We start from the raw sequence: 115343 nt of genomic DNA, 5'->3' as shown, positions 1-115343 counted from the left end.
TTAAACTGGATAGTATCGGATCCTGCGATAGCCACTACCAAAATATATTGGAGAAATAAAACGGACTCTGTTATCGTAGATGTTGAAGCTGCTAAAGCGACCAGTATTTCAGATACGTTGAGTGTAGAGATTAATAATATAGCTGAAGGGGTATATACCTTTCAGTTTATAAATTTTGATAATGATGGCAATGCCTCCGTTAGTACAGAAGTTACAGGACAAGTTTATGGTGATGCCTACCAACAAACACTACTTCCACGGCTTGTCTCAAGTTCTTCATTTAATGTAATGAAGAATAAACTTACTGTGGTTTGGGGGCCACCAAGCAGCTCTGATTTATTTGATACTCAGCTTAATTATATGGACGATTCAGGAATGGAGCATGCTATAATAGTGCCCAGAGAACAAGATTCTACTGTGTTAAAAAATTATGCCTTAGGCAATGGATTTAATCATAGTACGTATTATGTTCCTGATTCTCTGGCCATTGATACCTTTTCTACCAACGATGTGACCACTAAAGCAGAACAGGTCCAGTTAGCAAATTCCGGCCCTGATTTTGAGCATGGAAAATGGGATGGCTCACGATGGGGTAATATAAAAGATTGGGAGGCGAATACAGCAGTAAAAACTCGAACGGCGCAAGATGGCAGCTTGGTTGGAGGATTTGATAATTACAATGGCCCGGGACACCTTGGCTTTGAGCGTTGGAGTAGCAGTGAGATGACAATTACTGATGGAAAGGTTTACCAGGAAATAACGCTGCCCGCAGGGACATATACCTTTAGTGCCTTTTTTAATGATAATGATCCTGGAAAAGCACTTGGTTTGGGAACGAGTCCCCAGGCTGAAGTGTATTTAGCAGCAGCTAAAGGTAATACGCTGCCAAATATTGCTGACCTCGAAAGTAATGCTCTAAATCACAAATTTTTGGAAATGCCAAGTACTGAGATCGAATTTACTTTAAACCAAGAATCAGATATAGCAATTGGTATTGTTGGCACAATGGAAGGAACCCGGCAAAATGTACGTATTTCTGAAGTTGCATTGAGAATCATAGAACTCCAATAATAGATTACCGCATTTATTGGTTGTTAGTTATTAGTCGTTAAGAAATTGGGCAAATATTGGGCAGTCTTGCCCTTCTTAACGACTAATAACCATTAACTATAACCCAAAATCACCAGCCTCCGCTGGCACCACCGCCACCGGAGCCAAATCCACCGCCTCCGCTGAAGCCGCCGAATCCGCCGCCGGAGCCCCCTCCAAATCCGCCGCCGGAACCAAAACCACCGCCTCCGAGAAAGATAAATCCACCGGGCCCCAGGGTGCGGCGTTTGCCTCCCTTGCCACCTCCTTTACCGCCTTTACGACGCGAGGAGAAGTAGATCACGAAAATGATAAAAAGCAGGTTGATGATAAATGAAATCGTATCTCCATCCAGGGTAGAGGAGTTTTCTTTGGCCAGTTGCCCGGTATATTCGCCGCTGGCAAGTTGTATAAGAGCAGAAGTAGCCCGATCAAGTCCTGAGTAATACGCACTTTGTTTGAAGCTGGGAGAAAGAATCTCGCGGATAATACGGCCGGCCATCACGTCAGGGATGGCCCCCTCAAGCCCATACCCAACTTCAATCCGCATTTTTCGTTCCTGTTGAGCAATAAGAATCAGTACCCCATTATCTTTATCGCCTTCCCATAAATTCCATTCGTTAAAGAGGGTGGTCGCCGTTTCCTCAATCGAAATACCGTTTAGACTCTTGAGCGTTGCTACTGCAATAACGGTGGTTGTGGTATCCCGGTAATTGCGAAGCTTGGTCTCAAGCTGCTGCTGCTCACTGCTGTTAAGCATGTTGGCGAAATCATTGACATGACCCGTTGGCTGGGAGGGAAGGTTTTGGCCAAAGGCAAAAGCAGTAATTCCAAGAAACAGCAGTAAGGTTAATAGTGAGCGTTTAGGATATTTCATAAATATGAAAGGGTATTACTAAAGAGAACTTAAGAATTATATATCGGAGTAGGAGGTGGCGTGCAGCAGATGGATGTCGGCATGCGACACATTATTTTGGTACTTCTCCATCGAAGAGAGTTGCTCCCACTGAGCATCCGAACCAAATTGATCCCAGTGTTTGTCACGACTTGCCATATCTTTAAAAGATGTCATATACATCAGGTTGGGCATCGCATCACCAACCAAGACATTGCCATAGAAAATGGAGTTAAAATCCAATCGGTTAAAGATATCGATTTCGCCGCCGGCATTAAACATATCTACCTTGTTGATATTCAGTGCTTCGGTCGGGCTTTCGTAGCTTCGCAACTCATATATTCGTTTTGTTTTAGGAGCTGGAAGGGTTGATTCCATCAAAGTAGGCGCATCCTTAAACGATTTTAGTAAAATAGACTTGATGCGGTTATAGGGCGGATGATCATATGTCGCTTCCAAATATTCCTGACCATCACTCGAGAATTGTGAATCATTTTGTAGGGTTGCCGCAAGGGCCTCAAATTTATCCAGGGAAGAGAAGGGGATGAGCACATAGGTGCGGAGAGCCGCAGTGTCTTGCTCCACGGGTTTAAAAACGCCTACCTGCTTTATCCCGGCACGGTGCAGGGCCGGAAGATAAGCAGTATTTAGAAACTGGTCAGTGCGTTCTTGCTGGCTGATGTTGTCAAAATGATAGACTTTAATCTGGAAAAATTGACGCTCAGCAGGCTGGCTTTGGCTATGCGCTGGTTGAGATATGGCAACCAAGATCAGGGAGAGGAACAGGGAAATAAAATTCTTTTTAAGCATATAGACTCAGGTTATTAATCAAAAATTAGGTGTAACTGATTTCATCCGAGAGTTCGTTGGTAGCTCTGCCATCAGGAGGAAAAAGGTCAGCAAGTTTTTGGCCTACTCGGCGGACTGTTTCTTCAATGCCCTGTTCAAACTCTTGTTTCTTGAAATGGGCAATCAGCTGATCCAGGATCGTACTCCAGTAGTCATCTTCGACCTGTTCATGGATCCCTTTGCCGGCATAAATCGCTGCCTGGTGATCCTCATCCGCAATATAGATGAGAACCCCGTTCTGCAGCGTTGTTTGATCCATCCCAAGCTCATGAAAAATATAAGCAGCTCGTTGCAGCGGCTCCTGATCAGAGCTTTGTTCAATATGGATTCGTATTTCGCCGGATGTTCGTTTTTCCGCTTCCTGTATAGCTTCAATGACTTGCTGCTCTTGCTTTTTCGTAAGGAGATCTTTTGATGGCATATCTACAATAGGCTAAATGAAAACTAATTAAAATCAACTTCCGGAGCTTCGCTGGCGCCCTCATCCGCTTCAAAGTAAGCCTTGTCATCAAAACCAAGGATACCCGCAAAGACGTTCGTTGGAAATTTTTGAATATCGGTATTATACGTTTGCACTGCCTCGTTGAATCGTTGACGTTCCGTGGCGATCCGATTTTCGGTGCCTTCCAGTTGCGTTTGCAAATCACGGAAATTTTGGTTGGCCTTAAGCTCTGGATAGCGTTCCACGGTAACCATCAGGCGGGAAAGCGCCCCTGAGAGCTGCTGCTGGGCCTGTTGAAACTGTTGAATTCTTTGGGGATTGTTGAGATCATCAGCATTCAACTGGATCGAAGAAGCTTTACTGCGGGCTTCAATGACATCCGTCAGCGTCTCCTGCTCAAAGTCGGCGGCCCCTTTTACCGTATTGACTAAGTTAGGAACCAAATCTGCGCGTCGCTGATACTGATTCTCGACCTGTGCCCAGGATTGATTCACCGTTTCCTGCTTTTCCACCAATCCATTATTAATGTTGATACCATAAATTACCAACAAAACAACTGCGCCAATTCCGATGAGAGTCTTAATATTCATAGGTTTATTCTTAATTTAGGGTTTATCGGTCTCAATATACGAAAGGAAGAGAAAATAGATACAGCCATTGTCTCATTTCTCAACCATTGAAAACTATCAGATCATTTTTACTTTTTCATTTTTAATTCTTAGCAATCTAATTCCTATCTTTGGGCCAAATATTACCATAATTGTTAAATGCTAAAGGTCTTGGCCTATAAATTTATTTATTTCGATCTGGATGATACGCTTCTGGATCACCGTTCTGCAGAACGAGCCGCACTCTTAGATGTGCATGCTCATTTTTCGCTTTTTAAAGAGACGAATACTGAAGCACTCATTGATATCTATCACCAAGTGAATAGTATGCAGTGGGCGCAATATAGTGGCGGTGAGATCAGCCGGCAGGAGTTGCAGCGAAATCGATTTGAGCAGACATTAGAGAAGCTCAATCTGGATTCTTCGGACTATGCCCGGATTGGTCAATACTACATTGCTTGCTACCGGAACCACTGGCAGTGGATAGAGGGCGCCGAGGCCTTATATCAGCGCGTTGTCCAAAAGTATCCGGTCGGAATTTTAACGAATGGCTTTGCTGAAACACAGCGCAAAAAACTGGATGATTTTGGATTGTATCGTTCGGCAGAGCATGTAGTTATTTCGGAGGATGTAGGAGCGTTGAAACCAGATCCAAAAGTTTTTGAATATGCTACCCGTCAAACCGGTTTGGATAAAAATGATATCCTGTACGTAGGAGATTCTTATAGATCTGACATTGAAGGGGCCACAAATTTTGGCTGGGATACGGCCTGGTTTACCCAAAACGGGGACTCAGCAAAGCAGAAGAAAGCCCAGTTCGTTTTTAGTGATTTTAATGATTTAAGTAATTATATAAGGATATAAAGAAAATAAGGGGATAGGGAAGCATCTTATATCCCATATGTTCTTATACCTCCTTGTAATGCTTTTACCAATGATAAACTTTATTTTCTAAGTAAAATTAATATGTCGAATACCGCCATAACAGAACCCGAAGTAACACTGGAATTAGCAAAAGATCACGGACTTACCGAGGAAGAGTTCGAGATGATTAAGGAGTATTTGGGGCGGACACCCACATTTACCGAATTAGGGGTGTACTCTGTGATGTGGAGTGAACACTGCTCATATAAAAACTCCATTCTTGAAATAAAAAAACTGCCCAATGAAGGTCCGCAAATGTTGGTAGGGGCCGGAGAAGAAAATGCCGGACTGGTGGATATTGGAGATGGACTGGGCTGTGTGTTTAAGGTGGAGAGCCATAACCATCCATCGGCTATTGAGCCTTATGAGGGCGCAGCGACAGGAGTCGGCGGTATCCATCGCGATATTTTTACGATGGGGGCGCGTCCCGTTGCAAGCCTCAATTCGCTTCGTTTTGGTGATCTGGATACCCCCCGCGTCCGATTTCTGCTGGATGGTGTTGTTCGGGGTATTTCCGATTACGGTAATTCCTTTGGCGTGCCAACAGTAGGGGGCGAAATTTATTTCGATGAAAAATATGAAGGGAATCCGCTTGTTAACGCCATGAGTGTAGGCATTGTGAAAGCCGATCGTACCGCATCGGCCATTGCCAAAGGTGCGGGTAACCCCGTCATTATTGTGGGTTCTGAAACCGGACGGGACGGCATCCACGGGGCGACATTTGCTTCCGAAGAAATTAGCGAAGAAAGTGAAGAAAAACGCCCGAGTGTGCAGGTGGGGGACCCTTTCTCAGAGAAGCTGCTGCTGGAAGCCACGCTGGAAGTGATCAAAAATGGCGGTCTCGTCGGCATCCAGGATATGGGAGCGGCGGGTATTAGTTGTTCCTCTTCCGAGATGAGTGCTAAAGGTAAAAGCGGTATGAATATCGACTTGGATAAGGTGCCCGCACGTGAAAAAGGCATGACGGCCTACGAGCTGCTGCTCTCCGAGAGTCAAGAGCGGATGTTAGTCGTTGCTGAGAAGGGACGTGAGCAAGAAATTATTGATATTTATGAAAAATGGGATCTTAATGCCGTCGTTATTGGAGAAGTAACCGATGATGAAAATGTAACCTATCATAAAGATGGTGAAGTGAAAGCGGATATCCCGGCCGACAGCCTGGTACTGGGCGGAGGAGCTCCGCGTTATGAGCGTGAGACGAAGAAGCCGGAATACCTGGAAGAAACGCAGTCTTTCGATATAGATAGCCTGGATCATCCTTCTGATCACAAAGAAATCCTCGAGACATTATTGCAATCACCCAATGTGGCCTCTAAGCGCTGGGTTTTTGAACAGTATGATACCATGGTGCGAACGAATACGGTGAACGGTCCGGGAGCATCCGATTCTGGAGTTGTTCGGATTAAAGGAACCAATAAAGGGTTGGCTGTTAAAACGGATTGTAACGGCCGATATGTGTATTTGAACCCACGGCGCGGCGGACAAATTGCTGTTGCTGAGGCGGCAAGAAATGTGGTCTGCAGTGGCGCTAAGCCGATGGCCATAACGAATTGCCTGAATTTTGGTAATCCATATAAACCGGAAGTGTACTGGACATTCAAAGAGGCCCTGGCCGGCATGAGCGAAGCGTGCCGTACCTTCAATACGCCGGTAACAGGAGGAAACGTCAGCTTCTATAATGAAAATCCCAAGATGGCTGTGTTCCCCACACCGGTTATTGGCATGCTGGGTCTGATCGAAGACTTGGAAAATGATCGAATGACACCGGAATTCAAGCAAGAGTCGGACCTTATTTACTACATTGGTGCCGAGCGGAATGGTCTGGGGGGTAGTGAATATCTGCATACTTTGCATGACCTGACAACGGGCGATGCCCCGGAAATAGATCTCGAGTTTGAGGGAAGCTTGCAGGAAGCGCTCCTGGAAGCCATTCAAGCCAAGAAGGTAAATGCTGTGCATGATATTTCAGATGGTGGGCTGGCGATTACGCTTGCTGAAATGGCGCTTTTTGCCCGGAAAGGAGCAACGGTGTCTGTGGATGCCCTGGGCGACAATAAACATGAAGTGCTCTACAGTGAAGCACAATCGGGCGTGGTTGTTAGCTGTCCAGCTGATGGTAAGGCAACATTAGAAGATCACTTCTCCAATCATGATATTCCTTTCACTGCATTGGGTACCGTTGGAACTGATCCGGTGCTTAATATTGAAGGGGTATTAGAAATACCTGTGGACGAGGTTACGGAACTGTACGAAGGTGTAATTGAGCAGGCGATGCAACAGAAGTAGCGTGTTTAGGAATTGAAATATGCCCATTATGATTATTCAACCTCTCTTGATCTCCCCTTCATAAGGGGAGAAACAGTGAGATCATAGCTTTTCCCCTCCTTATGAAGGAGGGGAAAAGGGTGGTTGGCTCTAAAGGTTATGGTTTAACCCCTGAAAGTGGTTTCAATATATTATTAAAGAGAAATAATCTGTGTAAATGAGTGGTCAACTATAGTTATCATGAAAGATAAAATTGTTCTTATCGTCGGCGGTTCGGGTGGTATTGGAGAAGCGTGTGCACGTACCTTTGCAAAAGGTGGGGCCACTGTGGTCCTCGCTGCTCGTGATCAAGAGAGGGCTGAAAGTATTGCCAAGGAAATTAATGAATCTGGAAAAGAGGCCTATGTCATTGGCGTGGAGGTGACCGATTTGTCCTCGGTTTCGAATATGGTTCGGGAAATAACCCAAGATCTGGGGCCTATTGATGTGCTGGTCAATGCCTTTGGCACAGCGGTCATCCAGCCTTTGTTGGATATAAAACCGGATGATGCCAAAGAGATGTTTGAGACTAATATTTTTGGGACTTTTTTGGTGACACAGACGGTTGTCCGCTATATGGCTACGGAGAAAAAAGGTCGTGTGGTTATGTTTCCCGGCAGCGTGGGAAAATATCCGATGAAAAATTCGTCGGTATATTCGGCTTCCAAATTTGCGGTAACCGGCTTTACCAAATCACTCATAAAAGAGCACCAACGCAGCGGTGTCAAATTTACGCTTATGCACCTTGGCGGTGTAGATACCCCTATGTGGGACAGCCCCAAGGTTGATATGCGTGTTCGTAAAGATAAAATGCTGACTCCCGAAGAAGTTGGCAAAGCGGTTTATTATGCTGCCAATCAGCCGGAAGACTCGGTGCTCAATGAAATGGTACTGCAGCCAGAATCGCACCAGATGGTTTAATCCAGCTCGGGACGATCTCGCATATATCCTTCGTGGGCCATCATTTTGCCCATCTCATTATAGGCTTCGTTTTCTTTGGGAGCCCAGGTTCCCAGTCCGTCCACATAGCGATTATACATGCAAAAAGCTGCTGCTATGAGCACCGTATCATGGATTTCACGATCCGTAGCTCCTTCCGCTTTGGCTTTCTGGATATGCTCGTCTGCAACCTCACGGCCACTTTGCTGCACCTTCCTGGCGATATCCAGCAGAGCCCGAAACTTTGGCGTTACTTCGGTCTCTTCAAAGTCGTTCTTAATATCATCAATGAGGGAAAGATCCCCATCTACATGATGGGCTGCCGAAGCTCCGTGAGAAGTATGACAAAAGTGGCAGTTATTCTGATAGGAAACATAGGAAGCGATCATTTCTCGCTCGGCACTTGATAGAGGCGAGGGGCCACGCAATAATGTTTCCGCCAGTTGACACAGCGGGTTGGCTGTATCAGGACGGAAGTGAAAGAGTCCCACAATTCCAGGATTGTCATTATTGAGGTCAATATGAGCCATAAAGCATTTATTTAATTTTTAAAGAAGGTATTTGTAAAACTACTCTATCTTGTCATTTGACAAGTCAAGTTTTACAAACTCTATTAAGTTATTTACTCTTTACAACAAAAAGATGCAACCTGTGATGATTGAAAAGTTATGGGCAGCATCTTTTGGCAAATAACACTTTAAATAACCGATTTCAGGGATTCCTCAATGATATTCATCCCTTCATCAATATGATGCTTCTCAACCGTCAGTGGTGGACGGAAGCGGATGGTATGGGTACCACAAGCAAGAATCATCAGCTTATTTTTAAAGCACTCTTTTACTACTTTATCTCGAATGTGACTGTTAGGAAGGTCAATAGCGCAGAAGAGTCCTTTACCACGGGCATTAGTAACAGCTTCAAACTGGTCGGCTAAGCCCTGAATGTTCTGGAGCAGATAATCGCCTGTTTGAGCGGCGTTTTCAACCAGATCGTCTTCTTCAATAACTTCAAGGATGCGTTGGAAACGAACCATATCCACAAGGTTACCACCCCAGGTAGAGTTGATCCGTGAGGATACGTTGAAGCAGTTATCTTTAACTTCATCAATCCGGTTACCGGCTAAAATACCACAAACCTGGGCTTTTTTTCCGAAGGCCAGAATATCGGGTTTAACATAATGTTCGTGAGCCCAAAATTTTCCGGTCAGTCCCACACCGGTTTGCACTTCGTCGTAGATCAACAGGGCTTCATGTCTGTCGGCCAAATCACGGAGAGCCTGGTGGAACTCTTTCCGGAAATGGTTGTCGCCGCCTTCACCCTGGATGGGCTCGATAATGATACAAGCGATATCGTCTTTGTGAATCTCAAAATAACGCTCGGCTTGGGCAATGGCTCGTTCTTCTTGTGCGGCGGTCTGTTTAATATGCTCAGCTGTAGCAGGATAAGTCATCGCGGGAGCAATAATCCTGGGCCAGTCAAATTTTGGAAAATATCTAACTTTCTTTGGATCGGTATTCGTTAATGACATGGTGTACCCACTGCGGCCATGGAATGCCTTCTCGAAGTGTAGTACTTTATGGCCTTTTTCCTGGCGATATCCTTTCTCAAAATTTTTCTGCACTTTCCAATCAAAAGCCACTTTAAGGGCATTTTCTACCGCCAGCGCCCCACCTGAAATAAAAAAGGAATGAGGTAGATAATCCGGAATGCCCACTCGGTCGAAGGTATCGACAAATTCAGCCAGTTCTTCGGTATAAATATCAGAGTTAGAAGGTTTATTAAGGGCAACCTGGCCAATTTTTTGACGAAAGGCGTCATTGGCAATTTTGGGATGGTTCATTCCCAAAGGATTCGAGGCAAAAAAGGTGAAGAAATCGAGGTATCGATCTCCGGTTCTGGCATCATAAAGATACGCTTCCGCACTGTTTTCCAGATCTAAGACAAAATCATAACCGTCAGTGAGGAGGTGTTTGGAGAGTACATTGTGCACTTGCGTTGCTGAAACTTCTTCTGTGATGGACATAAGCCTCTTTTTTAGCTTTAGACATTCATTTTTAGCTCTAAATAGGGAAAGGAAATAAATTTGAATTTACTATTGACAAGTACCCATGTCAAGCCTTATTATAGGCATTCACATCGCGGGGTGGAGCAGCTGGTAGCTCGTCGGGCTCATAACCCGAAGGTCGCAGGTTCGAATCCTGCCCCCGCCACTAAGTAAAAGGCGACTTTCTGTAACCAGAGAGTCGCCTTTTTTATTACAAGAGAGGGAAAGAAGTTTACTATCTACACACTTCATTCTCATAAAGACGACATAATTTATATAAGGTCTACTTCGAACCTCAAACGGTGGATACTCTCAAATAACAAATTAGGCAGAAAAGGATGGACTATAAAATATCACCCACAGAAAATAGCGTATACCGAAGAATTTGAGACTGAGTCGGGAGAAGCAACTCAAAAGTGCATAGTTGAGTTAGTAATCCGGTACAGTGGACTTACTATTCTGGTTTCAAGCATTAAACTCATCCTTTGACCATATAGCTAATTACAGACACTTGAATAGCTGTATCCAGAATCCCGGTACCCATCATAACAGATTACCGAGCCATCGGTATCTGCTCCAGCCTTGCAGTTGACGCCATTATGCTTAGCACAGGCACCGTGATTATTTCCGCCAAATTTTCGAGCAGACTGCATGAAAGATGAACAACTCTTGATAGATAATAGAAATACTATTCCAAAGATTAATAATCCAGCTGATCTATAACCTGATTTCATTTTTTATCTTTTTAGTTTATAGTAAATAGTAATTTACTGTATGGATATTAGCATATAAAGCAAGTAATTAAAATAATATTCAGTTGTTTTTGGATGGGTTTCAGATCTAAGTACTTGATAAAGAGTTATAAAATATCGGCCAGCAGTAAAACATGCATCTGTAGCATACTTACTGTTTGGCAATAGAAAAGCCCTCAGAGATTTTACAAACTGAGGGCTTTGAGCTGCTCTGTTTTCTACAAATAAAGTGCGAGTTACGCCTCTACCTCTTCGTATTCTTTGATGGTTTCACCAATTATAGACACACAGTCTGCAAGCTGCTCTTTGGTCATAACCAGAGGAGGAGCAAAACGGATGATGTTACCGTGAGTTGGCTTGGCCAGCAAGCCATTTGCCTTAAGTTTTAGGCAGATGTTCCACGCCGTATCGCTGTCCTCAGTATCATTAATAACAATGGCATTGAGTAGTCCTTTGCCACGAACAAGATTTACCAGGTCTGTCTCATCAATAAGTTTTTTCATTTCATCGCGGAAAAATTCGCCAAGTTGTTCCGCATTTTCAGCAAGCTCTTCGTCCTGAATCACTTTTAGTGCCTCCATCGCCACGGCACAAGCCAGCGGGTTCCCACCGTAGGTAGAACCATGTTCTCCGGGACGCAGACACTCCATAATATTATCATCTGCTAACACCGCCGAGACAGGGTAGGCACCCCCAGAAAGGGCTTTGCCCAGAATAACGATATCAGGACGCACATTTTCATGATCCACACACAGCATTTCCCCCGTTCGGGCAATGCCTGTTTGAATTTCATCAGCGATAAAAAGAACGTCATACTTTTGGCAAAGTTCGGATGCCTTTTTCAGATATCCTTCATCGGGTACAATCACGCCGGCTTCACCCTGGATGGGCTCAACTAAAAATCCAGCAACATCCTTTTCTTGTAGTGCGGCTTCCAAAGCATCCAGATCGTTATAAGGAATGGAGGAGAAGCCAGGGGTGTAGGGACCAAAATTTTTCCGGGCTACAGGATCATTGGAAAAGGAGATAATGCTGGTTGTTCGGCCGTGGAAGTTCCCTTTAGCCACTACGATGGTAGCCTTTTCGGGAGTAAGGTTCTTCTTCTCATACGACCATTTACGGCACAATTTAATGGCCGTCTCAACTCCTTCGGCCCCGGTATTCATAGGCAAAAGTTTGTCATACCCAAAAAGATCGTGCATAAACTTCTCATATGCTCCCAGCTGATCACTGTAAAAGGCACGGGAAACAAGGGTCAGTTTTTCTGCCTGTGCTTTAAGGGCTTTAACAATTCGTGGATGGCAGTGTCCTTGATTGACCGCCGAATAGGCCGATAGAAAATCATAATACCGATTCCCCTCCGGATCCCAGACATGTACGCCGTCGGCCTGGGCGACAACAACAGGTAAAGGATGATAGTTGTGAGCTCCATATTGATCTTCCAAAGAAATGGCTTGTTCGGTGGTAGTCATAGAATAATTGTTTAAAAATGTAAATGAGCTTAGAAAATAGGATCTTAAAAAGAGAAGGCAAATATCTTTTTCAGGGAAAAATAGTTTTATCAAAGACCAACAAGACATTGCATGCTTGGAAATATTGGCAAAGTTGGAAATTCCGCCTAAAGTAGGATATATTTATGCACAATAAATTTTAACCCTTGAGCCTAATTGCTCAAGGGTTTTTTTATTAGATAGAAATCCAATTTGATGGATTACAACTACATATATGCACTGGATTGACCTAACGATCTTTGCCTGCTACATGCTGGCAATGTTGGGCTTTGGGCTCTTCTTTTTGAACAGAAATGAGGGTGCTGAAGACTATTATGTGGGAGGCCGCAATATGAGTAGCCTCCATATCGGGCTCTCCGTTGTTGCTACCGACGTTGGTGGTGGCTTTTCCATCGGTTTGGGCGGTCTTGGCTTTGTAATGGGTATTTCCGGATCCTGGATGCTTTTTACCGGTCTTTTAGGCGCGTGGCTGGCGGCCGTGTTCCTCATTCCCAAAGTGAAGGGAAATCCTGTTTTTGATAAAGCCTATACCTTTCCTGAGGTTTTTAAACATTACTTTACTCCCGAAGTAGCTCTTATTGCCGGCATTATTTCGGCGGTAGGATATGCCGGGTTTACCAGTTCCCAGATTTTAGCAGGCGCTAAGCTTGCTCAGGGAACATTTGCCCAGCTCGATCTGCAAACAGCTTTAATTATTATGGGATCTATTGCCGTTATTTACACGGTGATGGGCGGACTCAAAGCCGTTATTTATACGGATACGGTGCAATGGGCCATCCTGATGGTCGGTCTTGTCTTTATTGGTATTCCTATTTCATATACGGCGGTGGGTGGATGGGAAGCCATTTCTCAGACCGTCGATCCTGCATTGCTCTCGATGAGCAATATGACTTGGCAAAAGGTAGTATACTGGGCCGTCACCATCATCCCGATATGGTTTGTGGGGATGACGCTCTACCAGCGAATTTACGCCTGTAATGACGAAAAAACGGCTAAAAGAGCATGGTATCTGGCCGGTGTCTTCGAGTGGCCTGTTATGGCCTTCATGGGCGTAGCCCTGGGACTGTTTGCCAAAGTAGCCGCATCGCAGGGGATGTTTGACTACCTGGGAGCTGAAAATATCGCTGATACCGATCCAGAGACCGGCTTGCCCATGCTGCTGCGAACCGTGCTACCCGTGGGACTAATGGGCATTATGATGAGCGCCTATTTTTCAGCTATTCTTTCTACAGCCGACAGCTGCCTGATGGCAGCATCCGGAAATGTAGTTTCCGATATAATTGGTTATTTTAAGGATGTAGATCACGAAAGCGATACCTTTTTGCGGTTTTCACAAGTTACCACCTTTATTATTGGGATGGGAGCGATCTTAATCGCAAGCATGATGACCAATGTGTTGGATTTAATGCTTTACTCGTACGCATTTATGGTATCCGGATTATTTGTACCCATTATTGGAGCATTCTATTGGGAAAAAAGCAGCAGTGTAGGTGCCTTGGCTGCCATGATTCTTGGCGGGGCAACTACCGTATCGCTGGAAGTATTTTTGCAACAGCTGCCGGCCGGGCTGGATGCTAATGTGTTTGGAATTACCGTTTCGGCTATTGCGTTTGTAAGTTTGTCGTTGCTATTTCCCGACCGGCAAAAGGAACAAATGGAAGAATCTTCAGATACAACATATCAGTATAGTAAACAGGTATAATTTGTCGAATATGCAATTTGATATCATATATTCAGATACGAAAAACCCTACCGTATTTAGCAGGGAAGATATAGCCAGCTTTTTGCACGAACATCTGGATGAATATGGCGATAAAAAGAAGCTTATTTTAAAGTGCATCAGCTATGCTTATGGTGATGGTCCTGGCCAGGATGGTTTTATCTTGGTCGCTCATGAGGAAGAAACCATTATGGGAGCGGTTATTATCAATCATACCAACATGAGTGGATTTATTCCTGAGCATATTTTGGTGTATATTGCTGTTCATGCAGAGGCCCGAGGGCAGGGGCTGGGCAAGCAGCTTATGGAAAAGATCATTGATGCTACAGACGGTGATATTGCCTTACATGTAGAGGCTGATAACCCTGCTATACATCTGTATGAAAAGTACGGGTTTACTAATGAATATTTAGAAATGCGACTTAAGAAATAGGGTATGGCCTATTTAAAATTATATCGAGACAAACTGCGCGATAATTATAATTTTCTCGATAACCTCTTCAAGAAGAACGACATCAAGTGGGGGATCACAACCAAGCTGCTTTGCGGTCATGAAGAGTACCTAAAAGAAGTAGCTGACCTTGGTATCGGGGAGATGCACGACTCGCGGATCAGCAACCTGCGTAAGATCAAGGAGATCGATCCGGATACCATGACCACCTATATCAAGCCGCCCCCCAAGGATATTATCGAATCGGTGGTTAAGTATGCGGATGCCAGTCTCAATACGGAGCTTTCCACCTTGCATGCCCTTTCCGAAGAGGCACAAAAGCAGGGCAAGGTGCACAAGGTGATCATTATGATTGAGATGGGCGACCTGCGCGAGGGGGTCATCCGTGAAAACCTGATCGATTTCTACGAAAAGGTCTTTAAGCTTGAGAATTTAGAAGTATTGGGTATTGGCACCAACCTGAACTGCATGCACGGGGTGATGCCGGATGAAGATAAGCTAATTCAGCTCTCGCTCTACAAGCAGATTATCGAGCTGCAGTTTGATAAAACGATTCCACTTGTATCAGGTGGAACAACCGTGACCATTCCATTGTTGCTGCGCAACCAGCTTCCTAAGGGCATTAACCACTTTCGGGTGGGCGAAGCTCTCTTTTTTGGCAAAGACCTCTTTGCTGACGGTACCATCGAGGGCATGCATAATGATGTGCTGGAGCTGTACACCCAGGTTATTGAAATTGCGGAAAAGCCCAAAGTACCCAGTGGCGATTTAGGTAAGAATCCACAGGGCAAAGTAGCGGATATTGACAAAGATGACTATGGTGAAACATCCTACCGGGCTATCCTGGATATTGGCTATCTGGATATCAATCCGGATCATCTGATTAATGTGGAGGATAATGTGAAAGTCGCCGATGCCAGCTCTGATATGCTCATCCTGGATGTGGGAGACAATGCGGCCGGTTATGAAGTGGGAGATTTTATCCGCTTCCGCATGAAATACATGGGAGCTCTTGGAATTATGAATTCCGATTATATTGATAAAATTGTAGAATAATGTTGAGGTAGATGAGGCTCACCGGATCTAAGGTGGGCTTTATCTTTACCGTCTTATCCCATTATGTATTAGGCTCTCCCAATGAAAATGAAGGTTGCTCATTTCATTCATCAGACGAAAAAGCAATCGCTCGATGAGGCCTCGTACTCGTCCCGCCACAGCGACTGGATAACTACCCATACCGACTGGACTTACCACTCCAGGCTCTGTGGACTACTAAGTCCATTGCTAATGGATAAGAAAGAAGCCCTGAATAAGATTCTTTATTTTCTTTTACTGGAAACTAAAAGCCATAACTGGGATATTGGACCACCCGATTCTTTGCGCCAGACTCTTAACTTTTTGAATCATTGCCATTTATGAAGACCCTGTCTACTATCGACTTTGCCAACGTAATGGACTACCCGGACGATCCCGAAGAAATGTATCTGTTCGATTTTACAGAGGGCTACAATCCGGAGTTTATTCGCAGCAAAAAGTGGGGCATTGGCCGCTACAATGAGAAACGCAAAGAGATGTATGTTGCCCCCCATTACAAAAGCAGCCGGGATATCCATATGGGCATCGATATCTGGACCGAAGCCGGCGCCTCGGTGTATTCATTTGCCGATGGAAAAGTAGTATACATGAAAGACAATAATCAGCCGGGCGATTATGGTCCAACGATAGTTATTAAATATACGATAGATTCGACCGAAGTATTTGCCTTGTACGGTCATCTGACCCGTGCTTCTCTGCAGCAAGTTTCGGTAGGTGAGCAGGTACAAAAAGGGCAGCATATTGCAGATCTTGGTTCGGAAGAAGTAAATGGAGGATGGGTGCCGCACCTGCATTTTCAGTTATCGATTGAAGATCCCGGTAAAGCGGATATGCCCGGCGTGGTCTCCGATGAAGGACACGAGCAAGCACTGGGAATTTATCCTGATCCCCGGATTATTTTGGGACAGTTATATTAACGGAAAGTCTTAAGTTAGAAGAGTAAAGTATTAAGTTGAGAGTTTGGAAGCTGGAGTTTAGATGTTGGATACTGAAAGCTAGAGATCGGAATTTCTGGAATTAATCCTTGACCCGGACGATCAGAAACCACAGCTTTTACCTGCAACCTGATTGGCAATTTTGCTTGAAAATTAACTTCTTAATAGTTATTTCAAATCTTACCAGAAAGCTACGTCATTGAATGACTTTTGATATTGAAACACACCTTCCCCAGCTTACTTCCTTCCGACAGTACTTGCACTCGATTGCTGAAGTATCAGGATCAGAAAATCGTACGGCTCAGGCCATTGAGTCTTTCTTAACGGAAAAAGCCAAACCGGATGAAATATACAATGGTGTCGGAGGCCATGGCATCATAGCAACTTATCGGGGGGCTTCAGATGGAGAACATATTCTGCTCCGGTGCGAGCTGGATGCACTCCCCATTTCTGATGAGATTGAAACTGAATACCGATCGAAGTCGGATGGGGTAGGCCACAAATGCGGACATGATGGACACATGGCGATTATCTGTGGGGTGGCTATGCTTATGGCCGCTGAACGTCCATCCAAGGGGACCGTTTCGTTGCTTTTTGAACCTTCGGAAGAGACTGGAAGGGGGGCAGAGCGGGTGCTCAAGGATCAAGTATTCCAATCGTTGGAACCCGACTACTGCTTTGCTCTGCATAACCTTCCCGGGTATGAGCCTCATCGTATTGTAGTTCGAGATCAGGTTTTTGCGGCTGCTTCGGTAGGTCTTGAGGTAGAGTTTCAGGGGGAAACGGCGCACGCTGCTCATCCCGAGGAAGGGCGAAGCCCTGCTATGGCCATGGCTCAATTGGTCCAGGCACTATCAGCAGTGCCCCAATATTACAGTGCGCTGGATGAGGCAACCAAGGTAACCGTCATCAATGCAGAGCTCGGGGAGCGCGCGTTTGGCACTTCGCCGGGACAAGCAACCGTTCGTGCTACTTTGCGCACCTACGACGATGAACTCCTGACATCGCTGCAAGAACGCTGTCTTAACATTGCGGAAGGCATCGCCCAAACATACGACCTCTCCATAGATCATCGGTGGGTTGAACCGTTTTCTGCCACGAAGAATGCCCCGAAAGCGGTTGACATTATTCGAAAAGCGGCCGAAGTCCAGGAACTTGATATCCGGGAGAAAGAAGCTCCGTTTAGCTGGTCTGAAGATTTTGGGCACTTTAGTCGGGAAATTCCGGGAGCCATGTTTGGATTGGGTATCGGAGAGAACCATGCTGCCCTGCATGCCGAAACCTACGATTTCCCCGACGAGGTAATTCACACCGGCACATTGATGTTCATGCAAATTATAAAAGAGATTAACTCATAAGAATGAAAGATGAATTTTCCCCTTGCTATGTGGAGTTAAGTAAATCTTCATTGCAGAAAAACATTTCCTTTCTCAAAAATTATGTGGGAGAGGATGTGGTATTTAGTTCAGTGATCAAAGGGAATGCTTACGGGCATGGTATAGACTATTTCGTGCCACTCGCAGAAGAGTGTGGCATCCGGCATTTTTCGGTATTCAGCTCCGATGAAGCCCGCAAAGCCTGTCGTGCTTCAACCCATGAAGATACACACGTTATGATTATGGGAATGATCAGGAATGATGTTATTGCCTGGGCTATCGAGCATGATGTTTCCTTCTTTATTTTTGAGCTGGATCGCCTGAAAGCAGCAGCAGAAGAAGCTAAACGGATTGGCAAACCGGCGCGTGTTCATCTACATCTGGAGACCGGCATGAACCGGCTCGGGCTGGATTCAGACCAGTTTGGTGAAACAGCTCAGCTTATTAAAGATCACAGTGAATATTTGCAAATTGATGGGTTATGTACCCATTATGCCGGGGCTGAAAGCGTCGGGAATTATGTGCGCATTCAAGAACAAATTGATCGATTTGAGGAATATACCTCTTGGTTCGAAGAGCAGGGTATTGATGCTGAAAATTATCATACTGCGTGCTCGGCATCTACTTTAAATTATCCCGAGACGATTATGGATATGGTACGCATTGGCATTGCACAGTATGGATTTTGGCCCAATCGGGAAACTTATATGAATTTTGTCAAAAAGTATCCTGAGATTAATGCCAAGCACGAAGATCCACTGGAACGGGTCATCAGCTGGAAAAGCGAAGTAATGAGTACAAAAAGAGTGCCCGCGGGCGAGTTTATTGGATATGGAAATACCTATCTAACCAGTCGTAATCAGCAGATAGCTACCGTGCCCATCGGCTACAGCCATGGATTCGGACGCAACCTGACCAACGTAGGCATTGTATTGATCAACGGAGAGCGCGCCCCGGTAGCCGGGCTGGTAAACATGAACCTGCTCACTGTTGATATTACGGATATCTCCAACGTCCAAAAGGGAGACGAAGTGGTCATCATCGGGAAACAGGGTGACCAGGAAATGACGGTAGCCTCCTTCAGCGAGATGCGCAACTTTATGAATTACGAGGTACTGGTACAGATTCCTTCAACCCTGCCTCGTTATATCGTTTGATTGAAGAAAACCTTATGCTAAAGATATTTTTAGCTCCATGGGAGTTATACTCTCGTTCTTCTATAAGAGGATTTCTCATAAAGCGGGAGTACAACTCTGAGCTTGATTTCACAAAGAATCACTGAGCAGACACTGAGAACCACAAAATCCTTCTTTGAGTAACTCTGTATCTCCTTTGTACAACTCTGTGATACAGCCTGAAAGGACGATAAACGACAGAAATAAGGTTTTTTGGATGAGATTTATATTATCTAAATCTGTCGGGTCAGTATCTGTCCGCTCAGCCAGAGTTGTCGCTGCTGATACTGGACGGTATAATAGAAGTTGCTGCGGTTAAAGAGGAAATGAAAGAACGGAAAGTACTTGTTCTTCAACTTGGGCTGATCAAAATAGTAAGAATATTCCGGGTCGCTGTGATTATAGGAGTAATACCAGATAAGTTCTTTCAAATGGTCTTCGGTGTACCATGGCGGGCCAAACAGGATATAAATCATGCCTAGATCGGTTTTCCATCCTTCCTTAAAGTTAGAAAATTGTTTATTGGCTTCTTCAACCCGCTGGTAATACTTTTCGATAACTTGTCGGGCTTGATTGGTATTTCCAATATTTTTGAGCCAAAACTTATCCACCGCTTTTTTGAGGGAATCGGAATTCGATATTTCCATAAGTTCTTCATGATCGCCTTCTCCCATTAAATAGATAAGAGGACGAGCAAGCTCTTTGGCCGAGCTAATAGCCGGGTAATTTCTGCTTTTGATCCCGAAGTCTCTGGCCTTAAATAATTCTTCTTCCTCACCTCGTTGGGCATTAACCTGAAAACGGTAATTTCCCCGATCCTGGTTAGCAAATTTATATTCAATAAAGGTACTGGTATAATCCGTTAATATTCGTTGACTGGATTGTAACTCGGTTTCTTCATCGTAATCGATACCCTTGTATTCAATAGATGAAGGGCTGTAATTGGAATAGTGCATGGGGCGGGGGTAAAGCGTATCCGACTCGAATTGAAGCAGTCGGGAACGGATCTGCATGCGCTGGTCCGACTGCGGGCTTATGACCTGAAAGACGAACCGAAGAGAGTCGATTTTGCTTTGTACATCGTAAGTATTGATGGGCTCCCAACTGCCTATATCGTTAATTTTTCCGTACATCTGGATATTAGAGAGATTGTATTGGCCCTCCTGCGTTTCCGGTATCGCGGTTTCAACCGACTGGGTAATATTCTTGTTTGTATTTAAGTCTGTGACACTAATCAATATCTTATAATGGCTGGGATCAATTTGATGGCTAAATTGCAGGTCAAGGGTTTCTCGGGTAGCGTTGATAGACTGTTCTGTGCTTTTAACTGTTCTCTCCAACTGCTCTGATACTAGTATATTACCGGAATTTTCCAGGTCCTGCACCTGGTACTCAATCGATATTCGTGCCTGAAGGGTATCATTTTCTTCCTTATATATGAGGCTGCCTTTTACTATTTCAGCTCTAATATCCAAAGTGGATCCCTTTTCTTCATCAATATATCCATAAACTGAAGTGCGAAATTCCGGATGACCAGCTCTAAAATTGTATCCGGTACCGCGTTCGATATCCAAATTCCTTGAAGTGCTGCAGGAAATGGCGAAAATAAATAAAAGCAACAGAACGTGTTGTGATAAATTTTTCATAGCAGATATTCCGGTATTAAAAGAACTATTAACTAAGCACTCAAACCTACTCGTAACCAATGTAGAAACGATATAGCTAAGAATAAAATTTATCTGTGATAATTTTCATCACATGATTATGTGATTTGCACAGACCGATGGCTGTATTGTAATACAAATATAGCTAGGGGTTGGATGAAAAAAATGGGGAGATAAATCCAAACAAAGTAACAGTTCGTATATGATAGGTACGGAGTCGGATTATGATTTTATATATATAAAAATGTTAGGTTGAACGAAACGCACAAGGTAAATGTTTTAAATATAACTCATGACTTAAATTAGGGCAATTTTTTAACGTCTGATATAAGTAATTGATATTATAGGTTATATATTGCAACTTATCTAGCAAGGGTCTTATTTTGCAATTTGTAAAATTATTATTTTTTAGAATAAGATTGATATTAATAGGGTAAGTAATTATAGGTCCCTTTAGAGGTTGAAGGGATTGTAACAAATATGTTAGAAACGTTGGTCTAACATATCCAATAATAACAAAATAAGAGGTTATCTATGTTTAGAAAGCTACTACTAACAGGGATAGTTTTATTATCTACTTGTCTCATTTCGGTTGCACAGAATAGTTCTATTTCTGGGACTATTACTGATAGTCAAACTGACGAAGTAGTTGTTGGTGCCAATGTCTATATACCAAGTATTGAACGTGGTACATCAACAAATATTGATGGGCAGTTCTCTATCGATAATCTTGCTCCAGGTACTTATACCTTACGAGTTACATTTGTGGGATATAAAGCATTAAATCGTGAGGTAGAAGCTGGCGAGACTGATCTCAACATCCAACTTGAACCTGATTTAATTGGGTTAGATGACATAATTGTAACTGCTCAACAAATTGAACGGCAATCACGCGAAATCGGTACCAGTATTGCGTCAGTATCTGGTGAAGAAATAACAAAGGCGAGAGATACCAATTTATTGAATTCTCTTTCTGGCAAGGTTTCTGGTGTAGATATAGGAAGCCAGTCAGGTACTATTGGTGGATCTTCTCGTATTGTCATTCGAGGAAATTCAACCTTAACTGGTAATACACAACCACTATTTGTTGTGGATGGTGTACCGGTATCGAATTCTAATATTGTTGCAGGTACAGCTTCTGCCACACGCTTATCAGGGGGAGCCGTTGATGTTGGAAATCGGGCATCAGATATAAATCCTGATGATATCGAAAGTATTAGCGTTTTGAAAGGTGCATCGGCAGCGGCACTTTATGGACAACGTGCTCAAAATGGTGTTATTCTTATAACAACAAAGAGAGGAAGTGACCAGGGGGGGACCAAGGTTACATTTAATTCTTCAGTGAGGTCTAACAGCCCGTTACGATTACCTGACTTCCAGAATACTTTTGCTCAAGGAAGTGGTGGTGAGTATGATAATCAAGATCTAAATGGTTGGGGGCCAAGAATTGAAGGACAGGATGTAGACAGCGAAGGGGAACCTATCATGGATTTCCGTGGAGAACAGGTTGCTTTACAATCCAATCCAAACAATGTTGAGAACTTTTTCCAGAATGGTATGGAAACTATCAACAGTATATCGATTGCAGGTGCAAATGAAGCTGGCGGAGATTTTCGTCTGGGAGTGACAAATACCCAGTCAGAGGGTATTATCCCTGAAAGTGAGCTTCAGCGTACTAATTTATCATTAAATGCAGGGCAACAATTTAATGATAAATTGCAGGCCCGTGCTACAGTAAATTATACATTTTCTGAAACAAATGGTCGAGCAGTACAAGGTGGCAATAGTCCTAATGCCATTATACAAACCATATTTTCCTTACCTCGTACCATAAATACTGGCTTGCTGCGGGATAATATAATAGATGAAAATACGGGAGAGCAGATATCATTGACAGATATGACGAATAACCCGTTTTTTATTACTAGAAATAATGGACTTGACAATGATGTGGAACGTATTTTCGGGAGTAGTAATATTACTTATTCTCCTCTTGACTGGTTGGATGTAACAGGTCGGGTGGGGATTGATTTTTATACCGATAACCGTAGCCGGCCTGATGTTGTAGGTACATTAGGAAGACTAACTGGAGGTTTCTCTACTGATAGGATACAAGAACGGCAGATTGATGCTAATCTTTTGATTGGTATTGATCGTCAACTTTCTCAAGACATTAATTTTAATGCGACATTGGGAGGAAACCTTAATACACGGAAAACAGAGATATTTTCTAATGTGTCAACTAATTTAGCTGTACCAGGCCTTTATAGTTTTCCAAGTGCGTTATCGAATAGTCCTACGAATGACCTGTCAGAGCAGCGTCTTGTAGCATTATTTTTTGATGCAACTTTTGGTTATCAGGACTATTTATATTTAAATGTGACGGGTCGTAATGACTGGAGTTCCACTCTGCCAAAAGAAAATAGGTCTTTCTTTTACCCTTCAGCAAATGTCAGCTTTATTTTCACTGAGGCACTCGATTTTGGTGGAGATATACTTTCTTACGGGAAATTACGAGCTAGTATAGCTGAGGTAGGAAGTGACGAAGCTCCTTATCAGTTAGCCTTTAGGTATTTTCCTGACAATGATGCTTTTGGTCAGTTTGGTACTACTCTTGGATTTCCATTCGACGGCGCTTTAGCATTTGATGCTACCAATGTTATTCCACCCTCTAATCTTAAACCACAACGTCAAGTATCCATAGAGGTTGGAACAGAATTACAATTTTTTGATGGTCGTCTCGGATTAGATTTTACATTCTATAATAATGAGACAAGGGATCAGATTATTTCTATCCCAAGGCCCCTATCAACTGGTTTTGACGCCAGGAGAACGAATATTGGAGAAGTGCAAAATCAGGGTATTGAGGCTTTATTCGATGTTACTCCTATCCGAACTCGCGATTTCCAATGGACTTCCACATTTAATTTTACAAAAAATAATCAAACTGTTGAGAAGTTGGCGCCTGGAGTCAATGAGCTGCAAATTAATTCGGGTTTCAACGGTCTGAGAGTTAAGGCAGTGCCGGGTGAGGCACTCGGTTTATACGGTATCGGTTGGGCACGAAATGACAATGGAGATATCTTAATTGATGAAGATACTGGCCTCAGGGTACCGGGCGGAGAAATACGATATGGGCCCCAAGCTCCCGATTATCTTCTTGGAATAAATAATTCTTTTGATTTCAAGGGGTTCAATCTGAGCTTCCTCATCGATATAAAACAGGGCGGTACAGTTGTCTCGGGTACTGTTCAGGATCTGTTTTTTGATGGGTTGGCCGAAGAGACAGGAGCCCTTAGGGAGCAAGTAGGAGAGGATGGCGAATTTATCGATGATGGAGGGGTCATTGCCAATGGTGATGGAACCTTCCGAGAAAACGATGTTCCGGTTAGCAGTATTGAAGAATATTACCAAAATCTCTACCAAGGTTCTGTATTCGAAGAGGTAGCATATGACGCCTCTTATGTAAAACTTCGAGAAGTTAAATTTGGATACACCCTCCCGCGAAGGTGGCTCCAGCATACTCCTCTTTCAAGTGCAAGTATTTCGGTTGAAGGGCGTAATTTATGGCTAATATGGGCCGCAGCACCACATATAGATCCGGAAACTAATGTGTTTGGGTCCGGTGTGATTGGACAGGGAGTAGAGTTTAATAACATACCGAATGTGAAAAGCGTCGGTGCTAATATTCAACTTTCGTTCTGATTTAGCGTGCTTGGTATCCAATTTTGAATTTAAGAATACAATACTATTATGATACGTCAAACTATATATAGATCACTACAATACTGTTTGCTCATAATGCTATTTATAATGAGCTCTAGTTGCGATAATTTTTTAGATGTAAACGATGACCCGAATGCAGCGACTGAAGCTCCTGGTGACCCTTTGTTTACCGAGGCAATAACGGTGCTCCAGTCTAATCGAAATATTGAGTTAGGTCCTGCAGTCTCATTTTTTGCTCAGACTTGGGCTTCTAATAGTTCAGCAGGTGTATTCACAGAACCCGATCGTTACATCGTTGGGTCTTCAGACTTCACAGTAACCAATAATTTTGGAGCTATTTATACCAATGTGTTAAATAATCTAGAGCTTTTTGTAAAGGATGCTCAAGAGGCTGAACAGGTTAGAGGTAATGCAATTGCACAGGCCCGTCTTGTGCAGGCTTATACCTATTACTACCTAACAGTGCTTTTTGGTGATGTGCCATTCAACGAAGCACTTAAAGAAGATATTGCAAATCCGGCTTTTGATGATCAGCAGGATATACTGGATGGAATAGTTGATCGTATTGATGAAGCTATTAGTAGAATTGATCCTGATTCTGAGTTAGCTCCTATAGAAAATGGAGATTTGATATATGGAGGGGATATGAATCAGTGGTTACAGTTTGCAAATTCTTTAAAACTACGGGTACTAATGCTTCAGTATAATACAGATCCATCTATTGCTTCTGAAATCCAGCCTCTTATTGATAATCCTAACCTAATTAGGAGTAATATCAATAATGCTGAATTCCCTTATTCTTCTGATGAGCAGAGAGAAAACCAGGTCTATCAGCTTCATGCAGACTTTGCTGGCGGTGATCCCCTTTTCTTATATGCATCTGATACCATTTTGGACCTGATGAGTGAGAATGATGATCCTCGTATTTCTACCTACTTTCAAACTAACAACGATGAGGATACTTTTGTAGGTGTACAAAATGGCGCTAATTTTACATCAGGAGTATCATTAGTGGGGGCTGATATAATACGTCCGGAATTTCCAGGCCGTATTCTTACGGCTTCTGAAACTCTATTGCATGAAGCTGAGTTCTTGGCCAAAGAAGGGCAAGTTATCGAAGCACGAAGTAAATTAGAGGCAGGTATCCGGGCAAGTATAAGCTACTTTGATGGACTTGAAGGCGAGATAGCACAAGAAGATGAAGATAACTTTGTTTCTTCTATTCTTTCAGATTATGATCTTGGAAATCAGTCTGAAAAAGTGACTATCATTCAGGAACAGCATTGGGTTGATGTCTTTGAAAAAGTGCCCGAAAATTGGACTTTGTGGCGAAGAACAAAAGTACCGGAATTAGAAGTTCCCGTCCAAGCCCAACTGGGTACTATAATTCGCCGTTTACCACTTTCCAGTGAAGAGATTGCTTCTAACCCTAATGTGCCTGACCCTCTACCAACCCGTGATCAACCAATGTCTTTTGAAGAATAGATATATCTATAATCTTTATTAATATTTCCAAAGCCGCTCCCAATCTCAGGGGGGCGGCTTTTTTTATTTATAAGAGAATATTCGCCGGTATGGTGATAATAGTTTCACAATATCGTTTCCAATTTTTATTTCATACATTAAAACGATTTCTTGCGATCCATGAGATTCTTATTTATCTCTTGGGGTCACGAATTACAGTCAACTTAGAATTTTAGAGTTATACAGAAGCAGATGAATACAGGCGAACGGCGAACAAAAATTGTTTGTACCCTTGGGCCCAGCAGTAATACGGAAGAAAAAATTGACGAACTGGTACAGAGCGGCATGAATGTAGCGCGTATCAACTTTTCGCATGGTACGCACGAACAGCATGCAGAAGTAATTGAAAAAATACGAACCGTTGCGGAACGGTATGATGTAAGCCTGCCTATTTTAGCGGATTTACAGGGCCCCAAAATTCGCGTTGGAACTATGAAAGATGGAGGCCAGGAGGTATCAGAGAAAGAGTATATTACCATCACTCCGGAAAATATTGAGGGTACGCCAGAGCAGATTCCTGTAGATTATCCCAACCTTGTTGAAGACGCTTCGGAGGGGAATCGTATCCTCATCGATGACGGGCTTATTGAGCTTAAAGTGATTAAGAAGAATGAAGATTCCCTGGTTGCGCAGGTTATCGTCGGCGGACTGCTAAAATCGCGCAAAGGGGTAAACCTGCCCGATGTGGATATCTCCATGTCGTCACTGACGGAGAAGGACATTAAGGATCTGGAATTCGCAGCTTCCAAAGGAGTAGACTACTTTGCAATGTCGTTTGTGCGTTCGGCAAATGATATTCAGGATGTGATTTCGAGAGTACGTGCGGAGGACTCAAATGCCGGCATTATTGCAAAAATAGAGAAGCCCGAAGCGATTGAAGTTATTGATGATATTATTGAGGAATCGAACGGTATTATGGTTGCCCGTGGCGACTTGGGTATCGAAATAGCCAGCGAAAAAGTACCGCTTGTCCAGAAGAAAATTATTGAAAAATGCCGAAAAGCGGGCAAGCCGGTAATTACCGCCACCCAGATGCTTGATTCTATGATAGAAAATGCCCGCGCCACCCGCGCAGAAAGTTCGGATGTTGCCAATGCGGTGCTCGATGGCACCGATGCCGTAATGCTCTCTGGCGAAACGGCTGCCGGTAAATACCCGGTAGAGGCCGTAGAGACTATGGATAAAATTTGCCGCTCGGTAGAAGGGAATGATCCGAATATTTATCGAAGCCTTGACTACCGACAACCGGAGTGGAAGGAAAAACAGGTCATTGAATCGTTAGCCTATTCCTGCGTGCTGTTAGCTGATAATGTTGAGGCGCAAGTCATCAGCACTATTACCCATTCGGGCACCACGGCGCGGCGGATTGCCAAATTCCGTCCTCGTGTGCCGTTAGTTGCTTTTACCGAGAGTGACGAAGTTCGTCGACAGCTGGGGTTAGTTTGGGGAGTACAGCCGGTAAAAATAGATGAGATCTTCGATACCGACAAAAGTGTTCGGATGATGGAAAACTATCTAAAGGCGCATGGACTTACACAGTCAGGTGAACGAGTCATCATTGCCACGGGTATGCCGATTGCCAAAAAGGGACGTACCAATATGATTAAGGTGAGTACCATCGAAGAATGATAGTCGTAGAGGCTATCATAAATAGGAAACTTGCAGATAAGTTTTAATCCTAAGTAGGATAATTCTCATGCTCTTTTGGGATGAAAAATATCTGCAATCCACCTCAGAAACTGTTAAAATTATCTATTAGTCTATTATAAATATGCCATATCATAAATAGAGATGGTTAAAAGATGTTTGTTCATAGTATTATTCTCCGTTTGGGTATCCGGATGTGGGAGTGCTCTCAAAAGAGGATGGACAAATTTTACGACCTACTATAATACCTACTACAACGCCAACGAGTATTTTGAGGAAGGGCGCAAAGTGGTAGAAGATCAGAAAATTAGCCTGGATCCGGAACGCCCTGCTCCTATCCATCATTCGCCTGTTTCGGTTGGCAGTGAATCCTTTGAACAAGCTGTTAAAAAATGTGTGTCGGTCCTTCAGGAGCATCCAGAGTCTAAGTGGGCCGATGATGCCTTGCTGCTGATGGGTAAGTCTCATTATTATCTGACTGAATTTATCACGGCTATTAAACGATTTGATGAGCTCAGTGCATCCGATGCAAACGTTTCCTTAATGCAGCAGGCCGCAATCTGGAAAGGAAGAGCACTGCTTGATCTCAAGGATTATGAGGGAGGTATAGCGTATCTGGATCCATTGCTACAAGGGTATCCCCGTGAATGGGATGCCCAAACCAGGGCTGAGCTTCAGGTTCTGCTCGGTGAGTATTACGCCATGCTCGAAGACTGGGAAGAAGCATCAGAGGTATTGTCAAAGGCTCTTTCAACTCTTTCTGATAGGCGGCTGCGCGGCCGCACATACTTTCTCTATGGACAGATGCTTGAAAGGGAGAACCGGTTTGGTGAGGCTCGGTACGCCTATGAACAGGTCCCCTCATATTTTCCCGGTACAGAATATACTTATTGGGCCAACATTAAACAGGCCGATGTTGCGCGAAAGCAGGGAAACCTGGAAGCTGCATTGGCGATATATCGCCGGTTGGAAAGAAATGACAAATACGTTGACCGTCGCAATCAGTTGACCTTCAAAATTGCCCATATTCTGCAGGAGCAAGATAAACCGCAGGAGGCGGAGACATTATATCGCGATTTGTTATATGCCGAAAATAAGGGCACTGAACGCAGCTTGCAGGCCGATACTTATTATCAGATGGGCCGGTTGTATAGTGACGACTATCAGGACTTTACCATGGCAACGGCCTATTTTGATACCTCTTCTTCCTTACTCAATCAGGATAACAGAGGGGCTGACCTAATGGGGAGTTATCGCCAATATGCCGACCTGAAAGTATCTATCGAGCGGGCTGACAGTCTCTTGTGGTTGGGGGCACTATCCCCGGAAAAGTTAGATTCCGTTATTGAAGAAGTTAAATATCGAAAGAGTCAACAACTGCTTGAGGAGCAGCAGGAAAGCGAAGAGAATAGATTGCAAAATCGACAGGCATTACAAGGGGAAGAAGAGGACGATAACAATAACTCGACTCTTTACGGATTCTTAAATCATAAAAATCAAAGTTCACTTAACCAAGAGAAGAGTGAGTTTCAGGATCTGTGGGGCAGGCGACCATTAGTGGATAACTGGCGCCGGCAGGAAGCTTTAAGTCAGGCCTCGAATATCCGTGACAATAATCTGCCTCCAGAAAAAGAAGAATCAGAGGGTAGCCCACAGGTTACCCTGGAGCCAGATTTAGAATCCATACCTAAAACGGAAGAAGAACGGATGCAGTTACAGAAAGAGCAGCTGCATGCCGAATACCAGTTGGGCAATATATTTCATTTGAATTTTAACAAGCCCGACAGCGCAAAAAAATACTACCGGAAAGTTATCCAGAGTAAGATTCACCATGATAGTGGACTTCGTGCCCGGGCAATGTATGCCCTGCACGAGCTTTTTAAAGCTGACTCAGAGACCGATAGCGTTCAGTACTGGCAGAAGAGGATTATTGAAGAGTTCCCCAACTCAGAGTATGCGAGTGCTGTTGCCCCAAATGGAACACAACTGGCATATACTGAAACGGATAGCAGCCGTTTGCGCAAGGCTTATCAGCGGATTCAAACATCGGAAGCTTTGTTGAGACCCCGACAGCTTCGTTCCTTAGCTCTCGATAATCAAACATCAGGGTTAGCTCCGGATATTCATTTTAAAGCCATTGAAGAGTACGTACAGAAGGCTAAATACTATCAACAGCTAACGGAAATATTATCAACAGAAACTATGCCCACTGATTCTACAGAGGCTGAAGCGAAAGCAAATATTCATTTTCCACTTAGTTTGCTATTGGAAAAGGAACCATATCGTTCTATCCAGTGGGACAGTGTGCGAACGGTGCTTACCGAGCATGATAGCCTTTTTTCGGGGTCGGCCTATCAATCACAAGTGGCGGCCTTGCAGCAGGAACTTAAAATATCAACGGAGTCTGGGGAGGAAGAGTGGCCAACCTGCAAAGAAGAAGGTATCACCGTACAGGTTCAACCAAACATGCAGCGTTTTATGGAGGGCATCAGCTGGCCGGAAAACGTTGATGAGGCCTCGCTCTCCGGAGAGGTAGTGTATGAATTTTTAATCAGCCCGACGGGGGCAATACAATCATATTCGTTGGTTTCTCCTCCTACCACACTGGGGATTGAAGATGCGCTTGAAGAAGCATTTGATGGCGCACTGAAGTTTAAACTATCACCACCGGATAAAGATATAACTATGGTTCGCTGTGAAGTTTCTTTTCCAATTAACCTTTAGCCTGATATTGCTGGCAAGCCAAATTTTTAGAAGAATTGGATTAAAAAAAGGTTAAGAAATCCAATTATTCTTGACCAGAAGAGACAAATATGTTATTACTGTTAAATTCATATTCAACATGTTAGTAATTACCAGATGAGTATTCAGTTACGTTATAAAGAGGATTTTTCGGAAGGACTAAAGCGGTTAATGGTGGAAGAGTGTGAAACTGCTTTAAAGTATCTAAGAAAATCAGATACGGAAGAAGAGCAGCACAAAGCCGTTCACGAGAGCCGGAAGGCATTTAAAAAGATCCGGGCCTGTCTGCGACTGGTGCGTGATCATATTGATTTTTATGATCGTGAAAATAAATGGTTTCGGGATCTTGGCCGCAAGGTATCAGACGTTCGTGATCTTACAGCACACCTTGAAACCCTGGAGGTCCTCGAAACACAATATGAGTCACAGTTATATAAGAAATCGTTTCAAGACCTTGAAAAGGGCATTCATGCCTCCCGCGACCAGTTGGCTGAGAAAGTATTTGGGGAAGATAATCGGCTTGAAGAAATTCAACAAAAGGTGGAAGCAAAAATAGATGAGATCCCGGACTGGTCTATTGATGTGCAGCAGTTTAAGGATATTCGTCCGAGTCTCAAACGTACCTATAAGCGGGGTTATAAAGGCTTAAAGAATGTAGCAAAGACCGGGGAAGTGGAGGACTTTCATGACTGGCGCAAAAGGGTAAAATACCTTCGCTATCATATTGATATTCTGAATCGGTTATGGCCACAGGTGATGGACGTACTGGAAGAAGAGCTACATGATATTACAGATTATACGGGCACGCTCCACGATTTACACAATCTCAAGATACTTGCACAAGAGCTAGAAAAGCCGTTTTCAGATACTGAAGAACGGATGCTCTTCGAGGCGATGCTGGAGAAACATCAGGATTTCATGAGAAAGCATACCCTGTTAAAAGCACAAAAATTTTATTATGATTCGCCATCCGACTTTTGTGATCGGATTAAATTATGGTGGAAGGCCCACCAGCAAGAAGTCGAGAACAGCAGTTTGCCCCGAACAGAAGAACTGGAGACCACATAGCTAACCAGAGGCCGTTACGAGCTGGTGAATAGAATCAACATTGAGCTCTTTGAGCTGGCCCAAAAGCTGTCGGTTTATAGATTTGATAAGGCCTGGTCCCTCATAGATGAGGCCAGAATAAACCTGCAACAAATCTGCTCCCGCCAGCATCATATTGAGAGCCGTCGAAAAAGAGTCTATGCCACCGACGCCAATAATGGGCTTTTGTCCTTTTGTCGCATCGCTTATCCAGCCTATGATGCGTATACTCTTGGCAGCAATGGGTGAACCGCTCAGTCCACCGCGGCCAATCCGTTTTATTTCAGAAGGGGAGGTGGTCAGGTTCTCGCGTTGGGAAGAGGTATTGCAAGCCACATATCCGTGAACCCGGTGATCTTCACACACATCCAGTAGCGCCAATAGCTGATCGTGATTTAAATCGGATGAAACTTTAACCAGGGTCGGAACCAAACGTGCATCATCCCGGATATTGAGGGCTGAAAGTAACTCTTCCAGGGCCGCGGGATCTTCGAATGTTTTACCTTCGGTCGTATTCGGGCAAGAAATATTAACCGTTATATAATCGGCTACTTTTTTAGCTTCTTGAAAACTATGAACGTAGTCTCGGATAGCTAAGTCGCCCAGTACCTTGGGGTCATGGGTTTTGGCAATATTAACTCCCAGGGGAATGGATAATTTCTTATTTTTTAACCGTTTAACGACCGTTTTTGCTCCGTCGTTGTTGAGCCCCATACGATTGATCAGGGCCCGATCTTGCGGTAGCCTGAACATACGGGGCTTGGGATTTCCTGTTGATGGATTACCGGTAATGCTACCTATTTCAACAAAACCAAATCCCAGTGCTTGCATTATTTCAGGAACTTTGCCGTTCTTGTCGAAACCGGCAGCCAATCCCAGGGGATTTCTGAATTTCAGTCCCCAGATATTTTGGCACAGGCGCGGCGACTGAAAATTGTAAATCGCTTTTGCTAATGATTGCAACAAAGAACTTTTAGAAGCTTTCTGTGCAAACTGGTTAGTCAAATCGTGGGCCTGTTCAGCTTCAAGCTGAAATAACAAGGGCTTCACCAACGAATTATATAGCATAATATCTGTAAACAAACTTTCTTGAAGTAGCTGTCAAAGTAATGAGCTTTGAGCTAAGAATGAAATTTTAACTTTTCAATAGATCTTTGATGTCATTTTTATCGATCGATGATGTAGAACAATACCTGTCAGAAATTCCAAAATTTCAGTCCGATCTCACCAAAGCAACCGACTTTGGCCTTTCAAGGTTTAGAAAATTTTGTGAGGCTATCGGTAATCCACAGGATGATTTTTCCTCCGTTCATGTAGCAGGCACCAATGGAAAAGGCAGTACATGCAGCATATTAGAGGCTGTTTACCGGGAAGGGGGCGTGAGCGTTGGCAAGTATACTTCGCCCCATATATTTCGTTTTAACGAGCGTTTTATCGTTGATGGGCAACCCATCCCGGATGAAGAGCTCCTGCAGTTTTTTAGGGAGTTCCACGATAAAGTTGAAGAATATAGGCTTACCTATTTTGAGATTAGCACTGCCATAGCTTTCTGGTGGTTTGCTAAATTACAAGTTGATTTGGGAATTATAGAAGTAGGGTTGGGTGGCCGGTTGGATGCAACGAACATCATTGATCCATTAGTCAGCGTCATTACAAGCATTTCCCTGGATCATACCGATATATTGGGAGGCAGTCTGGAAAAAGTAGCCCGAGAAAAGGGGGGTATTATCAAAGCAGGGAGACCCGTAGTGGTAGGCCAGCTTGCACAAGAAGCGGAAGGAGCCATCAGAAAGGTAGTGGAAAACAAAGATGCAGATATTTTTTCGATTACTGATCTGAAACCAGAGTATATGACTGGAGGTAAGGTGAAAATAACGGTTAATGAGGGCGAAATAACCTTTTCCACGGCCTTGAAAGCGCCTGTTCAAGCTTTTAATGTTGCTGTTGCCTGGCAGGTTACCCGGGTGTTGAACGATCAACTTTCGGTAACCCAGCAACAATTTGGGCAGGCTTTGAAGCAATTGAATGTTGGTTACGGCCGATTTGAAAAGCTGTCAGAGACAAAACAGTGGTATTTCGATGGGGCACACAATATTGAAGCTGTACAGAAGTTAAGAGAGTCGGTTTCATCTGTGGGAGAGATTGGCAGCGCAGTATTAATTCTATCGCTGATGCGTGATAAAATAACACCTAAAGTGATGGAAGAATTTTCAGAATTCAAAAATATCTATTATTATTCACTTAACACAGAGCGAGCGGCATCTGTTGAGGATATCAAAAGATGGTTGCCGCAAATGATGGCTTTTCCGACCCGATTGAATCAACAACGACAATTACTTGAAGAGTTTGATTCGGAATTAGTAATTTTTGCTGGAAGTTTTTACTTTTATGCAACGGTTCGGGATTGGATCAAAAATTTCGCTTAAACCGATAATTTCATATCTAACTGAGATTACGCCCTTTATTTAATTTATTGCAGCGTAAATCAATTCTCTTTTACAGCTTAGTATAAGATTGTAAGAACCTTTTATTCATCGCAACGCATACCAAATTATAGAACAAGATTATTATGTCGGATTATCAGACCGATGGAGTTACGTTAGAGCAAATTGATGCTTTGCCAAACAAAACGGTCAAAGAACTTAAAAAATTAGCACGCGAACAGGGATTATCATCTGTTTCAGGATTGCGTAAACAGCAACTTATCGATCGCATTAGTCAATCAGTACGCGATAAGGCACGAGCTCGAAATAACGGCAACGACCACAGCAACAGTAATAGTAAAAATAATTCGAAACAAGGTCGGCGCAAGGGGGGCAAAAAGAAGAAAAAGAAAAAAAATGTGCACGATATCCTGCCCGAATCGGATGCTCCAACGCTGGAAGAACGACTTGAGGAGATTCAGCCGAAGTTAGGACCCTATCTTATACAGGAAGGAACCCTTGAGATTTTGCCGGATGGCTATGGTTTCTTGCGATCGGTCAATTATAACTACAAGGCAAGCCCTGACGATATTTATGTATCCCCTTCGCAGATTAAGCGATTCCGCTTGAAGCAAGGAGATTGTGTCATTGGTATTATCCGTCCTCCTAAAGTAGGCGAACGTTATTTTGCTCTACTCCGTGTTGACGGGGTTAATGGCAAGATTCCTACGGATATGGATAATCGGGAAGATTTCGAAGATCTGTTACCCATCTATCCTGAGGATCGGTTCAAACTGGAGCACAAGCCGACCGAATATACCACCCGTACTATTGATTTGTTTGCACCTATTGGAAAAGGACAGCGGGGGCTTATTGTCGCTCAGCCCAAGACCGGTAAAACGACCATCCTGCGTAACATCGCCAATGCTGTGAACGAAAATAATCCGGAGACCAAGGTCATTATACTCCTGATTGATGAACGGCCGGAGGAAGTTACCGAGATGAATCGGAATGTGGATAACGCCGAAGTGGTGGCCTCAACCTTTGATGAGCGGCCGGAAAATCATGTTGGCCTCTCAGAAATTGTGTTTGAGAAATCAAAGCGCTTGGTTGAAAGTGGGCATGACGTACTCATCCTTATGGATTCAATTACACGCTTAGCCCGTGCCTATAACGTTTGTCAGCCTTCATCCGGACGTACCATGTCGGGCGGAGTTGATTCGGAAGCGCTAAAAGCACCCCGCCAGCTGTTCAGCTCGGCGCGTAATATTGAGGATGGCGGTAGCCTGACAATCTTAGCAACTGCTCTGGTTCAGACCGGCTCGCGTATGGATGACCTGATCTTTGAAGAGTTCAAAGGAACGGGTAACATGGAACTTGTTCTCGATCGAAACTTGTCGGAGCGCAGAATTTATCCGGCGATTGATGTATTCAAGAGTGGTACCCGCCGCGAAGAACTGATTGTTCCCGAATCCGAAAAAGAAAAAGTCGTTCTGCTTCGTCGTTATTTAAATCGTATGAATGCCTTCGAAGCCATGGAGTTTGTACTGGATAAGATGAAGGGAACCAAAGACAATGAAGAGTTCCTGATTTCTATGAATCAGTAAGGATTTTTTAAAAGACCCTTACTGACCTCCCCACAACTACACTAACGTTTCGTTGTGCAGGCAAACCTCCGATGGTGCTTATGAGGAAGTAGTTCAACGCCGCCTACAATCAAATTTTGACGCCTTCCACCGGTTCTCAAATTTGAGCTATTATATATTTTGTCTAATTTCAGGAGGTTTTAAAATATCACCTCGTCCGACCGCTGGGTTTTCGGTCAGACGGGTTAACAGCTTCTAAAAGGTACCCACCTGACGGCAAACTCAGCCGTCTGATGGGTTTTGCAAATCCTTCTTATAAATAAGTCGGGTTAAGACGTAGCTAACATAAAGATTATAAGAAAAGGGGGCTTGCGTTCGCCTTTTTTATTTAAGGCTAATCATATACAGCTGAATTACGCGCAATTCATCATATGAAACCTGCTCATTCAACGACTTAAAAATAGGACGCAGCATACCCAGCCCGTGTTCATCAAAGGCTTTTGTTGCCTGCTCTATTTCTTCTGTATTTAGAGTTGAAAATTTCAGGATGCGGTCCGAAGAAACCGAATTTCCTGCTTTTACAAATTTAAGGAGATTAGAAAGTACCGTGCTTTCTTTTACATTAAAATGAGCAGCAATTTCCGGTATGCTTTTATTTTGGTTAAACAGTTTGCCTACCTGGTAAGGACGGCTTTCTTGAGAAAGCGTTTTGGTAACAGTGACCATTTTTGACTGTGCTGACTTCTGTTTTTCGTCTAAATCATGCTGGCCGCAAAATGAGCTAATTACAGGCAGAAAAGCGGCACCATATTTTTTAGCCTTCACCCGCCCAATTCCGTGAATAGTCAGCAGTCGTTCTTTAGTTTGTGGAAAATAGTACGACATTTCAATTAAGGTGGTATCCGGGAAAATAATATAGGGTGGAACGTTTTGCTCGTGCGCCAGCTCCGTACGTTTCTGTTTTAGTAAAACAAACAATTCCCGATTGAAATCCAGCGACTCAATATCTGATTTTGTCTGTCGGGTTTTTGTTTTTTGCTCGGGTTCTTCAATTACACCAAATACCTGTTCCTTTCCTTTAAGGATATCAATGGCTTTGGGAGTCAGCTTGAGGCTTTTATGTTTAACTTCCCTAAGAATAATATCTTGCCGCATTAACTCGCGATAGAGCTGTTTCCATTCCTGTGAGCTGAATTCTTTTCCAATTCCGTGGGTAGAAAGCTGATCGTGATTAAATTTTAGCACTTCTTTTCGGCGAGAGCCTACCAAGATATTTTTGATATGATGGTAGCCAAAACGCTGCTCAGTTCGCACCATTGCTGACAAAAACTTTTGTGCGGGGACTGTAATATTTTCTCTTTCCGGCGTATTTCCAGTGCAGAAATCGCACATTCCACAGTTTTCTTGGGTGAATTGTTCCCCAAAATACTCAAGTAGTTTTATTCGCCGGCACTGATTTGTTTCTACAAACTCCATTAGCTGTTGCAGATGCTGTTCGGCAACCCTTTGTTCAGCTTCCGCTTTTTGCTCTATGAAATATCGAATTTTGGAAGCATCTCCATAACTAAATAAAAACAGGCAATCAGATTGCAGGCCATCACGTCCGGCACGCCCAATTTGCTGATAATACGATTCAATGTTTTTTGGCATATCATGGTGAATTACAAAGCGCACATCCGGCTTGTCGATGCCCATCCCAAAAGCAATAGTAGCTACAATAATGTTTGTTTCATCCCGAATAAAAGCATCCTGATTTCGCATACGCTCGTTTTCCTCAAGTCCGGCGTGATAGGGAAGCGCGCTAAAACCATTTGCATTCAAATCGTTGGCAAGCTTATCTACTTGTCGGCGCGAAAAGCAATAAATAATACCGGATTCATTTTTATGCTCCTGGAGAAAATAAATCACTTGCTGCAGTGAATCATTTTTGTTTGCCACATCCAAATACAAATTTTTCCGGTTGAAGCTGGCTACAAAGGTGTTGGCATTTTTGAGCCCGAGTGAGCCGGCAATATCTCTTTGAACCTGAGGCGTGGCGGTGGCGGTGAGGCCCAGGGTAACAGCCCCATCAAAACGAGTGGTAACCTCTGCAAGCTGGCGGTATTCGGGACGGAAATCATGCCCCCATTCCGAAATACAATGGGCTTCATCAATGGCTATGCAATCTACGCCTAAGCCTGAAACCAAATTTAATACATTGTTTTTCATCAACGTTTCCGGTGCCAGATATAATAAATCCACTTTATTACTACGAATGAGATCGAGGGTTTGCTCATATTCCTGCAGAGAAAGGGAGCTGTTTAGAGTGGAAGCTGATATTCCATACGCTGTCAGCTGATCTACCTGGTCTTTCATCAGCGAAATAAGCGGAGATACCACGATGGTAAGTCTCTCAAACAGGAGTGCAGGAATTTGGTAACACAGCGATTTTCCGCCGCCAGTAGGCATGATAGCCAGGGTATCATTTTTGGCAAGTACGTTTTGAATAATGTCTTTCTGAAGGGAGCGAAATTCCTCAAATCCAAAAACTTCGTGAAGAACGTGTTCTGCTTTCGCGATATCCGGCATTATGTCTAAAGGAATGTCTGAAGATTTCATTCGTATTCTTGTTCTAAGGTAAGAACAATGAGCGACGATTTCTTTACAAACTTGTTCTGAAATATTGCCTTTATCGTTACGGAACAGTCCGCTTGGAAAAAGTCATCGCTAAGAACTATAAAAATCAGAAGAATATGGTCAATCCTTGGGGATATCCGCCAGAACATATTGCTTATCCTGATCCCGAATCAATCGACCGGATTGCCCGTGTTTGGAGTGATAAAAAAGGAGAATAGACTGTTCCCGATACGCTTTTTGGAGTAGCTGTATTTTTTCTTTCTTAGCCCGGATAGGATCAACATCCATGTGCTGCATTTTATAGTGATTCAAATGGGCAGAAGAAGGCAGTAGATCACCGGGATAATAGGCACTCTCGCCTTCACTCTGCAGCCGCACCACCTGGTGGCCGGGCGTATGTCCCCCCGTCCTGATAACAGAAAGACCATCCATAACGGAAGTGATCTCATCTTTTAGCAAATGGATACGGTTATCGGCCATAAGCCGATAGAATTCATCCAGCTGATAGTCGGCATCCTGCTTTTGAGCCTGTTGGTCAACTTGTGATAGTGCATATTCCCATTCCAGCTGCTGAAGATAGTAGGTAGCATTTGGAAAAGTAACTTCTGTTTGGGCATTTGAGTTGGTAAATGAACTGCCCGCGGCATGATCGTAATGCAGATGGCTGAGGATCACGTGAGTAATATCAGCAGGAGTAAGCTTAAAAATAGCCAGGTTGGTACGCACATTAGATACCTCATGGTAGCTGCTTGCAAAATCCAGTCCCCAACCCAGCCCGGTATCCAGCAGAATATTATAGGGACCGTTTGTAACTAATATTGGATTGATGCCTACCCTCGTATATTGAGCAGCCGTATTTTTAAGTGCGGGTTCTGTCGATTCTTCTTTCAAAGAACGATTGATATGGCCGTCCTGAAAGAGTTCAAAACGGCCTTCGCTCAATAATTCTATGGTAAGTGATCCAATATGCATAGCAGTTATTGTATGTTGATCTCAAAAGGGAATAACGTCAAAGCGTGTCGCTGTCTAAGCAGTGAAATATTCTGCTTAATACCCTGCAGTTCTGTCAAAGAGAACCAGCTATTATTCAACCATGCTTGTGCTTTTGTATTCGCTGAGCTCATGACCAATTCATAGAACGACTTTGGTTTTGGATATTTTTCGAGACTATAATCAGAAAGTTCGGCCTTTTCTGCAGCAATAGTAACGGCTTTGTCAAACCCGCCGAGAACATCAACTAACCCATTTTCTTGGGCGTCTGCCCCCGTCCATACGCGGCCCTGGGCCAGTCCGTCAACTTGTTCTACCGTCATACCCCGAGAATCTGCAACTTTAGTAATAAAAGCCTGATAGAAAGTATCGACATACTGTTGAAGGGCTTTTGCTTCGGGAGGGGTGAGTCCACGATTCTGGGCCAGCCAGTCGGCATGTTCATGGGTTTTGACAGCATCGAAGGTTAAGCCCAGCTTTTCATTGAATAATTGTTTGGTGTTAAGTTTTGTTGCAAAAACACCTATTGAGCCGGTGATGGTTGTGGGTTCAGCTACAATAGAGTCGGCCCCCATAGAAATATAATATCCGCCCGAAGCTGCTACTCCACCCATTGATACGATAACCGGCATTTTTTCTTTCATATTCTGGAGCTTCCGCCAGATTAAATCGGAGGTACTTCCGGCGCCGCCGGGACTGTTCACCCGGATGACCAGTGCTTTTACATCTTCGTCGTTACGAATTTTCTCCAGCTGCTCTTCGAAAAAAGTTCCTGTAATTATTTGCCGGTTGCTCAGAGGGCTATCGGAATTGGTGTCTGGCATAATGGGACCATTGGCATAGATAACGGCTATTTTATCGGAAGGGGATGAGCTCTCCATACCCGAAGATGAAGCCGAAACTCGGGCATAGCGCTTGTTGGAGATGGTCTTAAAGTCTGTGTCATCTTCGAGCCCAATACGTTGTTTGATAAGTTCCTCCAGCTGATCAGCATACATCAGCGAATCAATAAGTCCTTCTTTTCGTGCAAAGTGGGAGTCGAGATGCGGCTGCCCGTTCATTAGGGTATTTAACTCTTCAACAGACCGACCACTCTTTTGACTAACCGCTGATACAAAAGTGCTATTTACCTGGTTTAAAAGTTGTGTTAGCTGATATTCGTTCTCTTCGGACATCTCTTTGCGGTAATACGGCTCTACCGCTCCCTTGTATTTGCCGTGGCGGGTTACCTCTGCTTCGATACCTAACTTTTCAAATAAACCATCATAAAACATGACCTGGCTGTAAAAACCGTCGAACTCAAAAAACGTTTCTGGTGGAGAGAAGATAGAATCGGCAGCTGTAGCGAGAAAATAGCCTTTTTCGTTATATCCAATATCATTGGTGCTGGCATAGATAAATTTGTCCGAGCTGTCCCGGAATGCACTAATCAGCCGATGCGCTTCCTGGAGGTTGGCCCAGGCCCCTGAAACAAAGTCGATTTCAAGCCAAACGCCTTTGATGTTTTCATGAGCCTGTGCCTTGGTCAAATTTTCTTTTAATGTTTCCAGCGACACCTTATTATTGGTATCTTCACCAAGTACTTTATCCAATGGGTTAGTGGATGTTTTAGCAGGCAAGGAGCCCCGCAATCCAATTTTTAAGACGGTATTGTCGCGTACATAGGGTTCAGGCTCTTGTGAACTGCTGGAAATTGTAACCAACAGAATAATTAAAATGAGCCCCAAGGATAAAAAGATTCCCAGGATTGTAGCAATCAGCGTTTTAAAAAAGTTCATGGTCGATTAAATTGGATCAATGTTAATTCAGAAGTAGATACACGTACAGCTTTTCAAGGATACGAAAAATCTTTGCGAATGTTATGAATAGATTAATGATACATAATGGATAAACAAGATGCGATAGTTGTAGGTTCAGGTCACAACGGCTTGGTTACTGCTTGTTATTTAGCAAAGGAGGGATATAGCGTGAAAGTTGTAGAGCGCCGTGATACCTTGGGGGGCGCCGTGTGCACAGAAACGATGTTTCAGTCGCCTCAATATCCGGAAGGTTTCCGTATAGATGTGGGCTCTTCGGTGCACATCATGATTCATCAGACGGGTATCCTTGAAGAGCTGGAGCTCGAATCATATGGCCTCGAGTATATTGAGATGGATCCCATGATGTCTTACCCGGTTCCCGATGGACAGGGCGTGATCCATTTTTTTAAGGATTTGGACCGCACGCTGGATTCTATTGCCAAGGTGGCCCCGGAAGATGTTGAAAACTATCGCGAATTCGTCGAGTTTTGGGGGCGTATCAATCGGAGCGTGTTAAAGGCGTTTATGAGTCCGCCCAGCAGCAAAGGTCTTATGGCTTCGCTGGCTAAAGATCAGTTTCGTAATGGGTCGATGTTTCCGAAAGGGCAGCAGCTGAGCGGCATGCAGAAGATATTCAGCAGTTATGGGAAGGTGGTAGATGATGCTTTCGACAATCCGTATATGAAAGCCGCCTTGACTTGGTTTGCCGCTCAATCCGGCCCAACGCCCGATCATCCCGCATCCGGAGATTTTGCCGGCTGGCACGCTATGTTACATCAAAGCGGAGCCAAGCATCCCAGGGGAGGCAGCGGTATGCTCACCCAGGCTATGGCGCGTTATATCGAAGCTCATGGAGGCCAAATTATTACCGGAACCCCGGTCACCAATATTTTAGTGGAAGAGGGCAAAGCGGTTGGTATCCAAACAGAAGACAAGGAGTATCACGCAGATATCATTATTTCGAATGCTCATGTGCAGACTACGATGATGAAGATGGTGGGGCGTGACCATTTGCCTTCCGAAACATACAGGAGGATAGAAAATATTAACGTGGGCAATGGATTTGGTATGGTGATACGCTGTGCGGTCGAAGAGTTGCCACGCTACCAAGCGGTTCCCGAAGATCCCTATATTCACAACGGTATGCAGCTGTTGGCGCCCTCCGTATCGTATATGCAGAATGCTATTGGTGATTATACCAAGAAGAAACCGCCCGAAAATCCCGCAGTGTTGGCTATGACATTTTCAGACATTGATCCTGATATGGCGCCAAGTGGTGGGCATACGCTCTATGGTTGGGCCCAATGGCACCCTTACGAACTGCAAGAGGGCTTGCATTGGGACGATATTCGGGAGCGGGAGGCGCAGAAAATTTATGATGTAATTTGTGGCTATGCACCTAATATGGAAGGTAAGCTTATCGACTGGTATATTCAGTCTCCACTGGATATTGAGCGTAAACATGCAATGCCACGGGGCAATGTAATGCATGTTGAAATGAGTTTTGACCAGATGTTTATGTTTCGGCCGGTCCCGGAAATGAGTAAGTACAAAACGCCTATTGAGAACCTGTATTTATCCTCCGCTTCCTGCCACCCGGGGGGAGGTGTTTTTGGTGCTGCAGGCTATAACGCGGCCCATGTAATTTTGAAAGATTTGAAAAAGAAATCCTGGTTTAAATTTTAACCTATTTTATGATTCAGAAATCTAATGCTGTGGTTCAAGTCGATCGGAGTTTGCTTCAGAAAAATTTTCAGACTTTGAGTCAATTTTTGGATAACCAAACGCGCATTATGGCGGTCGTGAAAGCCGACGCCTATGGCCACGGTGCCGTTGAAGTTGCCAAGGCCTTAGATCCGCATGTGGGCGCCTTTGCAGTGAATGCAATTCAGGAGGGCATTGAACTGCGCGAACATGATATTACGAAACCTATTTTAGTCTTTGAAGTACCTCAACAAGCACTTGCTACCCAGTATCGCATTCATAATTTGACTGCCACTATCAGTTCGAGGGAGCATTTTGAATGGGTGCCGAATGGTACCTCATATCACCTGAATTTTGATACCGGGATGGGCCGGCTGGGTTTTCAACCCATAGAAGCTGAGGAAATTGCAGCCTTAGTCGAGGATAGAGGAGAACTTTTTTGCACCGGAATATACAGCCATTTTGCTACCGCCCATGAGCCCGGTTCGGCCTTTGTGGCCGAGCAACATAAGTTGTTCAAAGAAATACGTTCACATTTCCCCGAAAATTTGGCGGCCCATATTGCCAATACCGGTGGTACAGCATTCTACGATACTAACCAGTTTAATATGGTAAGGCTGGGCATTGGACTCTATGGATATGCACCGGGCGAAGTTGCTATTGAAGGTCTGGAGCCCATTTTAAGCTGGCGTACGCATCTTGCGCAGGTTAAAGCCATCCAAAAGGAGCAGACCGTAAGCTATGGCGCCGAATGGGAAGCTCCAGGAGAGGGGTATTTGGGTATTCTGCCGATCGGATATTCCGATGGGTTGAAGCGAAATTTGACGGGTAAAATCCCGGTTCGCATTAATGGGAAAGAATACGAGGCCGTAGGAACTATTACCATGAACTACAGCATGATCTATCTCGGGGAAGATTACTATGAGACCGGTACGGAAGTGGAGTTGCTATATCCTGAAAGTACGGCCTATGATTGGGCCCAAAAATTAAAAACCATACCTTATGAGATACTTACCAGTATCGATCCGCGTATTCCCAGAAAGTACGTAAATTAGTTATTTGTGACTGGTTATTAGTTACTATTAAAGCCTGCACTAATAACCATTAACAAATAACAATTATTCTGCAATCTGCACCAGTTCTACATCGAAACGGAGCGTCCGGCCTGCTAGACTGCTGCTACTGTTTTCATCAGCTTCTCCATAGGCCAGTGCCGGTGGAATAATCAAGACTCTTTTTTCACCTTCTTTCATACCCGAAAGTATATTAGTGGTATCTTCGGAGACTTCTTTGATGATACCTCGTCGGAATCCATCAACAAGAGGACTTATTTGGCCACCATTTCCAGAAGGAATTGGATTGGGTGTTAAGTTATTAAAAGTGGTCGTCTCTGTTTGGTTGTTGATGTATGAGCTGTCAAAAACATCACCAAGACTACCATCTTCTTCTACAATACGACCTGTGTATTTAACCTGTACCCGGTCGCGGTGGATGACTTCGATCCGGCCATACCCTTCCTCAATCACATGAATTTCCAGACCATCAGCGGTCGTTGTATCACTCACTGATTGACTAACATCATAAGGCTCAGGTGGGGTGAACTCGCGCTGGTAGTACCCCGTGGATCCATCACCGCATGCTTGTAAAAAGAACATGAGTAACAGGGCAGGGATGGAAAAAACGAATGTAGATTTCTTCAATTTATACATCAAATAAATTACTTGTAGTATTGAATTTCTTCAGAATAAAAAGCAATCGTTGCTTTCATTATTGCAGCTGCTAAAGTTAACGTATTTCAAACGAGCAGGAAAGCGCGAATATTTTTTAATTTCTGAAGTTTTTAAGCATCGCCGAAGGCCTTATCCAGTTCTTTCTTGCGTTTACGGACGGCGATTTTACTCACCCATACCGAAAGCTGGAAAAGTAAAATAAGAGGAATTGCAATCAGAATTTGTGAGACAGGGTCCGGAGGCGTTAAGAATGCAGATAGAATAAAGCAGAAAATGATGGCATGACGCCGGTAATTCTTGAGGAATTCGGGTGTCAGAAGACCAAACTTAGATAAGAAGTAGCTGAGTACCGGCAGCTGAAAAATAACGCCACAGGAAAGTACCCACATGGTTAGCGAGCTGAAATACTCATTGATATCAAAGTCGTTATGAATAGCGTCTGATATCTGGAATTGCGTAAAAAACTGCAGGGCAAAGGGTACCAGTACGAAGTACCCGAAAGCAACCCCGAGCAGGAAGAAAAAGGTGATGAACAGGGTATGCCCACGGGTTTTCCACTTTTCGCTGCTTTCCAGTGCGGGGGCGATAAAAGCCCATATTTGATAAAAAAGTATAGGAGATCCTATAATGCCTCCCAACACAATGAGCGTACCCCAGTAGGTAAAAAACTGACCGGGAAGCTTTCGACTTTGAAGGGTAAGATCGATCGCATCGATTCCAAGAAGTCGGTAGACAATAAAATCGGAGTCAGTTGGCCCAAGCATCACCTTATCGACAAAAAAGTCGCCAAAAATAAAAGCAACGATAATGCCTAATCCTATACCCCCAAGCCCTTTAATGATGTGCCATCGGAGTTCTTCAAGGTGATCCAGAAAAGCCATTTCATCGGTCCGATCCTTTGGAGGTTTAGCCGCAGGAGGATTCTTGGTCATTGTTTCTCTTTTTTCCACAGAAATACCAACTTATTTGAAAAATGTGATTCAGAATAAATCTCTTAAGGGATACTGTACGTATAGTTAGTTCCCATTAGATTTTAATTCACATAAATTATTTTAAATGCTTCTGTTTTGTTATCCTTAAGCAGAAGATTATAACACTTTTAATTAAAACGTACTATTATGGCTTTTGGAGCAACCGAAATTGTTATTATTCTGGCTGTTATCGTGGTTTTCTTTTTTGGAGCCAAGAAGATACCTGAATTAGCCCGTGGTATTGGTCAGGGCTTTAAGGAATTTAAAAAGGTTTCTGAGGATTCCGAACCTGAAGATAATAAGCAGGAAACTCATACGAATCACAGTAATTAACCCTTCTTCTTAGGCCGTTACAAAGTCATATAATGGAAATTCCTGGCACATTTCTGCCACTTCTTGCCGGGTATTGGAAATAACCGTTTCATCTTCCGGATCCTGTAATACCCGGTCAATCAGGTCGGCTACGGTGCGAAACTCCGTTTCCCCAAATCCCCGGGTCGTCATGGCTGGTGATCCAATGCGGATGCCAGACGTTACAAAAGGACTTTCCGTATCGAAGGGGACCATGTTCTTATTGAGCGTGATGTTAGCTTCTTCAAGGGCCTGTTCGGCAATTTTTCCGGTAAGGCCTTTGTTGCGTAAATCTACAAGAATTAAGTGGTTGTCGGTGCCGTTGCTGACTAAGTCGTAATCTTTTTCAAGGAAGGCTTCTGCCATAGTTTTGGCATTGGTCCTTACCTGTTTCTGGTAGTCGCTAAAATCTTTTTGCAGGGCTTCTTCGAATGCTACTGCTTTGGAAGCGATGACGTGCATCAGCGGTCCACCCTGGGTTCCGGGGAATACCGCGGAATCAAGCACTTCGCTCCAGTTCTTTGTTCGACCAGACTTTCGAGCGGTGACGCCAAGGGTATTCTTCCCATCTTCACCCAGTAGAATCATGCCTCCCCGTGGCCCACGCAGTGTTTTGTGTGTTGTTGTTGTAACTACGTGACAGTGGGGCAAGGGGTTGTTAAGTAAACCGGCTGCAATGAGTCCTGCTGTATGGGCCATATCCATCCAGAGATAAGCGCCTACCTCATCAGCAATTTCCCGAAATGCCTTGTAGTTAAAGTCTCTGGGATAAGCGGAAGCCCCTATTGAAATAAGCTTGGGCTGTACTTCTTTGGCTTTTTTACGAACTTCATCCAGGTTAATGCGTCCGGTCTGTTTATCAACGCCATAAAATTCGGAATTGTAAATAAGACCGGAGAAGTTAACCGGAGAGCCATGCGTTAGGTGTCCACCGTGGGAAAGATTCAAGCCCAACAGCGTATCACCGGGCTCCATAAAGGCCAGGTAGACCGCAGCGTTGGCCTGTGCACCGGCATGAGGCTGTACATTAACCCAGGATGCTCCAAAAAGTTCTTTTGCCCGGTCACGAGCAATATCTTCGACCTTGTCAACCACTTCGCAACCGCCATAGTAACGTTTGCCGGGCAAGCCTTCAGCATATTTGTTGGTCAGCGTTGAACCCATTGCTTCAATAACGGCTTTGGAAGCAAAGTTTTCGGATGCAATAAGCTCTAAGTTATTATTTTGACGCTCTTTTTCTTCATCCAGCAGGTTGAAGATGGTGGAGTCTTGTTGTGAAAGTGATTTCATGAATCTTTTTTATTCTGGGTTAAGTCTTGAATTTTGTTGACGCGTCGCTCGTGCCGCCCGCCTTCAAAGTCGGTTTCGAGCCAAACGCTGAGTACTTTTTTTAGCTGATCGTCGGTAAGCATCCGCCCGGGCAAGCAAAGAATGTTGGCGTTGTTATGCTGGCGAGTCAGTCGGGCTGATTCTTCATCATACACCAACGCTGCGCGAATATTACCATATTTATTGGCCGTCATACACATGCCTTGTCCACTACCACAGACAAGGATGCCTTTTTCATGTTCGCCTTCACTAACTTTTTCGGTAACCTGGATGGCAAAATCAGGATAATCGACCGATTCATCGGAATGGGTACCGAAGTCTACCGGCATATGACCGAGTTCTTCGAGCATTTTCTTTACCTTTTCTTTGGCTTCAAAACCAGCGTGATCGCTTGCGATGGGGATGATCATAACAATTTTTTGGATTGTATTATAACACGTAAATATCTCGAAAAATATGTTAAGACCAAAGGGAAACAGCAAGGATAAATGGGAGAGATGTTAAATCTTTTGCGGGGGCCAGATCTACTGATGTTTTGGGATATCAGTGTTGGATTCAACGGAGGCTTGCCTGTGAAATATATCCCCACTGGGCCATTCAGAGAAGCCTGTGACGAGGAGTAGCAAATGAGAGATAGGTTTAATTCACTCATCGGATGAGTGATCCCACCCAATACCTATTTGTAGGTCTCGTTTACTCATCCGATGAGTATGGAATACCAATAACAAAGGTAAAACGCCAGTACTTGCTATTTCGCATAGCCTTTTACCCGCGGGAATGAATTCCCGCACTATGGATGACCCGTTCCCACTACTATGTTCAAACCTGAAGTACTGTTGCTTAACTAACGTGAAATTTGAGATAACGGAAAGGATTGTTTTTCTAACTGTAGTCAGTTTTTTGCCCTAATTTGGATTGCAAACAAAACGCATCTTCCCCTAATTTTTTAGGGGAAGAACGAGAAGGGATCCATATAAAGCCATTTATTGTTTTCAGTTTCTTTCTCGATTAATGGATTCCTTCATTTAATAGGGAGCCAAACAGTAAAAATATTTGAAGGGTGTTTGTACTCGTCAGGGGTTATAACACGTAGGGTTAAAGGGTATAACACGTCGTGTTAGAGGTCGTAACACGTAGGGTCAGAGGGTCTGACGAGCAGGGTTACAATCACTGACGTATAGCGTGAAAGGATGCAATTCACCGTTTGCCGAACTATGACGAGGGCTCTATCGGTACACAGGAATGGAAATGTATTTCAAATAAGAAAGGAGACTCCCGATGAGAGAGCCTCCTTAATGTAACGTGCAAAGGGATATGAATTATTCCTCAACGATGAATAAGCTGGCAATGGCAAGCACTTCATCCTTGGTCAGGAATTCATCCCAAGCTGCGGCAATATCGGTGTTGTCCACATCGCCATCACCACTGAGTGTAGCGCTGACATCAACTACTTGTGTGGTGTTGGTTTCAGGGGTTTCACCTTCATAAACTGCTTGAGCAGCTTCTGGTAATGACTGTTCTGTAGAGTCACCGGTAATCCAACCCTTTAAGCCTCGTAATTCGCGAACCCGGGAAGCATGGCGTGCTTCTACGGAGTGGATTTGAAGCGCGCGGGTCAGAACTAAATCATTTCCCATAACGGCTCCGGCCTGTCCTTTATAGGCTCGCACTCCGGTATCCTCAAAGGCCTGAGCGAGTGCTAAAAATTGAGCGTTGTTATTAAACGGATCAAAAGCACCGTCAACTGTAAAGTCGAAGGTTGGTTTTTGAGCCGGTTCTCCGCCCAATACGTTACCAATAACTTCGGTCAGGAAGGCAACGTGGTCGGCCTCGTGGTCGGCAATCTCTCGGAAGGTATCACCATGAGCTTGAGCAGATACGCCTCCAACCTTTCCATAGCTGTCCACGATACCGGAATCGATTCCCTTCTGGTAATATTCGGCTTCCAGGTACTCAAGCGTAAGCGCGAAATTGAGCGTATCAACCAGCTGATCGGTTGACTGAGCTTGTGCCGGTTTACTAAAGGCAGCAAAAGCACCCAGGGGCAGGGCCGTTACAGCTAACTTTTTGCTAAAATTGCTAAGTTTACCCAGGGCTTGTTTGCGACTCAGGAATTTGTCCTTGGATTCGCCGTTTAACTTATCGGCGTCTACGTCATTAATGAGATCTAAAAAATTCATAGTGTCAATATCTTTAAGTTAATTGGAGAAATATGCTTAGGAGTAAACATTGGCAGGCTGTGGCAGACCACTGGCATCGATTTCATCATCGATAAATCCACCAGCGGCTGCGAGTATGTCGGCAGGACTTGCGGCAGCATCTAAACCTGAAGCGGCCGTAATGCTTCCATAAAAGGAACCTGGTTGAATGAGGCCACGGATGGATGATGCGTGGCGTGCTTCAACGGAAACAATCTTACCGGCCTGAACCAAGTAATCAGGATTTTCAATTAAATGCCCCGCGCCATTGTAAGCGGTTACTCCCGTATCTTCCAAAAGCTGTGCTGCACCGAGGACAGAATTTCGATCAGAAAAATCAACAGTGCTAAAGTTTGGCGTCAATCCAGGTATTCTTGCTTCTTCATTGACACTACCAATCACTGCACTAAACCAGTCCCGGTGTGCAATTTCATGGTCCCGGATGGCTTCGAATATTTCGCCATCCCCCTCTTGCATCCAGCTGTTTTGATCGGTTGCCATGATATAGAAAGCAGCTTCAAGCTGTTCTAAGGCGTAGGCGTAATTGAGAATACCAACATCCCCTGTTCCCAAGTATACGGCTTCTTCCATAGGAGGCCCCATGGGGTCTTCGTCATCTCCGCATCCGTAGAGACCGATAGCAGCGGCTCCTACCATTGAGGCTCCGGCATATTTGAAAAAGTTCTTTCTCGATATGGTGTTACCCGTCTTTTGTTCACCATCTTCGGGCTTTTTGTTAATAGAATTTGCCATGACTTTTTATCTTTAATTTTAGTTTCAGAAGAATTAATTCGAATCCACTAAATAGAATTAATGATTTACTTGCTACAACCGACTGTACGGAGGTCTGGGGAAAGCAGATTTATTTTTTTTGGACTCGAGCCAAATTATTTTTGGAAGGGAGATAAAAAGAAAGAGAGGAGCAACTAAAGGAAGCTTTCCAAAACCTGACTTGTCATCTCCCGAGAATTCGGGATTCAGGATCTTCTTTCAAAGGCTGCCAAAGCTATCTGAGATTCTGAAACTCCGACCACTTTCGGGGATGTGATGGTTTTGGAAAGTCTCTTTTAAGTTAAAGAATATATGGTGCTCCTATCTTGTAAGAAGGGATCTACGATCTTTTATAGCGAATATGAGTCGAAATGTGCATCTGTTTTTCGAAGGGATTATTGAAGTAGAAATAAGATAATAAACCCAAATAGCTTGGATGTATTTATTGTTGGTCCGGACGAAGAATTTGGACCTGGAGGGTATCGCTGGCCATGCTCCCGAAAATCCCGATGCCACCATGTACATGGTAACGAATATTTTGGATTTCGCCGGGCGAAAGGCTGGTGCCTCCGGTCTGTGCATCTTGGGTCCGAACAAAATCGTACATGTTATCATCGATGGCATTGGTAATTATTTTGTTCGTATCATAGAATGCAATAGAAAGCCAGGGAACATCAAGCGTGATCGTATCATCGGCATTGCGCTCATAGTTTTTTTCGTTAATAATGCCGGATGAATTGATAGTGAAATTTTCAATACTGTTTTCCTGGTCAATCACCAAATCGCGGTAGAAGGGCGTTAATTTCGATGAATCCGGATTTACGGCATTTATCGTAAAAATATAATAGGTCTGCCGGTCGGTTATATAGTCACTGGGGGTAGTACGAAGTTGTACCTGTTGGTCACTTTGATAAGTGTACTCTTTGGAAATTTGATCTTTGTTGAGGACTTCAAAATTGCCCGGTACAAAGGTTTTGGCTTCAATACTGTCTCCATTCGATAAGGAAATATAGAGCTGATATAAACGCTTTGGCTTAACCTTTGCCTGGGCGGTAGGCGAATACGTCCCATTGCCATTTTGAGTGTAAGCGTATCGTTCGGCAATGGTGCTGTCGGCATTAAGGAGGCGTACTTCTACTTCGGCCTCATTCACAACCGCATCTTTGAAGGAGTATTTCTCTTCAATCGGGGAAGTCTTGCTGAGCAGCAGGTTAGGCAACGGGCTATCAGCTATCAAGTAACTTTCGACGACATAATATTCCTGGTAATCATCCTGCTCGTACAATTCGCAGCTTGAGATGATAATGATACTAATCAGAAGGAGTAGAAATCGATTCATAGTCTAAAAGTTGAGCGTATAAGAAATAGTTGGGAGTATGGGCAACAACTTTACGGCTTGCCGCTCAGCGGGATTTTCATCCAAGTCGTAATTATAGAACCAAATATTACGCCGGGAGTATACATTTACCAGCTGAAATTGCCACTGGGCTTCTCCCAATCCAAAGAAGGTACCGTCGCGCGAAAAGCTCAGGTCCATGCGATGATAGGCCGGAAGTCGTGAAGCATTCACTTTTCCAACAATAAGCTGTTGCTTGTCAAGTGAAGAAGTCGGAAAGTTAAAAGCTGCGGTTTGTCCCAGCGGCTTCGTGTAGGCTTGCCCGGTTGCATAATTGAAGACCGTAGAGGCCGACCATCGGCTGTTAAGATCATAATTTAGTACGACTTTAATATCGTGTATACGGTCGTACTTTGGGGGATACGTCCGCGCTTGACCACCCTGGATGGGTTCATTAAATCCAGGGAAATTACGTCGGGTAACGCCAAATGTGTAGCCCGCAAAGCCGGTGAGCCTGCCGATGTTACGCTTGAACAAGAATTCAACACCTGTCGCGTATCCTTCACCGAAGCGGAAGGTTTCGTCATAGGGAACGCCCGCCTGGTCCGGAAGAAAGGGATCGGGTTCAAACAGGTTTTCCATGGTGCGGTAATAGCCTTCTACATCGAAGGCATAACCGGGCCATGGCGTAGTTTTGAGACCCAAAATATACTGGCTGCCAGAAGCCGGTGGAACGCCTTCATCGGTGGTAAACCAGGCATCAAAGCCGGTAAAGGCCTCATTAGAGAATAAGGTCAAAAACTGGTGGTAGCGTCCGTATGCGCCCTGCAGGCGAATACGATCGGAGGGACGATATTCTGCCGAAAGGCGCGGAGCCCACCGCAGATAGCTTCCCTCACTGAAACCGTTTAGACGCAGTCCGGGTGTGAGCGTCCATTGATCTGAAATCTTCCACTTATCCTGGATATAAAAAGAGCCATATTGTGAATGAATGCGAGAGTTGTAGTTCAGGTCTCCGTCAAATCGATCCTTGATCTTCAGGGTCAATAAACTCAGATCAAATCCGGTGGAAATATCATGATTGTCGTTGGGGAAGTACTCAATATCTCCCTGCATGGAAAAGTCGTAGATGTTATTTGAGCGCTCAAAAGGAGTGGAAGCAATATTAAAAGAGGGAAAATTGAAGTATCGTGACGCCGTAGTGGTAAAATTGGAAAAGACGTTGTCAGAAAAAATGTGGGTCCAGGTAGAGCTGAGCGTTTGATTCCCGTAATTTAGGTTGATATTGGCGTCGTCACCGAAGGGGAATTTAAGATCATCGGTGCCGGCATAAAAAGCGAGGGAGAGTTTATTATTTTCGTTGGCATCATAATTGATCTTGCCATTGAGATCCCAGAAATAGAAACTTTCCGGAATATTATCCTGGGATTGCTGAAGAACAGCCAGCAGCGGCTCAAGTGTGGAACGCCGAAAGGCAAACATCCAGGATCCTTTTTCAAAAGGGCCCTCTACCGAAGCACGGGATGCCAGCATGCCCAGCGTTACCGAACCCTCGAACTCATTGCGGTTTCCATCTTTGTTGAAAATAGACAGTACAGATCCGAGCCGTCCGCCGTACTTAGCCGGATAGCCTCCTTTATAAAGCTGGATGTCTTTGACGGCATCGGGATTGAAGGTAGAGAAAAAGCCGAAGAAATGGGAGGGGTTATAGACCGTGGTGCGATCCAGCAAGATAAGCGTTTGATCGGGACTGCCCCCGCGAATATAGAGGCCGCTGGAAAAGTCGGAAGCTGACTTTATACCCGGGAGTAACTGCAGCGAGCGGAAGACATCAGCCTGAAAGACACTGGGCACTTCTTTGATAAATTCTGTTTCAATCTCGGCCGTGCCAATGGCTCGTTCTTCCTCCTGGTCACTTTCGGATTGCACGACCAGTTCCTCCAGCTGGTAGCCCTGAGGCTTTAACTGGATATCTAACCGGCGGCTTTCACCGGGAGCAAGTGTTATTTCTCGGGTGATCTGTTGATACCCCACATAGGTGACCAGCACGGTATAGGTACCGGCTTCAATATTGGGTAAACTAAAATAGCCAGACGTATTTGTTGACGTTCCTTGCCGGCTGTTTTTAAGGGCTACATTGGCTGAGATGAGTGTTTCTCCTGTTTCTGCATCCGTAATATAACCGTTCAGCGAAGCAGTCTGTTGCTGCGCAGTACCGACAAGCGGAAATAATAACAACGATAGTAAAAAGAAAAGGTTAAATTTTTTCACCTCAATACAGATAGCTTATTGATTGATGAATGTTGAGTAGGTTGAATGCGCATTAAGGTAAGAAAATGATTGGGATTTTTTTCAAAAAACGAATGAAGAGATTATTATATTCTGCAGCCTGATGCGTTAAACGCTTATAACTTAACTTTTACTATATACTAATATGTCTGACGGAAATTCAAGGTGGATCGTACTTAAATTTGGAGGAACCAGTGTTTCATCCGTAGCAAACTGGAAGAATATTGTTTCAGTGATTAAGCAACGAAAGGCTGAGGGTTTTTCCGTATGTATGGTTCATTCGGCGTTAAGTGGTATTTCTGATAAGTTGGAGCAGATTATTGCCCAGGCACCGGAGAAAGAAACAGGTAATCTGGTTCAGGAGGTTAAAGATCGACATTACGATCTGGGGCGCGATCTGGATTTACCCGTAGATGAATTACTTAGCGACCGATTCGATGAATTCGAACATATTGTCAAAGGCATTGAGCTTATCGGGGAAGCCAGCTACCGTGTTCAGGCACGTCTGCTTGCCATGGGAGAGCTGATGGCCACCAAACTGGGGGCTGCCTATGTACAAAAAGAATTGGGCGAGGGTACCTGGGTTGACAGCAGAGATTGCATTAAAACCATAGCGCCCAAAAATACCAGTGAGCGGTCACTCATCCTGTCGGCCATAAGTGAGACCGATCGGGATCCTGCCGTTCAGAAACAGGTAGAAGAGGCCGGTCCGGTTGTAGTAACACAAGGATTTATAGGCAGTGACGCCGAGGGTAAAACCGTAGTGCTTGGTCGCGGAGGATCCGATGTATCGGCCGCTTATTTTGCTGCAAAGATTGGGGCCGAGCGACTGGAAATATGGACGGATGTGCCCGGACTGTTTTCGGCCAACCCACAGAATGTGCCATCGGCTCGCCTGTTAAATCACTTAAGCTATGAGGAAGCGCAGGAGATAGCCACCAATGGGGCAGAGGTTCTTCATCCGCGGAGTATCATGCCGGCGCGGAAGCATCAAATTCCAATTCACGTGCGCTGTACTCAGCGTCCGGAACTTTCGGGCACCGTCATTTCTGATGAGGCTTCTGCGGATGAAGCGCTGGTTAAAACAATAGCCATGCGCAAGGATGTCGTGTTAATCAGCATGGACTCGCTGGGCATGTGGCAGGCCGTGGGGTTTTTAGCGGATGCTGCGAATGTTTTCAAGCGGTATGGCCTGTCTATCGATTTAGTTTCCACCTCAGAATCGAATGTAACAGTGTCACTGGATCCCGGACTGAATACCCACTTTTATGACGTGCGGGAGCCGTTTATTGAGGAGTTAAGCCAGCTGTGTAAGGTGAATGTTATCGAGTCGGTTTCGGCGGTCAGTCTGCTTGGGCGACGCATCCGAACGATTCTTCACCAGCTGGGCGGCGCCTTTGAAGTCTTTGAAGAACATAAAGTATACTTGGTAAGCCAGGCAGCGAATGACCTGAACTTTACGTTTGTCGTCGAAAATGACCAGGCTGACAAGCTGGTTCGTCAGCTACACGAGCATGTGATCACCCAGTCGGGCAACCAGCAGTCGTTTGGGCTCACCTGGCCTGAGCTGATGGGAGAGCAGGAAGAAGATGTTCGTGATCAGTCGGTTTGGTGGAAAGAAAAACAGCAACAGCTCCTCGATATTGTCGAGGAGGAGGGGCCCAGTTATGTATATGATACCCAAACGCTGGAAAAATATGCGGGGCTCATCCAAGAAATTGAAGCCGTTGATCGCACGCTGTATGCCATCAAGGCGAATGCCAATCCAGAGGTGATGCGTACCTTCCATTCGTTAGGGTTTGGATTTGAATGCGTTTCGATTGGGGAGGTCCATCGCGTAATAGAGCTTTTCCCGGACATCGACCGCAAAGACATCTTGTTTACTCCTAACTTTGCTCCGAAATCAGAGTATGAGGAAGCCCTCGAATTAGAGGTCAACCTTACACTGGATAATATTTATCCGCTGCAGCAGTGGCCTGAGGTGTTTAGGGGACAGGAGCTGTTCTTGCGCATCGATCCCGGCCACGGGCATGGTCATCATAAGCATGTGAAGACGGGAGGGGTACACTCCAAATTTGGTATTCCGCGCTTTGAGATCGAGGAGGTGGCAGAACTTGTAGAAGAACTTAATTTAACAATTAAAGGGCTGCATGCCCATATTGGTAGCGGCATTAAGGATCCTCTTTCCTGGAAACGAACGGCCATCATCCTGCATGAGGTAGCTGAACAGCTGGGTGGTGTGGATATCCTGGACTTGGGCGGTGGATTTGGAATCCGTGAAAATGATACACAGGCCCACTTGGATATCAAGCAGGTCAATGAGTCGTTGAATGAATTCAAAGAAGCTGAACCCCAGTACGAGCTTTGGGTGGAACCGGGACGATTCCTGGTGGCGGTCGCAGGTGTGCTGCTTACCAGGGTAACCCAGCTTAAAGGGAAAGGGCAGGTCAAATATGTGGGCGTCGATACGGGGATGAACTCCTTTATCCGGCCGGCGTTATACGGCGCGCGACATACCATTGTCAACCTATCCCGACTCGAGGAACCCAACAGCCAGTCGGTTAATATTGTCGGACCTATTTGTGAGTCGGGCGATAAGCTGGGTATTGATCGGCTATTCCCGCAATGCAAAGAAGGAGATGTGATTTTGGTTGCTAATACCGGCGCCTACGGACAGGTAATGAGTTCTGACTATAACCTCAGAGCTCCAGCCAAGGATGTGGTTATTTGATTTCAGATTCCGGTTTCCAGATGTCAGTTCCCGGATACCTGATTCCAGATATCCTGCTTTAAGTAAATCCTGCTATAATCAATTAATTATTTTGTAAGGAATTATAGATTAAAGGATCTTATTAAGGAGAATGTTAATTTAACTCGTGACTCATGGGTTATAAAAAGCTTGATATTTGGAAGCGTTCGAGGGAGTTGGTTATTGATATTCACAAGATGAGTCTGAAACTACCCAAATTTGAATTATATGAAACAGGATCACAAATTCGGAGATCTATTAAAGCTGTAAAAGCTAACATCGTAGAGGGATATGGGCGGCGACATTATAAAAATGATTTTATTAGGTTTATTATTTATGCCTTATCATCTACTGATGAAACTATTGATCATCTTGAAACACTGTATGAGACAGGTTCGCTAAAAGATGATACCCAGTTTCAACAGTTGCATGAACGTCTCAATGTTTTAAGTAAAATGATTAACAACTTTTTATCCTCTGTGCAGGAAAATCACAAAAGTACAAAATAATCCGGCAGCCTCTACATCCGGCATCTGGAAACCGGTATCCAATATCCGGCGCAATAAACAGTATGATAAACCGTTAATAATTTGTTATCTTAGGTAATGCTTTGAAGGAATTGTTCTTTAACATTTTGGGGGTGTAGTGGATTCGACGGGATGAGTAGAATCGCAGGCTGCATGCCGAGTTTGAGCGATGACACTCGTAAAAAACATCATGCATTAAATGTAGTTGACAACAACTATTCTTATAGCTTAGCTGCGTAACGCAGCTTTGCCGTTCCCTCGGCTTCTTGCCTGTCAGTGCCGTGTGGAGCGCCGACTATGATAGGATAGCGTAGCATCTTGCCTTTCGTCAGGTGCGGCGTAAAATTTATACGAAATAGTCTGCAGTTGTGTGTTACTGAGCGTTGCTGTAGGCGAAACTTAATTCAGTAACTAAGCATGTAGATGTTTGAACGATATACCATTTCGGACCGGGGTTCGATTCCCCGCACCTCCACTTTTATTAGGATAGCCTCTTACCTTATGGGTGAGAGGCTTTTTTATTGACCCCAGCTTTCGCCTCTTACCATATGTTGAGCTAATCCATACTGCAAATTAATCGGGACTTCTTGGGAAAAAGAGGATGAACAGATGGGCCCTTTCTACAAAGAACAATCTTTTTCCTGGACAGCTTTTACCAATGCTAAAACCATTCTATTAAGGGGGGCTTGAGATCCCTGTATCTCTAATTTTCATGATTTGGACTTTTTATTTCATAATAAATCGGACTTATGTATATTCGGCCTTATTTAAACTAAGTCTAAATTAAATTAATAGTGATGCAGAAAACGATAACGTTAATCTTTACGCTTTCTTTGATGACGCTAACTGGCTTTGCTCAACAGGCCGAGCAATTTTCAGTTACAGGTAAAATTACCAACCCCAATGGGGAACCGGTGGAAAATGCGAATGTGCTAGTAGAAAACACTTCGCATGGAGCCTCAACAGAAACAGATGGAACCTATGAAATTTCGGAAGTAGCCAGAGGCGAATATACCTTTGTGATATCTTCCATAGGATTTCAGCGCTACTCCAGAACAATAGAAGTGGATAGAAATATAACGCTCAATGCTACTTTAAAAGGGAAAGTAGAGGCCATGAGTGAGGTTACCGTTTCAGGTTCTCGTATCGAAACGTATGATGCCGTGGATGTATCACCTTCGTTGCGGCTTAACGAAGATTTGATCGACGTGCCACAGAATATCCAGGTCGTAACCAGGGATTTGCTTGAAGACCAACAGACCGTTGATATGTTAGAGTCGGTGAGCCGAAATGTAAGTGGGGCACAGATGATTGAGCACTGGGGAAATTTTGCCCGTATCAATATGCGCGGTTTTAGAATTCCGGCCTTCCGAAATGGAATGAATGTGCAATTCTCCTGGGGGCCGCTTACTGAAGATATGGTCATGGTTGACCGGATTGAATTTGTTAAAGGTCCTTCGGCCTTTATGCTTTCAAGTGGCGAGCCTGGGGGTTTATACAATGTGTCTACCAAAAAACCGACAGGGGAAACAAAGGGCAAAGTGAGCCTGATGGCCGGAAGCTTTAATACGCTCCGCACGTCAGTTGATCTGGATGGAAGTCTCAGTGAAAATGATCGCTTGTTATATCGTTTAAACGCCGCGGGAACGACTGAAAACTCCCATCGTGAGTATGGGTTCAACGATCGGTATACCGTCGCCCCATCTCTGCGGTATGTCATCGATGAGAATACAACCATCACCGGGCAATATTCGCTGCAGTATTCCAAAATGTATATTGGATCGGGCTACGTTTTTTCTCCGGATAAGTTTGCAAGCCTGCCGAGAGATTTCTCCATATTTGATCCGCGGATAGATCCTGCAGAAATGAAAGAGCACTTTGCATATGTAAACCTTAAGCACCAATTGAATAATAACTGGAGCATAACGGGGAAAATTGGCTACCTGGATTACCACAAACAGGGGAGCTCTATATGGCCGGCCTCGGTAGCCGAAAACGGGGATATCATCCGGCGATTAAGCAGCAGTGACTCTCGCAACCAAGCTAAGCTGGGACAGCTGTTTCTGACCGGTAAAGAGCAAACCGGGGGCATCTCACACTCCATTTTAGTGGGGCTGGATTTAGGATATAAAAACTTATACGCCGACTGGAATCAAAGTGACAGCCTGGATACCGAGGAAAATCCATTCAATGTCTATAATCCGAGCAATCAGCATGTAACAATTCCTACCTTTAATCGGGAGAGAAGCCTGCGAAATCGGGCAGGGACCAATATCATAAATTCACAGTATCACTCTTACTACATCCAGGACCAACTCGGCTTTTTTGATGATCGGCTTCGGGTGACCCTGGCGGGCCGTCTGACGGATTATAAAAGCTCATCCTATGGTGCTACAACCGAAGACAAGGTATTCTCTCCACGGGCAGCTGTGAGCTTCTCTATAACAGAGAATACCTCAATATATGGCCTCTACGATCAATCTTTTGTGCCCCAAACCGGACAAACTTTCGATGGAGAAGCCTTTGATCCTGAGCGAGGCAATGACATTGAAGGGGGAATTAAAAAATCCTGGGGTGGAGGCAATTGGAGTTCTACCTTCACCTATTATCATATGACCAAGGAAAACATCCTCACCGGAGATCCGGAGAACCCAAACTATTCCATCCAATTGGGAGAGGCAGAGTCCAAAGGATTTGAATTTGATGTCCATGGAGAAGTCGTAGACGGGCTCAGCCTGTTACTGAATTATGCCAATACGGATGTAACCATTACCGAAGATACCAACCCCGAAAACGTTGGAGATCGGTTAGCGGGCCACGCGCGTCATATGACCAACGGCTGGCTTAAATATACCTTTGCATCCTCCACACCCCTCAACGGCGTTGGTCTTTCGCTCGGATATCAATATCAGGTAGATCGGTCATCATGGAACTGGGGGTCTGATAATGAATCGTATCTGCCAGATTATTTCCGACTTGACGGTGGGCTTTCATGGTCAACAGGCAATTATGATATCAACTTGAACATCAACAATTTACTGGATGAATACCTGTATTCGGGAGCCGATTACGGGAGCTATGTGTACTGGCAATCAGAGCCGGGCCGCAATTTCCGCTTAAGCGTTAGTTACGCTTTCTAAGATATATCATCCTTTGCATCTATTAAGGCTGTTTCCAAAGACGGAAACAGCCTTTTTATTATGAGCTGAATACGTGCACCGATTAGTTGGGGGCTTTGAAATACTTCCTTGTCCGAACACTGGTTTTGTGGTCGGGCGAGTTTATAACCTAAGGCTATTCGCCGGACGACAAAAACAATCGCCCGACGATTTTTGTAAAGGCCCCTATTTTTACATGGTGTCACCCATGGCGCGAGCATCCGCTCGAACCAATAGGCTATTAAATAATGATTGATCTATTGCGGAGGGATACGCAGCTTTTGTCCCGGATAAATTTTATTCGGATCACTGAGCATCGGCTTGTTGGCCTCAAAGATGATGGGATATTTGCCAGCATCCCCATAAAATTGTTTGGCAATAGCACTTAACGTGTCTCCGCTTTCTACCGTATGGTATTGCGCTTCCGGCTCCTGCTTTTCGACCGTCAGCTGGTCATCAACATTGGCAATCCCTTGATTGTTACCGACGGCCAGCACAACCTTTTCTTTGGTGGCCTGATCGGCGGCCTTACCCGATATGGTAGCGGTATCGCCATTAATAGAGATATCCAGATTTTCCACATCCAGCCCCAGATTGCTAATATTTTGCTTTACACTCTGGGTGGCCTTCTTCTTTTTTTCTTCGTCAGATTCTCCAATTCCCAATACTTTAGATCCTGCCTCTTTAATAAATGATATTAATCCCATAACTATAATGTTTTATATGGTTATTATTCATTAGTTATATAGAAATATTTGAAATGCTAATCAACAGTAATCTATTGATGTACCGGCAGCTTTATTCTAAAGAACTTTGTCGGTATCCTATGTGTAAATTAAAATAAGTGATATAGATTTATGAATTTACGGATGATGGAGCTCATAGCTCCACCAGATACAGCTCAGCAAGCCCGGGAAATAGTCGAAGATCAAAATGTTATCGGCATCTGGACGGACGACCTGGAAGACGGATATGCGGTTCTGCGAGTGTTGCTGGATGTAGAACAGACCGAAACGGTTTCTGATACGCTGAGCGAAAAGTTCGGCAATGTGGATGGTTTCCGTATCATGCTCTTCTCGGTAGAAGCAACGCTCCCTCAACCGGATAATGAAGAGCAGAATAATAACAGTAAGGAGGAGGCGGACGAGAAACAGGGGCCGGGCCGTGTTTCTCGTGAAGAGCTGTATGCGGATGTCACCGGTGGATCCGAACTGACACCGGTCTATCTGGCCATGGTGATTCTTTCTACACTGGTGGCAGGCGTAGGGCTTTTACTGGATGATGTAGCGACTATAATCGGGGCCATGGTTATTGCTCCGCTTTTAGGTCCCAATGTTTCCTTAGCACTGGCTGCAACATTAGGAGATACCGATTTGGGGTGGCGATCGCTGAAGGCCAACGCAGCGGGACTGTTGGTTTCACTGGCGGTAGCTTTTATGATGGGGCTTATGTTTACGGTGAATCCTGAATCTGAAGAGCTGATAAGCAGAACAATGGTCAATTTAAAACACATAATCATTGCTCTGGCGGCTGGAAGTGCGGGCGTGCTCGCTTTTACCCGTGGCGTACCAGCAACCATCGTGGGTGTAATGGTGGCTGTGGCTTTACTTCCTCCACTGGTGGATGTGGGGCTACTGCTGGGAGCAGGTTATATGCAATTAGCTATTGGGGCTGGTATCCTCACCATAACTAACCTGATTTGTATTAATCTCGCAGGTATTTCAACATTCCTGATTCAGGGAGTACGTCCCCGGAGTTGGTGGGAAGAGAAAAAAGCTAAAAAAGCTTCCAGAATTGCTCTTGTAACCTGGTTTGTATTGCTAGTTGTTTTTGCTTCTATCATTTGGTACTGGGGACAGTTTGATGTTGAGGCAATGATCCCCTAAAGTTGAACACTGCCTTAGCAGATCCTAAACAAGATGATTGAGGGAGGCAGGTTTTTGGAGCAACCAGCCGGTAAGGCTTTTACGGGATTTATGGGTCAGCAGAACTTCATGCGCTACAGAGTCACTTTTAAACATGAGTAGACGGTTACCCAATGGTTCAATTAACACTTCCTTGCCGTTAGGCTCATATATTTTCAGCTCACCGCCATCACCCGGTTGCCAATGATCGTTTAGATAAATAAGTACAGAAATAAGGCGGTTGCTTTGTCCCTGAAACTGGTCCAGGTGTTTCTTATAGAAAGTCTCCGCTGGATAAAGAGCAAAATGAAATTCATAGTCAGCAATACTAAGAAAGAGGTTCTGTTTTAGGTTATCTACCAGTTCCTCAAGAAGTACAAATAGCGCCGAAATTTCGGAGTCTTTTTCTCGATCGAGCCAGTAGATAAAATCACCCCGGATCGAGCTTTTAATCTGTTGCTGCTTGGAGGGGCCGATAGCTGCTTTGGTAAATTCGCTTTCCGAATAAAGCGTATGAAAATAGTGCTGAATTTTTTGGTAGAGCGAATCGTCGATAAAACTATCGATATAGATATACTCCTTTTCAGCCAGTTGATCCAGCCACTGATTCCATTGTGTTTTATTAAAAGAAGTGGTTGAAGGTGTAGAAGTAGGCATCTCTGATCTTTTTAGGTAAGATAGAGAGTTCGGCGGAATAATACACTATAGTTGGTAAGAGAATCGAATTAAATATTTCCAATTTCATGACCTTAACATGAAATTGACATTTATGGATTCTTATAGCAGACTTCTACAGGAAATCCCGACCATGAGGCCGGGATTTTATCGAATTATAAATAAGTTACTTTAAAAAAGGTCTGGGGTTATTCTTTTTTCAGTTTACCCTCCTCCGGTACAATAGAAATCTTATCGAGGGAAAGGCCACTCATGATGGCATCATAATTGGTAACGTCTTTCGGTATGATGACATCATTTTTATCACTGGCCAGCTTCGAAAGCTGACGGATATACTGCTCGGCCAGTCGCATTTGCATGGCTTCTTTACCTTTATTTTGAGACAGGGCATCAGCAATTTCTTCAATAGAGACAGCAGAGGCTTCAGCCAGTGATTCAATCTCCTGGGCAACCCCTTCGGCTTCGTTGATACGTCGCTGCATTTCACCCTCCGAGACGTTAATAATTTCCGTTTTCTCGCCTTCGGCATCATTAATAGTTGACTGCATAATCCCCTCTGATTTTGCAATCGTTGCCCGGCGTTCCCGCTCGGCCGTCATCTGGCGCTCCATGGCATTCTGGATGGTCTTGGGAGTATAAATATTTTTGATCTCGTAACGCATAACCCGAATGCCCCAGGCCTTTTCCATTTCACTCAACACATGGACGACTTCTTTATTAATAATCGCCCGGTCCTCAAAGGTATCATCCAGATCCATTTTACCAATGATAGATCGTGTAGTCGTCTGGGCCAGTTGAACGGCCGCAAATCGATAGTTGGTAACACCATAGCTGGCATTTACCGGGTCGATGACAGAGAGGTAGATTACGCCGTCCACTTCTACTTTAACATTATCGCGGGTAAAGCATTCTTGAGGCTCCACTTCAATCGTCTCTTCACGCAGATCCTGTTTATATTGTACTTTATCAAAGAAAGGCACCAAGGCATGAAAACCTGGCCCCAGTGTTTTGTGATAATTTCCCAGTCGTTCTACAATATAAGCCCGCTGGGTAGGAACCAGCTGGATGGATTGTAAAAATTTAAAAAGTATATAAATGCTTAAAAGTCCTAATACGGCTTGGCTGATGAGTTCAATCATAATTTAACTTCCCTTGACATTTTTAGTTGCAGATGAGGAGGTATGATCGCTCACTTTATCAACTCCTTCGAAAAAAGTTTTGAGGTTAGCAGTTTCAGTGGGCAGTACAGAAACATTGGATCGTTCAATTACGTTACCCAGCTGATCAATAAACTGCTCAATCAGTTTCGTCTTGACGGCAAGGTCTCCACCCGGCTTGGCAATGGCTTTAGAAACACGCTTAATACCCTTGGAAGTAGCTTTGGCAATAAGCTCCATCTCTTTGGCCTTACCTTTGGCTTCATTAATGCGTTTCTGGCGCTGAGCTTCCGAAATTAAGATAGCCTCCTGCCGTTCTCCCTGCGACTCATTGATCTTAAAGTCACGCGTTCCGGTCGACTCGGTAATTTCAGCACGTTTGTCACGTTCGGCCTCCATCTGTTTCTCAAGGGTGTTAATCAGGTTGTCAGAAGGACGGATATTTCGGATTTCATAACGCAATACTTTAATGCCCCAGGGATCCGAGGCTTTATCGATTTCGCGAACAATATTTTCATTCATTTCCTCTCGTTCCGAGAAGGTATCATCGAGGGTAATTTTACCAATTTCACTACGCATAGTTGTCTGCGCAAGATTAATGGAGGCCAGTTTATAGTTGTGAATACCATAGCTGGCTTTGTAGGAGTCCATTACTTTCACATAGACTAAGCCATCAACCTCAACTTCAATATTGTCTTTGGTAATGCAGGTTTGGCTGGGTACGTCAATCACTTGTTCGCGCATTTCCTGGCGGTAAGCTACCCGATCTACGAATGGAATAAGGAAGTGAAGGCCTGGTTTCAAAGTCTCGGTATATTTGCCGAGTCGTTCTTGGATAACTTCTTCACGCATCTCTACGATGATGAAGACCTTGGTGAATATAAAGACACCAATAGCAATGATAATGAGTAGGGTCGTCCACATAGCGTTGGGTTTAGAAATTCAAATTATAATAAATAGCTGTTTTATTCTTCTAATTCGTCGACGGGTTCTACTATCCAGGTAACATTATCACGATAGCGAATTTTAGCTTTAGATCCTGCCGGTATTTCGCCCTCTAAAGTTTGAGCTTGCCACGAAATTCCCTGGAACCTTATTCGGCCTGAGTTGTTGTTGGCGTTAATTGGTTCAATTACCTCAACTACTTCATCCATTGCTTCCAGATCTTCGTCGGCTAATTTGTAATCCGTATTACCGCCCCAGTATTTCATTAATAGGGGACGCATAGCTAAGATGAGCGCCAGGGATGTAAAAAGCCATGTGATGACGGAAGTCATAGGGCCTTCCAAGATCCCAAACCATCGTAAAGCACCTACAAGGAGACCACTAAAACCCAGGAAAAAGGAGACCCCTCCGGGAATAAGTGTTTCGATTATCATGAGGATGATTCCTCCGATAAAAAAAATAGTCGTTAGCGTACCTCCGTCCATTGTGCTCTTCTTTTATCTGAATGTTTAGGGGATAATACTTAAAATTTTTTATTTCCCAAATTCAAGAACAGAAACTCTTCATTATCGTTAGGATAGACATGATAGAATGTTAGAAAAATCTAATGGAACGAAATGACATATAAAATCTATAAAGAGGCAATATGCAGTAGGGTACGGTTATCGGGTGCTCTCATAAAGCAGCTCTATTGATTATTATCCGCCTTATTACAGGCAATGGGCATGTATTTAGAGAGGAAAATTATTTCTGATACCGTAAGGAAATCGACATAGTAAGTGATTTTATAAGCAAGGTAGATTTTTTTTAAAAATTTTTTGTAACAATTCACCATGTATATCACTCTTGTATATAAAGTATGCATCTGCGACGATTTCAATAATAGTTAGTTCATTAAACCTTATGGACTTTACAATGGATATGAAAAAGAAAAAGGTATTAATTGTGGAAGATGAGATGATCATTTCGCTTCTTATTGAGCGGATGGTCGAAAACCTTGGACACCAGGTGCTAAAACGAGTGCCTTCTGGAGAAGAGGCCATTATATGTGCACGGGAAGAGAAGCCCGACCTTATCCTGATGGATATTCGTCTTGAGGGCGAAATGAATGGCATTGAGGCGATTTCTCAAATTCATAAAGATCGGAATATTCCTGTTATTTATATCTCGGGAAATACGGATGCTCATACACAGGGTAAGCTTAGAGAAACTGAATATATTGACTTTCTTGCCAAGCCGATAACCATTTCTGACTTAAGTCGTTCTTTTGGGTTAGCTTCATAAGTTGTTTTAATATCATCAAGGTAATCTGGAATACACTTCTACTGTGTTTTCCTTCATATTGGCTGTAGCAATGAATCTTTTGGTTACAATGTTCGTATATTGGCATGTAATCTCAAAAATTCATAGCTATGAATACAAAATTCCAGAAACTAAAAGATCAGCTGCAATCTTTAGAAAAGGAAGACAAATTTGTCGGCTCGTCTGCTTATAAGCACCGGAATACCTTGTTGGAATTAGGGAGTTCAACTCCTACATGGCTCAAAATGACTCTCTTCGGGGCTTTTCTCCTTTCTTTTATTCTGTATATGGGAAGCCAGATTTTCAATGTTAATGCGGTAGATATCAATACGGTCGAATCCGTACAAAGTTGGGTTGACCAACCCGATGAAGAACTGCTTGCTGGTATGAGCAGTTGGATGGAAGAAATGGGGTATGGTAATTTGAGCCAACAGGATTTGGTTGAGTTGCGCCAGCAGGGGGTAATGGCAACGTTTGTGTCACGAATACGTGATTTAGGCCACGAGAACCTTACGCTTGATGAGGCGGTACGATTACAGCAAAATGATGTATCTGCTACATTTGCGACTATGATGCAAGAACTGGGATACTCACTAACGGTAAATGATTTGATAGAACTTAGACAGCATAATGTTACAGCCTATTATACCAGCAATTTGCATGACCTTGGATATACCGATATAACAACCGAAGAACTCATCCGGCTTAAAGATACCGGGGTAGAAATTGCAGAAGTAAAGCAATTAATGAGTGATAATAGTACAAAACCTACCGTTTCTGAGCTTATAAGGCATCATATCAGTAATCAATAATTGCATGGAACATTTGGTTAGGCTTAGGAATAATAAGTAAGTGAATGCTAATGAATATTCATTTACTCATTATGAAGAAGCTAATATTTTTACCATTATTTGCACTTATTTTTACCCCATTTATTAATACAGCTCAAGCCCAAAGCGACTCCGATGCCATTAAAAACACCATCGGCATTGGTCCACGATTAGGTTACTACAAAGCCGATGATGCCGAAGAAGGTAGTTTCTATGGAGGAGCGCAAATTCGTGCTCGTCTGGGCCGGGTAATTGGAATTGAGGGGGCTGTTGATTATCGAACCTCCCAAGAGTATGACCTGGGAGAATTTTCTGCTGATGTTCGACAGATTCCTGTCACGGCCTCGGCACTTCTTTTCTTGCCCATTGATGAACATTTTCAGCCCTACGGCGTAGCCGGATTAGGTGCCTACTACAATATGATTGATTATAATTCTGATGCGGAAGGGTTGCCTGGCATCGAAGACGATCATACGGTTGACTTCGGATACCATTTAGGTGCCGGCTTAGAATTGCCCATCAATGATAAGGTAGCTATCAACGCGGATTATCGTTATATCTTCTTAGATCCCGGTAGCGACTCTTTTGGAGATGTGGAAGATGCAGATCTTAGCGGGAATGTATTTACCGCTGGTTTGATGTTCTATATGTAACGTTTTTTAATTCTCGAACAAATTATGAGGATTAGTTATGGATAAATTAGAATTAAAAGGAAAGTGGAATCAACTAAAAGGCAAGCTTAAACAGGAATATGCAGAGTTGTCGGAAGATGATTTACAGTACGAGCAGGGCCAGGAAGAACAGCTTCTGGGGCATTTGCAAGAGAAGCTTGGCAAAACTCGTGATGAAATCATCAAAAAGTTGAAAAGTCTATAATGCTATAATGGATATCCTTCTGATTTAAGCCCATGCCATTCATTTGGGATGGGCTTTTCTAATTGAGCAGTAACCTATTATCAGCGCGTTAACATAAGGTAGGAGGGCGCACCCACTTTGCAGAAAAAATACATCAGTATTGTAACAGATATATCTTCACTTTTACAATATTTTAAATTATTCGAATTAAGACTTGTTTTTATGGTCTAAGCTTTACAATTTCATAGGCATTTAAAATTGATCTAAATAATAGCATTTTTTGCACTTTTTGTTATGCCTGAGATAAAGCTTCCCGAAGTTGAACTGAATATATACACTCCGAGAAATCCTGTAGAAGTTCCTATTGTTGAAAATCGAATCTGTACCAAAGAGAGCAGCCCCAATTATGTTCGCCACGTAACCTTTGATATAGCGGGAACTGATTTGGAAGGACATGTACAGGTTGGTCAGTCCATCGGGATTCTACCTCCGGGTGAGAATGAACGAGGTCGTCCCCATAAGTTGCGGCTGTATTCTGTTTCATCGCCTACAGAAGGCGAAAATGGTGAGGCTAATCTGGTTTCTACCACCGTAAAACGTACGATTGAGGAATTTGATAATAACGAACTTTATTTAGGGGTTTGTTCCAATTATTTGGCCAACCTTCAGCCCGGAGACACAGTAAAAATGACGGGTCCCAGTGGACGTCGTTTTCTGCTTCCTGAGAATGCTACTGATTTTAACTACGTAATGTTTGCTACCGGAACCGGTATTGCCCCGTATCGTGGCATGATTATGGAGATGTTAGATGCCGGCATCGAAAATGACATTATGTTGGTTTTTGGATGTCCGTACCGCACAGATCTGCTCTATGCGGATTACTTTCAGTCATTGGATGAAGAATATCCTAACTTCCATTATTTGCCATACATCTCTCGGGAAGATCGCCGAGCCGATGGAAGCAAAAAGTATGTTCAGACTTGCCTCTGGGATGACGAGGAACTGTTTGATCCCGTTCTGGAAAAGGAGAACACTTTGATGTACATCTGTGGGCTTAAGGGCATGGAAGCGGGTATCTACCGTGCATTAGGAAAGAAAGGATTGACACCATATTTGGATATTCGTGAGCCTGCTTCCGGAAAAACGCCGGACGAGTGGGATGAAACCGACCTTAAGCGCTATGTTAAGCCTTCGGCACGAACTTTTGTAGAAGTATACTAGTTTTGAGTTGTGAGTTTATAAGCTTCTAACCTCCAACCTCTAACTTTCGGCATCTGTCTCAACAGAAGTAATACCCCCGGAGACTATGTATTTCATGGCATCCGTGGAATCCAGATTTAGTGGTTGAACGCTATCTGCGGGAACGAAATAAAGATTCCCGGAAAAATTATAGGAATGGGGACAGTACACGGCTACCATACCGGTAATGTCCAGTTCCTTTAAATCGTCTTCAGTCACAAACCCCATGCGTTTTACCTGGGTATTACCAAAATCGACAATCACGGGCTTGTTAAATCGTTTTTTATCTCCGACAAAGGCTTCGGTGAGATCCTTAAGTGCCGTATAAATAATTTTGATGATGGGCACTTGTTTAAGTAACTGCTCGAAATAGGTGACAAGGGGACGGGTAAAAGTAAGTGAAAAGATGTAGCCGATTAATGAAATGCTAAGAAAGACGGTGATCATTCCTAATCCCGGAATGTCTACGCTCAACCACTCAAACAACAGATCGTTAAGTACATTGTTAGACCAGACTACGGCCGAATAAATAATATAAACCGTGGCACCGATGGGAAAAACTAAAAGCAGCCCTCGAAAAAAGTTGTTCAAAAGTGGACGCATAATAGGGAAATAAGGTTAAAATTACTCTTGCAAAAAAGGCGTTTCCTAAATTTGTAAGTTCTGGGCGTGAGTTCAACATTAATTTTTACTATTTTCAACGGTCTGTAAAATCTGCAATCAGTAAACAATACCTTAGATGTCTCACAAAAGTTCTGCACAGATACGCCAGGAATTTCTGGAATTTTTTGAAGAGAAGCAGCACCTTCAGGTTCCGAGTGCACCTGTAGCTCCCAAAGACGACCCCACGTTACTATTTACTAATGCGGGGATGAACCAGTTTAAACCTATATTTCTGGGCGAACAACCGGGATATAAAAAAGATGGAGAAACATGGAAACGGGCTGTTGACAGCCAGCGATGTATTCGCGTAAGCGGTAAGCATAACGATCTGGAGGAAGTAGGGCGGGATACGTATCACCACACGCTTTTTGAGATGCTGGGGAACTGGTCTTTTGGAGATTATTTTAAACGTGAGGCCATCCGCTGGGCTTGGGAATTATTGGTAGATCGTTGGGAACTGGATCCCGACCGACTCTATGCCACGGTTTTTGAAGGAGATGAAGATGACGGCTTGCCCGTTGACCAGGAATCCATTGATCTGTGGAAGGAAGAGACCAATATTGCAGAAGATCATATCCTGAAATTTGACAAAACGGATAACTTCTGGGAGATGGGCGAAACCGGTCCCTGTGGACCTTGTTCTGAAGTGCATGTCGATCTGCGTCCCGACGAAGAGCGTGCCCAAAAGCGGGGTGCCGAGCTCGTCAATATGGATGATCCCAAGGTTATGGAAATTTGGAATTTGGTTTTCATCCAGTTTAACCGTCAACCCGACGGATCGCTGGAAAAACTACCTGCCCAGCACGTGGATACGGGAATGGGCTTCGAACGGATGTGCGCGGTGCTGCAGGGTAAGCGTTCAAATTACGATACCGATCTATTTGAGCCGCTTCTGGATAAAATTGGCAGCCTTGCTGAAGTGACCTATGGCGAAGATGAGCAAACTGATATTGCAATGCGGGTAATTGCCGATCATATCCGGGCCGTAAGTTTTTCGGTGGCCGATGGGGTATCTCCCGGTAATGACGGACGGGGTTATGTAGTGCGGCGCATTTTACGGCGAGCCATTCGTTATGGCTGGGATCAGCTGAACCTGAAAGAGCCATTTTTCCATAGACTGGTCCCCGTGTTAGCCAAACAGTTTTCAGATGTTTTTCCGGTGCTCATTCAGCAGCAGGAGTATGTCGAGAATGTGGTACGAGCTGAGGAAGAAAGTTTCCTTAATACTTTAGGCCAGGGTATACAGCTTTTTGAAGAAATGGCCGAAAATAAGGATCATATTACGGGTGAAGAGGCCTTCAAACTACACGATACCTATGGGTTCCCAATTGATTTAACGCAGCTTATGGCTCGTGAACGCGGCTTAGAAGTGGATGTGGAAGGATTCCGAGCTCGTATGAAAGAGCAGAAAGAACGCGCTCGTGCTGCGGGTAAGTTTAATGTAGATCAATCTTCACAAAAAGAATGGATAACCGTTACTGATTCCGATGAGTTTGAATTTACCGGCTATGATGAGTGCTCCACGGAAGCTCATATCAAAGCACTTCGAAAAGGGGAGGGGCGGCATGCTATTATCTTGGATCGAACTCCCTTTTACGCTGAGAGCGGGGGACAGGTAGCCGATACCGGTATTATCAGCAATGGAGAAGAACACCTGCGGGTCAGCGATGTGAAGAAATCACCCGATGGATATATCCACTATGTAGATAGCCTGCCCAAAAACCCAGAAGGGGTTTGGCAAGCGATGGTCGATGAGGAACGCCGCCGAGAGATAAGAAAGCATCATACAGCTACCCACTTAGTCCATGCCGCTCTCAAGAAAGTACTGGGCGACCATGTAGCACAAAAGGGTTCGTTGGTTGATGAAAATCATCTTCGATTTGATTTTTCTCACTTCGAACAGATTACCTCCGATCAGCTTAAAGAAATTGAAGAAATTGTTAATGAAAAAATCCAGCGGAATATCGCCAAAGATGAACAGCGAGCGGTGCCCATTGATGAGGCCCGTGAACGTGGTGCAACCATGTTGTTTGGCGAAAAATATGGCGATAAGGTGAGAGTCATTACGTTCGGCCCCGAATACTCTATGGAGCTTTGCGGAGGTACCCACGTTGATGCTACCGGAGAAATTGGCTATTTCCGTTTGTTGAATGAGTCATCTGCTGCTGCAGGCGTTCGCCGCATTGAGGCCAAGGTGGGCAAAAGTGCGGATCAGTTATTACGGTCAGAATTTAATTTAGTGCAACAGATTCGGTCCGAAGTAGGTCAGTCGGAAGATTTGGTGAAGGATATCCACCAGCTGATTGAGGATCGTAAAGCACTGGAAAGAGAAGTAGAGAAACTACAACACCAGCAAAGTGCATCAAAGTTAAGCGCATTGTTTAGTGCTGCTGTAGAGCTGGAAAATGGTACCCGGTTGGTTCATGGAGAAATAGAGCAAGCCGACATGGATTTGCTCAAGCAGCTGGGCTATGATGCGCTCGAGAAGCAAAAAGAAGCGACCATCACCGTTCTTGGTGCAAAAGATGAAGCTGAAGGTAAAGTATATATTGTAGCAGCTGTCACCGATGATCTTATTCAGGAAAAGGGCGTCAAAGCTGGTACCCTGGTTGGCCAGCTTGGTAATATGCTGGGCGGCGGAGGCGGTGGTCAGCCCGATCTGGCAACGGCAGGGGGAAGAAAGCCGGAGAAGCTTGCAGAGATGTTTGATAAACTTCCTGCAATCATTGAAAAGGCCTTAGAAGAAGGGTAGTTATGCCCTTTCATATTACACCTAACGTTTTTTAACGTAAGTGGGCTGTAATCTTCAATAATTTTAGGTATATTCTGGCACTCTGATTTCTGAGAATTTTTAATATTAATTGTTGAGACGACGTTTGTTGTCGTAAGTAGATATTATGGCTAAAAAAGACAAAGATACACAGGAAATACAGTTTACACCGTCGGGGACGAGCATTCTTACGAATGGTAAAATTCAAAAGAGTACAGAGTTGCCATCGCCTACCCGGAAAAAACATAAGTCGCTCGGGCTCTCCGAAGAAGATCTGGTCGCCATGTTTGAGCAGATGTATCTGCAACGCCGGTTTGAAGAGCGGGCCATGCAGATGTATCAAAAGGGGAAATTTGGTGGATTTCTTCACCTGTATATGGGGCAGGAAGCCATTTCTACCGGTACGGTATTTGCTCTGAATGACGATGATGATATTATTACTGCTTACCGTGATCACGGATGGGGACTGGTACGTGGTGTTAGCCCAAAAGAGGGAATGGCCGAATTGTACGGAAAAGTAACCGGTTGCTCCCGCGGTAAGGGCGGTTCCATGCACTTTGCCAATGTAGAAGAGCATTTTTGGGGCGGCCATGGTATTGTAGGCGGAAGTATCCCGTTGGGTGGAGGTATTGCCTTTGCGAACAAATATAAGCAGAATGGTCGTGTGACCGCTTCGTTTATGGGCGATGGTGCTGTGGACCAAGGGGTATTACATGAAACGATGAATATGGCCCAGAATTGGGGGCTCCCGTGTATCTTCGCTATCGAAAATAATGGCTATGCCATGGGAACTGCCGTACACCGGCACTCGGTAGGAGAGCTGGTGGACCGCGCTAAAGGTTATGGAATGAAGAGCGCCGTTATCAATGGTATGGACGTGTTTACCGTGTATGAGAAGATGAAAGAAATTGCTGAAGACATTCGGGAAAATTCAAATCCCTGGTTGTTAGAAATTCGCACATACCGTTACCGCGGACACTCCATGTCTGACCCGATGAAGTATCGTACTAAAGAAGAGCTTAAAGAGTACGAAAAGCTGGATCCTGTTGAGCGCATTAAACAATATTTGCTCGACAATGATATTATCGATGAAGGAAAAGTTGAAGAAATTCAGGATGATATCGAAGATAGGGTCATGGAGGCTATCGATTTTGCCGAGGAAAGTGATTTTCCTGAGAAGAGCGACCTTTATAAAGATGTGTTTGTTGAAGATGATTATCCATTTCATACATAGAAATTGGAAGTTGGAGGCAGAAGGTAAGAGCATCTGACTTCTTCCCTCCAGATGAAGTATAAAGGGAGGCAATCCTCCCACCATTAGTAACTATTTATTTTCGGGAGTTAAGCTCCCTAAAACTTTTAAGAAGAACAACGTATTTATGGCTGAACTACAATTCAGAGAAGCAATCCGTGCCGCCATTGATGAAGAAATGGCACAGGACGAAGATATTTTTGTAATGGGTGAAGAAGTCGCTGAGTATGATGGTGCTTATAAAGTTACCGAGGGGCTTCTGGATAAATACGGCCCTAAGCGACTGATTGACACCCCCATTGCCGAACTCGGTTTTTCCGGAATTGGTGTTGGAGCTGCTATGAACGGATTGCGTCCTATTATTGAATTCATGACGTTTAACTTTGCTGTACTTGCAGCAGATCAAATTATAAATCACGCTTCGAAAATCCGGTATATGACCGGTGGACAGGTAGAGATTCCTATTGTTTTCCGTGGTCCTAATGCTTCGGCGGGTCAATTAAGCGCTACCCACTCGGTCGCGTATGATGCTATGTATGCTCATTTTCCGGGAATGAAAGTGATCTATACTTCCGAGCCCGAAGATGCTAAAGGACTGCTCAAATCAGCTATTCGCGATCCCAATCCCGTGTTGTTCATGGAATCTGAGCAGATGTACGGTCTTAAAGGGGAAGTATCAGACGAAGAAGACTTTACCATCCCAATTGGAAAAGCCAAAGTGAAGCGGGAGGGGAGTGATGTAACGGTCGTAGCCCACGGTAAAATGTACCATGTGGCAACACAGGCGGCCAAGCAGTTAGAAAAGGAAGGGGTGGATATAGAAATTATTGATCCCCGTACCGTTAAGCCGCTGGATCTTGAAACGATTATCAAGTCAATTAAAAAGACGAATCGATGCGTTATTGTGGATGAAGCTCATCCTTTTGGAGGCTTGGCGGCTGAAGTTGGTTACCTGATCCAGCGCGAAGCTTTTGATTACCTGGATGCTCCTGTTCAGCGAGTGACGCTGCCCGATACCAGCGCCCCTTTTGCCAAAAATCTGTTCGATGAATGGCTGCCGGATGCTGCTGATGTAATCGAAGCGGTAAATACTGTTACCTATCGTAAATAGTAGGTGGGTAAGAAGCTATTTCCCAACAAGCTCACAGATCCGATATTAAGATAATTTGCTGTAACGTTTTAAATTTAAACTAAGAGTTATACACCAATGGCTATAAAAGTTGAAATGCCCAAGTTGAGCGATACCATGGAAGAAGGGGTTATCGCGAAATGGAATGTACAGGAAGGAGATGAGGTAGAATCCGGAGATATTATTGCGGAAGTCGAAACCGACAAGGCCACGATGGAAGTAGAGGTCTTTGATGCCGGTACTATCCTAAAAATACTCGCTAAAGAAGGTGACGCCGTTCCCTTGGGAAAGACAATGGCCGTTATTGGGGAAGAAGGAGAAGATATCAGTGATATCCTGGAGGAGGCCCAGTCCTCTGGTTCATCTTCGGATGACACGGAAGAGCAAGAGACGGCTGATGAGACACAGGAAGAGGAAGACTATGACCCCGTTTTTGAAGACCTGGATGAAGACGGTGAACAACAAACAACTGCAGATAATGGTCGAATAAAAGCCTCGCCTCTGGCTCGGAAAATGGCAGAGGATCAGGACATTAAGCTTTCAAATGTGAAGGGTAGTGGCCCACACGGACGAATTATCAAGCGCGATATTGAGAGCTATGAGCCGAGCAAAGCGCCCGCTGCTGCTACAGTATCCCGCGAAGATAAAGAGCATCGCGTATCACAGATGCGCAAGACTATTGCTCGCCGTCTGGCTGAAAGTAAGTATAGCAATCCCCATTATTATGAAACTATTGAAGTTGACATGCAACCGGTGTGGGATGCCCGGAAGCAGGTAAATGAAATCAGTGAGACCAAGATAAGCTTCAACGATATCGTAGTTAAAGCTTGTGCAGCGGCTCTCCGCAAGCACCCGGAAATCAACAGTTCTTGGTACGGAGATAAGATTGTAGAACATGGCGATGTAAATGTGGCTGTTGCTGTGGCTATCGATGAAGGACTGGTAACACCCGTAATCAACAATACCGATCAGAAAGGATTACAGCAGATTGGCCAAGAGACACGAGAACTGGCTGAGAAAGCACGTAATCGGGACCTGCAGCCCGAAGAGATGGAAGGCAGTACGTTCACTGTCAGTAACCTGGGCATGTTTGGTATTGAAGAATTTACGGCCATTATTAATCCACCGAATGCTTGTATTTTAGCGGTTGGGGCGATTAAAGAAGTGCCTGTCGTAGAAGATGGAGAAGTAGTACCCGGTAAACGCATGAAGATGACACTCTCAAGTGATCACCGCATTGTGGATGGAGCTATGGCTGCTCAATTCCTGAGTACCCTTCGTCAGATGCTGGAAAATCCGCTTGGCTTGGTGTTATAAGCTAAAAAAAACTGTTTTAAGTTTAAAAGGCTCTGAACCTTATGGCTCAGGGCCTTTTGTATATATCGAGATTATTGTTAAAGTCTATAAAGCTGAAATAATATTCTAAATTGCAGAAGACATAATTTGAGCTGTTTATTATGAAAGGAATCATACTGGCCGGGGGAACCGGCTCTCGTTTGTATCCATTGACCAAAGTTACCAATAAACACTTGCTACCTGTGGGTGAGCAACCGATGATTTACCATCCCATACAGAAATTGACGGAGGCAGGGATTGAAGAAATTTTAGTGGTCACAGGCACCGAGCATATGGGGGATGTGGTTAACCTGTTGGGCTCGGGCAAAGACTTCGGTTGTCGTTTTACGTATAAGGTTCAGGATGAGGCCGGTGGTATTGCCCAGGCGCTGGGACTGGCTGAAAATTTTGTGGGTCAGGATAATATGACGGTTATTCTCGGGGACAATATCTTTAAAACTTCTCTGCAAAAAGCATTGGACGATTATCCGGGTACCGGAGCGCAAATCTTGCTGAAGGAAGTGGAGGACCCAGAGCGATTTGGTGTTGCAGAGGTAGAAGGAGATAAAATAATTGGCATCGAAGAAAAGCCGGATAATCCGAAGAGTAATTTAGCAGTAACGGGGGTATATATGTATGATGCGCAGGTTTTTGACTACATTCGCACGCTGGAGCCGTCGGATCGCGATGAGCTTGAAATTACGGATGTCAATAATAAGTACATCAGGCAGCAAGCGATGCGGTTTTCACTCCTCGAAGGCTGGTGGACCGATGCCGGAACGCCGGGATCATATAAGCGGGCTAATGAACTGGTTGGAGGCAGCGAATAATGAAGATAGTTTTACTGGGGGCATCCGGACAGCTGGGGCAAGAGTGGCAGGTATTTTTTAATAAGCAGGCCAGCGCTGATCATCTGCTCCTTCCATATACTTCTTCTCAGCTTGATATAACGAACGAGGAAGAACTGGCGCATGAACTAGAACAACAGGAAGCCGATGTCGTTATTAATTGTGCGGCATATACGGATGTGGATGGCGCTGAAGAGCACCGTGATACAGCCTTAAAGGTGAATGCAGAAGCGGTAGCTTCTTTAGCTGAGATATGTTCCGATTTGGATTGTATGCTTATCCATTATTCAACGGATTACGTTTTTCCGGGCAGCTTGGATGATCGTGATAATTTGCCGGGTGGTTACCCCGAAGACTATCCGACCAATGCTATTAATTATTACGGTGAAACGAAGCTAAAAGGGGAAGAGGGAATTCGTTCATCCGGTTGTAGGCACCTCATTGTCCGGGTGTCCTGGTTGTGTGGTGCCTATGGAGCAAACTTTGTAAAGACGATGTTAATGCTTGGCCGGGAGCGGGATCAGCTGCAAGTGGTGAATGATCAATGGGGAAGTCCTGCGTTTACGGAGAATGTGGTCTTTAATACTTGGCAATTGCTTGAAGCCGGCCAAAGTGGAACCTATCACATTACTTCGAAGGGACTGATAACCTGGTACGATTTTGCCCGCGCAACTTTCGAAGCAGCCAGTGTGAATGTGGAAGTACAACCGGTTTCTTCCGATCAGTTTCCCACTGCTGCTAAACGCCCTCATTTTTCTAAGCTTAATACGAACAAAGTTAAAGCTGTTGCGGGCACCAAAGTTATTGACTGGAAGCTGGGACTCAAATCGATGCTTGAAGAACTGGAATCTCAAGCAAAAGAGGGCTAAATGGTAGCAGCTTCTGCAATTGAGGTTGTAAAATCCTATATTCGCAGTCAGATATACCATTGAGAAACGATAATATAGTTCATGGAAATAGTATCGACTAATATTGAAGATGTTCTTTTGCTAAAACCAGAAGTCTATAGGGACAAGCGGGGTTTCTTCCTGGAAACTTATCGTGAAGAGCATCTTCGGAAGCGGGGCATTGATACCCATTTTGTACAGGATAATCTTTCCAAATCGCAACAAAATACGGTGCGGGGGCTGCACTACCAAATTGAACAGCAACAGGACAAATTGCTGATGGTGATGCAGGGACGCATTTTAGATGTGGCTGTTGATCTGCGCTTTGATAGCCCAACATTTGGTCAACACACGGCGGTAGAACTATGGGAAAGAAACAGACACCAGCTTTTTATTCCCAAAGGATTTGCCCACGGATTTTCGGTGCTATCTGAAGAAGCACTGGTTTATTACAAATGCAGTGATTATTACTTTCCGGAAGGCGAACGAGGGTTACGCTGGAATGATCCTGAGCTGGGAATTAATTGGCAGATTAAGAGTCCTATTGTCTCTGAAAAGGATCAGCAGCAGCCATTACTCAAAGAGATTGCCAAGCAGGATTTATTTTAAAGACTAAAATGGTGCTTTTTAGATGCTGAAACAGGTTTAGCATGACAAAGAAGTTACGGTAGCTAGTTATCTAATGTTACTTAAAATAATATCACAATGAATATTATAGTTACGGGCGGTGCGGGATTTATTGGATCTAATCTACTTTGTTATCTGTATGAAAAATATCCGGATGCTCATTTTTTGAATATTGATAAGCTGGGCTACGCCTCGGACCTTTCTTACCTGAATTCTATCAGGAATTCTAATCGGTATACATTTAAAAAGATGGATATTGTTGACAGGGAGGCAGTGCGAGATATCATACGTACCTATAAGCCTGATGGGGTTTTTCACTTGGCCGCGGAATCGCATGTGGACAATTCTATAAAGGGGCCTGAACCGTTTATTCAATCGAATGTGGTTGGAACCTTTAACTTAATCGAGGAATGTCGCCAGTTCTGGAAACAAGATGATAATAGTTGGAAACCCCACCGCTTTTTGCATGTTTCAACGGACGAGGTGTATGGAGAACTTGGTGATGAGGGCGCCTTTTCGGAAGAAAGCCCGTATGCCCCCAACTCACCCTACTCTGCGTCCAAAGCCAGCAGCGATTTTATTGTACGGTCTTATTTCCACACCTATGGCATGGATGTTGTGACGACCAATTGCTCTAATAACTTTGGTCCGCATCAGCATGATGAAAAGCTTATCCCGACGGTTATTAGAACGGCCCTCAAGGGTGAGGATATTCCCGTTTATGGAAAGGGGGAAAATGTGCGGGACTGGCTATATGTCAGGGATCATTGCAGGGCGTTGGAAGTAGTTTATAAAGAAGGTAAAGCCGGAGAAACCTATGTGATTGGAGGTGATAATGAATGGAAAAATATCGAATTGGTCCGGCAGATTTGTACCATCTTGAATCAAGAAGCACCCCAACAATCGATAGGAGATTACCAAAACCTCATTACCTTTGTAACGGATCGTCCCGGCCATGATTTCCGCTATGCCATTGATGCCTCAAAAATTAAACGGAAACTGGGATGGAGCCCCGAAGATGCCTTCAGCGAGCGGCTCACCGAAACCATAGATTGGTATATTGAACGATATCAATAAGCTGGCTGCCCTGAAAAATAACCGCAGCTATCAGAGCAGCCAGGCTAAAAACGTAATTTGTACTACCTTTAGGTTATCAAATTCGCTTTGGATAGAGCTCGTGGCTCACCTACTGTGCCAGCCGCTCCCGGGATAGTTCAGAAAGTTGTTGAACTTCCAAAGACTCAAAGTTCTCAATAAACAGATGGCAAGGGTCAAATTCATCTGTCGTGTGCGTAGTTGTTACGCCTACGACCGAAGCTCCTGCGGAAAGTCCGGCCTTGACACCTGCAATAGAATCCTCAAATACGATGGTATCTTCTGGCGTTTTTCCGAGGGCTTTAGCCGCCTTTCGATAAACCTCAGGATGGGGCTTTCCAATCGTTACGTCTGAGGAATCCAATACGGTATCAAAGTACGATGTTATGGAAAGGCTGGACAAAATATAGTCCGCATTTTCACCGGGAGCGGAGGTCGCCACGGCCATCGGGATGTCGTTTTCTTTGAGCCGATCCAGAAAGTCGTGAATGCCCGATACGATATTCTCCTCAGGCTCAAAAATATCCCGGAAGAGCTGCTCTTTATCATCGGCAAGCTTCTTGAGCTTTTCTGCACTGATATCTCCAAACACTTCAGGGATCCATTCTTTATTCGTACGACCATACACCTTGTTTTCAAGCAGGGGGTCGGATACATCCAAATTATGCTTTTCGCAAAAAATTTGGATTGCCTCTTTATGAGCGGGATTGCTGTGCACAATTACACCATCCATATCGAAAATTACACCGGGGATAGTTGCCATCTTAAAATGTTGTTATCTGTTGATATGAAGAATATGTAGATCTTAGCAACGATTTGTCTTACGGAAAGGTTTCCAAGATTATAAAGAAACCTCAGGCCAGCCGTCGTTCCATTGGATCTCCCGAATAATCAGCTTGGCCTTACCTTCGTCAGATTTATCATAGCCGTGGAAGATCAGGTAGTCGGTACCGTCGAAGGTGTACGCTGCCTGATGGCCGACTGCAGCCCAGTCTTCATTTTCTTTGGCAATGAGCGTACCGCCGCCGTGAACGAGTTTATCGCCACTTTTATCCAAATATGGACCTGTAATATTCTTTGAACGTCCCACCTTAATTTTGTAACTGCTTTCAAGTCCCCGGCAGCACCGATCCATGGATACAAAAAGATAGTTATAGCCATTCTTTTTGAAGATAAAGGGGGCTTCTACCGCTCCGTTTTCCATATTCTGATTTGCCTCGAGCAGGTCACTGGAATAGAGTTCTTCGTAGTCGAGCTCGGGATTGGCGGCATCACCGGCATCGCGTTCATCCACTTTCCAGTTACGGTGGCGGGCTGCAATGGTATGCCACTCTTGTTCTTGTGGATCTTCAACAATCTCCGTCAGGTTATCCTGTAATTTTACAATCTTTAGACCCATCCAGAACGAACCGAAGGAGAGCCAAGGGGTACCACTGTCATCAAAGGCGAGGTTGGGATCGATAGCATTCCACATATCGCGACCGGGAACCGACTGCACAACAGGTCCGTGATCAATCCATTCATAATTTGGATCTTCGGGATTCAGCGTCTCATTCGTAGCTACGCCAATGGCCGAATTGTTGCGGCCAAATTGGGATACTGAATAATAAAGATAAAATGTGCCATCGTGCTCAGCGATGTCTGGGGCCCATTCCACATTATCAAAATCGGGGACAAGCTCAAAAGACCAGTCGGGGGCTTCCTCAAAAACCGGCGCTTCAGCGGTCCATTCTTTCATGTCAGGAGAAGACCATACGGCAATCCCTTTACCGGTGCTAAAAGCGTAGTAGGTGCCTTCGTGCTCAATCATAACCGGATCATGAATGGGAATCTGTTCATAGTCGAGTTGTGCTTTTAATGGAGATGTGCAAATTCCTAACAAGAGGAAAATAGCTATTGTTTTAAGGAAAGAATTCATATCGAAAATTAGTTATTAGTTAAAAGTCATTTATTGTTCTTAAAGCTTCACCGCAGGCCATCCATCGGTCCACTCAATTTCTCTGATGATAAGTTTGGCATCTCCGTCATCTTCATTGTCATAGCCGTGGAAGATTAGATAATCAGTATCATCAAACGTATAAGCGGCCTGATGACCCACTGCGGCCCATTTTTTGTTCCCTTTGGTTACCAGGGTACCGCCCCCATGAATCATCTTCTTATCGGTTTTATCCAGGTAGGGACCAGTGATGTTTTCGGATCGACCAACCACTACTTTATACGTACTTTCCTTGCCGGCGCAGCAGCGATCCCAAGAGGCAAACAGATAATAGAAGCCGTTCTTTTTAAAGATAAACGGAGCTTCGATATCCCCACTGGACTTATTGCCGGCATCGCGTACATCCAGTTTCCAATAACGGTGCCGGGAGGCGATCGTACGCCAGGACTGCGGAGAAGTAGTAATTTCTGTCAGATTCTTCTTAAGTTGTACAATCTTGATTCCACGCCAGTACGATCCAAAAGAAAGCCAGGGCGTACCCTCATCATCAAAGGACAAGTTTGGATCGATGGCATTCCAAAGGTCGCGCCCCGGAACCGACTGCACGACGGGTCCGTGATCAACCCACTCATAATTGGGGTCGTTGGGATTCATCGTTTCATTCGTTACTACACCAATGGCCGATTTGTTGCGTCCAAACTGAGATACGGAATAATAGAGATAATAAGTGCCGTTATATTCGGCAATGTCAGGGGCCCAGATATGGTTTCTAAAATCTGGATTCATATCTAATGTCCACTGCGGAGCTTCTTCAAAAACCGATTCTTCACGTTTCCAATCCTTCATATCGGGCGAAGACCAAACAGCAATTCCTCTACCGGTGGCAAAGAGGTAATAGCTGTCATCCTGTTGAACCATAACCGGATCATGAACGCGAATAGCATTTTTCTCTGATTGTGCCATGCCAATCGAAGACACCATGCATAGGAAAATAAGGAAAAACCATTGCTTAAAAGTTAAAGGCATATAGTATTATTTATAAGTGTTTTAAGAACATTTATTGATAGCCATTTCTCGCAAATTTTGCAAATCATTTTCAGTGACGTAGAAGTTAAGGAATGTCGTCAGGGGGAATGGTGTTACCACTTCCAATTACAAACTCAAAACGCATGCTACATGCAGAACATCAACAGCCATCGCGTATTTAAGCGGAACGAATATGATCCTTCACCCGACGGAGACTATGTGGTGTACTGGACGCAAACGAGCCATCGACTACAGTATAATTATGCCCTTGAATATGCGGTAGCCTGGGCGAATAAACTGGATAAGCCGCTGCTCATTTATGAGGAATTAAGCTGCGACTATCACTGGGTTTCGGATCGCATTCATACATTCTACCTGGAAGGGATGGCTGAGCATGTAGAACGGGCCGAGCAAAAAGGGTTTAACTTGCTGCCCGTTGTAGAAGATGAAGCCGGCCAAAGTCGGGCTATATTGAATGACATCTTCGATAACGCCTGCTGCCTGATTACCGATGAATACCCAGTGTATTTTATCCGGGATCGTAACAACAATTTGGCTGAAGAGCTGAATATCGCTTTTATTACCGTTGATTCTAATGGACTCATTCCGCTTGGCCTAACGGAGAAGGCGCCCTACAATGCCTATTTCTTTCGTAAGATAATGCAGAAGCATTTTGTGGAATGTTTCACTTCCCCTCCAAAGCAGCATCCTTTGGAGGACTTAGAAAACCAGTCTGCTATTAAATGGACCAAAGAACAGCAGCAAATAAGAGCAAAAAGCCTGGAACGCATTGCTCATCCGGAGGAGTTTATTGCCACGCTGGATATCGATCATGAGGTGAGCCCCATTGATATTAAAGGAACCCGTCAGGCCGCTTTGGGTCAGCTGGGTAGTTTCATTCAGTATAACCTGAAGCACTACGATGACAAGCGCAACGACCCGGATGCAGACGCCACCAGCGGCATGAGTCCCTGGCTGCACTTTGGAAAGATATCGGAGTACGAGATCGTAAAGGCCGTGCTTGAGCATCAGCCGAAGAATTGGGATCTGGATAACATTACCTTTAACGGCGGATCCACCGGGGGCTTTTTCAATGGAGATCCCAATGTAGATAGCTTCCTGGATGAAGTGATTACGTGGCGGGAGGTAGGCTTTCACTTTGCGCATCATGAGCCGGCCTACGATCAGTATGAATCATTGCCCGACTGGGCCCTGGAGACCCTGGAAGCGCATAAACATGATGAACGGGAGTATATTTATGAGTTGGAGGAGCTCGCGCACTCTCAAACGCACGATGAGCTCTGGAATGCCGCACAGACCCAGCTCAGGGAAGAGGGCATTATGCATAACTATCTGCGAATGTTGTGGGGCAAGAAGGTGATGCAGTGGACCCCCGACCCGGAAATTGCCTTGGCTTACCTTATCGAATTAAACAATAAGTATGCTATTGATGGCCGTGATCCCAACAGCTATTCGGGCATCTTTTGGTGTTTCGGTCGGTTCGACCGTGCCTGGCAGGAGCGTCCTATCTTTGGAAAAACACGCTATATGACCAGCCAAAGCGCCTGCCGGAAGCTGAAACTGGACAACTATCTAAAGACATACGGCAGCCAAAAAGCGCTGGATATTTAGTAGGAGGCTTTGAAATACGGCCCTTGTAGGACTGTTATTCCACTACAGAGACGCATGCGATGCGTCTCTACGTTTATTACAGCAGAGGCAACCATCGGGATGGCATATATTTATCCCGAATTATCGGGATTACGCTCAATCTGAAGCCCAGGATGCTATCAGGGGGTTGCTACAAGATTAACCACCGTTATCCAAAGCTATTGGACGGTCATCTTTCTTGTTACACACGCTTAACTCTAAAAGGGCCCAGAGAGGCTGAAAACGCCGATGCCTGCCAGTGAAATATTTTATAGGCATTCGATTTATTTTTATGCCTATAAAAGGAACAACTTATGCGCATAAGTCTGCGAACTTATGCCTATAAGTTCATAGAGCAATGCGCATTGCTTTCAGAAGCAGTATTTAGGGCAGATATAAAAAGACCGGATAAAGTGGTGGAATAAAAGAGTAGGGAATTGATGACAGGGGGCATTTGTCGCTAAAAGTTAGCAATAAGTGCTTTCACGAGCCGGGCAAAATCGTCCTTTCGGGAGTCGGCGGCGGCTTTTACTTCCTCATGATTGAGTTTCCCTTTAGTTACGCCGGCCGCCATGTTACTGATCAGGGATATGGCCGTGGTCTTAAGCTCTAAACGGGCCGCCTCGAAAAGTTCAGGGGCCGTAGACATACCCACGGCGTCTCCACCCATACGCCGAAAAGCACGAATCTCGGCTTTTGTCTCATAATTGGGGCCTTTCGCAAAAAAGTAGGTGCCTTGCTGTGTGGTAATGCCCATTTGAGAAGCCAGGTCTCGCACCTCGGGCACCCACTGGTGATGCCGATACCGGTGCCGTTTTTTGCCGGTAGGGGTGATTAATGAGTTGCCCCGAATCACATCTTCGATGACCATAAGATCGCCCACCGAAAACGAAGTGTTGATGGCTCCGGCCGCATTAGAAATGATGAGTTTCTGAGCACCCAGTGCCTTTGCCAGGTACACCGGGGTGGCCGTTTCCTCAAAGTCGAATCCTTCGTAGTGATGGAAGCGCCCGGAAAAGGCTATAACCTCTTGACCATTGATTGTTCCAAAAATCAGGTTGCCCTCATGTCCGGCAACAGAGGTCTGAGGCATTTGGGGTATTTCAGCGTAGGGAATGATCTCGGGCTGCTCAATTTGTTCAGCAAAACTGCTGAGCCCAGAGCCCAGAATAATGGCTGCCTCCAGGTTTTCAAGGGTTTGGCGGTTCGTTAGATCCTTAACGATAGCATTAATAAAGGCTGGAAACTGACTCATGCGACCGGTTCAATTTTATAGCCTTGTTGCTCATCGTAATCGGTGAGCTTAAAGATGGAGTGATGGGAATCGTGATAACCCATAATGGCAAAGTCTTCTTCGTATGCTTTGCGGGTAATTTGGTTACGCATCTTCATGCTTCGCTTGGGATCTACATCGTACTTGGCTTCAAAGGTTCTGTTTACTTCTCCGCGATTGGCCAGCACATCGCCCGCCATCAGGTACTTTTGCTTGCCGTCATCAAAAGCCAAGAGCTGAGAATACTTGGTGTGTCCCCCGATGGTTTTTACCGACACTTCGGGGTAGGGCTGATCCTCTTCATCCAGGAAATGCAGGTCTGCTTTGGCATCCAGGAAGTGGGCGAAAGCGGTTTTTTCCTCATCATAGAACTCCTCTTTCGCCATAACATCGGCCCAGCCTTGTCCCGAAACCCAGAGTTTGGCGTCCGGGAAGGTCAGCTCCCAATAGCCGGAGCCACGCCCCGCGAGCCCGCCCAGGTGGTCGTAATGCAGATGGCTGAGAAAGATATCCGTAATGTCATATTCGGTTAGCCCATGCGCGGATAAATTTTCTTTGATGGTTTCCGTGCTGGTATCTTCCCCAAAGTCTCCGATTCCCACATCAAAGAGAATGTATTTATCTCCAGATTCAATGAGAAAAGGATTCAAAGAAATCTTGAGGGCCCCTTTGGCAGGAGGATCCTCTCGGTCAATGCGGTTAAATTTTTTATCCAGGCCCACGCTGAAGGTGCCTTCGTAGAGAGGTCGAGCAAGGTTTTTTGTTACTGAATTTGCCATTTATCTGAATTAAAAATGAAAAATTAAGAATCTACAAATTATTAATTTTTCATTATATCATTTTTCATTTTCATGCCGGTCGTAAGCTTCAATAATTTCACGAACAAGCCGATGTCTGACCACATCACTTTCATCCAGGTAGACAAAAGAAATACCTTTGATACCCTTTAAGATTTGTTGGATAGATATGAGTCCGGACTGTTGCTTGCGCGGGAGGTCGGTTTGCGTGATATCGCCGGTTATAATAGCCCGGCTGTTAAAACCAATACGAGTAAGAAACATCTTCATCTGCATATTGGTGGCATTTTGGGCTTCATCCAGGATCACAAAAGCATTATTCAGCGTTCGTCCCCGCATGTAGGCAAGGGGAGCAATTTCAATCGTACCTTTGGCAAGATGGAGCTCCAGCCGATCGTATTCAATCATATCTTCCAGGGCGTCATACAGTGGTCGGAGATAGGGGTCAATTTTCTCGCGCAAATCGCCGGGTAAAAAGCCTAATGTTTCGCCTGCTTCTACCGCCGGACGTGCTAAAATGATCTTCTTTACCTTCTGCTCTTTTAAGGCCTTCACCGCCAGTGCCACAGAGGTATAGGTTTTTCCCGTACCGGCTGGACCAATGGTGAATACTATATCATTGGAAGCGGATGCTTCAACAATCCTTTTTTGCCCAGCTGTTTTAGCCGTGATGGCTTCTCCCTCATGGGTATTAAGGATAAAGTCGCCGGTTACTCGCGTATCGCGCAGAGGATTGGGCTTTTGAGAAGGCTGATCCGTCTGTTTTAAGGCAAGAACCGTATTAACATCCTGGTCCGTAAGATCACCATTCTGTTTGGCCATCGCTTCGAGCTCAGTAAAAATTTCTATAAGCTCCTGGCTATTTTCCTGTGAACCAGAAATTTTGATACTGCTTCCGCGAGCAGTTAAGGTAACATCCGGATAGGCCGCATCGATCTTTGTTAAATGTTCATCCTGAAAGCCTAAGATTAGAACGGGTTCTACCTCTTTGATCTGATAGACCTGATCACTAACAGTTGATTGATTTCCGATAGTAATATCTTTGATTTAGTTGGCAATTGCTCACTAAAAATAAAGAAATTCTATGAACTTTTTGTAAAGGGGATATAAAATATCAGCATTAATTAGGCGATCATCTCACGGCCGCTTTGAGCTCGTTTTCTAAGCTCATTAATACGCTTGGGAATGTTGGGTGCTTTAAAGACCGCACTGCCGGCCACCAATACATCGGCCCCGGCATGAGTTACTTTTTGAATGTTGTCGGGATTAACACCGCCATCCACTTCTATATAGAAATTGGCGTTATATTGTTCTCGCATATCCCGGAGGTGCTGCAACCGGTTATATGTAGTATTAATAAATGATTGGCCACCGAAACCCGGATTTACACTCATTACAAGTGCCAGCTCAATGTCATTGAGAACGGGCTCAAGGACGTGCAAAGAAGTCGCCGGGTTGATAGCCACACCGGCCGATATATCATGGCTGTGGATTGTTTGGATGGTGCGGTGAAGGTGTGGGCAGGCTTCCTGATGTACCGTTATTTGATCCGCACCGGCATCAACAAAGGCCTGAATATAATCGTCAGGGTTTTCAATCATCAAATGCACGTCGATAAAGGCTGAGGTGCTTCTGGATGCTGCGGCCACAACGGCAGGGCCATAACTGATGTTCGGCACAAAGTGACCATCCATGATATCACAGTGTAGCCATTTGATATCGGCCTGATCGCACTTTGCGATTTCTGCACCAAGCCGTGTGTAGTCGGCGGCTAAAATGGAGGGGGCTAAAATGGGTTGATTAGAATCCATAAACAAATATTCATTAATAGCTATAAAATCGAACGAAATAACTGCAAACAGTCCTCAATTAGGACTGTTCCGCTTCGCCAGTTTGTTCAGATACGATCAAAATTAATGTTTCTCCTTCCAGGAGTCGGTCACGATTGGGACGGTACTCAAGAATGGTATTTGGAGCTACTCCCGAGGTGGGACGAAACTTTATTTCTTCTACCCGAAGCCCAAGCTCTTTAAGCTTTTGTTGTCCTTCGGCAAGTTGAAGTCCCTTTAAGTCGGGGATTATAACCATCTTTTCACCGAGACCATCACTGACGGTAAGGTCAATAACCGTACCTTCGGGAACCACGGTCTGTGGGGGGGCAGATTGGCGAAGTACACTACTTTTAAAACGTGATGACTCTTTGCTGATCGTACCAACTTTCAATCCACTATTTTGGAGCTGTATGATTGCGTTTCTTTTCGATAGTCCTACCACTTTTGGAACCGCAACGGTTGGATTAGCCTCTGTATTAACCGTTAAGTAGACTTTTCGGTCGGGTTTAACAATTTTTGCTGCTGCGGGGGTCTGGTCAATGACATAATTGGCAGGGTAGGCTTCATTAGAGCGGCGATCCGCTACTTCATACCGAAGTCCGTACTCAGTAAGCTTTTTTTGTGCATCATCAAGGGAGAGTTGAGAAACGTTGGGGACAGTAAGCCCTTCATTGTAATTGGTATAAGCAGGCATAACAACCTTGTCTAATAGTAACAAAAACAGGATTCCTGCTATTATAATCCCTCCAATCCAATAGAGGAGCTTCTTATTGATAAGTGTCGCTTTTATTTTTGATTTCATGCCGTTAAGGTACGGTACTTTAATTGATTCTTAAAAACGATATTGAGTTAAAAAAATTGTAGTTAAAGATGAGGCTTTAGTAAAGTAAAAGCACGTTCCCGGTTAGAACGTGCTTCTGGAATTAGATACAAAGTCATTTACAAAAGGATATTAGAAGTTTAGAAGCAATCCAAAACGAGTCGTATTGGCAAGGGGGTGATTATTATCCCCTAAAGTGTAAATATAGCTAAAATCGACTCCCAGGAATTGGTATCGAAGGCCCGCTCCGAAAGTCATAAACTGTCGATCACCATTATTGGGATCTTCGTAGTAATATCCGCTGCGAACGGCAAAGAGATCATCATACCAGTATTCAATCCCTGTAGCTACCATCAATTGTTGAAAGGTATTGAGGGTGGCGGATCTGCCATCACCTAAGTCACGCTTAAAGCTATCCCAAGAGGTAAATAAAGAGTTGACAGGGCCTGAACCTTCCCGAGCCATCACCTTAGAGAGGTCATTGGCAAGCGTTAATGTGTTAATACCCTTTTGGTCGAGAGCTGTAGTAAAAGACCATCCGAGGCGCAGGGTAGTGGGGAGAGGGTCTTTCTCTGCATTGCTGGTATATTTAATGCCCGGACCGATATTTGAAATGTTAATGCCTGCTGTCCAGGAAGCCTCTTGTTGCCAAAAGGTAAACGTATCAGATTTATACATGCTGGCTAAGTCTACCCCAAAACTGGAGCCCGGTTCAACACTTGTCTCACTTCCGTTGGCAAAAGTTATATCAGCAAGGCTGCTGTAAATAAAACGGAAGCTGGTACCGACCGACCATTTCTGATTGATCCGATAACCGTATGAAATACCACCAGCAAATTCATAGCTATTAAAACGACCCAGGTTTTGACCCGTGGGATCCTCAAGAGAGGTATACTTTTGTTCTCCCAAATTCAAATAGGTAATATGGGCGCCAAAAGTCCCGATATCTTTCACATGATATTTCCCAACCAAATAGTCGTAGAACAGATCCGCATTAAACTGGGGAAGCCATTCGCTGTGGGTAATGCTTACTTGGTTACCTGTCTGAAAGGCCAGCCCTGCTGGATTCCAGAAGACGGCAGAAGCATTGTCTGCAATAGCGACTCCTGTATTGCCCATTCCTGCTGCTCGTGAGTCCGGCTCAATTTGTAAAAATAGAACAGAAGTAGTACCAACTTGTGCCTGAGTGAAAGCCACACATATCAGTAGAAAAGCAAATGTCGATAGTATTTTTTTCATCGGTATTAGATATGAAAATCATTATAACCAGAGAAAATAACTCAGCCTCTCTCTTGAATTTGCTTATTTACCAGCTTAAATGCAATAATTTAGATACTGTAAAATGCTACCAGCAGGAATAATAAGACAGGATAATGGAAATTCCAACCTCCGGTTGAGTCTTAAGGCATTAGCCGTGCATTTCTATAACCATAGCAGAAGCTCCACCGCCGCCATTACAAATGCCAGCGCATCCAAAAGTACCGCCTGTTTTCTTCAAAGCGTGGATTAGCGTAACCATGATACGAGCTCCCGAGCATCCAATAGGATGACCTATGCTAACAGCTCCTCCTCTTATGTTTACTTTGTCGGGATTAAGTTCCATGATTTTATTATTTGCTAATGAAACTACTGAGAAAGCCTCATTTATTTCAAAAAGGTCTACCTTATCTTTATCCAGGTCGGCGCGTGTTAGGGCCTTGGGCATCGCATCAGCCGGAGCGGTCGTAAACCACTCGGGCTTCTTGGCAGCGCTTGCCTGGCTTAAGATACGTGCCATCGGTTTTACTCCCAGTTTTTGCGCTTTTTCTTCACTCATTAATAAAAGAGCGGCAGCCCCATCGTTGATGCTGCTGGCATTAGCCGGTGTTACCGTACCTTCTTTATCAAAAACGGGTCGCAGATTGGGGATTTTATCAAAGTTAACCCGCTTTAATTCATCATCCATTTTAACCTTAGTCACATTGCCTTTGCGGTCGGTTACTTTCATCTCAATGATCTCATCATCAAAATATCCTTCTTCATGAGCTTTAATGGCTCTTTTATAAGAAGTGATGGCAAACTTATCCTGCTCTTCGCGGCTTATGTTACACTCTTTCGCACAGATCTCGGCTGCATTACCCATATGGAAGTCGTTATAGACATCCCATAAACCATCTTTGAGGATGCCGTCTTCAGCTTGAGCGTGCCCGAGTTTGGAACCGAACCGATGCTTATTGAGGTAATAGGGCACATTGCTCATGCTTTCCATACCACCGGCTACAATGACATCAGCTTCGCCCAGCTGTATTTGATTGGCAGCAATCATTACAGCCTTCATTCCTGATGCGCAGACTTTATTGATAGTTGTGGCGGGCGTCAATTCCGAAAGTCCGGCTTTAAGGGCAGCCTGCCTGGCCGGGGCCTGACCAATACCAGCAGTAAGTACATTGCCGAATACCACTTCCTGTACATCGTCGGGTTTAATACCTGCCCTCTTGATGACTTCCGTAATCGTTGTGGCCCCCAACTCGGGAGCAGAAAATGAAGATAAACTACCGCCAAATGATCCAATGGGGGTTCGTTTGGCTTCTACAATGACTACATTTTTCATAACAGAAAGTGGTTAAGCGTTAATATGAGTGTCTATGTCATAAGTTACTCAAAAGCTTGTGCTAAATCATCAACCAGGTCGTCAGCATCTTCAATACCCACGGATAGACGAATTAATGAATCTTTAAGCCCGGCTTTCTCACGAACTTCTTTAGGAATGGAACCATGAGTCATCGAGGCCGGGTGGCTGACCAGTGATTCAACACCGCCAAGGCTTTCCGCGAGGGTGAAAATAGAGGTTCGGCTCATAAATTCCTGGGCTTTTTCCTGGGAATCATCCTTCAGAGAAAAAGAAACCATTGCTCCAAAGTCTTTCATCTGTTTTTTTGCAATCTCGTGCTGTTCATGGCTTTCAAGACCAGGGTAAATAACCCGATCGACCTGAGCATGTTTATCCAGAAAGGTAGCGACCTTTTTGGCATTTTCTACAGACTGTTGAACACGAACAGAGAGTGTTTTAATTCCACGCAGGGTTAAATAGCAATCCATTGGGCCAGGTACAGCTCCGGTAGTTTTAACCTGGAAACGGATCTGCTCCATCACTTCACTGTTTGAGGTAGCCACGGCCCCACCAATCACATCCGAATGCCCCCCCAGGTATTTGGTGGTGGAATGGAGGCTCATGTCGGCTCCCAAATTTAACGGTTGCTGCAGGTAGGGAGAGGCAAAGGTATTGTCTACCAGCGAAAGCATATCATGCTCACGGGCAAAAGAAGTAAGCTTTTCAATATCTACAATGCGCAACAGGGGATTGGTGGGGGTTTCTATCCATAGCAGTTTAGTTTGCTCCGTACGAGCTTTCTGGACAGCCTGCATGGAGGTCATATCAATAAAGCTGAAGTCGATGCCCATAGGTTCAAAGACTTTCGTAAAAAGGCGGTAAGATCCGCCGTAAAGATCATTGGATGCAATGATGTGGTCCCCGGGGCGAAACATCTTTAAGACGGCATCCATAGCTGCACAGCCACTGGCAAAGCAGGCACATTCATCGGCATCTTCAAGCCCGGCGATCAGTTTTTCAAGGGCCGTCCGTGTAGGATTTCCAACCCGTGCATAATCATATCCCTTGTTCACATTCGGTGCTTGCTGGGCATATGTAGAGGTTTGAAAAATGGGGGGCATAACTGCACCCGACGTTTCTTCCGGCTTTTGACCGGCATGTATGGTTTTGGTATTGAATTTCATAATCTAAGGTATATTAAATATTGGCTTTTGCTTTCTGTGCTTCCTCCTGCATTCCCAGATAGTTATAAGCCTGGTATAGACTTTGCCAAACTTGGTCGCTGGGGTTTTGTTTGGCCAGTTGTTGCAGCAGAGGAATAGAAGCTGAAATACTTCGCTCAATAATAGATGCTATATTCTTCTTTTTTGATGAAGGCAGGTAAGGTAATAATTTTTGATACTGTGCTGCCCTGTTTTGATGAAACTGGGCCACCGTGGTAATAATTTCTTTATTGGAAGATTTTTCCCCTACAATAGCATTGTACTGCTCTTCGGCTCGATCCATAAAGGAGTTTGCTACTGTAAAGAACTGTTCCTCAAATTTTTGCTGGTCATTTAGATTATTGACTAGCAATTTGAGTTGATCGTTGCCTGCTTCATAAAGCTGAGCTCCAAGAGCCAGTTGATAGGTGGTATTATTAGGTTGCCGCTCTGTTAATAGCTGCAACAATGTAATAGCTTTTTGATGACGCCCCGATCGGATATAGGCATTTGATAAGCCGTGCATAATGTTAAAGTTTCGTTGATCCAGTGTACGAGCTTTCTCAAATACGGGCACGGCTTGGTCGGCGTTGTCTGTTTCCAGGTACAGATAGCCGAGCGATTCCAGAAGTTCTACCGGCAGTGGATCAATATGTCTGCGGGCATTTTCAAGTATCTGGATGGCTTCTGGGAGAGAGTCCGCATTATAAAAAGCCTCGCCAGCCTTTTGGTATGAGGTAACGCTATCTGGCATGATAGCCGCAGCATTGCTAAAATGGGTTGCTGACCGTAAGAAATCATTCTTCGATCGCGCATTTTGAGACACCTTAATGCCCTGATTATGTTCGTTAGTCCAGGCTACTCTTCGCAACTGATCTGTCTGTATACTGGAGTCAATTTTAGCAGTTGGAGAGTGGTCTATTAAACTGTCAGCAGTAAACAGGGCCTTATCGGCTTCTCTGTAAAGAGGGGTCCGCTGGGAGGGCTGTTGCTTTTTTTGAGTCCACTTTGTTAACAGAAGTCCCTTTTCGTAGTACAGTTTTGGATTATTCGGAGTATCACCAAGTTCATTTTGAATAGCATCCAAACGCTTTGCCAACTGCTGCTTTGTCAGGTCCCCAGCTATGGGACCGGAGGAGGTATTAGAACTATTTTTTATAACTGAGCATCCAAAAAAGAACCCGAATGCAAGCGCAAGGCTTGCTATTCGGGTGTATGAATAAATCATAAAGGTTAAGGAAAGTATGGTTTATTGCATTCCTGCTTTTTGCATTGCTTCCTGCGCTTTTTCATCCATACCTAAAGCAGTATAAATGCTGAACAGACTTTTCCAGTATTCCTTATTATCAGGCTTGATTTCTGTAGCTTTCTCATAGTTCTCTAACGCTTTTTTCAGCAGTTCTTGTCCCTGCTTGTCCAGCTTAGCTGCTTCGGCGTTATCGGTCGTATTGTTTCGCTTATCAAAAATAGCTTTCGCTCTGTTTTGATAAATAATGCCGAGCGTGTTGTACGCAGCATCATCATTAGGACGATATTCAAGCACGGTATTAAGCTCTTCCTCTGCCCGGTCGGTCAGACTATTTACTTTGGTTCTCAGTTGTTCGTTTTTCTGCTCCAGCTGTTGGATTTGCTGCTGCACGCTTTGAGCATCGCTATCTTCCTGCCGCCTAAGCTCAAAAAGTTTATTGCTATTTTGTGAAAGGCTGTCATTATAAACCAAGGCCTGCTGATATATCTTTGTACCGAGGACAAGTCGATATTGGGGGTTGTCAGGCTGTTGTTCTACAAGCTGTTCTACTGATGCAATAGCCTTCTCGGATTCACCAATCCGTTGGTAAGCATCCGCTAAATTTGAAACAATTTCTTGGTTTTCAGGAAACTGTTCCTGAGCACCTTCCAGAACAGTAACTATTTCTTGCTGGTTATCCATCTGGTAGTAATAACTGGCCAGTTGTAGATAATCGTTGGGCTTAAGCGTCGTATCTACCGCAATAGACAAATATTTTTTCTGAGCGTTGGCAGCCTCTTCGTAACTTTTGTTCATAGCAGAAACCTGGGAAAGTACGCTCCAGGAGAGGGCGCTGTCTGGCTGAATTGTAGTAGCATTTTTCAAGTGAGCCATTGACTTTACCAAGGGCTGATCAACAGCATTCTTTAAGCTGTCGTCTGTGGCGAGTTTTACAGCTCGGTTATGTTCGGTTTGCCACAATACTTGCTTCACAGAGTTGATGCGTTCAATTTCACCGGGCACGCTTTCAGAAGTATCTGCAATTGCTTTGGCCTGATCAAAGGCTGCATTCATCTCTTTATAGGTTTCGGTCCGGGTAGCGGGATCTTCTTTGGCACCGGCAATTTCACCTAATGCAACTCCTTTATAATAGTAGCCCAGAGGATCCTGTGGATTTGTTTGAATAGATTCCTCTGCAGCTGCAAGCGCAGATTCAAAATTTTGGCTTTCAATATTCGATTGTGCTTTATCAGCTAAAGGATTAGAGCTTCCACAGCCTATCAAGATGCCGATAAGCAGTGTGAGAAGTAGATGTGGCAATTTATTTGTGAACATGATGTTATATTTCTATTGTATTCAATTTAAAATCCAGTAAGATGAAAAGGGAAAGTAAACATATATAGCCCTTTCTGCAATATAATCGATTAGAAATTATTATATTGCGCTTCTGTACTCATTATTTCAATTAACAGATTTAAGGATAACGTATGTTTGGATCCAGTGACTTTGACGTTAACAAAAAAGACGGTTTTGAATATTTGCATATTTCATCCGAAACATCAAATAAGCAGAACCTGATTTTTTTGCATGGTATGTTTGGGGGTTTGAGTAATTATGACCCTCTTCTTAAAAGAATACAGGGATATACGATTTTTGTTCCGAAGATCCCCATTTATGAAATTAAAGCCCGGAAGATTTCTATCAGTCGTCTTACCGAGTGGCTAAGGTCGTTTTGTGAGACATTGGATATAAAAAATCCTATTTTGCTGGGTAACTCTATGGGCGGTCATTTGGCCTTAGATTATGCACAAAAATACGCGGATGATGTTTCGGCCTTAGTACTAACCGGGAGCTCTGGGCTGCTCGAAAAAGATTTCGGTTCTACCTTTCCCCGCCGCAAGGATCGCGATTTTATTCGCAAACAGGCAAACCTTACTTTTTATGAGGATTTAATTGACGATACCGTTATGGACGAAATAATGACTGTTGTTAAGTCACCCTCTAAGTTAACGAAGCTACTGGCGCTAACCCGGGATACCCACAAGTATCATATGGAAAAGTTTTTGCCTAAAATCGATCACGAAGTGCTATTAGTCTGGGGCAAGCAAGATGAAATCACCCCGCCGGAAGTCGCTTATATGTTCGAGGAAAAGCTGGCTAATACCCAGCTGCACTGGATTGACAAATGCGGGCACGCTCCTATGATGGAACATCCGGAAAAGTTTGCTGCCATTTTACAGGATTTTTTACGTCAACTTGAAACTAAATCTAATTCAAAGACTTCTCAGTATTTATGAAAAAGATTATCCATACCTCTGAAGCACCAGATGCCATTGGTCCCTATAGCCAGGCGGTTGTTCATAGTGATATCGTCTACTGTTCCGGACAAATTGGGCTGGATCCCGAGACGAATGAATTTGTTGGGGAAGATGTAGCATCTCAGGCTAAACAGGTAATGAAAAACCTGCAAGCCGTTTTAGAGGAGGCTGGTTCAGGGTTCGAAAAAGTTATCAAATGCGGAATTTATCTGGATGACATGGATAACTTTGCGACGGTTAATGAGATTTACGGATCATACTTTGATGCGGAGCCCCCGGCACGTGAGACCGTAGCCGTCAAGACGCTTCCCAAAAATTGCAAGGTTGAAATCGGGTGCACGGCCTATATTTAAAGAGCCTATGAAGGGTTGGTCATTATAAGTTGGATCTATTTCCGGTACTTTCTATTAGGTTCGGGGAGATAGTCTATAGAGGCCTTTGCAAAACCATAAAATTTGTCACTCTGAGCTTGTCGAAGAGTCTCCCAAGCAACGCCTATAGCTTTTTAAGGGAGATCCTTTAGCTCCGTTCAGGATGACAGGCCGGTTTTGCAAGCCCTCTCCATAAATGCTTACAAGTTTATCTACCCAGCTTAAACTGCTTCCGGACGCGATTCCCCATCTTATCATAAGCAACCACATTGATATTCATGGCCGACCTGGGTTCAAAATCAGGATGGTAATAGACCAGCCGGTCATCTTCGGGTTCATATTCTGCAAAGCCGGGTTTACCATTGATCAAAATTTTAGATCGCTGGTAATCAATTTGGGAGAGATTGTCTTCCACCCCAATAAAAACCAGCCACTGGCCATCGGGACGGCGACTTAGCCGGGGTTGATCCAGCTCTGGGGCCATCGTATCGCGGCGGGTAATAAACGTACCCAGAGAATTGGTTTTGCCAATAATATGCTCTTCAGTAAAATGGGTATCGATGGGATACCACCGATCATAGCGTTCATTATATTTATAGAAAGAGAGCTTAGAGGTATGCTGGAGAGTAGAGTCTCGTTTAACGGTAAATTTATATGATTTATCCAGCGGATAAGCTTCAGGACCAACCGTCACTTTTACCGAATCTGGTTTATACTGCTTAGCTGTCAGTGCTACTGATACCGTATCATAAAAAGCATGCCGTGGAAAAGTAGCCATTGCTTTTCGATCAACGGAGGTTATTAGGCCCTTATGTTGGGGGACCATCCGATGGAAAACCAAGGGACCATAGCCCGGAATATTCATGAACAGATTATCCAGGTTTTTTAGCTCGATACTGGTTTTAGAATTATAAAACCGGGCATGCCAGGGATCCGGCAGAGCAATGGTAATGTCTCTGAAAACTTCCTGGGGGAGGGTTACCCAATTGGCAAACCAGTTCCAGTCATCAATATTGATATCCGGTACTTTGGTAGGGGCCCGAGGAGGCTCAGGTTGGATGGATGGTAAGTTTACTTCTGACCGGACAACCAAATCAACAACGGCGGTGCTTTTGTTTCCAAAATAGTCGGAGGCCGTAATTTCAACCGTATGCCGTCCGGGCGGCAGGTGGAGTCGCCCACCGCTATTTGAGGTTTGATAAAAGGGTAAGGTATTGCCATCCGCAACAAAAAGGCGCTGATAGGTCTGGCCATGCTGGCTTAACAGGGGATATACGCGGTCAATCCAGATCTGATTATCTTCTTCATAAGAAAAGCTGTCAACGCGGGCATAGAACCGAGGCTGACCATCGACCGACATCGAAAGTTCATAGACCCCATAAGAGTTATGCACGCCGTTGGATCGATCAAAAACATCGATGCCTAAGCCCACCGAACCGGATGTGGTGACCGTTTGGAACTGGTATTTGCCGTTTCGAAACCGGGGATCTTGGGTGTGAAAGCTATTTTCACCTTCTATAAAGGATTTTGGAGAAAGAGGCTCGACCGAAAGTCCCGTAATTTGTGGGGAAATATCATCCCGAACGCTTAGGTTTGTCAATAATGGGTTATATGGATCCTGGTCGGGGGTGCGGAATTCGAAGTGCAGGTGGGGCGGCCCAATGCCCGAAGCACCGCTGTAGGCAATCACATCGCCTTGTTGGATTCGGATATTTTGATTCTCCACTACTTTATCAAAATGAGGCCGGTAATTATTTGCTACCCGCATGGAGTCGGCCAACTGTTGCAGCGGATCGTTAAATTTCATTAAATGCGCATAGATAGAGAACGCCCCATCCTCATGTTTGAGATAGAGCACTTTTCCGTAGCCATTGGGTTTAATAGCCATTCTGTGTAGTACGCCATCCCGGGTTGCAAAAATTTTGTAGCCGCGACGTCCCCAGGTTTTAATATCCAATGCGGCGTGAAAATGGCCGGTACGTGTCTCGGCAAAGGTGGATGTTAAATGGTGACTGGCATCCGTGGGCCAAAGGTAATGGGCCTCGGTGGGGTCAAAAGATGTGTTATACTGTGCTTTTGCACTTAAAAAGGGCAGGGCTAAGAGTAGTGCCAGAAAATAGGTGGTCCTCATATTATGCTACATTGATCGATAAGTGAGCGTTTAAAAAGCCAAGGTTAGCCTGGATATTATCTCCAGATTGCAGGGGAGAGACTCCCTCCGGGGTGCCGGTAAAAATGAGGTCGCCGGGCTGTAGGGTAACAATTCCCGACAGGTAATGAATGAGTTCAGCTACCGAAAAAATCATAAGACTGGTATTGGAAGCTTGCCTTACGGAGCCATTAACCGTTAGGGAAAGGTCGATATCCTGTGGATCAGCAATTTCGTCAGCAGGGATAAATGAACTGAGGGGTGCAAAAGTGTCGAAGCCTTTGGCCACTGACCAGGGGCGGCCCTTTTCTTTTGCCCTGCTCTGGATATCGCGCGCCGTTATGTCGATACCTACAGCATAGCCGGCAACATGGTCGAGCGCTTTTTTCCTGGAAATATTTTTTCCCCCTTTCCCAATGGCAGCCACCAGCTCGACCTCATGGTGCACATTATTGCTTTGCGATGGCAGCTGTATGGGACCATCAAAGGTGAGGCTGCCGAGGGGTTTCAAAAAGATGAGCGGTTCATCGGGCACATCATTATTGAGCTCCCTCGCATGAGCTACATAATTGCGGCCGATGCAAAATACAGATTTAGCGCTTAAATGGGGTAATCCCGGTAAATTTATTTGAGCCATAAGTAGATGAATATAAAAAAGCCTTGGTCTCGTTAGAAAACCAAGGCTTTAAAATTTCGTAAAAATTTTTTTTAAGCGACAGGCTCGACGCTCACGTATTTACGTCCACCAGAACGAACACGGAAGGTAACCTGTCCATCTGCTTTGGCAAAGAGGGTATCATCTTTACCGCGGCCTACGTTTTCGCCGGGATGAAACTTCGTTCCACGCTGGCGAACAATAATATGGCCGGCGCGAACTTTCTCTCCACCATACTTCTTTACTCCAAGCCGCTTGGATATCGAATCACGGCCGTTTTTCGTTGAACCTTGTCCTTTCTTATGTGCCATAATAAATTGGAAGTTTTTTTATTCTTCTTCGGATGAGGATTCTTCTTTCGAAGCCGAAGAAACAGAAATTGAATTAATTTCGATTTGTGACATTGGTTGCCGGTGACCGCGCTTAACCTTATAGCCTTTGCGTCGTTTCTTCTTGAATACGATCACTTTGTCCGACTTAACGTTATCAAGCAGCGTTGCTGTTACAGCAGCGCCCTCAACGGCGGGTTTACCTACGGTTACATTACCATCATCATTGACCAACATAACACGATCGAAAGTAAGTTCTTGGTCAACTTCATCACTTTGTTTGTCGACAAACAATACATCGCCTTCAGAAACGCGATACTGATGCCCACCTATTTCTACAACTGCGTACATCTAACTAATGATTTAACGTTATAAATATTCTTTTCACAAGAGACTCCAAATATAAGCGTTTCATTGCTGAAAGCAAAGTCAAAATTTAGATGAACAAATGAACCAAAAATGGTATGTTAAACCCAACTGTAAAACTTTAACCTTAAGTAATGATCGTAATGTCTAAAAAATTACCCGATTTACACGAACAGGCTTTCATGTTTAAGAATACCAAACGTTTTCAGCACGATGGCGGACGTGCATGGATTAAGGACTCTCAACTGCATGAAGCTCGCAAAGATGGTAATGGCAAGCTGAAGACAATCCACGGGGAAAAAGATCATGACTTGGTTGAAGGGGCTGAGGATAAAGAAAAAGCGTCCATATAAACTATTTTTCTAAAATCTATCGACATCTACCTATATGGAATATATTCGGCTCCGCGTATGGTTTCTGTTCGCAGCACTCGTAGTCATTGTCGTACTCTTATTTAAATGGGCTGCTGATAGCAGAGGAATCTACCAGGCAGAATCTCCCATAACGGATGAAGCAATAACAGCAGCCTATCCAGAGTTGTATAATGCTGTTTTTCAGCGCGATGCCCGGGAAATTACCCCTTTTCTTACCCATGCAAGTGATACCGTCCGCCAACAAGCGTGGCGAGCATTGGCATCCACGCCCATAGATTCAACAGAATTATTTATAGGTCTGGCCAAACAACAAAATACGGAAGTTAGCTGGTTTGCATTGAGCAAGCACTCCATGAATGTACAACAGCTGCGCCAGTTGGAACAGTTATGGGGGCAACAGCAAGCATTGCGGCCAGGCATTGCGCGGGTACTTGGCAGGCAGGGCGACCAACAGAGCCTGCAATTTTTGCTTTCACAGGTGGATTCAATCCATAACCGTGAATATCATTTTGCGCTTGCCATCAGCAGGCTGTTGATGCGCTATGAAATCGGGGAAGAGGAACAAATACGGCTCTTACAACAGGCTTTTACGGTTGATGCAGATTCTGTACGTCAGGCTTATCTCTATGGCTGGTATCGAAATCCTCAAACACCGCTATCATCGACAGCCCGGGATACGCTGCTGAGCCGCTGGCGAACACAAGGGTTAGGAATTGACCGGACCCTCGATCAATATGTGAATCATATTTTGCCTGATCGTACCACTTACCGGATTACGAATTTTTATAACAGTGAGCAAGAGCTCGACAGCAAAGTTCAGCTTTCTGTGGAACTGGCCAAATCATTACGTCCAATTGAAATGACGGAGCGAAGGTCGCTGGCCGCCAAAATTTTGCTGATGCATGAGAATCCCCAAGTGCAACTAACCGCATTGCAGAGCCTCGCTGGAAAATTTACCCAAGGCGGCGATTTATACCGATATGTTACGGAAACGATGTTAGAGAATACATCCATTTCCGGCCACATCTGGTTTCAGGCACTGAAAGTTGCCAGTGCCGTTGATTCAACCCTTGTGGGTCAATACAAGCAGCGCATGGAGCAGTACGTGGAGGAGAATCCCTATTTAAGATCGTATCAACTTGGGGTGTTCCAGGCAAGCCAATCGCCGGAAGAGTATTTGAAGCACCTCCGGGAAGTGATCAATCAGGAGGATCACCTTGCCACTATGCAGGTTGTGGAGAGTCTCCAACAATTTTGGCAGGAGTTACCTGCCAAGGAGCAGATGCCGGACCGTATTAGAAAGATAAGAGCGCTCACATTTGATGCATTGCAGCTGCATGATCGGGGCGTAGCTTATATGGCCAAGCCATTGTTGGAGCAGGAAGCGCTATTTCAGCAGGATGACTTTAAGCAAATAAACGGTACCTTAGACGGGTTTTTATTACCGGATGATATTGAAGTATATCAGCAGTTTGGGCAGCTGTACAAAGAACGCTTTGAAGAGCAGGCCCGGCCCGTTATAGATTCATTGGCTGCATTGGGTTATGCACCATTAAACCAGTCGCTCGCTGATGCAGGATGGGAGGTCGATATCCCGAAAAGTTCGGGGAATAAATTCCGCACACCCGATTGGCAGCGACTGTGGCAGTTGGGTACTAAACCTCGGTGGACGCTCTACACCGAAAGGGGAGCAATTACCATCCGCATGGATCCGCTTAGAGCACCCGCAACGGTTTCTGCTATCGACAGTCTAAGCCGGGCCGGAGCATACGACGGCGTTCCTTTTCACCGTGTGGTGCCCAACTTTGTGATTCAAGGCGGTGATATTGAACGCCAGGATGGTTTTGGCGGACCAGATTTTATACTCCCTACTGAATCGTCGGAGTTAGAGTTTGAACGCGGAGCTGCGGGCATTGCCAGCGCAGGTACAGATACTGAAGGCAGCCAGTATTTTATGATGAATCAGTGGAGTCCACATTTGAATGGCAATTATACCCGCTTTGGAAAAGTCATTGAAGGGATGGGTGTAGTCGACCGCATGGAAGTAGGAGACCAAGTGATTTCCACAACCTGGTACTGATAAGAAAGGTTAATTGGGGTTCCAACAAGCATAAGTTTTGATTTGATAAAGCTGGTTTTTTACTCAGTATTTTCGATCTGTGAGAGAGACTCTGGAGTACATTCCTGGGCATCTGCTTTTGCCTCCTTGGCTGACGGGGCGTTACGGCGGGGATGATTTTCGGGGAGAACGAAACTCACTGTCAATTTCTAATCAAAGTGATGGTTCTGGGGCCTCTTACTTACCAAATAGTTCTATTTCTCCTCTTTGGTTGCCGAACATCTGCTCTATGTCCTTAGGAGCAGGATCCTATCTCAATGTTACTCAACTTGGTACCTGCGACGGACTTGACTGGCTTATCTTCATGTAGGGATTTTTCTCTCACCACGTACAGGAGTATACCCCTATAGGGAATAGGTCGGCATCGATATATTTTACCTATAGAGAAAAATGAATATCAACATTCAGCTCATGTAACAATGTCGATCCGAAAAATAGAGAAGAAAGAGTGGCAGGAATATTTTAATTCATTTTCGAAAAAATTTCTAAAAGACGAGCAACCCGAATATGCTGAAGTCCGGATACTGAACAAATCCATGGGGGTTCAACCCGAAACCCAGTGGACATTACTCAAGGGTGTAACCTACGACAAAAAAGGCGATGTGCTGGAAATACAACTTGAAAAGTTAAATAGGATGGTTCACCATCCCCAAGAAATCTATGTGGATGAAGCCGATGATGGCTGGTTACTTAGTTTTGAAATAGTGCAAAACGACGGTACTCGAAACATCATTGAAACCCGGTAGTCGGCCTATGCCTCCCCAATCCCAGTTATTATACCAATCGGACTTGCTAAACCAGAATGCGAGAGAATTATCGCATCGCCACACCTTCAGTCATCAAAAGAAAGACATCATTCCTATAAAACCGTTACTTATTGATGCTAAGGAAGGCCTGACAAAAGCGTACCGAACTTTAGTTACTTCTGTTAAGCAGAATCAGGACATTTCACCGGCTGCTGATTGGCTGATCGATAATTTTTACGTCATCCAGGAACAGATTATACAGATAGAGAATGATTTTCCTATCGAGTATCAGCGTACGGTTCCCCACCTTACTTCCGGACCAAACCAAGGGATGCCCAGGGTGTATGATCTGGTGCAAAGTCTTGTTCTTCATACCGATAATATAGTTGACCTTCAAAATTTGACCCTTTATATACAGAGCTACCAAGAGGAATTGACCCTTAATATGGGAGAGCTTTGGGCCATTCCTATAATGGTACGCCTGGTGTTGGTACAACAATTGGCGGAAAAAGCATCTCAAATTCTTGAGCGTCGTAAAATACGTGTAGAAATACAAGAATTTGTCGACCGGTTACTCAAAGAAGAAGTTGATGAACCCGGCTGGGTACTACACAGAGTCATTGACTGGATGAAAACTCACAGGCAATCCTTTGAAGAGCAAACTTTGCTGGTAGAGCTCGCCCACCAATTGCAGGTAGCCGGCCTGATATCGGAAGATGAAAAAAGGTGGTTCGAATACCGGTTACAACCATTAGGTGTTTCCCTCGTTGAGGCGCTTAGAGAAGAATCCCAGCGGAGGTCAGAACTGCAGGTCAGTATTCAGAATGGGGTTATCTCACTCCGGGAGATATCCGAAACGGAATGGCAAGAATTTATTGAAGAGTGCTCTATTGTAGATCAGATGCTTCGTCTCGATCCAATGGGTATTTATCCCGAGATGGATCATGAGGCCAAAGACCAGTACCGCCGGGCGGTAGAGCGCCTGAGCAAATATTCGGATTATTCGGAGACCGAAATTGCCGAAAAAGTACTGTCTCTGGCCGAACGTAACATCAACCATACCGGTAATGAAACAGCCATCCTTCACAATCATGCGGTACTGAAAAAGCATGTGGGCTATTACCTGGTAGGAGGAGGGTACGAGGAGTTGACCCAAAACATTAAATATAAAATGCCCATAGGCGAACAGCTCCGGAAGAAACTGGAAAAAACGGCGGGTTACTATATCGGGATAATAGCAGCACTCTGCATTGCCCTGCTGGGCGTTCTTTGGATAGCTACCGATGCCATCAGTTTTTCGTGGCCGGTTGCTGTCAGTGTCCTGCTGGTCGCTTTTTTTCCCGCTCTTGAACTTTCGGTGACGGCTGTAAACCGTCTTTTTGCATTTACGCTCCCTCCACGCAGGTTACCCAAGCTGAAGATTGACAATAGAATACCGGATAAAGCGCGTACTATGGTAGTTGTGCCCACCCTGCTAAGTTCGCCAGATGATGTAAAACGGCAGCTTGAAAAATTAGAGATTACCGCATTGGCCAATCCTGACCCCGGGCTGCAGTTTGTCCTGCTATCTGATTTTACTGACGCCGATCAGGAACAGATGCCGGACGATGCTGCAATTCTCAACGAAGCAAAACATATCATTGAAGAACTGAATAAGAAGTACACTTCCCGGTATGGACAGAAGTTTTTTCTACTTCATCGCTGCCGAAAATGGAATCCCAAAGAAAGAGTATGGATGGGATGGGAACGGAAACGGGGTAAACTGGAAAAGCTGAACGAACTTCTTTGTGATCCGTCAGCCGATCACTCATTTTCGACCATCTATGGCGACTTTATATCCTCAATCCAAAGTATGCCCGTACAGTTTATCTTGACGCTCGATGCCGATACCCGCACACCTCCGGATAGCGTCATCGACTTGGTCCGAGTGGCCTCACATCCACTGAACAGAGCATGGTACGATAAGAATAAAGGCCGTATTACCAAAGGCTATGGGATCATTCAGCCCCGGATATCCATTCCTCCGGATACGGCCCAAAAAACGTATTTTACCCGTATATTTTCGGGTAATGTGGGTATCGATATCTATACCACCGCTGTGTCCGATATTTATCAGGATATGATGGGAGAGGCCGTCTTTACAGGGAAGGGCATCTATGATGTCCGTGCTTTTCATACCGTATTGGACAACCGTTTTCCTGAAAATAGAATACTTTCTCACGACCTCATTGAAAGTAACTACGTTCGGGCTGCGCTAAGTACGGATATCGAGCTGTTTGATGATTACCCCACAAGCTATGCCAGCTACTGTAAAAGAAACCACCGGTGGACAAGAGGAGACTGGCAAATCGCGAGCTGGCTGTTTGGAGATGTACCAGCAGCTGACGGAACCGCAAAAAATCCTCTCCATCTGTTAGCACGTTGGAAAATTTTTGACAATCTGCGCCGATCACTGACGCCCCTTTTCTTGACTATCTTTTTTGTTGCCGGATGGTTTTGGCTTCCCGGAACAGCCTTACTCTGGACCGCAGCAGCCTTCGGCATCCTTGCTTTTCCTATTTACGTCAGCTTTTCCACGGATGTGTTAAACCGACCGGCCCGTATTAAATGGAAGCTGTACTTTGAAAAAGTCCGTTCTAACCTGAAGATTAATACCTTCCAGGCAATTTCAACGCTGGCTATCTTACCTCACCAGGCCGTTATTCATCTGGATGCTATATTTCGGGTCATTTGGCGATTATTGATTTCAAAAAAACATTTGTTAGAGTGGACATCAGCTTCCCGGGCTGAAGCCTTGAGCTCAAATACCGTTTATGAGTACATCCGATTAATGGGGATATCTGTATTGTTAGGGATTGCTGTTTTGATAACGGCTCTTCTTATTGACCCGGGAAGCCTCTGGATTGTTGTTCCATTTTCATTACTCTGGATAAGTTCGCCCGGCTTTGCATGGTATTTTAGTCATCCACATCCGCATTTGTCTTCTAAAAACGGGCTTTCTGGAGACGACAAATCGAAACTGCGAAGATATGCCCGTCGGACTTGGTTTTACTTTGAGCGCCTGGTGAACGAAGAATATTCGTGGCTGCCACCGGATTACTACCAGGAAGATCCGCTGTTGCCTCCCGTCGCCCGAACCTCGCCTACTAATATCGGGCTGACATTGGTTGCCACCCAGGCAGCATACGAAATGGGCTATATAACCTTGAGCGAACTTTTATCGCGCCTGGAGAGGACGTTAAATTCACTGATGCAACTGGATCGGTACAACGGGCATTTTTATAACTGGTATGATATACGGCTGGGAGAAGTACTTAATCCTAAATATGTATCAACCGTCGACTCGGGTAACCTTGCCGCCGGACTTATTGTTGTCAAACAAGCCGTTGGGCAGTTGCTAAGACAAGAAAATCCCAATGCGGCTTTCTGGAAAGGGTTGGAAGATACCTTGGAAACAGTGCATGCTATTTTTTCTGATCTCGAACCTCAGGGAAATGAAAATGGTTATGAAGACGTCTGCCGACAAATAAAAACCAGTATCAGCCGGATGTTAAACAAGCTGAATGGAAGAGAGAGCCCAGCGACCATTTCAGAAAGCATTAGACTATTGAACGAACTTAAAGAATCAGCCTGTACGCTATGCGGGAATAACCTTATGAAATTTCGTAGCTCATTAGGAGATGCCCGCGTTGACGACCTGCTCTTTTGGCTTGAAAGCCCACTGAGACAGGTCGAAAGTTACAAGAAGGAACTATCCGGATATACCTATTCAACAGCGGATGATTCTGGGTTAGAGGTTCCGCCTGCCAAACGACTGGAGAAGCTGGAACAATCCAAAGACTCCGAAGAATACAGGATGTTAAAGCAATGGACGAGACAGGTCCACTCCATCACCTCTATCTGTGAGCAGCTGGTTGCGGAGATGGATTTTAGGTTTATTTATAACAAGAAAAAGGGATTGTTTAACATCGGCTATAATGTCGAGAAAGCAGAACTGGATAAAGGAACATATGATTTATTGGCCAGCGAGGCCCGTATTGCTTCCATTGTTGCCATCGCAAAAGGGGATGTGCCCTCCGAACACTGGTTTCGATTGAGCCGCCGGTTGACGAGCAGGAATAATGATGAATTTCTGCTTTCATGGGGCGGTACGACCTTTGAGTACTTAATGCCGTTGTTATTTATGCGCTCTTATCCATACACCTTGTTAAGCCATACCTACGCGCGGATTGTGGAATGGCAACGTGAATACAGTCAAAAGTTTGACCGCCCCTGGGGGTTCTCAGAGAGTGCTTATAACATTCTTAACATCGATTTGAACTATCAATACCGTGCCTTTGGCGCCCCGGGCCTGGGATTAAAACGGGGGCTGGCCGAAGAGTTTGTGGTAGCCCCCTATGCATCAGCGTTGGCTCTAATGGTAGATCCTAAAGATGCGTTGGATAACCTGGAGGTGCTAAAAGACATTGGAGGACTCGGTCTCAGGGGATATTACGATGCTATTGATTTTACCCCGGATCACCTGCCGGAATTGGAACCATACCGTGTGGTTAAAACGTATATGGCCCACCACCACGGGATGAGCCTTATTGCTTTTTTAAACGTACTTAACGGCTGGACGATTCATAACTATTTTCATGCCGATCCTCAGATCAAAGCCTGTGAACTCCTCCTGCAAGAGCGTATCCCGCGGGGCATTCCTATAAAAGAACCGCACCCAATTGATGTAGAGATGGAGCCCGGTGAACAGCATAGTATGCATTATGTAGTTGAGCACGCCGGTATAAATAACCTGGATGACGCCCCGCCGCGGGTTCATCTGCTGTCGAATGGGCAATACCATACGTTCGTAAGCCATAGCGGCACAGGCAGTTCATATTATAATGATATTATGCTAACCGGCTGGAAGGCGGATCCCACAGAAGATCCACTGGGCTTATTTGTTTATATCAAAGATCGAGAAACGGGAGAATATTGGTCGGCATTCCATCAGCCGGTTAAACGTAAGCCCGATCGTTATGATAGCTGGTTTCACAACGGGAAAGTACAGACATCACGAGTGGATGAATGGCTTGAAACAACCACAGAAATATGTGTATCTCCCGAGCATCCCATTGAGCTCAGAAAGATAACGCTTACCAACTATTCTGATCGCCGCAGAACGCTTGAACTGACCAGTTACGCCGAAGTAGTCCTTAACCAGGCTCAACATCATAACGCCCATCCTGCCTTCTCCAAACTGTTTGTACAGACCGATTACCTGGCCGAGCATCATGGTCTTATTGCCTGGAGGAGGCCCCGGATGGATAGCGAACAGCCCAAGTTTATGGTTCATACCGTAGCCAGTTATGATTTGGAGAACCTGACGGAACCACTACAGTTCGAGACAGAACGGTCTAACTTTATAGGCCGGGGACGTAGCTTGTTGAACCCACAGGCTATGCAGGAGGGATACAGGCTGAGTGGCTCCATCGGTAATGTCTCGGATCCGGTTATGAGCCTGCGGCGGGTAGTGAACCTAAAGGCCGGTGAAAAAATACAGGTCACCTATGGAATCGGGTGGGCCGGGTCCCGCAAAGAAGCCGTAGAACTGGTCGATAGGTTTGATAATCCCTATGCGGTTGATCGGGCCTTTGATTTATCATCCATCTACAACACAGTTGAACTGGATCATATAGGCATCAGCAGTGAGCGATTTCAGTATTTCCAAAAACTGGCTTCCTACATGCTTTATAACGATTCTCACCTCAGATCCAGTGCTGAAATATTAAGCCAAAACTACCTTAAACAGTCTAATCTATGGACTTACGGCATTTCGGGAGACCACCCGGTGATTGTTTTTCGTATCGACAAGTCAGAGCAGCTGAAATCGGTCGAAAGGATGTTAAAAGGCCATCTGTTATGGAAGCAGAGGGGACTCCAAACTGATTTAGTCATTTTAAATGATCACATGTCCGGCTATGTTGATGAACTGCAGCAAGGTTTACAGCAAACGGTGGAAAGTTCATATAGTCGCTACCAGGGGCATGAAAATGACAATGTGTTTGTCTTACGTTCAGATCGCCTGCCCGAAGATGATCTTGTTCTTATATTGACGGTTGCTTCAGTAGTCTTAGAGGGGAGCCTTCCAAAAATTGATGATCTGATCCAGAAACAAAAAGTAGATTCTTTTCATAAAGGAGTGGATGCTGTAACCTATAGTAGGGCTTCCATAGCAGAGAGTACCGTTACAGATATAATGGATAGCAAAACAGAGCTTCAGTTCTTTAATGGATATGGGGGATTTTCGAAAGAAGATAATGAGTATCGCATCTTGCTAAAGCCTGATCCGGATAGAGGGTTACACCAATTACCCCCAGCCCCCTGGATAAATATAATTGCCAATCCCTCTTTTGGCTTTATAGCTACAGAAACCGGGGCTGGGTACACCTGGAGTGAAAACAGTCGCGAAAATAAGTTGTCTTCCTGGTCAAACGACCCTACCCTTGATCCCCATTCGGAAGCATTCTATATACGCGATGAAGAACGCCAGACCTATTGGTCGCCTACAGCAGGTCCGGTACCGGGCCATGGCCGTTATGAAGTATCACATGGGTTTGGATATACGCGGCATCGACATACGTCATATGGTATAGAATCTGAATTGCTGCAGTTCGTTCCCCGCGAAGATCCGGTTAAAATTTCTAAACTGTCCATATGCAATAAGAGTTCGAAAAAACGCCATCTTTCGCTGTTTAGTTACCAGGCATGGGTACTGGGGATTAACAGGGAAGCATCTGCGCGTTATATCGTTCAGGAAGCAAACCAAGAGGGCGATACGATCTATGCCAGGAATCATTATAATAATGAATTCGCTGGTCGTATGGCCTTTTCGAGCTTCCTGCCCGTTCCTCGTTCCAGCCCGCATTATGTAGAGGAAAAAGGACTGGCCTTTACGACAGACCGGGAGAAGTTTATCGGCCGAAACTGCTCATTAAAACGGCCGCGAGCGGTGGCGGAACAGACACAGCTTGATAACGAAGTGAAAATAGGCGGCGATCCCTGCGCTGCCTTTCAACTTACCATAACATTGGAACCCGAAGAAAAGATCGAATGCATAGCCCTGATGGGGGAAGGAGACACAGCTAAGGAGGCAGAGCAGCTGGCCCAAAGATACAGAGATCATCAACAGGTTGAAAAAGCTTTTGAGGAGGTCCGCGAATTTTGGACCCATAGTCTGGGGCGCATTGATATTCAAACACCTGACCCGGCCCTAAACCTCATGATGAACGGTTGGCTGCTATATCAAACAATCGCCTGCCGGATGTGGTCGCGTGCAGCCTTTTATCAGGCCGGCGGGGCTTATGGATTTCGTGATCAGCTTCAGGATGCAATGGCGGCTCTCTACGTGGATCCTCAGATGACACGGGATCAGATCCTGCTGCATGCTTCCCGTCAATTCATTAAAGGCGATGTGCAGCACTGGTGGCACCCGCCAACGGGACGGGGAGTTAGAACCAAGATTTCGGATGACCGGCTTTGGCTGCCATATGTAACCGCCTTTTATATAGAATCGACAGGAGATGAAGCGATTCTGGATGAAACGATTTCTTATTTGGAAGCCCGAAAACTGGCGGACCATGAACATGAGGCGTACTTGCAGCCCTCGCGAAGGCCTCTTTCAGGATTGTCAGATACAAATATCAGTGGCTCACTCTATGAACACTGTATCAAAGCAATTGACATTACGTTAAAAATGGGCGCGCATGGATTGCCCCTGATTGGCGCTGGAGACTGGAACGACGGAATGAACCGAGTGGGACACGAAGGGCAGGGGGAAAGCGTCTGGTTAGGTTTCTTTATGTATTCTATTTTGCAAACATTCATCCCGTACTGCAAGCAAATGGGGGATGAAGAGCGAGCAGAACGGTATCAAAAGTCAGCCCACAAACTGGCCAAACATCTCAATCAGGAGGGGTGGGATGGGAACTGGTACATCCGGGCTTTTTATGACAATGGCACGCCCCTGGGGTCTGCCCAAAATAATGAGTGCCGTATCGATGCCGTAGCCCAGGCATGGTCCGTGATATCAGGGGCGGCTCCTGAAGAGAAAAAACGGAAAGCCCTCGCGGCGTTAGAAGAGTACTTGATATCAGAACAAGATGGCCTTATTCGCCTGTTAACGCCCCCGTTTGATCAAACGAAGCGGAATCCGGGATACATCAAAGGATATATTCCCGGGGTGCGAGAGAACGGAGGCCAATATACCCACGCTGCACTCTGGACCGTCAGAGCGTTTGCGGAGATGGGATCCGGGGAGAAGGCTGTCAAATATTTACGGATGATAAATCCAATAAATCATGCCCGGGAACAGAAAGCGGCCGACCTGTACAAAGTGGAACCCTACGTAGTAGCTGGAGATGTGTACGGCGAACCTCCCCATGTGGGACAGGGTGGGTGGAGCTGGTACACCGGATCGGCTGGGTGGATGTACCGGGTAGCCCTGGAATCTATCCTGGGGATCCGGCTGAAAGGAAATACGATGACCATTCAACCGGTTATTTCACCGGAATGGGAGGACTACAGCATCCGGTGGAAGTCAGAAGATGGGCGCACCGTTTATGATGTAGAAGTACAGAATCCGAATGGGCTGGAATCAGGAGGGCTTGAAGGGACTATTGATGAGCAGTTGGTAAGCTTTCCTGAAGGCGTTGCCAAAGTTAAACTGAAAAACGATAACCAAAATCATTCGGTGGTGCTACAACTGGTGGATAAACAACATGATTAGTCGTTATTCCAGGAGCATGAGGGGCTGGTTTTCGACGGGATAACCTGAAAGAAGGATGCTCCATCAGACTATGGGGTCACATTTTGGGGCCACTTGCCACTGAAAAACATATCGATGGCAGGAAATACAAACCCGGGATTATCAGAAAAGGCGGCCTTTCCGGCGCTGGGTATCAGCAGCAGGCGCCCATTGGGGATAGAAGAAGCCCAGGAACGTTGTGCAGGTATCATTGAGGAATCTTCTTTTCCATAAACAACTAAAAGAGGGGCCCTAAGCTGATCCAGTTTAGTGGTAAAGTCCCAGCCATTATAATATCGAGGGGCAAGTTGAGCCGTATATCGGTAGTAATAATGAACGGCTTCGGGGGGAGCGTTACATGTTGTGCCTTTATAGGTGATGGTATCCCCACGAGCCATAGCCAGCTTTTTATTGATGTTTTCATACTCTTGGCAAGTTTCCACAGGATTAGAGGCTGTTCCCTTAAGCAGTTTCTGCAGTAGTTCAGAGGCACGGTTCGAGAGGGTCGTATCTGGCGAAGGTGGCGCCCGGGATGCCTTTAATTTTCGTAATGTAAGTTCCTGTTGGAGGTCGGGGCCTGTTGCACCATGAAAGACCAGTCTCTTCAAATGTTCAGGATAATTTTGGGCATACTGAGCTACCAAGACGGAGCCAAAGGAATGAGTGAGTACATTCATTTTTTCCAGGCCAAAATGTTGGCGTACTGCCTCAAGATCTTCAACAAAATATGAGGGCTGTAATTTTGTCGTATCTGCCGGGAGCTCCGACTTTCCACCTCCTCTTTGATCATAGAATATCAGTACATAATGTTGAGCTAAAGGCCTGACCGAAGGAAGCACAGAATGCATGCCGGCCCCCGGTCCACCATGTATTACCACAATGGAGTCTTGCCCGCTTCCCATCACTTGGTAGTATATTTGTGCTCCCTCTGCACCGGTTATATATCCGTCATCTAGTATGGGTATCCGTTTATTATCTTGGCATCCAATAATTAGGATAGAGAATATGATTAAAAAAACCTTCTTCAATGGTAGCTCCAGAGTTTGAGGGTAAGATACGGTCATTGATTTTGGGCGTATATAAGCTATCATCGAGCAGCCACATAATACAAGCTATGTGGTTCGCCTAACCAAAATATATCGTTTTTAGCGGACTCGAACCCTACGAAGTTGCTTAATTATAGCGAGGGTCATAATATCTTGTTGCTCTTGGCGGGATATTTCAGCTGAGCCATCCCCAAGTTGATAACCGTAATATCCAAATTGTCGATGATTGCCACCTGCAATTCTTTCACGATGCATATGAGCAGGAAGATTTATAGCAAATCTTTCTATTTCCTCTTCGCTGGCCAGCCCATCATTGGAACCATATATTTTGGTCACATCAATCGTCAGGTTGGAAAGATCAAGCTCCCTGGGATGTGATGTGCCAACGAGTAATAATCCACCAAGGGCATTGCTGTGATCCCGGGCAAATAGTGTAGCAAGTTTCCCACCCCGAGAGTGTCCGCCGACAATCCAGTTTCGTTGCAGTGAATCACCTTCAATGTACTCCAATGTGCGTTGAAATACGTTATCCTGCTGTGATTGAAACAAAGCCATTCGATAAGGCAATGCTAAGATGATGGTCTTAAAACCGACCTCTGTAATGGCTTTTGCCATCGGGGCATAAGCTTTTGGATCAACCAGGGCACCGGGATAAAAAATCAGCGCAGCTTCCATTGTATCAACAGCCGGGGTAAATATAAAGGCGTTGGATGAACGCTGGACATGAACCTTTTCATTGCTATCCATTACGGATGATTCCAGTCCATGAGCCTGCATATTATAAAAAAGCCACGCAGTAACACCGAGCCAGAATACCCCCAATCCAATGTGGATGTATTTCCGCATTTTGGTCATGATCTAATAATTCTTATAACAAAAATAGTAATCCAACACCTATGGTCAGAGCACTTGTCAATAGTATTATTGATACTGAAAGGATGTTATCGGACTGATTTGGGAATCTTTCTTGGAGGAAATGAATATTATGTAGCATGGTATTATCGTATTTTGTTCATGGATTAAAAGAGTAGACGATATTCTGTTGCAAAAAGTTACACCGAATGCTCTCGTGTTTAACGCACCGGAGTGTCTCCTTATGTACAAGGAGACCTAACTAATAAATGGGCACCTTATAATACGGATTATATAGGGCAACTGTGCCGACTATCAAAGATCAGACTAATCGTCATTCTTAACATCCTGGTGATCGTAACTTATCGCACGCTTCATAATCCAAGACTCTCTGTGCTTTTCCCAGATAGTTGTAAACTTTGCTTTTTGAACCTTTTCATCGTTTACATAGAATTCATGTTCACCAGTCTGAAGGGCTCCATAATCACCCAGGATATGAACCTCAGAGGTAATAAGCTTTCGCGTTACTGAGTAAGGTTTAGAACAGCGGTCTTGGAAAGACATAATTTCTTTATCCAACGATTTATTGAGTCCCGATCGATCATCATAAAACTCAAAATCATCCGTAACGATTTGTTTATATAACGGTAAATTACACTTGTTAAATGCCACCTCAAATAGCAAGCTATCCATTTTTATAATTTCAGCTCGCAACCGATTATGGGCTTGTAATTCACTGGGACTTTGGGAAGCATAATCCTGAGCTAAACAACTAATCGTAGAGATACAGAAAAATAGTGCAACTAAAGTAATTGGTTTCTGCATAGGCTTTATCAGGGTTTTAGCTTTAGGAGTGTTCGAATCTTACGCTAAATACTATTATTAGTTACACCTTGTTTATAGGATAGGGCAGGCTGCCGGCGAGTCATTTCCACTTGGAAGCACGTTTTAACAATCCGGAATTTTGGAAAAGTTATAACAACAGAAAGAGTGCCTCTTAAGTTGAGGCTTTCAAACATGGAGAGGTAGATATTAGAGTAGGAGAGGGATACCCTATTGATCTGATTGATATTGGGTAAAATACGTACCGTTGTAGTTATGAGAGGGGAGCTGGATCTTTATTCGTTTTAACCACGAAGGTGTTTGTAATGCGGTCGTAGAGTGGTTGTTTATTTGAACCAATCCAAAGTGTTAGCAGATAAACGCCAACTAAGGTCCAAACGAGAACAAAACCGACTAAGATTATCGGTGTGAGCTCCGGGCTATTACCACTCATTTGCCAGATACAAGTATGGGCCAACTCCCAGGGGATAAATTTTAGGGCTGTTCGGCTCAACGCTC

At 44.6% G+C, this 115343-nt stretch carries 92 protein-coding genes, 1 tRNA gene and 1 other RNA gene (2 of these 94 cut by a window edge); 47 read left to right on the top strand and 47 right to left on the bottom strand.

Going from position 1 to position 115343, the window contains the following annotated elements; all coding sequences use genetic code 11:
- Positions 1–1071, top strand: partial view of a DUF4998 domain-containing protein gene (locus J6I44_RS03825; RefSeq protein WP_265764663.1) — the 3' portion only. 186 nt of this gene lie to the left of the window's left edge; the window shows 1071 of its 1257 coding nt (coding positions 187–1257); its start codon lies off the left edge, out of view; the stop codon is at positions 1069–1071.
- Between the two features lie 109 nt (positions 1072–1180).
- Here J6I44_RS03825 and J6I44_RS03820 read toward each other — a convergent pair whose 3' ends face one another.
- The 4 genes from J6I44_RS03820 to J6I44_RS03805 are packed head-to-tail and all read right to left on the bottom strand — an operon-like array spanning position 1181 to position 3865.
- Positions 1181–1966, bottom strand: coding sequence for a TPM domain-containing protein (locus tag J6I44_RS03820; RefSeq protein ID WP_265764662.1), 786 nt, complete (start codon positions 1964–1966; stop codon positions 1181–1183).
- Positions 1967–2002: 36 nt separating this feature from the next.
- On the bottom strand, positions 2003–2794 hold the full coding sequence (locus J6I44_RS03815) for an NIPSNAP family protein (protein WP_265764661.1): 792 nt from the start codon (positions 2792–2794) through the stop codon (positions 2003–2005).
- A 25-nt stretch (positions 2795–2819) separates the two neighbouring features.
- Positions 2820–3254, bottom strand: coding sequence for a TPM domain-containing protein (locus J6I44_RS03810; RefSeq protein ID WP_265764660.1), 435 nt, complete (start codon positions 3252–3254; stop codon positions 2820–2822).
- A gap of 23 nt (positions 3255–3277) precedes the next feature.
- Positions 3278–3865 carry a LemA family protein gene (locus J6I44_RS03805; protein WP_265764659.1) on the bottom strand — a complete coding sequence of 196 codons (588 nt, stop codon included), beginning with the start codon at positions 3863–3865 and terminating at the stop codon, positions 3278–3280.
- A 189-nt stretch (positions 3866–4054) separates the two neighbouring features.
- Between J6I44_RS03805 and J6I44_RS03800 the strand changes: the two genes are divergently transcribed.
- From J6I44_RS03800 to J6I44_RS03790, 3 genes are all read left to right on the top strand, one after another.
- Positions 4055–4747 (top strand): YjjG family noncanonical pyrimidine nucleotidase, encoded by a 693-nt coding sequence (locus J6I44_RS03800; RefSeq protein WP_265764658.1) that lies wholly within the window; start codon positions 4055–4057, stop codon positions 4745–4747.
- A gap of 102 nt (positions 4748–4849) precedes the next feature.
- Entirely contained in the window at positions 4850–7093 is a 2244-nt protein-coding gene (gene purL, locus J6I44_RS03795; RefSeq protein WP_265764657.1) for a phosphoribosylformylglycinamidine synthase subunit PurL, read from the top strand.
- A 219-nt stretch (positions 7094–7312) separates the two neighbouring features.
- Positions 7313–8032: an SDR family oxidoreductase gene (locus J6I44_RS03790; protein ID WP_265764656.1), complete on the top strand. Its 720-nt coding sequence runs from the start codon at positions 7313–7315 to the stop codon at positions 8030–8032.
- On the opposite strand, the gene J6I44_RS03785 is transcribed toward J6I44_RS03790, so the two are convergent.
- Together J6I44_RS03785 and lat are read right to left on the bottom strand one after the other, a co-directional pair.
- Positions 8029–8580: a carboxymuconolactone decarboxylase family protein gene (locus J6I44_RS03785; RefSeq protein WP_265764655.1), complete on the bottom strand. Its 552-nt coding sequence runs from the start codon at positions 8578–8580 to the stop codon at positions 8029–8031. The two genes, J6I44_RS03790 and J6I44_RS03785, sit on opposite strands and share 4 nt — an antisense overlap.
- 167 nt (positions 8581–8747) lie before the next feature.
- The gene (gene lat / locus J6I44_RS03780) at positions 8748–10073 is read right to left on the bottom strand and encodes an L-lysine 6-transaminase (RefSeq protein ID WP_265764654.1); all 1326 of its coding nucleotides are present in this window, start codon (positions 10071–10073) and stop codon (positions 8748–8750) included.
- A 114-nt stretch (positions 10074–10187) separates the two neighbouring features.
- Here lat and J6I44_RS03775 point away from each other — a divergent pair.
- A tRNA-Met gene (locus J6I44_RS03775) sits at positions 10188–10260 on the top strand.
- Positions 10261–11082: 822 nt separating this feature from the next.
- Here the strand turns inward: J6I44_RS03775 and rocD are convergent.
- Entirely contained in the window at positions 11083–12318 is a 1236-nt protein-coding gene (rocD, locus tag J6I44_RS03770) for an ornithine--oxo-acid transaminase (RefSeq protein ID WP_265764653.1), read from the bottom strand.
- A 253-nt stretch (positions 12319–12571) separates the two neighbouring features.
- Here rocD and J6I44_RS03765 point away from each other — a divergent pair, with 253 nt between their 5' ends.
- The 7 genes from J6I44_RS03765 (at position 12572) to alr (J6I44_RS03735) (ending at position 19091) form a co-directional block, all read left to right on the top strand.
- Complete coding sequence (locus J6I44_RS03765) at positions 12572–14059, top strand: sodium:solute symporter family protein (protein ID WP_265764652.1); 1488 nt, start codon at positions 12572–12574, stop codon at positions 14057–14059.
- Between the two features lie 10 nt (positions 14060–14069).
- A complete protein-coding gene (locus J6I44_RS03760; protein WP_265764862.1) occupies positions 14070–14510 on the top strand; it encodes a GNAT family N-acetyltransferase in 441 nt (146 codons plus the stop codon).
- Between the two features lie 3 nt (positions 14511–14513).
- The gene (locus J6I44_RS03755) at positions 14514–15584 is read left to right on the top strand and encodes an alanine/ornithine racemase family PLP-dependent enzyme (RefSeq protein ID WP_265764651.1); all 1071 of its coding nucleotides are present in this window, start codon (positions 14514–14516) and stop codon (positions 15582–15584) included.
- Positions 15585–15665: 81 nt separating this feature from the next.
- Positions 15666–15947, top strand: coding sequence for a hypothetical protein (locus tag J6I44_RS03750; protein WP_265764650.1), 282 nt, complete (start codon positions 15666–15668; stop codon positions 15945–15947).
- Positions 15944–16540: a peptidoglycan DD-metalloendopeptidase family protein gene (locus J6I44_RS03745; protein WP_265764648.1), complete on the top strand. Its 597-nt coding sequence runs from the start codon at positions 15944–15946 to the stop codon at positions 16538–16540. The genes J6I44_RS03750 and J6I44_RS03745 overlap by 4 nt, the downstream gene beginning before the upstream one ends.
- 221 nt (positions 16541–16761) lie before the next feature.
- Positions 16762–17916 (top strand): amidohydrolase, encoded by a 1155-nt coding sequence (locus tag J6I44_RS03740; RefSeq protein WP_265764647.1) that lies wholly within the window; start codon positions 16762–16764, stop codon positions 17914–17916.
- A gap of 2 nt (positions 17917–17918) precedes the next feature.
- Positions 17919–19091, top strand: a complete 1173-nt coding sequence (alr, locus tag J6I44_RS03735; protein ID WP_265764646.1) for an alanine racemase — start codon at positions 17919–17921, stop codon at positions 19089–19091.
- Between the two features lie 251 nt (positions 19092–19342).
- On the opposite strand, the gene J6I44_RS03730 is transcribed toward alr (J6I44_RS03735), so the two are convergent.
- Entirely contained in the window at positions 19343–20755 is a 1413-nt protein-coding gene (locus J6I44_RS03730) for a GWxTD domain-containing protein (RefSeq protein WP_265764645.1), read from the bottom strand.
- Positions 20756–21307: 552 nt separating this feature from the next.
- Here J6I44_RS03730 and J6I44_RS03725 point away from each other — a divergent pair.
- The 5 genes from J6I44_RS03725 (at position 21308) to J6I44_RS03705 (ending at position 31480) form a co-directional block, all read left to right on the top strand.
- Complete coding sequence (locus J6I44_RS03725) at positions 21308–24478, top strand: SusC/RagA family TonB-linked outer membrane protein (protein ID WP_265764644.1); 3171 nt, start codon at positions 21308–21310, stop codon at positions 24476–24478.
- A gap of 108 nt (positions 24479–24586) precedes the next feature.
- Complete coding sequence (locus tag J6I44_RS03720; RefSeq protein ID WP_265764643.1) at positions 24587–25984, top strand: SusD/RagB family nutrient-binding outer membrane lipoprotein; 1398 nt, start codon at positions 24587–24589, stop codon at positions 25982–25984.
- Positions 25985–26215: 231 nt separating this feature from the next.
- Entirely contained in the window at positions 26216–27652 is a 1437-nt protein-coding gene (gene pyk / locus J6I44_RS03715) for a pyruvate kinase (protein WP_265764642.1), read from the top strand.
- A 177-nt stretch (positions 27653–27829) separates the two neighbouring features.
- Positions 27830–30394, top strand: coding sequence for a type IX secretion system periplasmic lipoprotein PorW/SprE (porW, locus tag J6I44_RS03710; protein WP_265764641.1), 2565 nt, complete (start codon positions 27830–27832; stop codon positions 30392–30394).
- Positions 30395–30529: 135 nt separating this feature from the next.
- The gene (locus J6I44_RS03705; RefSeq protein WP_265764640.1) at positions 30530–31480 is read left to right on the top strand and encodes a CHAD domain-containing protein; all 951 of its coding nucleotides are present in this window, start codon (positions 30530–30532) and stop codon (positions 31478–31480) included.
- Here the strand turns inward: J6I44_RS03705 and J6I44_RS03700 are convergent, their stop codons facing one another.
- Positions 31481–32566 carry a quinone-dependent dihydroorotate dehydrogenase gene (locus J6I44_RS03700; protein WP_265764639.1) on the bottom strand — a complete coding sequence of 362 codons (1086 nt, stop codon included), beginning with the start codon at positions 32564–32566 and terminating at the stop codon, positions 31481–31483.
- Between the two features lie 89 nt (positions 32567–32655).
- Between J6I44_RS03700 and J6I44_RS03695 the strand changes: the two genes are divergently transcribed.
- Together J6I44_RS03695 and rho are read left to right on the top strand one after the other, a co-directional pair.
- A complete protein-coding gene (locus J6I44_RS03695) occupies positions 32656–33924 on the top strand; it encodes a bifunctional folylpolyglutamate synthase/dihydrofolate synthase (protein ID WP_265764638.1) in 1269 nt (422 codons plus the stop codon).
- 143 nt (positions 33925–34067) lie between these two features.
- Positions 34068–35528 carry a transcription termination factor Rho gene (gene rho, locus J6I44_RS03690; protein WP_265764637.1) on the top strand — a complete coding sequence of 487 codons (1461 nt, stop codon included), beginning with the start codon at positions 34068–34070 and terminating at the stop codon, positions 35526–35528.
- Positions 35529–35891: 363 nt separating this feature from the next.
- Here rho and recQ read toward each other — a convergent pair whose 3' ends face one another.
- The 3 genes from recQ to sppA form a co-directional block, all read right to left on the bottom strand.
- A complete protein-coding gene (recQ, locus tag J6I44_RS03685; RefSeq protein ID WP_265764636.1) occupies positions 35892–38105 on the bottom strand; it encodes a DNA helicase RecQ in 2214 nt (737 codons plus the stop codon).
- 138 nt (positions 38106–38243) lie between these two features.
- Complete coding sequence (locus tag J6I44_RS03680; protein ID WP_265764635.1) at positions 38244–39095, bottom strand: MBL fold metallo-hydrolase; 852 nt, start codon at positions 39093–39095, stop codon at positions 38244–38246.
- Positions 39096–39100: 5 nt separating this feature from the next.
- The gene (sppA, locus tag J6I44_RS03675) at positions 39101–40891 is read right to left on the bottom strand and encodes a signal peptide peptidase SppA (protein WP_265764634.1); all 1791 of its coding nucleotides are present in this window, start codon (positions 40889–40891) and stop codon (positions 39101–39103) included.
- A 105-nt stretch (positions 40892–40996) separates the two neighbouring features.
- Here sppA and J6I44_RS03670 point away from each other — a divergent pair, with 105 nt between their 5' ends.
- Together J6I44_RS03670 and alr (J6I44_RS03665) are read left to right on the top strand one after the other, a co-directional pair.
- Entirely contained in the window at positions 40997–42598 is a 1602-nt protein-coding gene (locus J6I44_RS03670) for a phytoene desaturase family protein (protein WP_265764633.1), read from the top strand.
- Between the two features lie 8 nt (positions 42599–42606).
- Positions 42607–43671 carry an alanine racemase gene (alr, locus tag J6I44_RS03665; protein WP_265764632.1) on the top strand — a complete coding sequence of 355 codons (1065 nt, stop codon included), beginning with the start codon at positions 42607–42609 and terminating at the stop codon, positions 43669–43671.
- A 63-nt stretch (positions 43672–43734) separates the two neighbouring features.
- Here alr (J6I44_RS03665) and J6I44_RS03660 read toward each other — a convergent pair whose 3' ends face one another.
- Both J6I44_RS03660 and tatC read right to left on the bottom strand, forming a co-directional pair.
- Entirely contained in the window at positions 43735–44325 is a 591-nt protein-coding gene (locus tag J6I44_RS03660; protein ID WP_265764631.1) for an FKBP-type peptidyl-prolyl cis-trans isomerase, read from the bottom strand.
- 131 nt (positions 44326–44456) lie between these two features.
- A complete protein-coding gene (gene tatC, locus J6I44_RS03655) occupies positions 44457–45278 on the bottom strand; it encodes a twin-arginine translocase subunit TatC (protein ID WP_265764630.1) in 822 nt (273 codons plus the stop codon).
- Between the two features lie 186 nt (positions 45279–45464).
- Here tatC and J6I44_RS03650 point away from each other — a divergent pair, with 186 nt between their 5' ends.
- Entirely contained in the window at positions 45465–45650 is a 186-nt protein-coding gene (locus J6I44_RS03650; RefSeq protein WP_265764629.1) for a Sec-independent protein translocase subunit TatA/TatB, read from the top strand.
- Between the two features lie 9 nt (positions 45651–45659).
- On the opposite strand, the gene glyA is transcribed toward J6I44_RS03650, so the two are convergent.
- From glyA to J6I44_RS03620, 6 genes are all read right to left on the bottom strand, one after another.
- The gene (gene glyA / locus J6I44_RS03645) at positions 45660–46958 is read right to left on the bottom strand and encodes a serine hydroxymethyltransferase (protein ID WP_265764628.1); all 1299 of its coding nucleotides are present in this window, start codon (positions 46956–46958) and stop codon (positions 45660–45662) included.
- Complete coding sequence (rpiB, locus tag J6I44_RS03640) at positions 46955–47407, bottom strand: ribose 5-phosphate isomerase B (RefSeq protein ID WP_265764627.1); 453 nt, start codon at positions 47405–47407, stop codon at positions 46955–46957. Before rpiB ends, glyA begins: the two co-directional genes overlap by 4 nt.
- Before the next feature lie 909 nt (positions 47408–48316).
- A complete protein-coding gene (locus tag J6I44_RS03635) occupies positions 48317–49177 on the bottom strand; it encodes a ferritin-like domain-containing protein (protein ID WP_265764626.1) in 861 nt (286 codons plus the stop codon).
- A gap of 36 nt (positions 49178–49213) precedes the next feature.
- Positions 49214–49948, bottom strand: a complete 735-nt coding sequence (locus tag J6I44_RS03630; RefSeq protein ID WP_265764625.1) for a ferritin-like domain-containing protein — start codon at positions 49946–49948, stop codon at positions 49214–49216.
- A 460-nt stretch (positions 49949–50408) separates the two neighbouring features.
- Positions 50409–51305: a DUF4249 family protein gene (locus J6I44_RS03625; RefSeq protein WP_265764624.1), complete on the bottom strand. Its 897-nt coding sequence runs from the start codon at positions 51303–51305 to the stop codon at positions 50409–50411.
- Positions 51306–51308: 3 nt separating this feature from the next.
- Positions 51309–53573, bottom strand: a complete 2265-nt coding sequence (locus J6I44_RS03620) for a TonB-dependent receptor (protein ID WP_265764623.1) — start codon at positions 53571–53573, stop codon at positions 51309–51311.
- Between the two features lie 163 nt (positions 53574–53736).
- On the opposite strand from J6I44_RS03620, the gene J6I44_RS03615 reads away from it, so the two are divergent.
- The 4 genes from J6I44_RS03615 to J6I44_RS03600 all read left to right on the top strand — a co-directional run bounded on the left by J6I44_RS03615 (position 53737) and on the right by J6I44_RS03600 (position 60007).
- On the top strand, positions 53737–56322 hold the full coding sequence (locus J6I44_RS03615; RefSeq protein ID WP_265764622.1) for a bifunctional aspartate kinase/diaminopimelate decarboxylase: 2586 nt from the start codon (positions 53737–53739) through the stop codon (positions 56320–56322).
- 152 nt (positions 56323–56474) lie between these two features.
- Positions 56475–56849: a four helix bundle protein gene (locus J6I44_RS03610; protein ID WP_265764621.1), complete on the top strand. Its 375-nt coding sequence runs from the start codon at positions 56475–56477 to the stop codon at positions 56847–56849.
- Positions 56850–56976: 127 nt separating this feature from the next.
- Positions 56977–57345: a transfer-messenger RNA gene (gene ssrA, locus J6I44_RS03605) on the top strand.
- A 319-nt stretch (positions 57346–57664) separates the two neighbouring features.
- Positions 57665–60007: a TonB-dependent receptor gene (locus tag J6I44_RS03600; protein ID WP_265764620.1), complete on the top strand. Its 2343-nt coding sequence runs from the start codon at positions 57665–57667 to the stop codon at positions 60005–60007.
- A 275-nt stretch (positions 60008–60282) separates the two neighbouring features.
- Here the strand turns inward: J6I44_RS03600 and lysM are convergent, their stop codons facing one another.
- Positions 60283–60732: a peptidoglycan-binding protein LysM gene (lysM, locus tag J6I44_RS03595; RefSeq protein ID WP_265764618.1), complete on the bottom strand. Its 450-nt coding sequence runs from the start codon at positions 60730–60732 to the stop codon at positions 60283–60285.
- Between the two features lie 150 nt (positions 60733–60882).
- Here lysM and J6I44_RS03590 point away from each other — a divergent pair, with 150 nt between their 5' ends.
- Entirely contained in the window at positions 60883–61911 is a 1029-nt protein-coding gene (locus J6I44_RS03590) for a TIGR00341 family protein (protein WP_265764617.1), read from the top strand.
- A 24-nt stretch (positions 61912–61935) separates the two neighbouring features.
- Here J6I44_RS03590 and J6I44_RS03585 read toward each other — a convergent pair whose 3' ends face one another.
- The 4 genes from J6I44_RS03585 to J6I44_RS03570 all read right to left on the bottom strand — a co-directional run bounded on the left by J6I44_RS03585 (position 61936) and on the right by J6I44_RS03570 (position 65191).
- On the bottom strand, positions 61936–62586 hold the full coding sequence (locus J6I44_RS03585) for a 2OG-Fe(II) oxygenase (RefSeq protein WP_265764616.1): 651 nt from the start codon (positions 62584–62586) through the stop codon (positions 61936–61938).
- 206 nt (positions 62587–62792) lie between these two features.
- Positions 62793–63743 carry an SPFH domain-containing protein gene (locus J6I44_RS03580; protein WP_265764615.1) on the bottom strand — a complete coding sequence of 317 codons (951 nt, stop codon included), beginning with the start codon at positions 63741–63743 and terminating at the stop codon, positions 62793–62795.
- A gap of 3 nt (positions 63744–63746) precedes the next feature.
- Complete coding sequence (locus J6I44_RS03575; protein ID WP_265764614.1) at positions 63747–64685, bottom strand: SPFH domain-containing protein; 939 nt, start codon at positions 64683–64685, stop codon at positions 63747–63749.
- A 41-nt stretch (positions 64686–64726) separates the two neighbouring features.
- Complete coding sequence (locus J6I44_RS03570) at positions 64727–65191, bottom strand: NfeD family protein (protein ID WP_265764613.1); 465 nt, start codon at positions 65189–65191, stop codon at positions 64727–64729.
- Between the two features lie 436 nt (positions 65192–65627).
- Between J6I44_RS03570 and J6I44_RS03565 the strand changes: the two genes are divergently transcribed.
- The 5 genes from J6I44_RS03565 (at position 65628) to J6I44_RS03545 (ending at position 68914) form a co-directional block, all read left to right on the top strand.
- Entirely contained in the window at positions 65628–65990 is a 363-nt protein-coding gene (locus J6I44_RS03565) for a response regulator (protein WP_265764612.1), read from the top strand.
- Positions 65991–66118: 128 nt separating this feature from the next.
- Positions 66119–66820 carry a hypothetical protein gene (locus J6I44_RS03560; protein WP_265764611.1) on the top strand — a complete coding sequence of 234 codons (702 nt, stop codon included), beginning with the start codon at positions 66119–66121 and terminating at the stop codon, positions 66818–66820.
- Positions 66821–66891: 71 nt separating this feature from the next.
- A complete protein-coding gene (locus J6I44_RS03555) occupies positions 66892–67491 on the top strand; it encodes an outer membrane protein (protein ID WP_265764610.1) in 600 nt (199 codons plus the stop codon).
- A 37-nt stretch (positions 67492–67528) separates the two neighbouring features.
- Entirely contained in the window at positions 67529–67714 is a 186-nt protein-coding gene (locus J6I44_RS03550; protein ID WP_265764609.1) for a CsbD family protein, read from the top strand.
- Between the two features lie 273 nt (positions 67715–67987).
- Positions 67988–68914: an FAD-binding oxidoreductase gene (locus J6I44_RS03545; RefSeq protein ID WP_265764608.1), complete on the top strand. Its 927-nt coding sequence runs from the start codon at positions 67988–67990 to the stop codon at positions 68912–68914.
- Between the two features lie 39 nt (positions 68915–68953).
- Here J6I44_RS03545 and J6I44_RS03540 read toward each other — a convergent pair whose 3' ends face one another.
- A complete protein-coding gene (locus tag J6I44_RS03540; protein WP_265764607.1) occupies positions 68954–69535 on the bottom strand; it encodes a DUF502 domain-containing protein in 582 nt (193 codons plus the stop codon).
- Between the two features lie 136 nt (positions 69536–69671).
- On the opposite strand from J6I44_RS03540, the gene alaS reads away from it, so the two are divergent.
- The 8 genes from alaS to rfbB all read left to right on the top strand — a co-directional run bounded on the left by alaS (position 69672) and on the right by rfbB (position 79520).
- Positions 69672–72347 (top strand): alanine--tRNA ligase, encoded by a 2676-nt coding sequence (gene alaS, locus J6I44_RS03535; protein ID WP_265764605.1) that lies wholly within the window; start codon positions 69672–69674, stop codon positions 72345–72347.
- 145 nt (positions 72348–72492) lie between these two features.
- Positions 72493–73599: a pyruvate dehydrogenase (acetyl-transferring) E1 component subunit alpha gene (gene pdhA, locus J6I44_RS03530; RefSeq protein WP_265764604.1), complete on the top strand. Its 1107-nt coding sequence runs from the start codon at positions 72493–72495 to the stop codon at positions 73597–73599.
- A gap of 145 nt (positions 73600–73744) precedes the next feature.
- Positions 73745–74728, top strand: coding sequence for a pyruvate dehydrogenase complex E1 component subunit beta (locus J6I44_RS03525; RefSeq protein WP_265764603.1), 984 nt, complete (start codon positions 73745–73747; stop codon positions 74726–74728).
- A 96-nt stretch (positions 74729–74824) separates the two neighbouring features.
- Positions 74825–76063, top strand: a complete 1239-nt coding sequence (locus J6I44_RS03520; protein ID WP_265764602.1) for a pyruvate dehydrogenase complex dihydrolipoamide acetyltransferase — start codon at positions 74825–74827, stop codon at positions 76061–76063.
- Between the two features lie 140 nt (positions 76064–76203).
- Complete coding sequence (locus J6I44_RS03515) at positions 76204–76911, top strand: sugar phosphate nucleotidyltransferase (protein ID WP_265764601.1); 708 nt, start codon at positions 76204–76206, stop codon at positions 76909–76911.
- Complete coding sequence (gene rfbD, locus J6I44_RS03510) at positions 76911–77798, top strand: dTDP-4-dehydrorhamnose reductase (RefSeq protein WP_265764600.1); 888 nt, start codon at positions 76911–76913, stop codon at positions 77796–77798. Before J6I44_RS03515 ends, rfbD begins: the two co-directional genes overlap by 1 nt.
- Before the next feature lie 81 nt (positions 77799–77879).
- Positions 77880–78425, top strand: coding sequence for a dTDP-4-dehydrorhamnose 3,5-epimerase (rfbC, locus tag J6I44_RS03505; RefSeq protein WP_265764599.1), 546 nt, complete (start codon positions 77880–77882; stop codon positions 78423–78425).
- 96 nt (positions 78426–78521) lie between these two features.
- Positions 78522–79520, top strand: a complete 999-nt coding sequence (gene rfbB / locus J6I44_RS03500; RefSeq protein ID WP_265764598.1) for a dTDP-glucose 4,6-dehydratase — start codon at positions 78522–78524, stop codon at positions 79518–79520.
- Between the two features lie 109 nt (positions 79521–79629).
- Here the strand turns inward: rfbB and J6I44_RS03495 are convergent, their stop codons facing one another.
- From J6I44_RS03495 to J6I44_RS03485, 3 genes are all read right to left on the bottom strand, one after another.
- Entirely contained in the window at positions 79630–80301 is a 672-nt protein-coding gene (locus J6I44_RS03495) for an HAD family hydrolase (RefSeq protein ID WP_265764597.1), read from the bottom strand.
- Positions 80302–80379: 78 nt separating this feature from the next.
- Positions 80380–81456 (bottom strand): family 43 glycosylhydrolase, encoded by a 1077-nt coding sequence (locus J6I44_RS03490; protein WP_265764596.1) that lies wholly within the window; start codon positions 81454–81456, stop codon positions 80380–80382.
- 39 nt (positions 81457–81495) lie between these two features.
- A complete protein-coding gene (locus J6I44_RS03485; RefSeq protein WP_265764595.1) occupies positions 81496–82500 on the bottom strand; it encodes an arabinan endo-1,5-alpha-L-arabinosidase in 1005 nt (334 codons plus the stop codon).
- A 150-nt stretch (positions 82501–82650) separates the two neighbouring features.
- On the opposite strand from J6I44_RS03485, the gene J6I44_RS03480 reads away from it, so the two are divergent.
- On the top strand, positions 82651–84132 hold the full coding sequence (locus tag J6I44_RS03480) for a cryptochrome/DNA photolyase family protein (RefSeq protein WP_265764593.1): 1482 nt from the start codon (positions 82651–82653) through the stop codon (positions 84130–84132).
- Positions 84133–84610: 478 nt separating this feature from the next.
- Here the strand turns inward: J6I44_RS03480 and J6I44_RS03475 are convergent, their stop codons facing one another.
- From J6I44_RS03475 to J6I44_RS03430, 10 genes are all read right to left on the bottom strand, one after another.
- Positions 84611–85405, bottom strand: coding sequence for a purine-nucleoside phosphorylase (locus J6I44_RS03475; RefSeq protein ID WP_265764592.1), 795 nt, complete (start codon positions 85403–85405; stop codon positions 84611–84613).
- Positions 85402–86202: an MBL fold metallo-hydrolase gene (locus tag J6I44_RS03470; protein WP_265764591.1), complete on the bottom strand. Its 801-nt coding sequence runs from the start codon at positions 86200–86202 to the stop codon at positions 85402–85404. The genes J6I44_RS03475 and J6I44_RS03470 overlap by 4 nt, the downstream gene beginning before the upstream one ends.
- Before the next feature lie 57 nt (positions 86203–86259).
- Entirely contained in the window at positions 86260–87042 is a 783-nt protein-coding gene (locus J6I44_RS03465; RefSeq protein WP_265764590.1) for a PhoH family protein, read from the bottom strand.
- Positions 87043–87344: 302 nt separating this feature from the next.
- On the bottom strand, positions 87345–88031 hold the full coding sequence (gene rpe / locus J6I44_RS03460) for a ribulose-phosphate 3-epimerase (protein ID WP_265764589.1): 687 nt from the start codon (positions 88029–88031) through the stop codon (positions 87345–87347).
- A gap of 58 nt (positions 88032–88089) precedes the next feature.
- Positions 88090–88854: a PASTA domain-containing protein gene (locus J6I44_RS03455; RefSeq protein WP_265764588.1), complete on the bottom strand. Its 765-nt coding sequence runs from the start codon at positions 88852–88854 to the stop codon at positions 88090–88092.
- Positions 88855–89004: 150 nt separating this feature from the next.
- Positions 89005–90111 (bottom strand): type IX secretion system outer membrane channel protein PorV, encoded by a 1107-nt coding sequence (porV, locus tag J6I44_RS03450; protein ID WP_265764586.1) that lies wholly within the window; start codon positions 90109–90111, stop codon positions 89005–89007.
- A gap of 169 nt (positions 90112–90280) precedes the next feature.
- Complete coding sequence (locus J6I44_RS03445; RefSeq protein WP_265764585.1) at positions 90281–91462, bottom strand: acetyl-CoA C-acyltransferase; 1182 nt, start codon at positions 91460–91462, stop codon at positions 90281–90283.
- Positions 91463–91506: 44 nt separating this feature from the next.
- The gene (locus tag J6I44_RS03440) at positions 91507–92646 is read right to left on the bottom strand and encodes a cystathionine gamma-synthase (RefSeq protein ID WP_265764584.1); all 1140 of its coding nucleotides are present in this window, start codon (positions 92644–92646) and stop codon (positions 91507–91509) included.
- Between the two features lie 13 nt (positions 92647–92659).
- Positions 92660–93892, bottom strand: coding sequence for a tetratricopeptide repeat protein (locus J6I44_RS03435; RefSeq protein ID WP_265764582.1), 1233 nt, complete (start codon positions 93890–93892; stop codon positions 92660–92662).
- A gap of 21 nt (positions 93893–93913) precedes the next feature.
- Positions 93914–95227 (bottom strand): tetratricopeptide repeat protein, encoded by a 1314-nt coding sequence (locus J6I44_RS03430; RefSeq protein ID WP_265764581.1) that lies wholly within the window; start codon positions 95225–95227, stop codon positions 93914–93916.
- 152 nt (positions 95228–95379) lie between these two features.
- Here J6I44_RS03430 and J6I44_RS03425 point away from each other — a divergent pair, with 152 nt between their 5' ends.
- Both J6I44_RS03425 and J6I44_RS03420 read left to right on the top strand, forming a co-directional pair.
- Positions 95380–96189 carry an alpha/beta fold hydrolase gene (locus tag J6I44_RS03425; protein ID WP_265764580.1) on the top strand — a complete coding sequence of 270 codons (810 nt, stop codon included), beginning with the start codon at positions 95380–95382 and terminating at the stop codon, positions 96187–96189.
- Positions 96186–96563 carry a RidA family protein gene (locus tag J6I44_RS03420; RefSeq protein WP_265764579.1) on the top strand — a complete coding sequence of 126 codons (378 nt, stop codon included), beginning with the start codon at positions 96186–96188 and terminating at the stop codon, positions 96561–96563. Before J6I44_RS03425 ends, J6I44_RS03420 begins: the two co-directional genes overlap by 4 nt.
- 226 nt (positions 96564–96789) lie before the next feature.
- Here J6I44_RS03420 and J6I44_RS03415 read toward each other — a convergent pair whose 3' ends face one another.
- The 4 genes from J6I44_RS03415 to rplU all read right to left on the bottom strand — a co-directional run bounded on the left by J6I44_RS03415 (position 96790) and on the right by rplU (position 100065).
- Positions 96790–98712: a M23 family metallopeptidase gene (locus tag J6I44_RS03415; RefSeq protein WP_265764578.1), complete on the bottom strand. Its 1923-nt coding sequence runs from the start codon at positions 98710–98712 to the stop codon at positions 96790–96792.
- Between the two features lies 1 nt (position 98713).
- Positions 98714–99367: a fumarylacetoacetate hydrolase family protein gene (locus tag J6I44_RS03410; RefSeq protein WP_265764576.1), complete on the bottom strand. Its 654-nt coding sequence runs from the start codon at positions 99365–99367 to the stop codon at positions 98714–98716.
- Between the two features lie 71 nt (positions 99368–99438).
- The gene (gene rpmA / locus J6I44_RS03405; RefSeq protein WP_265764575.1) at positions 99439–99696 is read right to left on the bottom strand and encodes a 50S ribosomal protein L27; all 258 of its coding nucleotides are present in this window, start codon (positions 99694–99696) and stop codon (positions 99439–99441) included.
- Between the two features lie 18 nt (positions 99697–99714).
- Complete coding sequence (rplU, locus tag J6I44_RS03400) at positions 99715–100065, bottom strand: 50S ribosomal protein L21 (protein ID WP_265764574.1); 351 nt, start codon at positions 100063–100065, stop codon at positions 99715–99717.
- Between the two features lie 158 nt (positions 100066–100223).
- Here rplU and J6I44_RS03395 point away from each other — a divergent pair, with 158 nt between their 5' ends.
- From J6I44_RS03395 to J6I44_RS03380, 4 genes are all read left to right on the top strand, one after another.
- Complete coding sequence (locus J6I44_RS03395) at positions 100224–100433, top strand: hypothetical protein (protein ID WP_265764573.1); 210 nt, start codon at positions 100224–100226, stop codon at positions 100431–100433.
- Between the two features lie 34 nt (positions 100434–100467).
- Positions 100468–102534 (top strand): peptidylprolyl isomerase, encoded by a 2067-nt coding sequence (locus J6I44_RS03390; protein WP_265764572.1) that lies wholly within the window; start codon positions 100468–100470, stop codon positions 102532–102534.
- A gap of 458 nt (positions 102535–102992) precedes the next feature.
- Entirely contained in the window at positions 102993–103319 is a 327-nt protein-coding gene (locus J6I44_RS03385; protein WP_265764571.1) for a DUF5335 family protein, read from the top strand.
- A gap of 7 nt (positions 103320–103326) precedes the next feature.
- The gene (locus J6I44_RS03380) at positions 103327–112086 is read left to right on the top strand and encodes a GH36-type glycosyl hydrolase domain-containing protein (protein ID WP_265764569.1); all 8760 of its coding nucleotides are present in this window, start codon (positions 103327–103329) and stop codon (positions 112084–112086) included.
- A 68-nt stretch (positions 112087–112154) separates the two neighbouring features.
- Here the strand turns inward: J6I44_RS03380 and J6I44_RS03375 are convergent, their stop codons facing one another.
- The 4 genes from J6I44_RS03375 to J6I44_RS03360 form a co-directional block, all read right to left on the bottom strand.
- Positions 112155–113132, bottom strand: a complete 978-nt coding sequence (locus J6I44_RS03375; protein ID WP_265764567.1) for an alpha/beta fold hydrolase — start codon at positions 113130–113132, stop codon at positions 112155–112157.
- A gap of 117 nt (positions 113133–113249) precedes the next feature.
- Positions 113250–114005, bottom strand: a complete 756-nt coding sequence (locus J6I44_RS03370) for an alpha/beta hydrolase (RefSeq protein ID WP_265764566.1) — start codon at positions 114003–114005, stop codon at positions 113250–113252.
- A 324-nt stretch (positions 114006–114329) separates the two neighbouring features.
- Positions 114330–114827, bottom strand: coding sequence for a nuclear transport factor 2 family protein (locus J6I44_RS03365; protein ID WP_265764564.1), 498 nt, complete (start codon positions 114825–114827; stop codon positions 114330–114332).
- A 271-nt stretch (positions 114828–115098) separates the two neighbouring features.
- Positions 115099–115343, bottom strand: the 3' end of a protein-coding gene (locus tag J6I44_RS03360) for an RDD family protein (protein ID WP_265764563.1). It continues 307 nt past the right edge of the window; only the last 245 of its 552 coding nucleotides appear in the window; its start codon lies off the right edge, out of view — the gene reads right to left on this strand; it ends in the stop codon at positions 115099–115101.

This window comes from Fodinibius salsisoli (genome assembly GCF_026229185.1).
Taxonomy (GTDB): Bacteria; Bacteroidota; Rhodothermia; order Balneolales; family Balneolaceae; genus Fodinibius; species Fodinibius salsisoli.
The sequence above is the reverse complement of the archived record's forward strand: the minus strand, read 5'-3'. Positions and strand labels throughout refer to the sequence as shown.

Bases quoted from the DNA above. Each gene is read 5' to 3' on its own strand.
- J6I44_RS03820 (WP_265764662.1), bottom strand. From the start codon at position 1,966: ATGAAATATCCTAAACGCTCACTATTAACCTTACTGCTGTTTCTTGGA.
- J6I44_RS03815 (WP_265764661.1), bottom strand. From the start codon at position 2,794: ATGCTTAAAAAGAATTTTATTTCCCTGTTCCTCTCCCTGATCTTGGTT.
- J6I44_RS03810 (WP_265764660.1), bottom strand. From the start codon at position 3,254: ATGCCATCAAAAGATCTCCTTACGAAAAAGCAAGAGCAGCAAGTCATT.
- J6I44_RS03805 (WP_265764659.1), bottom strand. From the start codon at position 3,865: ATGAATATTAAGACTCTCATCGGAATTGGCGCAGTTGTTTTGTTGGTA.
- purL (WP_265764657.1), top strand. From the start codon at position 4,850: ATGTCGAATACCGCCATAACAGAACCCGAAGTAACACTGGAATTAGCA.
- J6I44_RS03790 (WP_265764656.1), top strand. From the start codon at position 7,313: ATGAAAGATAAAATTGTTCTTATCGTCGGCGGTTCGGGTGGTATTGGA.
- J6I44_RS03785 (WP_265764655.1), bottom strand. From the start codon at position 8,580: ATGGCTCATATTGACCTCAATAATGACAATCCTGGAATTGTGGGACTC.
- lat (WP_265764654.1), bottom strand. From the start codon at position 10,073: ATGTCCATCACAGAAGAAGTTTCAGCAACGCAAGTGCACAATGTACTC.
- rocD (WP_265764653.1), bottom strand. From the start codon at position 12,318: ATGACTACCACCGAACAAGCCATTTCTTTGGAAGATCAATATGGAGCT.
- J6I44_RS03765 (WP_265764652.1), top strand. From the start codon at position 12,572: ATGCACTGGATTGACCTAACGATCTTTGCCTGCTACATGCTGGCAATG.
- J6I44_RS03760 (WP_265764862.1), top strand. From the start codon at position 14,070: ATGCAATTTGATATCATATATTCAGATACGAAAAACCCTACCGTATTT.
- J6I44_RS03755 (WP_265764651.1), top strand. From the start codon at position 14,514: ATGGCCTATTTAAAATTATATCGAGACAAACTGCGCGATAATTATAAT.
- J6I44_RS03750 (WP_265764650.1), top strand. From the start codon at position 15,666: ATGAAAATGAAGGTTGCTCATTTCATTCATCAGACGAAAAAGCAATCG.
- J6I44_RS03745 (WP_265764648.1), top strand. From the start codon at position 15,944: ATGAAGACCCTGTCTACTATCGACTTTGCCAACGTAATGGACTACCCG.
- J6I44_RS03740 (WP_265764647.1), top strand. From the start codon at position 16,762: ATGACTTTTGATATTGAAACACACCTTCCCCAGCTTACTTCCTTCCGA.
- alr (WP_265764646.1), top strand. From the start codon at position 17,919: ATGAAAGATGAATTTTCCCCTTGCTATGTGGAGTTAAGTAAATCTTCA.
- J6I44_RS03730 (WP_265764645.1), bottom strand. From the start codon at position 20,755: ATGAAAAATTTATCACAACACGTTCTGTTGCTTTTATTTATTTTCGCC.
- J6I44_RS03725 (WP_265764644.1), top strand. From the start codon at position 21,308: ATGTTTAGAAAGCTACTACTAACAGGGATAGTTTTATTATCTACTTGT.
- J6I44_RS03720 (WP_265764643.1), top strand. From the start codon at position 24,587: ATGAGCTCTAGTTGCGATAATTTTTTAGATGTAAACGATGACCCGAAT.
- pyk (WP_265764642.1), top strand. From the start codon at position 26,216: ATGAATACAGGCGAACGGCGAACAAAAATTGTTTGTACCCTTGGGCCC.
- J6I44_RS03705 (WP_265764640.1), top strand. From the start codon at position 30,530: ATGAGTATTCAGTTACGTTATAAAGAGGATTTTTCGGAAGGACTAAAG.
- J6I44_RS03700 (WP_265764639.1), bottom strand. From the start codon at position 32,566: ATGCTATATAATTCGTTGGTGAAGCCCTTGTTATTTCAGCTTGAAGCT.
- J6I44_RS03695 (WP_265764638.1), top strand. From the start codon at position 32,656: ATGTCATTTTTATCGATCGATGATGTAGAACAATACCTGTCAGAAATT.
- rho (WP_265764637.1), top strand. From the start codon at position 34,068: ATGTCGGATTATCAGACCGATGGAGTTACGTTAGAGCAAATTGATGCT.
- recQ (WP_265764636.1), bottom strand. From the start codon at position 38,105: ATGAAATCTTCAGACATTCCTTTAGACATAATGCCGGATATCGCGAAA.
- J6I44_RS03680 (WP_265764635.1), bottom strand. From the start codon at position 39,095: ATGCATATTGGATCACTTACCATAGAATTATTGAGCGAAGGCCGTTTT.
- sppA (WP_265764634.1), bottom strand. From the start codon at position 40,891: ATGAACTTTTTTAAAACGCTGATTGCTACAATCCTGGGAATCTTTTTA.
- J6I44_RS03670 (WP_265764633.1), top strand. From the start codon at position 40,997: ATGGATAAACAAGATGCGATAGTTGTAGGTTCAGGTCACAACGGCTTG.
- alr (WP_265764632.1), top strand. From the start codon at position 42,607: ATGATTCAGAAATCTAATGCTGTGGTTCAAGTCGATCGGAGTTTGCTT.
- J6I44_RS03660 (WP_265764631.1), bottom strand. From the start codon at position 44,325: ATGTATAAATTGAAGAAATCTACATTCGTTTTTTCCATCCCTGCCCTG.
- tatC (WP_265764630.1), bottom strand. From the start codon at position 45,278: ATGACCAAGAATCCTCCTGCGGCTAAACCTCCAAAGGATCGGACCGAT.
- J6I44_RS03650 (WP_265764629.1), top strand. From the start codon at position 45,465: ATGGCTTTTGGAGCAACCGAAATTGTTATTATTCTGGCTGTTATCGTG.
- glyA (WP_265764628.1), bottom strand. From the start codon at position 46,958: ATGAAATCACTTTCACAACAAGACTCCACCATCTTCAACCTGCTGGAT.
- rpiB (WP_265764627.1), bottom strand. From the start codon at position 47,407: ATGATCATCCCCATCGCAAGCGATCACGCTGGTTTTGAAGCCAAAGAA.
- J6I44_RS03635 (WP_265764626.1), bottom strand. From the start codon at position 49,177: ATGAATTTTTTAGATCTCATTAATGACGTAGACGCCGATAAGTTAAAC.
- J6I44_RS03630 (WP_265764625.1), bottom strand. From the start codon at position 49,948: ATGGCAAATTCTATTAACAAAAAGCCCGAAGATGGTGAACAAAAGACG.
- J6I44_RS03625 (WP_265764624.1), bottom strand. From the start codon at position 51,305: ATGAATCGATTTCTACTCCTTCTGATTAGTATCATTATCATCTCAAGC.
- J6I44_RS03615 (WP_265764622.1), top strand. From the start codon at position 53,737: ATGTCTGACGGAAATTCAAGGTGGATCGTACTTAAATTTGGAGGAACC.
- J6I44_RS03610 (WP_265764621.1), top strand. From the start codon at position 56,475: ATGGGTTATAAAAAGCTTGATATTTGGAAGCGTTCGAGGGAGTTGGTT.
- J6I44_RS03600 (WP_265764620.1), top strand. From the start codon at position 57,665: ATGCAGAAAACGATAACGTTAATCTTTACGCTTTCTTTGATGACGCTA.
- lysM (WP_265764618.1), bottom strand. From the start codon at position 60,732: ATGGGATTAATATCATTTATTAAAGAGGCAGGATCTAAAGTATTGGGA.
- J6I44_RS03590 (WP_265764617.1), top strand. From the start codon at position 60,883: ATGAATTTACGGATGATGGAGCTCATAGCTCCACCAGATACAGCTCAG.
- J6I44_RS03585 (WP_265764616.1), bottom strand. From the start codon at position 62,586: ATGCCTACTTCTACACCTTCAACCACTTCTTTTAATAAAACACAATGG.
- J6I44_RS03580 (WP_265764615.1), bottom strand. From the start codon at position 63,743: ATGATTGAACTCATCAGCCAAGCCGTATTAGGACTTTTAAGCATTTAT.
- J6I44_RS03575 (WP_265764614.1), bottom strand. From the start codon at position 64,685: ATGTGGACGACCCTACTCATTATCATTGCTATTGGTGTCTTTATATTC.
- J6I44_RS03570 (WP_265764613.1), bottom strand. From the start codon at position 65,191: ATGGACGGAGGTACGCTAACGACTATTTTTTTTATCGGAGGAATCATC.
- J6I44_RS03565 (WP_265764612.1), top strand. From the start codon at position 65,628: ATGAAAAAGAAAAAGGTATTAATTGTGGAAGATGAGATGATCATTTCG.
- J6I44_RS03560 (WP_265764611.1), top strand. From the start codon at position 66,119: ATGAATACAAAATTCCAGAAACTAAAAGATCAGCTGCAATCTTTAGAA.
- J6I44_RS03555 (WP_265764610.1), top strand. From the start codon at position 66,892: ATGAAGAAGCTAATATTTTTACCATTATTTGCACTTATTTTTACCCCA.
- J6I44_RS03550 (WP_265764609.1), top strand. From the start codon at position 67,529: ATGGATAAATTAGAATTAAAAGGAAAGTGGAATCAACTAAAAGGCAAG.
- J6I44_RS03545 (WP_265764608.1), top strand. From the start codon at position 67,988: ATGCCTGAGATAAAGCTTCCCGAAGTTGAACTGAATATATACACTCCG.
- J6I44_RS03540 (WP_265764607.1), bottom strand. From the start codon at position 69,535: ATGCGTCCACTTTTGAACAACTTTTTTCGAGGGCTGCTTTTAGTTTTT.
- alaS (WP_265764605.1), top strand. From the start codon at position 69,672: ATGTCTCACAAAAGTTCTGCACAGATACGCCAGGAATTTCTGGAATTT.
- pdhA (WP_265764604.1), top strand. From the start codon at position 72,493: ATGGCTAAAAAAGACAAAGATACACAGGAAATACAGTTTACACCGTCG.
- J6I44_RS03525 (WP_265764603.1), top strand. From the start codon at position 73,745: ATGGCTGAACTACAATTCAGAGAAGCAATCCGTGCCGCCATTGATGAA.
- J6I44_RS03520 (WP_265764602.1), top strand. From the start codon at position 74,825: ATGGCTATAAAAGTTGAAATGCCCAAGTTGAGCGATACCATGGAAGAA.
- J6I44_RS03515 (WP_265764601.1), top strand. From the start codon at position 76,204: ATGAAAGGAATCATACTGGCCGGGGGAACCGGCTCTCGTTTGTATCCA.
- rfbD (WP_265764600.1), top strand. From the start codon at position 76,911: ATGAAGATAGTTTTACTGGGGGCATCCGGACAGCTGGGGCAAGAGTGG.
- rfbC (WP_265764599.1), top strand. From the start codon at position 77,880: ATGGAAATAGTATCGACTAATATTGAAGATGTTCTTTTGCTAAAACCA.
- rfbB (WP_265764598.1), top strand. From the start codon at position 78,522: ATGAATATTATAGTTACGGGCGGTGCGGGATTTATTGGATCTAATCTA.
- J6I44_RS03495 (WP_265764597.1), bottom strand. From the start codon at position 80,301: ATGGCAACTATCCCCGGTGTAATTTTCGATATGGATGGTGTAATTGTG.
- J6I44_RS03490 (WP_265764596.1), bottom strand. From the start codon at position 81,456: ATGAATTCTTTCCTTAAAACAATAGCTATTTTCCTCTTGTTAGGAATT.
- J6I44_RS03485 (WP_265764595.1), bottom strand. From the start codon at position 82,500: ATGCCTTTAACTTTTAAGCAATGGTTTTTCCTTATTTTCCTATGCATG.
- J6I44_RS03480 (WP_265764593.1), top strand. From the start codon at position 82,651: ATGCAGAACATCAACAGCCATCGCGTATTTAAGCGGAACGAATATGAT.
- J6I44_RS03475 (WP_265764592.1), bottom strand. From the start codon at position 85,405: ATGAGTCAGTTTCCAGCCTTTATTAATGCTATCGTTAAGGATCTAACG.
- J6I44_RS03470 (WP_265764591.1), bottom strand. From the start codon at position 86,202: ATGGCAAATTCAGTAACAAAAAACCTTGCTCGACCTCTCTACGAAGGC.
- J6I44_RS03465 (WP_265764590.1), bottom strand. From the start codon at position 87,042: ATGGCCAAACAGAATGGTGATCTTACGGACCAGGATGTTAATACGGTT.
- rpe (WP_265764589.1), bottom strand. From the start codon at position 88,031: ATGGATTCTAATCAACCCATTTTAGCCCCCTCCATTTTAGCCGCCGAC.
- J6I44_RS03455 (WP_265764588.1), bottom strand. From the start codon at position 88,854: ATGAAATCAAAAATAAAAGCGACACTTATCAATAAGAAGCTCCTCTAT.
- porV (WP_265764586.1), bottom strand. From the start codon at position 90,111: ATGAAAAAAATACTATCGACATTTGCTTTTCTACTGATATGTGTGGCT.
- J6I44_RS03445 (WP_265764585.1), bottom strand. From the start codon at position 91,462: ATGAAAAATGTAGTCATTGTAGAAGCCAAACGAACCCCCATTGGATCA.
- J6I44_RS03440 (WP_265764584.1), bottom strand. From the start codon at position 92,646: ATGAAATTCAATACCAAAACCATACATGCCGGTCAAAAGCCGGAAGAA.
- J6I44_RS03435 (WP_265764582.1), bottom strand. From the start codon at position 93,892: ATGATTTATTCATACACCCGAATAGCAAGCCTTGCGCTTGCATTCGGG.
- J6I44_RS03430 (WP_265764581.1), bottom strand. From the start codon at position 95,227: ATGTTCACAAATAAATTGCCACATCTACTTCTCACACTGCTTATCGGC.
- J6I44_RS03425 (WP_265764580.1), top strand. From the start codon at position 95,380: ATGTTTGGATCCAGTGACTTTGACGTTAACAAAAAAGACGGTTTTGAA.
- J6I44_RS03420 (WP_265764579.1), top strand. From the start codon at position 96,186: ATGAAAAAGATTATCCATACCTCTGAAGCACCAGATGCCATTGGTCCC.
- J6I44_RS03415 (WP_265764578.1), bottom strand. From the start codon at position 98,712: ATGAGGACCACCTATTTTCTGGCACTACTCTTAGCCCTGCCCTTTTTA.
- J6I44_RS03410 (WP_265764576.1), bottom strand. From the start codon at position 99,367: ATGGCTCAAATAAATTTACCGGGATTACCCCATTTAAGCGCTAAATCT.
- rpmA (WP_265764575.1), bottom strand. From the start codon at position 99,696: ATGGCACATAAGAAAGGACAAGGTTCAACGAAAAACGGCCGTGATTCG.
- rplU (WP_265764574.1), bottom strand. From the start codon at position 100,065: ATGTACGCAGTTGTAGAAATAGGTGGGCATCAGTATCGCGTTTCTGAA.
- J6I44_RS03395 (WP_265764573.1), top strand. From the start codon at position 100,224: ATGTCTAAAAAATTACCCGATTTACACGAACAGGCTTTCATGTTTAAG.
- J6I44_RS03390 (WP_265764572.1), top strand. From the start codon at position 100,468: ATGGAATATATTCGGCTCCGCGTATGGTTTCTGTTCGCAGCACTCGTA.
- J6I44_RS03385 (WP_265764571.1), top strand. From the start codon at position 102,993: ATGTCGATCCGAAAAATAGAGAAGAAAGAGTGGCAGGAATATTTTAAT.
- J6I44_RS03380 (WP_265764569.1), top strand. From the start codon at position 103,327: ATGCCTCCCCAATCCCAGTTATTATACCAATCGGACTTGCTAAACCAG.
- J6I44_RS03370 (WP_265764566.1), bottom strand. From the start codon at position 114,005: ATGACCAAAATGCGGAAATACATCCACATTGGATTGGGGGTATTCTGG.
- J6I44_RS03365 (WP_265764564.1), bottom strand. From the start codon at position 114,827: ATGCAGAAACCAATTACTTTAGTTGCACTATTTTTCTGTATCTCTACG.